Annotated in this window: 95 protein-coding genes (2 of these 95 running past the window's edge); 25 read left to right on the forward strand and 70 right to left on the reverse strand. The window is 38.8% G+C overall.

What is annotated here, in order from left to right; genetic code table 11:
* The 5 genes from QCD85_RS08905 to QCD85_RS08925 form a co-directional block, all read right to left on the reverse strand.
* Positions 1-24: the start of an assimilatory sulfite reductase (NADPH) flavoprotein subunit gene (locus QCD85_RS08905; RefSeq protein ID WP_301262493.1), read on the reverse strand. It extends 1,818 nt beyond the left edge of the window; 24 of the gene's 1,842 nt are visible here — the first part of the coding sequence; its start codon is at positions 22-24; the stop codon falls past the left edge of the window.
* 186 nt (positions 25-210) lie between these two features.
* A complete protein-coding gene (locus QCD85_RS08910) occupies positions 211-1,389 on the reverse strand; it encodes an alanyl-tRNA editing protein (protein ID WP_301262364.1) in 1,179 nt (392 codons plus the stop codon).
* A 194-nt stretch (positions 1,390-1,583) separates the two neighbouring features.
* Positions 1,584-2,024 carry a GNAT family N-acetyltransferase gene (locus tag QCD85_RS08915; protein WP_301262365.1) on the reverse strand — a complete coding sequence of 147 codons (441 nt, stop codon included), beginning with the start codon at positions 2,022-2,024 and terminating at the stop codon, positions 1,584-1,586.
* Between the two features lie 20 nt (positions 2,025-2,044).
* Positions 2,045-3,070 carry an acyltransferase family protein gene (locus tag QCD85_RS08920; protein WP_301262366.1) on the reverse strand — a complete coding sequence of 342 codons (1,026 nt, stop codon included), beginning with the start codon at positions 3,068-3,070 and terminating at the stop codon, positions 2,045-2,047.
* 306 nt (positions 3,071-3,376) lie between these two features.
* The gene (locus QCD85_RS08925) at positions 3,377-6,124 is read right to left on the reverse strand and encodes an alpha-L-rhamnosidase (RefSeq protein ID WP_301262367.1); all 2,748 of its coding nucleotides are present in this window, start codon (positions 6,122-6,124) and stop codon (positions 3,377-3,379) included.
* A 164-nt stretch (positions 6,125-6,288) separates the two neighbouring features.
* Here QCD85_RS08925 and QCD85_RS08930 point away from each other — a divergent pair, with 164 nt between their 5' ends.
* Positions 6,289-7,164, forward strand: coding sequence for an AraC family transcriptional regulator (locus tag QCD85_RS08930; RefSeq protein ID WP_301262368.1), 876 nt, complete (start codon positions 6,289-6,291; stop codon positions 7,162-7,164).
* On the opposite strand, the gene QCD85_RS08935 is transcribed toward QCD85_RS08930, so the two are convergent.
* Positions 7,165-8,223 carry an LLM class flavin-dependent oxidoreductase gene (locus QCD85_RS08935; protein WP_274169913.1) on the reverse strand — a complete coding sequence of 353 codons (1,059 nt, stop codon included), beginning with the start codon at positions 8,221-8,223 and terminating at the stop codon, positions 7,165-7,167. It lies immediately after the preceding gene.
* 119 nt (positions 8,224-8,342) lie between these two features.
* Positions 8,343-10,010 carry a GGDEF domain-containing protein gene (locus QCD85_RS08940; protein WP_301262369.1) on the reverse strand — a complete coding sequence of 556 codons (1,668 nt, stop codon included), beginning with the start codon at positions 10,008-10,010 and terminating at the stop codon, positions 8,343-8,345.
* 390 nt (positions 10,011-10,400) lie between these two features.
* Between QCD85_RS08940 and coaA the strand changes: the two genes are divergently transcribed.
* Positions 10,401-11,330: a type I pantothenate kinase gene (gene coaA / locus QCD85_RS08945; RefSeq protein WP_273612426.1), complete on the forward strand. Its 930-nt coding sequence runs from the start codon at positions 10,401-10,403 to the stop codon at positions 11,328-11,330.
* A 36-nt stretch (positions 11,331-11,366) separates the two neighbouring features.
* On the forward strand, positions 11,367-11,735 hold the full coding sequence (locus QCD85_RS08950) for a DUF423 domain-containing protein (protein ID WP_273612427.1): 369 nt from the start codon (positions 11,367-11,369) through the stop codon (positions 11,733-11,735).
* Between the two features lie 141 nt (positions 11,736-11,876).
* On the opposite strand, the gene QCD85_RS08955 is transcribed toward QCD85_RS08950, so the two are convergent.
* From QCD85_RS08955 to QCD85_RS08985, 7 genes are all read right to left on the reverse strand, one after another.
* Positions 11,877-14,717, reverse strand: a complete 2,841-nt coding sequence (locus QCD85_RS08955) for a chitinase N-terminal domain-containing protein (RefSeq protein ID WP_441005611.1) — start codon at positions 14,715-14,717, stop codon at positions 11,877-11,879.
* Between the two features lie 266 nt (positions 14,718-14,983).
* Positions 14,984-16,096 carry an NADH:flavin oxidoreductase gene (locus QCD85_RS08960; RefSeq protein WP_301262370.1) on the reverse strand — a complete coding sequence of 371 codons (1,113 nt, stop codon included), beginning with the start codon at positions 16,094-16,096 and terminating at the stop codon, positions 14,984-14,986.
* Between the two features lie 195 nt (positions 16,097-16,291).
* On the reverse strand, positions 16,292-17,305 hold the full coding sequence (locus QCD85_RS08965; RefSeq protein WP_273612429.1) for an AI-2E family transporter: 1,014 nt from the start codon (positions 17,303-17,305) through the stop codon (positions 16,292-16,294).
* Positions 17,306-17,459: 154 nt separating this feature from the next.
* Positions 17,460-18,512 carry an aldo/keto reductase gene (locus tag QCD85_RS08970; RefSeq protein ID WP_273612430.1) on the reverse strand — a complete coding sequence of 351 codons (1,053 nt, stop codon included), beginning with the start codon at positions 18,510-18,512 and terminating at the stop codon, positions 17,460-17,462.
* A gap of 186 nt (positions 18,513-18,698) precedes the next feature.
* On the reverse strand, positions 18,699-19,496 hold the full coding sequence (locus QCD85_RS08975; RefSeq protein ID WP_301262371.1) for a helix-turn-helix transcriptional regulator: 798 nt from the start codon (positions 19,494-19,496) through the stop codon (positions 18,699-18,701).
* Between the two features lie 32 nt (positions 19,497-19,528).
* A complete protein-coding gene (locus QCD85_RS08980) occupies positions 19,529-20,428 on the reverse strand; it encodes a fumarylacetoacetate hydrolase family protein (RefSeq protein ID WP_301262372.1) in 900 nt (299 codons plus the stop codon).
* Positions 20,429-20,511: 83 nt separating this feature from the next.
* Complete coding sequence (locus QCD85_RS08985) at positions 20,512-20,823, reverse strand: L-rhamnose mutarotase (RefSeq protein WP_301262373.1); 312 nt, start codon at positions 20,821-20,823, stop codon at positions 20,512-20,514.
* A 407-nt stretch (positions 20,824-21,230) separates the two neighbouring features.
* Here QCD85_RS08985 and QCD85_RS08990 point away from each other — a divergent pair, with 407 nt between their 5' ends.
* From QCD85_RS08990 to QCD85_RS09000, 3 genes are read left to right on the forward strand one after another with little or no spacing between them, the layout of a single operon-like run.
* Complete coding sequence (locus tag QCD85_RS08990; RefSeq protein ID WP_273612434.1) at positions 21,231-22,355, forward strand: ABC transporter ATP-binding protein; 1,125 nt, start codon at positions 21,231-21,233, stop codon at positions 22,353-22,355.
* Positions 22,355-23,008 (forward strand): ABC transporter permease, encoded by a 654-nt coding sequence (locus QCD85_RS08995; protein WP_273612435.1) that lies wholly within the window; start codon positions 22,355-22,357, stop codon positions 23,006-23,008. The genes QCD85_RS08990 and QCD85_RS08995 overlap by 1 nt, the downstream gene beginning before the upstream one ends.
* Positions 23,009-23,034: 26 nt before the next feature.
* Entirely contained in the window at positions 23,035-23,946 is a 912-nt protein-coding gene (locus QCD85_RS09000) for a glycine betaine ABC transporter substrate-binding protein (protein WP_273612436.1), read from the forward strand.
* Between the two features lie 75 nt (positions 23,947-24,021).
* On the opposite strand, the gene bshB2 is transcribed toward QCD85_RS09000, so the two are convergent.
* From bshB2 to QCD85_RS09040, 8 genes are all read right to left on the reverse strand, one after another.
* Positions 24,022-24,714: a bacillithiol biosynthesis deacetylase BshB2 gene (gene bshB2 / locus QCD85_RS09005; RefSeq protein WP_273612437.1), complete on the reverse strand. Its 693-nt coding sequence runs from the start codon at positions 24,712-24,714 to the stop codon at positions 24,022-24,024.
* Positions 24,714-25,058 carry a YojF family protein gene (locus QCD85_RS09010; RefSeq protein WP_204824056.1) on the reverse strand — a complete coding sequence of 115 codons (345 nt, stop codon included), beginning with the start codon at positions 25,056-25,058 and terminating at the stop codon, positions 24,714-24,716. Before QCD85_RS09010 ends, bshB2 begins: the two co-directional genes overlap by 1 nt.
* A 300-nt stretch (positions 25,059-25,358) precedes the next feature.
* On the reverse strand, positions 25,359-26,483 hold the full coding sequence (locus QCD85_RS09015; RefSeq protein ID WP_301262495.1) for a rhamnogalacturonan acetylesterase: 1,125 nt from the start codon (positions 26,481-26,483) through the stop codon (positions 25,359-25,361).
* Between the two features lie 301 nt (positions 26,484-26,784).
* Entirely contained in the window at positions 26,785-27,213 is a 429-nt protein-coding gene (locus QCD85_RS09020) for a universal stress protein (RefSeq protein ID WP_301262374.1), read from the reverse strand.
* 170 nt (positions 27,214-27,383) lie between these two features.
* Positions 27,384-28,475 (reverse strand): YhgE/Pip domain-containing protein, encoded by a 1,092-nt coding sequence (locus QCD85_RS09025; RefSeq protein WP_301262375.1) that lies wholly within the window; start codon positions 28,473-28,475, stop codon positions 27,384-27,386.
* A 98-nt stretch (positions 28,476-28,573) separates the two neighbouring features.
* On the reverse strand, positions 28,574-29,005 hold the full coding sequence (locus tag QCD85_RS09030) for a MarR family winged helix-turn-helix transcriptional regulator (RefSeq protein WP_301262376.1): 432 nt from the start codon (positions 29,003-29,005) through the stop codon (positions 28,574-28,576).
* Positions 29,006-29,093: 88 nt separating this feature from the next.
* Positions 29,094-29,345: a YolD-like family protein gene (locus tag QCD85_RS09035; RefSeq protein WP_204824052.1), complete on the reverse strand. Its 252-nt coding sequence runs from the start codon at positions 29,343-29,345 to the stop codon at positions 29,094-29,096.
* A gap of 182 nt (positions 29,346-29,527) precedes the next feature.
* Entirely contained in the window at positions 29,528-31,486 is a 1,959-nt protein-coding gene (locus tag QCD85_RS09040) for a glycoside hydrolase family 127 protein (protein WP_301262377.1), read from the reverse strand.
* Between the two features lie 203 nt (positions 31,487-31,689).
* Here QCD85_RS09040 and QCD85_RS09045 point away from each other — a divergent pair, with 203 nt between their 5' ends.
* Positions 31,690-33,021 carry an MATE family efflux transporter gene (locus QCD85_RS09045; RefSeq protein WP_301262378.1) on the forward strand — a complete coding sequence of 444 codons (1,332 nt, stop codon included), beginning with the start codon at positions 31,690-31,692 and terminating at the stop codon, positions 33,019-33,021.
* Positions 33,022-33,133: 112 nt separating this feature from the next.
* Here QCD85_RS09045 and QCD85_RS09050 read toward each other — a convergent pair whose 3' ends face one another.
* Positions 33,134-33,898 carry an SDR family NAD(P)-dependent oxidoreductase gene (locus tag QCD85_RS09050; RefSeq protein WP_301262379.1) on the reverse strand — a complete coding sequence of 255 codons (765 nt, stop codon included), beginning with the start codon at positions 33,896-33,898 and terminating at the stop codon, positions 33,134-33,136.
* 206 nt (positions 33,899-34,104) lie between these two features.
* Between QCD85_RS09050 and QCD85_RS09055 the strand changes: the two genes are divergently transcribed.
* Entirely contained in the window at positions 34,105-35,772 is a 1,668-nt protein-coding gene (locus tag QCD85_RS09055; protein WP_273612445.1) for a GGDEF domain-containing phosphodiesterase, read from the forward strand.
* 116 nt (positions 35,773-35,888) lie between these two features.
* Here QCD85_RS09055 and QCD85_RS09060 read toward each other — a convergent pair whose 3' ends face one another.
* From QCD85_RS09060 to QCD85_RS09090, 7 genes are all read right to left on the reverse strand, one after another.
* Positions 35,889-38,021, reverse strand: coding sequence for a glycoside hydrolase family 6 protein (locus QCD85_RS09060; RefSeq protein WP_301262496.1), 2,133 nt, complete (start codon positions 38,019-38,021; stop codon positions 35,889-35,891).
* Positions 38,022-38,487: 466 nt separating this feature from the next.
* The gene (locus QCD85_RS09065; protein ID WP_274172850.1) at positions 38,488-39,450 is read right to left on the reverse strand and encodes a hypothetical protein; all 963 of its coding nucleotides are present in this window, start codon (positions 39,448-39,450) and stop codon (positions 38,488-38,490) included.
* Between the two features lie 368 nt (positions 39,451-39,818).
* Positions 39,819-41,849, reverse strand: coding sequence for a Na+/H+ antiporter (locus QCD85_RS09070; RefSeq protein ID WP_301262380.1), 2,031 nt, complete (start codon positions 41,847-41,849; stop codon positions 39,819-39,821).
* A 193-nt stretch (positions 41,850-42,042) separates the two neighbouring features.
* The gene (locus QCD85_RS09075) at positions 42,043-42,954 is read right to left on the reverse strand and encodes an ABC transporter permease (RefSeq protein ID WP_273612448.1); all 912 of its coding nucleotides are present in this window, start codon (positions 42,952-42,954) and stop codon (positions 42,043-42,045) included.
* Positions 42,955-42,987: 33 nt separating this feature from the next.
* On the reverse strand, positions 42,988-43,917 hold the full coding sequence (locus QCD85_RS09080; protein ID WP_301262381.1) for an ABC transporter permease: 930 nt from the start codon (positions 43,915-43,917) through the stop codon (positions 42,988-42,990).
* An 11-nt stretch (positions 43,918-43,928) separates the two neighbouring features.
* On the reverse strand, positions 43,929-44,690 hold the full coding sequence (locus QCD85_RS09085; RefSeq protein WP_367317638.1) for an ABC transporter substrate-binding protein: 762 nt from the start codon (positions 44,688-44,690) through the stop codon (positions 43,929-43,931).
* 149 nt (positions 44,691-44,839) lie between these two features.
* Entirely contained in the window at positions 44,840-45,715 is an 876-nt protein-coding gene (locus QCD85_RS09090; RefSeq protein WP_107935737.1) for a LysR family transcriptional regulator, read from the reverse strand.
* A gap of 148 nt (positions 45,716-45,863) precedes the next feature.
* Between QCD85_RS09090 and QCD85_RS09095 the strand changes: the two genes are divergently transcribed.
* Together QCD85_RS09095 and QCD85_RS09100 are read left to right on the forward strand one after the other, a co-directional pair.
* Positions 45,864-46,886: a YeiH family protein gene (locus QCD85_RS09095; RefSeq protein WP_017815737.1), complete on the forward strand. Its 1,023-nt coding sequence runs from the start codon at positions 45,864-45,866 to the stop codon at positions 46,884-46,886.
* 27 nt (positions 46,887-46,913) lie between these two features.
* On the forward strand, positions 46,914-47,336 hold the full coding sequence (locus QCD85_RS09100; RefSeq protein WP_017815736.1) for a universal stress protein: 423 nt from the start codon (positions 46,914-46,916) through the stop codon (positions 47,334-47,336).
* Between the two features lie 73 nt (positions 47,337-47,409).
* Here the strand turns inward: QCD85_RS09100 and QCD85_RS09105 are convergent, their stop codons facing one another.
* On the reverse strand, positions 47,410-47,979 hold the full coding sequence (locus tag QCD85_RS09105) for a recombinase family protein (protein WP_017815735.1): 570 nt from the start codon (positions 47,977-47,979) through the stop codon (positions 47,410-47,412).
* A 146-nt stretch (positions 47,980-48,125) separates the two neighbouring features.
* Between QCD85_RS09105 and QCD85_RS09110 the strand changes: the two genes are divergently transcribed.
* A complete protein-coding gene (locus tag QCD85_RS09110) occupies positions 48,126-51,092 on the forward strand; it encodes a Tn3 family transposase (RefSeq protein ID WP_071318957.1) in 2,967 nt (988 codons plus the stop codon).
* Between the two features lie 5 nt (positions 51,093-51,097).
* On the opposite strand, the gene QCD85_RS09115 is transcribed toward QCD85_RS09110, so the two are convergent.
* The 11 genes from QCD85_RS09115 to QCD85_RS09165 all read right to left on the reverse strand — a co-directional run bounded on the left by QCD85_RS09115 (position 51,098) and on the right by QCD85_RS09165 (position 66,500).
* The gene (locus tag QCD85_RS09115) at positions 51,098-52,081 is read right to left on the reverse strand and encodes an ABC transporter substrate-binding protein (protein WP_367317636.1); all 984 of its coding nucleotides are present in this window, start codon (positions 52,079-52,081) and stop codon (positions 51,098-51,100) included.
* Positions 52,082-52,169: 88 nt separating this feature from the next.
* On the reverse strand, positions 52,170-53,384 hold the full coding sequence (locus QCD85_RS09120; RefSeq protein ID WP_301262382.1) for a M20 metallopeptidase family protein: 1,215 nt from the start codon (positions 53,382-53,384) through the stop codon (positions 52,170-52,172).
* Positions 53,385-53,625: 241 nt separating this feature from the next.
* Positions 53,626-55,248 (reverse strand): sensor domain-containing diguanylate cyclase, encoded by a 1,623-nt coding sequence (locus QCD85_RS09125; RefSeq protein ID WP_273612452.1) that lies wholly within the window; start codon positions 55,246-55,248, stop codon positions 53,626-53,628.
* 124 nt (positions 55,249-55,372) lie between these two features.
* Positions 55,373-56,323, reverse strand: a complete 951-nt coding sequence (locus tag QCD85_RS09130; protein ID WP_301262383.1) for an NAD(P)/FAD-dependent oxidoreductase — start codon at positions 56,321-56,323, stop codon at positions 55,373-55,375.
* A 267-nt stretch (positions 56,324-56,590) separates the two neighbouring features.
* Positions 56,591-58,801, reverse strand: coding sequence for an ArnT family glycosyltransferase (locus QCD85_RS09135; protein WP_301262384.1), 2,211 nt, complete (start codon positions 58,799-58,801; stop codon positions 56,591-56,593).
* A 322-nt stretch (positions 58,802-59,123) separates the two neighbouring features.
* Complete coding sequence (locus tag QCD85_RS09140; RefSeq protein ID WP_273616306.1) at positions 59,124-59,768, reverse strand: pectate lyase; 645 nt, start codon at positions 59,766-59,768, stop codon at positions 59,124-59,126.
* Positions 59,769-60,117: 349 nt separating this feature from the next.
* A complete protein-coding gene (locus QCD85_RS09145) occupies positions 60,118-60,615 on the reverse strand; it encodes a metallophosphoesterase family protein (RefSeq protein ID WP_301262385.1) in 498 nt (165 codons plus the stop codon).
* The gene (locus QCD85_RS09150) at positions 60,616-61,416 is read right to left on the reverse strand and encodes a (2Fe-2S)-binding protein (protein WP_301262386.1); all 801 of its coding nucleotides are present in this window, start codon (positions 61,414-61,416) and stop codon (positions 60,616-60,618) included.
* 137 nt (positions 61,417-61,553) lie between these two features.
* The gene (glpX, locus tag QCD85_RS09155; RefSeq protein ID WP_273612457.1) at positions 61,554-62,624 is read right to left on the reverse strand and encodes a class II fructose-bisphosphatase; all 1,071 of its coding nucleotides are present in this window, start codon (positions 62,622-62,624) and stop codon (positions 61,554-61,556) included.
* A gap of 324 nt (positions 62,625-62,948) precedes the next feature.
* Entirely contained in the window at positions 62,949-64,547 is a 1,599-nt protein-coding gene (locus tag QCD85_RS09160) for a M4 family metallopeptidase (protein ID WP_273612458.1), read from the reverse strand.
* 525 nt (positions 64,548-65,072) lie between these two features.
* Positions 65,073-66,500: an aldehyde dehydrogenase family protein gene (locus QCD85_RS09165; RefSeq protein WP_301262498.1), complete on the reverse strand. Its 1,428-nt coding sequence runs from the start codon at positions 66,498-66,500 to the stop codon at positions 65,073-65,075.
* Positions 66,501-66,935: 435 nt separating this feature from the next.
* Between QCD85_RS09165 and QCD85_RS09170 the strand changes: the two genes are divergently transcribed.
* Positions 66,936-68,639 (forward strand): methyl-accepting chemotaxis protein, encoded by a 1,704-nt coding sequence (locus QCD85_RS09170; protein ID WP_273612459.1) that lies wholly within the window; start codon positions 66,936-66,938, stop codon positions 68,637-68,639.
* 26 nt (positions 68,640-68,665) lie between these two features.
* Positions 68,666-70,366, forward strand: a complete 1,701-nt coding sequence (locus QCD85_RS09175; protein WP_301262387.1) for a methyl-accepting chemotaxis protein — start codon at positions 68,666-68,668, stop codon at positions 70,364-70,366.
* 103 nt (positions 70,367-70,469) lie between these two features.
* Here the strand turns inward: QCD85_RS09175 and QCD85_RS09180 are convergent, their stop codons facing one another.
* The gene (locus tag QCD85_RS09180) at positions 70,470-71,150 is read right to left on the reverse strand and encodes a serine/threonine protein kinase (protein ID WP_069328818.1); all 681 of its coding nucleotides are present in this window, start codon (positions 71,148-71,150) and stop codon (positions 70,470-70,472) included.
* A gap of 236 nt (positions 71,151-71,386) precedes the next feature.
* Here QCD85_RS09180 and QCD85_RS09185 point away from each other — a divergent pair, with 236 nt between their 5' ends.
* Positions 71,387-72,619: an aminopeptidase gene (locus QCD85_RS09185; protein ID WP_273612461.1), complete on the forward strand. Its 1,233-nt coding sequence runs from the start codon at positions 71,387-71,389 to the stop codon at positions 72,617-72,619.
* Positions 72,620-72,785: 166 nt separating this feature from the next.
* Positions 72,786-73,373, forward strand: coding sequence for an imm11 family protein (locus tag QCD85_RS09190; RefSeq protein ID WP_301262388.1), 588 nt, complete (start codon positions 72,786-72,788; stop codon positions 73,371-73,373).
* Positions 73,374-73,407: 34 nt separating this feature from the next.
* On the opposite strand, the gene QCD85_RS09195 is transcribed toward QCD85_RS09190, so the two are convergent.
* On the reverse strand, positions 73,408-74,259 hold the full coding sequence (locus tag QCD85_RS09195; RefSeq protein WP_274172836.1) for a hypothetical protein: 852 nt from the start codon (positions 74,257-74,259) through the stop codon (positions 73,408-73,410).
* Between the two features lie 218 nt (positions 74,260-74,477).
* The gene (locus QCD85_RS09200) at positions 74,478-75,620 is read right to left on the reverse strand and encodes a zinc-dependent alcohol dehydrogenase (RefSeq protein WP_301262389.1); all 1,143 of its coding nucleotides are present in this window, start codon (positions 75,618-75,620) and stop codon (positions 74,478-74,480) included.
* A 173-nt stretch (positions 75,621-75,793) separates the two neighbouring features.
* Here QCD85_RS09200 and QCD85_RS09205 point away from each other — a divergent pair, with 173 nt between their 5' ends.
* Entirely contained in the window at positions 75,794-76,573 is a 780-nt protein-coding gene (locus tag QCD85_RS09205) for a conjugal transfer protein TraR (protein WP_273612465.1), read from the forward strand.
* Between the two features lie 224 nt (positions 76,574-76,797).
* Here the strand turns inward: QCD85_RS09205 and QCD85_RS09210 are convergent, their stop codons facing one another.
* On the reverse strand, positions 76,798-78,150 hold the full coding sequence (locus QCD85_RS09210; RefSeq protein ID WP_274172835.1) for an MATE family efflux transporter: 1,353 nt from the start codon (positions 78,148-78,150) through the stop codon (positions 76,798-76,800).
* Positions 78,151-78,514: 364 nt separating this feature from the next.
* Positions 78,515-79,840 (reverse strand): hemolysin family protein, encoded by a 1,326-nt coding sequence (locus QCD85_RS09215; protein WP_273612467.1) that lies wholly within the window; start codon positions 79,838-79,840, stop codon positions 78,515-78,517.
* 317 nt (positions 79,841-80,157) lie between these two features.
* On the opposite strand from QCD85_RS09215, the gene QCD85_RS09220 reads away from it, so the two are divergent.
* From QCD85_RS09220 to QCD85_RS09230, 3 genes are read left to right on the forward strand one after another with little or no spacing between them, the layout of a single operon-like run.
* Positions 80,158-81,108: a carbohydrate ABC transporter permease gene (locus tag QCD85_RS09220; RefSeq protein WP_373461965.1), complete on the forward strand. Its 951-nt coding sequence runs from the start codon at positions 80,158-80,160 to the stop codon at positions 81,106-81,108.
* Positions 81,105-81,929 carry a carbohydrate ABC transporter permease gene (locus QCD85_RS09225; protein WP_301262390.1) on the forward strand — a complete coding sequence of 275 codons (825 nt, stop codon included), beginning with the start codon at positions 81,105-81,107 and terminating at the stop codon, positions 81,927-81,929. Before QCD85_RS09220 ends, QCD85_RS09225 begins: the two co-directional genes overlap by 4 nt.
* A 54-nt stretch (positions 81,930-81,983) precedes the next feature.
* Positions 81,984-83,372, forward strand: a complete 1,389-nt coding sequence (locus QCD85_RS09230; protein ID WP_273612470.1) for an ABC transporter substrate-binding protein — start codon at positions 81,984-81,986, stop codon at positions 83,370-83,372.
* A gap of 141 nt (positions 83,373-83,513) precedes the next feature.
* On the opposite strand, the gene QCD85_RS09235 is transcribed toward QCD85_RS09230, so the two are convergent.
* The 3 genes from QCD85_RS09235 to QCD85_RS09245 all read right to left on the reverse strand — a co-directional run bounded on the left by QCD85_RS09235 (position 83,514) and on the right by QCD85_RS09245 (position 85,664).
* A complete protein-coding gene (locus tag QCD85_RS09235; RefSeq protein WP_273612471.1) occupies positions 83,514-83,924 on the reverse strand; it encodes a spore coat protein GerQ in 411 nt (136 codons plus the stop codon).
* A 199-nt stretch (positions 83,925-84,123) separates the two neighbouring features.
* On the reverse strand, positions 84,124-85,095 hold the full coding sequence (locus QCD85_RS09240; RefSeq protein WP_274172832.1) for an SDR family NAD(P)-dependent oxidoreductase: 972 nt from the start codon (positions 85,093-85,095) through the stop codon (positions 84,124-84,126).
* A gap of 104 nt (positions 85,096-85,199) precedes the next feature.
* Complete coding sequence (locus tag QCD85_RS09245; protein WP_273612473.1) at positions 85,200-85,664, reverse strand: MerR family transcriptional regulator; 465 nt, start codon at positions 85,662-85,664, stop codon at positions 85,200-85,202.
* Between the two features lie 250 nt (positions 85,665-85,914).
* On the opposite strand from QCD85_RS09245, the gene QCD85_RS09250 reads away from it, so the two are divergent.
* Positions 85,915-87,108, forward strand: coding sequence for an LLM class flavin-dependent oxidoreductase (locus tag QCD85_RS09250; RefSeq protein ID WP_273612474.1), 1,194 nt, complete (start codon positions 85,915-85,917; stop codon positions 87,106-87,108).
* Between the two features lie 171 nt (positions 87,109-87,279).
* Here the strand turns inward: QCD85_RS09250 and QCD85_RS09255 are convergent, their stop codons facing one another.
* The 3 genes from QCD85_RS09255 to QCD85_RS09265 form a co-directional block, all read right to left on the reverse strand.
* Positions 87,280-88,026: an SDR family NAD(P)-dependent oxidoreductase gene (locus QCD85_RS09255; protein WP_273612475.1), complete on the reverse strand. Its 747-nt coding sequence runs from the start codon at positions 88,024-88,026 to the stop codon at positions 87,280-87,282.
* A gap of 230 nt (positions 88,027-88,256) precedes the next feature.
* Complete coding sequence (locus tag QCD85_RS09260; protein WP_273612476.1) at positions 88,257-88,433, reverse strand: hypothetical protein; 177 nt, start codon at positions 88,431-88,433, stop codon at positions 88,257-88,259.
* 204 nt (positions 88,434-88,637) lie between these two features.
* A complete protein-coding gene (locus tag QCD85_RS09265; RefSeq protein WP_301262391.1) occupies positions 88,638-89,954 on the reverse strand; it encodes a WD40/YVTN/BNR-like repeat-containing protein in 1,317 nt (438 codons plus the stop codon).
* A 248-nt stretch (positions 89,955-90,202) separates the two neighbouring features.
* On the opposite strand from QCD85_RS09265, the gene QCD85_RS09270 reads away from it, so the two are divergent.
* A complete protein-coding gene (locus tag QCD85_RS09270) occupies positions 90,203-91,138 on the forward strand; it encodes an L-lactate dehydrogenase (protein WP_273612478.1) in 936 nt (311 codons plus the stop codon).
* Between the two features lie 161 nt (positions 91,139-91,299).
* Here the strand turns inward: QCD85_RS09270 and QCD85_RS09275 are convergent, their stop codons facing one another.
* From QCD85_RS09275 to QCD85_RS09290, 4 genes are all read right to left on the reverse strand, one after another.
* Positions 91,300-92,400 carry a DUF3900 domain-containing protein gene (locus QCD85_RS09275; protein ID WP_301262392.1) on the reverse strand — a complete coding sequence of 367 codons (1,101 nt, stop codon included), beginning with the start codon at positions 92,398-92,400 and terminating at the stop codon, positions 91,300-91,302.
* A gap of 93 nt (positions 92,401-92,493) precedes the next feature.
* Entirely contained in the window at positions 92,494-93,474 is a 981-nt protein-coding gene (locus tag QCD85_RS09280) for a DMT family transporter (RefSeq protein WP_301262393.1), read from the reverse strand.
* Positions 93,471-94,163: a GntR family transcriptional regulator gene (locus tag QCD85_RS09285; RefSeq protein WP_301262499.1), complete on the reverse strand. Its 693-nt coding sequence runs from the start codon at positions 94,161-94,163 to the stop codon at positions 93,471-93,473. Before QCD85_RS09285 ends, QCD85_RS09280 begins: the two co-directional genes overlap by 4 nt.
* Positions 94,164-94,315: 152 nt before the next feature.
* Positions 94,316-95,722: an amino acid permease gene (locus QCD85_RS09290; RefSeq protein WP_273612481.1), complete on the reverse strand. Its 1,407-nt coding sequence runs from the start codon at positions 95,720-95,722 to the stop codon at positions 94,316-94,318.
* Between the two features lie 281 nt (positions 95,723-96,003).
* Between QCD85_RS09290 and QCD85_RS09295 the strand changes: the two genes are divergently transcribed.
* Complete coding sequence (locus QCD85_RS09295; RefSeq protein WP_301262394.1) at positions 96,004-96,981, forward strand: arsenic resistance protein; 978 nt, start codon at positions 96,004-96,006, stop codon at positions 96,979-96,981.
* A 121-nt stretch (positions 96,982-97,102) separates the two neighbouring features.
* On the opposite strand, the gene QCD85_RS09300 is transcribed toward QCD85_RS09295, so the two are convergent.
* Positions 97,103-98,047, reverse strand: a complete 945-nt coding sequence (locus tag QCD85_RS09300) for a tyrosine-type recombinase/integrase (protein ID WP_301262395.1) — start codon at positions 98,045-98,047, stop codon at positions 97,103-97,105.
* A gap of 249 nt (positions 98,048-98,296) precedes the next feature.
* Here QCD85_RS09300 and QCD85_RS09305 point away from each other — a divergent pair, with 249 nt between their 5' ends.
* Positions 98,297-99,250 carry an alpha/beta hydrolase gene (locus QCD85_RS09305; RefSeq protein ID WP_274172825.1) on the forward strand — a complete coding sequence of 318 codons (954 nt, stop codon included), beginning with the start codon at positions 98,297-98,299 and terminating at the stop codon, positions 99,248-99,250.
* Between the two features lie 226 nt (positions 99,251-99,476).
* On the opposite strand, the gene QCD85_RS09310 is transcribed toward QCD85_RS09305, so the two are convergent.
* The 6 genes from QCD85_RS09310 to QCD85_RS09335 form a co-directional block, all read right to left on the reverse strand.
* Positions 99,477-101,063: a hydantoinase/oxoprolinase family protein gene (locus QCD85_RS09310; protein ID WP_301262396.1), complete on the reverse strand. Its 1,587-nt coding sequence runs from the start codon at positions 101,061-101,063 to the stop codon at positions 99,477-99,479.
* Complete coding sequence (locus QCD85_RS09315; protein WP_301262397.1) at positions 101,056-102,174, reverse strand: DUF917 domain-containing protein; 1,119 nt, start codon at positions 102,172-102,174, stop codon at positions 101,056-101,058. The genes QCD85_RS09310 and QCD85_RS09315 overlap by 8 nt, the downstream gene beginning before the upstream one ends.
* Before the next feature lie 34 nt (positions 102,175-102,208).
* The gene (locus QCD85_RS09320; protein WP_301262398.1) at positions 102,209-103,516 is read right to left on the reverse strand and encodes a purine-cytosine permease family protein; all 1,308 of its coding nucleotides are present in this window, start codon (positions 103,514-103,516) and stop codon (positions 102,209-102,211) included.
* A gap of 205 nt (positions 103,517-103,721) precedes the next feature.
* A complete protein-coding gene (locus QCD85_RS09325; protein ID WP_301262399.1) occupies positions 103,722-105,308 on the reverse strand; it encodes a PucR family transcriptional regulator in 1,587 nt (528 codons plus the stop codon).
* 357 nt (positions 105,309-105,665) lie between these two features.
* Complete coding sequence (locus QCD85_RS09330; RefSeq protein ID WP_273612489.1) at positions 105,666-106,025, reverse strand: hypothetical protein; 360 nt, start codon at positions 106,023-106,025, stop codon at positions 105,666-105,668.
* 296 nt (positions 106,026-106,321) lie between these two features.
* Positions 106,322-106,537 (reverse strand): hypothetical protein, encoded by a 216-nt coding sequence (locus tag QCD85_RS09335; protein WP_273612490.1) that lies wholly within the window; start codon positions 106,535-106,537, stop codon positions 106,322-106,324.
* Positions 106,538-107,185: 648 nt separating this feature from the next.
* On the opposite strand from QCD85_RS09335, the gene QCD85_RS09340 reads away from it, so the two are divergent.
* The gene (locus QCD85_RS09340; RefSeq protein ID WP_301262400.1) at positions 107,186-108,151 is read left to right on the forward strand and encodes an AraC family transcriptional regulator; all 966 of its coding nucleotides are present in this window, start codon (positions 107,186-107,188) and stop codon (positions 108,149-108,151) included.
* A 333-nt stretch (positions 108,152-108,484) separates the two neighbouring features.
* The gene (locus QCD85_RS09345; protein ID WP_301262401.1) at positions 108,485-109,387 is read left to right on the forward strand and encodes an SDR family oxidoreductase; all 903 of its coding nucleotides are present in this window, start codon (positions 108,485-108,487) and stop codon (positions 109,385-109,387) included.
* Positions 109,388-109,499: 112 nt separating this feature from the next.
* Here the strand turns inward: QCD85_RS09345 and QCD85_RS09350 are convergent, their stop codons facing one another.
* The 6 genes from QCD85_RS09350 to QCD85_RS09375 all read right to left on the reverse strand — a co-directional run.
* Positions 109,500-111,011, reverse strand: a complete 1,512-nt coding sequence (locus tag QCD85_RS09350) for a right-handed parallel beta-helix repeat-containing protein (protein ID WP_441005614.1) — start codon at positions 111,009-111,011, stop codon at positions 109,500-109,502.
* 150 nt (positions 111,012-111,161) lie between these two features.
* Positions 111,162-112,118, reverse strand: coding sequence for a carbohydrate kinase family protein (locus QCD85_RS09355; RefSeq protein ID WP_301262402.1), 957 nt, complete (start codon positions 112,116-112,118; stop codon positions 111,162-111,164).
* Positions 112,119-112,120: 2 nt separating this feature from the next.
* Positions 112,121-113,422, reverse strand: coding sequence for an alpha-galactosidase (melA, locus tag QCD85_RS09360; protein WP_301262403.1), 1,302 nt, complete (start codon positions 113,420-113,422; stop codon positions 112,121-112,123).
* 42 nt (positions 113,423-113,464) lie between these two features.
* Complete coding sequence (locus QCD85_RS09365) at positions 113,465-114,289, reverse strand: carbohydrate ABC transporter permease (RefSeq protein ID WP_273612497.1); 825 nt, start codon at positions 114,287-114,289, stop codon at positions 113,465-113,467.
* Between the two features lie 15 nt (positions 114,290-114,304).
* Entirely contained in the window at positions 114,305-115,243 is a 939-nt protein-coding gene (locus QCD85_RS09370) for a carbohydrate ABC transporter permease (RefSeq protein WP_301262404.1), read from the reverse strand.
* 16 nt (positions 115,244-115,259) lie between these two features.
* Positions 115,260-115,343, reverse strand: partial view of an ABC transporter substrate-binding protein gene (locus QCD85_RS09375; protein WP_301262405.1) — the 3' portion only. The gene runs 1,194 nt beyond the window's last position; 84 of the gene's 1,278 nt are visible here — the last part of the coding sequence; its start codon lies off the right edge, out of view — the gene reads right to left on this strand; the stop codon is at positions 115,260-115,262.

The raw sequence follows: 115,343 nt of genomic DNA on the forward strand, positions 1-115,343 counted from the left end.
ACTATTCATCACTTGAAGTTCCAACAATATCCACCCCATCTGTAGCATCCTGCGATACTAATTCCTAGTATTGTGATCAGAATTAATTTACTCCTTTGAACTTATCATAGTGCGATGTAACGGTCAATTCACTACCAATCAGAATGCCTTATAGTACTTATCAGTTCTGCTGATAAACGTATAGCAATAATTCTTCACTATACATCTAAATTAACGAACAAGATGAAGTTGTTGCTGTGCAAATTCATAAAATGCGTTAAGATCGGCTTCCGAAGTAAAGGTAGCTTGCGCTGAAAGATCACTTCCTCCGCCTTTTCCATGAAAAGTAGCTAGATATTCTTTGAAAAAAGCACCGCATTTTAAATGAGGATGACCGTTTTGAGCTAAAAAGACTTTGTATTCGCTTAATGTTGCGAACAGCACTGTCACTTCTTGCTCGGCGATCAGCGTAGCGGCGATCCGTTGTAAGTCTGATAATGTTTTATGTTCAAATATATGTGTTATCTGTTGATTTTGCATCTGAGATAATAATTGATTGGATTCATAAGTATCGTTAGCTTTACGCAATTGTTCTAATTCAGCTTTCAGTTGTTGTTGGTCTTCTTCCCATTTGCCAAAGCGTTCTAAAATATCTTTGCGACCTGTATTGAATTTGGTAGCAAGCGTATTCAAAATATGCAGACTGTCGTTATAATCAGCAAGTGCACGAGCACCACATTTGAAATAGATACGGATACTGCCTTTTTGCTTTTCAGCTTTGAACAATTTGATAAGTCCAATCTGTCCGGTACGTGATACATGCGTTCCTCCGCAAGTATTGTATTCGACGTCTTCTATTTCGACGATGCGGATATCCTCAGTCACTTTCGGCATTTTCACTACAGGTAATTGAGCTAATTGCTCTGCATTGACAAAATAACTGCTGACAGCTAGATTATCGTAAATTCGCTGATTGACTGCTTGTTCAAGTGTAGCTAATTCAGTGTCATTCATCGATTTACGATCAATATCGATCGTGACCATATCTTGCCCTAAATGAAAACTGAGTGTAGGTGCATCGAACAATTGTAATGCTGTAGCCGACAATAAATGTTGTCCGGTATGGTGCTGCATATGATCCAATCGACGTTCCCAGTTCAATTCACATTGTGCTTCATTATCATTTGGTAATTGGGATACTTGATGCCAGATATACTCATCTTCTTTGACAACATCTAACACATCGATCTCATTGATCGTCCCTGTATCACAAGGCTGTCCTCCACCATGCGGATAAAAAGCAGTCTCTTCTAGCCGAACAAAGTACTGATTATTTTGTTCACGACGTTCTACAATCGTTGTTGTCCATTCTCGCAAAAATGAATCGTTATAATATAAAATAACTGACATAATCATTTCCTTTCTTTATCCAATGTATACGTTCTAATTCACACTTTATTATCATATCTTCCTTATACATCAGTCGTCTAGTGAACATGCTTCTGTAATCTGCTTTCAAGCCTAACAAAAAAACGTTAATAAAATACCTGCAACAGAACATTCTACTGCTCTGAATACCGATACTTCACTAACGTTTTATTGATTTACTGGATATGTTTGATCATTTTACTATGCTTGATACCCACTTCTGTAAAAGGTTCTCCAATTGATGAATAATGAAGCTTCTTATAAAAAGGAATAGCATTCTCACGTGCATGTAAAATGATCGTACGATATCCTTTTGCTATAGCGATCTGTTCTGCTAATTCGACTAGCTTTTTGCCAACTTGCTTACCTCGAACAGCTTCACTTACAGCGACTTGCTTCATCTGGATGACTTGCTGATCGATTGGACGCAATAAAAGAACACCTATAGTATCTTGCTCCAGAGTCGCACAGATATGAATATCATTGCCTTCTTCTTGCCAGGGATCATCCCATATACTGAGTCCCAAAGGTTGCCGTAATACTTCGTCACGCAATGCCAGACATGCACGATATTGATCTGTATTCCATTGTATCTGCTGCACGATTATATTTTCCATAGTTCCTCCTGAGGACTGGTTTACCCTGTTTGGCTTTTACTGCGATTAGAACGACTTGGATGATGCTTTAATAATAACTTCATTTTAGGTTCAACTAACCATTTGAATAGAAAACGAATACTGCTAAATGATAACAACATCGTTAATATGATCCCGAAAGGAATTAACAATAACTTTTCGGTCGTCGTTGTAAAATGAGTATAAAAATCACTTGCTGTCAGAACCAACACAATAAATCCATGGAGCAGATATGTATACAGTGTGTTAGTTCCCATTGTTGATATCCAGGGAAGTTGGCGCTCAGGAATTAAGATCATTATCATTCCTCCAATCAACACAGCAGCACCATATACAGCGATCCGATATATACCTGCGCTCCATTCGTCATGTCCTAACGATTCATATGAAAAGCTTCCAAAAAACCATTCTTTCTTGTACTTATATCCATACGAAGAGATCATCACATACGTAAGAATCAATCCAATACTTGAATAGATGCGCATACGGGTTGTACGTAATCGATCAATCCATGATTTATCTAAATAATAACCGATGAGAAAAAATGGAAAAAAGACAAGCGTCCGTGACACACTAGCGTAATATTGCGCGTCATTAGCATATCCTGCTAGTATCGCTATCCCAATTACGATCGGCAAAGCATAACGAATACGAATGATATAAGGCATTGCTACTTTCCACAAAATCATACTAAAAAAGAACCACATCAACCAGTACGGAGTAAAATAAGAAAATTTCAACTCTGCTCGATCATAGATCCAGAAATCAAATAAGGAATATAACGATTCAAATAGCAAATAAGGCACAATTAATCGACTGATCACTTTGTTCAAATAATCACCACTACCAATATTTTTAGCAAAATAACCGGATATCAGTACGAATAGTGGGATATGAAAAGTATAAATCATCAAATAAATCGGTCGTAGTAGCGGATCTTCATTTAACGGCTCGATCAAATGACCGATTACTACTAGCGTAATCAGAAGAAATTTTAAATTATCAAAATAATAATCTCTCGTGTTCATCTCTTTCGCTCCTTTGCCAGAAAACACACTATTGTTCAACATCTGAACAGCAGTCACTTCTGGTTCTGTGCTGAGAGGGCACGTTGTATCATCGTCTCAATATTAATTTCATTGTAAATTTATGCATGTTTTACCCTGCAAATTTATCAATGAATCGTTAACACATTGCGTATGATTATAACAGTGCTTGTATAGCGATGCCACTTTTGCAACCATCGCAGCATATAGAGGGATAGCAAAAAGCTCTGTTCTATATCGAAGCAACAGAGCTTTTGAGTATTATTTTGGGCGGTGTGGAATACGTATTTATACTAATGTTGAGATCGGCTGATATTGGTATACAAAATGATAATGACCGGAGCCGATCGTTATGATGATTGTGCTTTGCATTTCTTGTATATTATGAATACCTTCAATCTCATGTAATGGCTGACCGTTTTCTTGAATAGATGACAATATTGCATGATCCAGTACAATGTCAGCGGTTGTATTAGCAGGAATGATTACTTCTAACTGTCGCTGATCCTCCTGCTCGATCCAGCTAGATTGAATTTTGCCATAAGCAGATTCTAATATAGCACTAGCAGAAGTAATTTCTCCTTCGCCATATCGCGGATAAATTTTACTTTTTTTGTAGGCAGGTATACTTTCGTTCATATCAAGTCCAGCCACATAACGATACAGCCATTCTCCAATAGCCCCATAAGCATAATGATTATACGAGTTCATATCATCCGGCCAGAATGAGCCATCTGTCTTAATACCGTCCCAGTGCTCCCAGATCGTGGTCGCTCCTTTGGAAAGAGGATATAACCAGGATGGATATTGCTCTTGAAGTAATAATTTAATCGCTGTCTCATGATACCCATGATCTGACAAAGCAAAGCATAGATACGGTGTCCCTACAAATCCAGTCGTTAAATGATAATCATTTTTGATCACAAGATTATTCAATTCGGTTGCGGTACGCTGTTGATCACGTTCTTCTAACAAATCAAACATTAACGCTAGCGCATGTGCAGTCTGAGTCGGCGCAGCTAGCCTTCCTGCTGGTGTCACAAATTCATGACGGTATGCCTGAATAATCTGCTCCAGACGCTCACTGTATAATTTCACATCTGCTGCTTGTCCCAATACTACAGCCGTATCCCGTACAATTCGGGTAGAATATGCAAAATAAGAAGTCGCAACCAAATCGACAGGTGTTGCTCCCATATAACTATTTTCTTTAGCATCCAGAGCTAACCAATCTCCAAAATGAAATCCTGTATTCCAGAGATAATGATGACTACCTTGATTGTAAATGTAATCAACCCATGCTTTCATACTGCTATATTGTTCTTGTAATAGGTTCTGATCTCCATAATGTAAATACATAACCCACGGACAGATTACAGCCGCATCTCCCCATGCCGCTGAAGCAGGGAGTTCAGTATCTCCTTTTTCCTCGTCCAGTACACTTAATACATCAGGTACAACAAAAGGCACACTACCATTTGAACGTTGATCTGCACTCAAGTCACGTAACCACTTTTGGAAAAAAGGAGCGATATTGTAGTTGAACGCAGCTGTACGTATAAATACCTGTGCATCCCCTGTCCAACCCAAGCGTTCATCCCGTTGCGGACAATCTGTAGGCACATCAAGGAAATTCCCTCGCTGTCCCCATACAATATTACGCTGTAATTGATTAACCAGCGGATGAGAACATTCAAATGAACCTGCAATCGGCATATCTGAATGCATGACCTCTCCTGCGACCATCTCCAATAGTTGCTGATCGGTAAGGTGATCTAATCCTTCAATCTGGATATAACGGAAGCCTTGAAATGAAAAGCGTGGTGCATGATTAATTTTACGATCTTGTTGATCATTAGCGATATAATGAACAGCTTGCTTGGCAGTTCGCAAATTACCCCGATAAAAGTTCCCTTGTTGATCCAAAATCTCAGCATGATGTATAACATAGTGCGTATTGGCAGGTATTATACCTGTTACACGTATGCGACCGACCATATTTTGCCCCATATCCAATACCGTTTCTCCGGCAGGCGTATGTATCACTTCTACAGGAGTCAGTATTTCTGTAACACGAACCGCCCAATTTTCTTGAACGATCAGATGATCATAAGGCAATTCGGCTACTTTTACCCCTGACCATAAAGAATCATCGTAGCCAGGTTGATCCCAATCTGGTTGTTCTAAGCGAGCATCATAATGTTCTCCATCGTAAATAGATGCTAACGTTATTGGACTAGGTGCACTATGCCATGATGTATCTGTACCGATAATCTCTTCTTTACCATTTTCATAACGAACATGAAGTTGTAACAATAATGCTTTGTGTTCTCCATAATGCTGGCGCTTATTTTCCCAACCGAGACGACCGGTATACCATCCATCGGCTAGACTGATACCGATTGCATTATCTCCTGCTTGCAGATACTTTGTAACATCGTAAGTCTGATATTGGTGACGATGAGTATAACTAGTCCATCCCGGTGTGAACCATTCATCGCCTACACGAGTACCGTTAATAGACAGCTCATATAATCCCGCTGCTGTCGCATAAATACGCGCAGAACTTATATTTTCAGGTAATGTAAATGATTTACGTAATTGAAAAACAGATTCTAACTGCGGGTTATGCCATTCTTCTTCAGGAGTGATCCATTGCGCTTGCCATTCTGTATGCTCTAACAGAGCAGTCTCCCACCACTGTATCTCACTCCATGCTGACGTTCTTCCCTGTTGATCTTGAATCTGTACACGATAATAATAACGCGTGCGAGATTGTAAAGGTGAACCTGCATACTTGACTTGAATCGATTGATCACTAACGACGATTCCTGAATCCCATAGCAGTTGTGTCCAATCCTCACTATCTAATCCAACTTGTATATGATAGCTATACTGCATTGTGGATCGTTGATTAGATTGAATAATCCAGCTAAATTGAGGACGAAGATGATCGCTACCTAACCAGTGAGTACGATATTCACATTGCAGTTGTATCACTTCTAATCCATTATTTGAAACAGAATGATGATCCATACGATACACGCTCCTTCAATCGTTAAGATAGATGCTCATGCTCTCAATAAGCGCACTTGAGATGATTTCTTTTTTATCATACGATAGTTGTAAGCGTTTAAAATGGGCTATTCGGACATATTTAAGTGGTAAATCGGACATTGGGAAGGATGGGAAAATATACGATGACGATCAAACGCAGAATCGATACGCTGATAGGTGATTACTTTTTTACAAAAGACATCCCAATCTATATTAATCGGGTAGCCGAATCGTATGAACTTCATGAACATATGCATGATTTTTTGGAATTGAATTATGTCAGTGAAGGTACAGGCAGTCATGTGATCAATGGCATCTCTTCTCCTGTCAAAAAAGGAGACCTTTTTCTGTTGCCGATGGGCATATCGCATGTATATCGTCCATCACCTGCTAGCGATGCTGATCCGTTGATTGTGTATAATTGTATTTTCGATGCCAATTCGTTATTAGAGGTATTGTCTACGTATCCGGGGAGTGAAGTGATAAAGCCTTTGTTAACTGATCAGCAGTATCGTTATAGTTATGATCGATTTCAAGAATTTCATCGGTTATTTCAACAGGTATACGAAGAGTATCATCGCGAACGGGCAGGCTGGATAACGGCTGTGTATACGTATGTTATTCAAATTTTACTGTTATTACATCGATCAGATACCGAAAGCGAAGTCTTACTACTACCATCTTCTTCTACATGGGAGGATGTTCTACACGAACTTCATACTCATTACCATCAACCGATATCAGTAGCAGAAATTGCCGCCAAAATGAAGATTAGTGTTCGTCAGCTTCATCGGCTATTTGTAAAACATACCGGTTCATCGATGTCTCATTATGTACAGATGTTACGAATTCAAGCAGCTTGTGATCTATTACGTACGACAGATCAGCAAATAACTGCTATTTGCGAGCAAGTCGGCTATCATGATGTATCTTATTTTCATCATTTATTCAAAAGAAAAACCGGCTCTGCTCCGAAAGCATATCGCCGGTTTATTCGTTCTATAGATCATACCCAATAATTAACTATTTACAGTGTTGCGAATCTCTGCCACTTCACTAATAATTTCATAAGAGCGTAGTCTAGCTTGATGATCATATAACATTCCTGTCACAATCAATTCATCGGCTCCTGTATCTGCAATAAATTGTGTTAGTTGTTGTTTTACTTTTTCAGGGCCACCTTTGATTGTCGATCGTAGTTGTTTTTCTACAGCATCTTGTTCATAAGGTGTCCATTTGCTAGACATATCTGTAGGTGGTTGAACTTGACCTGTTTTGCCACGAATAATATTAAGGAATTGCTGTTGCATAGTCGTACCTAACCATTCTGCTTCTTCATCTGTATCAGCAGCGATCGCGTTCACACCGACCATAGCATACGGTTCTTGCAAAATAGCTGAAGGTTGGAAATGATGACGATAGACGGCTAATGCACGCTGTGTATAATCAGGTGAAAAATGACCTGCAAAAGCAAACGGCAATCCTTTTTGACCTGCTAATTGTGCACTAAAGTCACTAGAACCTAATAACCAGATCGGAATACTCAAGCCTTCACCCGGTACAGCACGAATCGGTGCATGATAAGAAGTCGCTGACGCATCGAAAAAGGAAGTTAATTCTTCCAGCAATTCTGGAAAGTCTTCTCCGCTATCCAATTGTCTACGCAAAGCAAGCGTTGTACGACGATCACTACCCGGTGCACGTCCAAGACCTAGATCAATCCGTCCTGGATACATAGATTCAAGCGTACCAAATTGCTCTGCAATCACAAGCGGAGCATGGTTAGGAAGCATAATTCCACCTGAACCAACACGAATTGTTGAAGTTCCAGCCGCTAAATAACCGATCACTACCGAAGTTGCAGAACTCGCAATCCCTGGCATATTATGATGCTCTGCTACCCAGTAACGATTGTATCCCCATTTTTCAGCATGTTGTACCATATCAAGGCTATTTTTAAAAGCATCTGATGCTGTTGCTCCTGCTGTTATCGGTGCAAGATCAAGTATAGATATGGGTATATTTCCTAATTTATTTGTAGAATGTGATGAATCTGATTGTTGGTGTTGTTCAGACATAATGAATACCTCCTTCTTGTTAATTATGGATGGTGTTATGGATTCACTATCTCTATAGTATACACCTAATTGTTATTAATTATAAGTTATTTATTAAAAATAACTAAATATAATTCAATTTATTCTATATTTCGTAATACATCTTCTCCGCATATCACCTGATTACGACCTGCTTTTTTCGCTTCATATAGATGATGGTCTGCTAGAGCCAGTAATTCTGCACTGGATTGAGCTTGATCTGTAATCGTAGAAATACCGATACTCGCTGTCACAGGTAAGTTGCCTGTAATGGGACTCCAATCTGCTGAACGAATCGCTTCACATAACATATTGGCATATACTCTACCTTGCTTGAGATCTGTTTCTGGAAATACAGCTACAAATTCTTCCCCGCCTATACGTGCTACAGCAGCAGTCGAAGGAATCGTAAGCGATAAGATTTTTGCGACATGAACCAGTACAATATCCCCTACTTCATGGGATAATGTATCATTGATTAATTTGAAAAAATCCAGATCGATCATAGCGACAGTCAGAGGTTGCTCCAGTAGAATACAACGCTCTAACAATTTGTTCATATGCACATCCATAAAGCGGCGATTATGCAGACCTGTCAAAGGATCACGTAGTGCCATTTCTTTAAAATACTCGCTATCGCGTTTGGCTTCTTCTGCATCGTATACAATTTGTAAAATGCGTGCCCGGGTCTCGCGCTGAGTAGAACGCAATGTTTCATTTTCTTTAAAAAACAAGCGATGTTCTTCATAAGCTTCTTGATACCGATTAGAAGCGGCATACCATTCTGAACGTTCAAGTCTGACTTTGACACTCAGACGTGCCAGTCCATGTTCTTCCGAGATATGTGCAGCTTCTCGTAGTGTTTTTTCAGACTCTTCTAATTTGCCTTGTAGACGTTGCGCTTTGGCTAGCGTTAACAAACATTCTGGTAAAGTAGCCAGTTCCCCTAACTTACGCGTTCCTACAGGTTCATGAAGCATCGGTTGCAATGTTTTCTCCGCTTCTTCTGGACGACCGGCTTGAATCTCAATCACAGCAATCGTATCTAATTGTTGCGCTTCTAAAGGCACTTTATATTTAACACTTAATTCGCGCATTTGAGCAATTAATTCTAACGTTTCAGGAATATTCTCACGTTCATACTGGGTATATGCCATATTATTTAAAACAAACATCGAAATTTGAAAATCATTCGTAGCGGTTGCAATCTCTAACACTTCTTGAAAACGATGTACCGAATCTTCATATGCCCCTACTTCATCCAGTGTTAATGCAAGCGTCATCAGATGATCTGCACGAATCGGCAGTGAAGTGTCCTCTGGCAAGTATTTAAAAGCAATCACAGCATTTTCTAACGCACTTTCATTATCTCCAATACGTCTATAAAAAGCAGCCAGTAATCGATGACTGCGAGCTAACAAATAATGATGGTTATGATCCAAAGCCCATTTATTGATTTTACGAATTTTGCGTCCGCCTTCAGCAATTTTACCTTGTCTGCCCATAATATCGGCATGGATAAGTTGAGTACGAATAATCAGGTCTTCTACATCAAGAGATTTCGCAATTTCTAGACTTTTACGAACTTCATATACAGAAAGATTGATATTACGGTAAGGCATCATTTCAAGCGTATCTAACATGTTGGCAAAAGAAGCAGGAGTATGCACAACGGATCTATCGCTTAATAAGGATTTGGTATGCAATTCAAGATTGAATGTAGATTTGTCCTGATGGGAAAAATGGGAATGATTATATTTTTCGGACAAAATAGTTCCTCCTTATAGCCTGTCATTATAAGATCATCATGCATAGTTTTTATAAAATGAATCTGTATTGGATAGGTTAGATGTACGCTTTTATAAATATAGATCAATCAATGTATACTTATATTACCATTATGTATATCAAGAAATGAACATTATCTTAGTATCAAGAAAGTAAGTATACTTCATTTCTATATCTAGTCTTTATCTACCTTAGTCTATTCAATATATAAGAAGCAAGATTGATGTGAGCTATTTGTTAGTATTATCATTAAACTTAGCCTAACTTCACTGTTTGGAAGGTCAACAGAACATGTCCTAAACGTTTTAGAGGTTTTTCATTGTAAAGTTTGGTACACTAGAATTAAAAAAATTCTCAGAAAGTGAGAGCACATGAAACGATATTCGCCATACATCGAATTTGATCGCAAGGAATGGGCTTCCTTAAAAGATCACGATACACCATTATCTTTGACCGAGGTTGAATTAGAAAAGCTACGTGGATTAAATGAAAAGGTCTCTCTGCAAGAAGTGGAAGAGGTCTATTTACCACTGACTCATCTGATTCATCTTTACGTGGGTGCTTCTCAACAGCTCCATCAGTTAACCACTTCTTTTTTGCAGAAAAAAGCCCGCAAAACGCCTTATATTATCGGTATTGCTGGTAGTGTAGCGGTTGGAAAAAGCACCACTGCTCGCTTAATCCAGACCCTTCTTACTCGCTGGGATACGCATCGCAAAGTCGATCTGGTCACTACGGACGGCTTTCTATATCCAAATGCTGTGTTAGAGAAAAATGGGATTATGAACCGTAAAGGATTTCCTGAAAGCTATGATATTAAGCGCTTAATTCAGTTTATTGGAGAAGTGAAATCCGGTAAACCGAAAGTAAAAGCACCCAAATATTCACACTTAACGTATGATATTCTTCCTGATGAGGAAAGCGTTATTGATCATCCTGATATTCTAATTGTAGAAGGCATTAATGTACTACAAGTGAAAAAGGATAGTCCCTTATTCGTGAGTGACTTCTTCGACTTCTCGATCTTTATTGATGCAGAAGAGAAAAATATTGCTCGTTGGTATGTAGAACGCTTCCAATTGTTACGTCAGACTGCTTTTCAGAATCCAGATTCGTACTTCCATTCTCGATTTGCTGATCTGTCTGAAGAAGAAGCAACTGTAGTCGCTCATCATACATGGGAATCGATCAACGCCAAAAATCTACATGAAAATATTCTTCCTACCAAAGGACGCGCACAGCTAATTTTGAAAAAGGAAGCCAATCATACGATTCAAAATATTTACTTACGTAAATTATAAATAAAGATATAGTCATGTCTATTGGAGGTGGATAAAATGCAAACGATACTGATCATCGGTTGTATCATGATGGTTCTGGCTGTAGCTCTTGGAGCTTTCGGTGCACATGCGCTCAAAAAGAAGCTCAACGCTGATATGATGAAAGTATACGAAACAGGTGTGCAATACCATATTGCACATGGACTGGGAATGTTGTTGATAGGAACACTTGGACAGAATCTAACCCACTCTACTCTTGCAGTAACCGCAGGTTGGTTGCTTTGTATAGGGATTATTTTATTTTCAGGCAGCTTGTACGTCCTTAGCTTTACCGGTGTTCGTAAATTAGGAGCGATTACTCCTCTAGGCGGACTTGCCTTTATAGCAGGTTGGATTGTATTGTTAGTCGCTGTTGTACAAGGCTAATACAGTAAAGCTTATAGATTCATCTATATTTATCCAATAGAAAAAGCCTTGAACGTGTACACTGTTATGCTAGATGCATACCGTAACGTTCAAGGCTTTTTTTGTATTCATTTATTTGTGCGAAAAATAGATCAAATCGTATTATTTTGTAACTTGTACTGTCATCGTATTACTTTTTGTTGTACCCGAAGCATTAACCAATTCAGTCACATACTCATACGTACCTGCTGGACGATTAGTGATTCCACTGATCGCATGTTGAGCTTGTGGAGTACCTTCTTTTAATGATTGAGTATCGATCAGTGTACCATTCTCATATAAACGGTATTCTGTCGCATTTGTTCCCCACCATAGATTCATGCTTACTTGATAGTTACCGTCTCCATCCCAGTTGTCATTGGACAACACAGGTTGAGCAGGAGAAGCATCCGTTACTTTTACAACTAGAGGCTGGCTTTTTGTTGTACCGAATGAATTGGTTAATTCTAACGTATACGTGTAAGAACCGTTAGCTTTCCCTTTGATATCAGCTTGTACAATCTGTGCATTTGGTGATTGATCGGCAAGCTTACCACTGCTAATCACTTGATCACCTTCATACAATTTGTACGTAGAACCATTATTGCCCCACCACATATTCATAGTGATCGTGTAGTTACCATCTCTAAGCCCTGTATCGTGTCCGTTATTATCTGTTAATACAGGTGTTCCGGGTACATCTGTAGCTAATGGATCAGTAACAGGTGGTTCTGTCGGTTCAGTTGGATCGGTAGGATCTGTAGGAGGTGTGCTCGTAACTGCTGTAATATCTGCTGCACTTCTTGGTTTCAATTGGAATACACCTTTGAAAATAGCTGCTACTCCAGTGATATCTACAAATTGTCCATTTTGATAAGCAAAATCAGCTTGAGTTAATCCTGTACGTGCATCTACACGAGCATGAGTCGTTACAGGTAGATCGCCATATACATTGCCAGTTACATCAAATTCAAAAGAACCTGTAGGTGTAGCGGCAGCAATATTGCTGATCTGTACATTTTTTAATTGTACCAATTGTCCTTGATTATACGTATCTACAGCGACTGCTGTTGTTGCCGCAGGCAATGCTGCTGTTCCTGTTTTCTCAATTGTTACCGGATCTGTTAACTCTAGCTCTGTATTATACAATGCTAGTGGAGCTGTTACTTTGATCACATCACCTTGATGAAATCCAGCTTGATTCTGGTATACATAGATGCCTGCTGTTTTATCTTGTAAATAAAAAGCTTGTCCACCAAAAGCACCCGGTTCAGTAGTCACTACACCTTCGATCGTGACCAATTTACCTTCTGCTTGAGTACGAGCATTGGCAATCGTTGTTAGTGCGGGTGCAGGCTGTTCTCCACCATTTTCTTCAGGCAATGGCTCAGCAGGAACATTGGCAATCGTTACCGGCGTAGTAATCAGGTTGCTACCATTTAGTCGTAGACGCAGACTTGCTGTTCCTGTTGTACCTGGTTTGACGCGTACTGTAATATCTTTGTACGCATGACCTTTGCTATCTGCTGTTAGACTATACGTCGAACTGTAGCCGTATGCTGTCGGCCATGTACCATCAGGATTCTGTACTTGACCAACCTGCGTACCACCGGTTAAGTAAATACCACTGCTATAACCGGTCACTGTGCTGTTCGCTGCTAAATTATCAGCTACAATACGAATTTGGAAAGGTTCTGCATTTGGCAATTCAGCTTGGTGTACTAAGCTATACGTTGGCGTAGTAACCGAAACGGCGCTACCGTATGAACCTGGTTTGAATGTAGAAGAATCCCACCATTTGTAACCTGCTGCTGGAGCTGCCCACGGTTCTGCTTGAGGCTCTGTAGACGTCTGTGGAGTCTCAATTGGCAACAATGCTGTCGGTTGATCCAATTGTAGACCATCTACCTGACTAAAGTTCGTATAGTTTTCTTTGTCTGACAGCCAGTTAATTGTATTAACAAGCAATACGCCGTCATCTACTTCTTTAAATCCATCATACGTTGTTTTTTTGGTGCCTGTTTCTTCACGTAGATATTTAGGCGAAGCATCTTCAACAGGAGAAGAATCTCCGATAAATGCAGCTTTACCTGCTCCTAATTTGGAAACTGCTACATAAGGGCCTTCAGCAATACCGCCACCGTTGTATACCCCTTGATCCACTGCATTTCCCCAAGACGCATTCGTTTCTGGCAAATATACAATTCCTTTTGCTTTGGCAGGATCAGTGATTGCAAGTGTCGAGCCAGCGTGCATCGCTACACTACTTACACCTTCTGTGATACCAAATGCTTGATTCGGAGCTACGATCTGATTGGCATTGATATCTCCTAGTGCATTGTAACGGAAGCGAATCCCGAAGTTATCAGATAACCAATCTGAACTCACTACACCTTGCATCGCCGCAGAATTTTTTTCTTCTGTGTTCATGCCTTTTGTTGGATCTTCCCACGCACCACGACGATAACCGTTAATAGCTTCTGATCCGTCCCAACGGTTTTTGTTACGATCTGCATTGTAATGATCGCCTACAAAGAAAATACTGCCACCGCTTTCAACATATTGTTTCATTGCTGCTTGTTCTGTTGTTTTGAACGGAATATTAGGCTCTGCAATAACAAATACATCATAATCGCTCAAGTCACTATAAGTGATTGGTGTACTTTTACGAAGTTCTTTCACATAGTAACCATCATTAGCTAATGCGTTTGCAAAATCAGAAAAACCTCCATCAATTACCCAATCAGCCGCCCCTGCTGTCTGAGCATGGCTATTATCGAACAATACTTTTTTACCAGCATTGTCGTTAACCACTTTAGCCGCGATAAATGGAGCGGGATCAGTTGGGCCTTCTGCATGAACAGCTGTTAATCCGCCTAGCCATCCTGTTTGCATAGGTAAAGCAATTGCCACCATCAACGCATACTTTACCCATCTTGATTTCATTCCACTACGTGTTACCATGTTTTGCCTCCTATGTACTGAAAGAATAGATATCTCACTCATATTATCATGGAAATATATTCAAAAGTAAGCTATTTTGTAAAAAAAGCAAAATAAATGGGTAATATTTTAGTTTGATTTTACATAGTAAGGTAGTTAAGTTTACATTCATATTATAAAAATGACTTATGGATACTAAAAGAGGACTTATTTGATGTGGTATTTGCATATTATATAAAAAAAAGAACAACCTTAGTAACAAGGTTGCTCTTTTTCAATAACGTTATTTATTTCAAAGACTTTAAGTCTTCTTGATCAAATGTTTTGATATCATCGGTACGTTGCTCATGTAATTTGGTAGCCCATGCTGCATCGCCAATCAATGCCCGACCAACAGCGACAAGATCAAATTCACCTGCATTTAATTTTTGATCTAATTCTTCCAGACGAATACTTTCAGATACATCTTCTGTTTTATTACTCAAAAAGACTTGATTTAGTCCAACAGAGCCAACAGTAATTGTTGGTTTACCTGTGATTTTTTTCGTCCAGCCTGCAAGATTTAGGTCAGAACCTTCAAATTCAGGCTCCCAGAAGCGACGAGTCGAACAGTGGAAAATATCAACGCCAGCTTCAGATAACGGTTGTAAAAATTGAGCTAACTCTTCTGCTGTCTCAACAAGGCGAGCATCATAATGATTCATTTTCCATTGTGAGAAACGGAACACGATTGGATAATCTGGCCCTACAGCAGCGCGGCATGCTTTGACCACTTCTACACCAAAGCGTGTGCGTGCTACTAGATCGCCACCATATTCATCGGTACGTTGATTCGTTTGTGACCAGAAGAACTGATCGATTAAGTAACCATGTGCTCCATGAAGCTCTATACCATCAAATCCTACTCTTTTGGCATCAGCTGCCGCTTGAGCATACGCTTGAATCACTTCTTGAATCTCATCTTTTGTTAACGGTTCATTTACTTTCTCACCGTTGATATCAAGACCGGATGGGCCAATCGGTTGAGCTTCTACATTCGGTAGTGAGCCGACCGGACGTGCCATACCTACATGCCAGATTTGCGGCATGATTTTGCCACCGACTTCATGAACTTGTTTGACGACTTCTGCCCAACCATTTAACGCTTCCTCACCATGAAAAACAGGAATATCAGGAGAAGAGACTGCCGCAGGATGATTGATCGCTGTACCTTCGGTAATAATCAAAGCAACTTCATTTTCAGCACGACGTCGATAATAAGTTGCTACATCTGCTCCAGGTACACCATTAGGTGAAAAATTACGTGTCATCGGAGCCATAACGATCCGATTGGACAATTCTAAGTTAGTTGTATGAAAAGGTGTAAATAGTTCTGATGTTTTTGGTGAATTGACGCTCATATAAAATCCCTCCAAATATGAATAGTTGTATACCTAAGTAGATCGATATGTTTATAAGGATATCATGCTCTATAATGAAAAGCTAATCCTATATGTAAAATTTTTGTAAAAATAAAAAACGCTTATGGCTGTTATATTCAGCATAAACGTTTTAAATATACTGCAACGATCCGATCATTTATAAGAACAAATCGCTTATTCTGTGCCTCTCTTCTTACGCGTCACTCCGATCAAGTCGAGGAAAAATACAAATAACGGAATACCGATAATCAATCCCCACGGGCCAATAAAATGCTCGGAAAAAATAAGAATAACAAACGTATAAAAAACAGGTAAATTGGTTTTGCTGGACATCAATTTCGGATTAAGGAAGTATGCTTCAATCGCATGAATCACAACCACCAGAATCAGCAGATAGACAATATATTTGACTCCACCAATACTAAATGCAATCAATCCCAACGGCACAAGCGAGATAAACACCCCTGCAACCGGTATTAAGCCTAACATAAAGATAATTAGTGCTAACCCTAACAAGTTCGGGAAACCCATAAACCAGAGCGCTATAATCGTAATAATACAATTGATCAATGAAATCAATAATTGAGCTTCAATGACTTTGCCAAATGTATCTAAAAACATTTTACCGAAATATCCTACTTCTTTAAAAAACCAACCCAGCTTACTTTCTTGGAAAGAAGCTGTAAAACGTGTAATATGCGTACGATCTAATAAGAAGAATAAGCTAAGCAATAATGCTATAAGTAATTGAGAACCTAATTTACTAATTTTTAAAATCACATTAAAGCCTGGCTCTATAAAACGCTGTACATTTAATGTATTCAAAAAGTTAATAATGTACGGGTTCCATTCACTCTCGTGAGGATGGCGATAGGCTTCGATAATCATCTGATATAGCTGAGTCACCTGCATAATCACTGTAGGCACCATTCGATACACGCCCCAGCCAATCACAGCAAGCAAAATCAGATAAACCAATGGTAATACAAAAAAACGTGAGACATTAGGAATGAACTTTTGAAATAACTTCATTAGTCCATCATACATACTACCGATTAATATCGTCAGCAATAATGTAAGTAAAATAATATTCATCATACTTTGCATTGCAAAAATCACCAGAATCAGAATCGCAAGCACAATAATTCGCCGGATTCCATCGTGATTTATCCATTCCCTTACCTTCATTCATAGACCTCATCTCTATTTATGTCCGCTCCTTTTATCATAACGGTTTTCTGCTTACTTGTCATCGTAGTATCCGAGACAAAACATATCGCATACAAAAAAAGGAACCCACAAGTATATTACCTTGGGATTCCTTTTTTCAGTGTAATGTATATCACGAACGAGGGTGACGTACCTGTTGCAATTGTTCTGTTCTTACCTGACTCACCATATCCATCATCCAACCCGGGTATTCACTAGGAATCTGGCTGATCTTATCGAGTGTCTGCAATTCTTCTTCAGAAAATACAATATCGACTGCACCTAGATTATCTTCTAATTGATGCATTTTCTTAGTACCTATGATAACGCTGGTCACTGCACGCTGATGTAGTAACCAGGCTAGAGCAAGCTGAGCTACCGATGCTTCTTTTTGCTTAGCCATCTCGATCAAAGTATCAATAATATCGTACGCACGATCTTTATCTACAGGCGGGAAATCAAACTCATTTCGTCGACTGCCTTCAGAATTTTGTTGATCGCGTGTAAATTTACCGCTTAACAAACCTCCTGCAAGTGGACTCCATACAAGCAATCCCATATCATTATGACTATGTAGCATCGGGATAATCTCGCGTTCTAACTCACGACCGGCAAGGGTGTAATATGCTTGCGTAGAGACGAACTTTTCAAGTCGATGTTGATTCGAAATACCGATAGATTGAGCGATCTGCCATGCTGCCCAGTTGGATACACCAATATATCGAACTAATCCTTGTCGTACAAGATCAGTTAATGCTTGTAACGATTCTTCGATAGAAGTTGCAGGATCGAATCCATGAAGTTGATACAGATCAATATGATCCATTTGTAGACGTTCCAGACTGTTTTTGACACCATCCATAATATGATTGCGAGAAGAACCTTTCTGATTAGGAGAAGACCCCATCACTCCGAAAACTTTAGTTGCAATCACCACTTCTTCTCGTTTGACGCCCAAGTTGCGTAACGCTTGTCCGGTGATTCTTTCTGAATTGCCTTCTGAGTAAATATCTGCGGTATCGATAAAGTTAATTCCTGCTTCCAAAGCACGTGCTAGTAAAGTATCTGCTTCTTCTTGCTGCACTTTACCAACTACATCAAAATTTGCTCCTCCTCCGAACGTCATTGTGCCAAAACATAATTCAGATACAAATAGCCCGCTAGGACCTAATTGATTATAGCGCATATATATTTCCTCCTATTCAATTCATAACATAGATTGGTTACCTTCTATATCCTATCCTCTATTGATATACACAACCAGAGTACGCTTATACTAGTAAAAAAACTAACAGGCAACATGTAAGCTACGTGTTGGTTTGGAAAATAGATAGAGATCAGCTATACCGTTACTATACGGATAGACGAACTGTTACGATACTGGCGAATAGACGCACATATGATAATTTGGATTGTTATCCAGTGTAGAGACCGAATTGGAATCAAAAGCAATAGATTTCTGAGCATCAGGCATGTAAATGTGTAACAGACATGCTTTTTGAATTTGAACACGATGGAGATTCCAGATCGATTCAAATTCAGGGCTATCCAGACAAAGACGCTGTACAAATTCTCTAAAAAAAAGACTTTCAGGATGCCGATCATAATAACCACGATATACAGCTACGCAATTGATAGCATATTCTTCCCAATTTCCAATACGACTCCGAAAATCTTTATTCAAAAACACCATTCGCATAAAAAAGCGTTCTTCGGGTGACATCTCATCTAGATTCGAAAATAGTGTATTTGCCGCCGGATTCCAAAAAACAAACTCTGACATATGATTAGTAATAATCGCTGGAGAATGAAGTTGATTAATAATCAATTGCCACTCCGGACTCAAAGCTTTTGTTACATCAGAGATAGTCTCAGGTTCATTCGGATTCCAGAGCTGAAGCAAATGTATTCTTTCATCAGGAGTTAATTGTAGCGCTCTGGCTATATTCTCAATCACATCCCTTGAAGCTGTCACATCTCTTCCCTGCTCTAACCACGTATAATAAGTAGCACTGACACCGGCAAGCACTGCGACTTCTTCCCGGCGTAGCCCGGGGGTTCTACGTTGACCGTAAGAATGACTGAATCCTGCTTGTTCTGGTTGTAATTGATAACGGCGTGATTTGAGAAACATTCCTAGTGTTCTCAGTTTGGTATTTTCTTGGATCATAGCGATCCCTCCTGTGCCTTACAAAATATCTTTTAATGCTGTTCAGCAGATACAAATGTATTGCTCAACCTGCCTAGCTTTTCAATCTCAATTGTGACCTGATCACCTGACGTTAACCAGACTCTATCCTGTTCCGGCTGTCCCAAAATCACTCCTTCTGGTGTACCCGTCAAAATAATATCACCAGGATGAAGTACCATATGTTGAGATAGATAATGAATAATATAACGACAATCGAAGATCATATCGGATGTATTGGAATGTTGAACTTGCTCTCCATTCAAATAAGCACTGATCTGTAACTGGTTAGGATCGCCTACTTCATCTGCGGTTACAAGATAAGGGCCAATCGGTGCAAAACGAGGACAGGTTTTACCAAGTAACCATTGACTGGTGAGCATCTGTAGATCGCGAGCAGATACATCATTAGCCGCACAATACCCAAAGACATAATCGAGGGCATCTTCTGTACTTACCCCACTTGCTTGCTTACCGATTACGATACATAATTCAGCTTCATAATCGACTTGTGTACTGGATTGTGGCAAAGGCACTGATTGCAGATGACCTGCGACTACATCAGAGAATTTGCTAAATACTACAGGTGTTTGCGGAATAGGTGCATTCGTTTCCTCTGCATGACGACGATAATTTAGACCAATACAGATTACTTTCCCGGGATTCGGTACAATAGGAAGCCATTCAATATCTTGTTCCGCTAGCGCTTGATTCATAAGTTCTGTGGTGTGTTGTTCTAGAATATGTTGAATCTGAGTATGTAGTTCAGGTTGAGGCCAGAGATCGTCAATGATAACAGGAAGGGATAGTGAGGAAGAAGCAAAACGTTGTAGTGCAGACATAGGTACGATTACATCATCCAATGCAATCCCAATCTGCGGCTGTTGTTGATAACTAAAATGAACATATTTCATATAAGAACACCTCCAACACTAATCATGACAGGCTGAAGGCGTTCTTTCAACTATTGTCTATCGTCTATGAATAGAAATGTAGGTTAAGAATGGTAATGAAATACTTCAGGAATCACTTCAGATGTCGTTCCTTGCTGATTAGGAATTAACATATCAGCCATAAATTGTTGCCAGCGCTGATTGGCAGGATGTACTGCCAGTTGATCCATAGCTTCTTGATAATTGTCCACTTCCATATAAGCAAATAAAGTACCTTCATGTAGAAAAATACTATACGTATGAATCCCTACCTCACCAAACGCTTGCAGTAGCTCTGGATAGACGGCTTGATGACGCTCAATATATTGTGCTTGATCTTGCGGATCAATATGTAAAACAAAAGAAACTCGTTCCATATTCAACATCCTTCCTCAATAATTTATTCTATTTACTACTCTTAAATTGTAAGCGTTATCCATTTAATAATCAAAAGACTTTTCTTACTTCTTTTAGACATTTTTCGACTACTTTCATAAATTTATGACTTTATATATTGTTTCAAATTAATAAATTAGGTCTAAATACATGGAGCTCAGTTAATTGTTATATGTATGATGAACTGTTCGCAAGATGTATCCTTCGTGTGACACTATACTATGTTCATTTTGATATGAAATAGCATACTAATGATCAACCCACCCCTTTTTCGATCAGAATCATTATTCGAATGTCAATGGTTGTACATACGATAGTTATAGCTTACATCCAAGCAGCTATAAGGTAACGTAAACAAAAAAAGAAATAAGATAAAGGAGTACAATTTATGATTAAATTTGAAAATGTAAGCAAAACGTATCCCGATGGTTTTCAAGCTGTAAAATCACTTAATTTTGAAATCCGTGATGGTGAGTTTCTAGTCTTTATCGGTCCGAGTGGATGTGGTAAAACAACAACGATGAAAATGATCAACCGTCTGGTTTCTCATACAGGAGGCACTTTGTCTGTAAATGGGAAAGATATCAAAAAGCAAGATGCAGTGAAATTGCGTCGTACAATGGGCTATGTTATTCAACAGGCTGGATTGTTCCCTCACTATACGATTGAGCAAAATATCGCGCTAATGCCTGAACTTAAAGGCTGGGATGAACAGAAGAAAAAAGCTCGCGTAATCGAAATGCTTAATCTGGTTGGACTTGACCCTGAATTATTTGCGAAACGCTATCCAAAAGAATTATCCGGTGGACAGCAACAACGTGTTGGCGTAGCCCGCGCGCTTGCAGCTGACCCTGATATTGTACTGATGGACGAGCCTTTTGGAGCACTTGATCCGATTACACGAGAACAATTGCAAGATGAATTACTACGTCTGCAACGTGATTTGAAAAAAACAATCGTTTTTGTTACTCATGATATGGATGAAGCTTTGAAATTAGGCGATCGCATTGCTGTTATGAAAGATGGCGAATTGTTACAGCTTGATACTCCTGATATGTTGTTGCGTGAACCATCCCATGGTTTTGTAGAAGAATTTATTGGCAAAAACAGATTGTACCAGAATCCAGAGTATATTCCGGTTACGGATCTTATGCGTAAAGATCCATCGACTTCTCTTCCAGATCGTACACCTGCCAAAGCAATTACTTTCATGCGTCAACGCAAAACAGATACATTATTGATTACTGATGCACAAGGGATCTTACTTGGAGTCGTATCTGCATACGATGTGCTTGCTAACATCGATACTGTAGCGACAATTGGCGAAATTATTAAGCCAGTACTTCATATATTAAAACCAACAGATACAGCGCAAGATGCGCTATTAAATGTAGTAGAAGCAAAAAACGGCATTCTACCTGTCGTAGATGAACAAGGAAAATTGGTAGGTATAGTGACTCGTGGTACTTTGCTGACGATGTTTGCTAATCACTGGGCTGGAGGCGAAGTATAATGGAAAACATATCGTTGTGGGAGCAATTTATCCGTCAGTTCAATCTTCGTGGTCCTGAGCTACTTGGAGCGACCGGCGTTCATATTAAATTAGTATTAATCTCGATGTTAATCGCTATTGTTGTAGGTGTACCCGCAGGTATTCTTGTCGCACGTATCAAAGGTCTGCGTACACCGATTATTGGCGTAGCTAGTATTTTACAGACCATTCCCGGTCTGGCTCTACTCGGCTTTATGATTCCAATCTTCGGGATTGGTACGATTACAGCAGTAGCCGCATTATTCTTGTATTCTCTACTTCCTGTTATTCGTAACACATTTACAGGAATCAAAGACGTAGATCCAGCGATTATTGAAGCAGCCAGAGGCATGGGCTTAACCAGTCGTCAAATCCTTTTCCGTGTTCAGCTTCCGCTTGCATTGTCTGTGATTATGGCGGGAATCCGTACAGCTACCGTTATTAACGTAGGTACAGCGACGTTAGCTGCGTTTATAGGTGCAGGTGGTTTAGGAGACTTTATCTTCCTTGGTATTACTCGTAATATCGATGCCCTTATTCTGTTAGGTGCTATTCCTGCGGCAATCCTTGCATTGGTATTTGATTACTTGCTGGGATTGGTAGAACGTTGGACAACGCCACGAGGATTGAGATAAGGAATCTGAACGCAGGAGGAATAGTAATGAAGCTAAATAAACGCCTGAGCATGTTATTGATCTGTATATTGACGACAACTGCTCTGCTAACGACAGCCTGTAGCAACTCGGCAGCTACTGAAGGAACGACCGGTGGAGAAATCACTATCGGTTCCAAAAACTTTACCGAAAATATTGTACTGGCTTATCTAATGGCAGATATGATTGAAAACCGTACCGGTATTAAAGTAAACCGTAAAGTGAATCTAGGCGGATCAAGTGTTGCCTGGACAGCTCTTCAAAATAACAATATTCAATTGTACCCTGAATATACAGGAACGATTGTTGCCAATTATTATCAGCAAGAGACGACAGATTCCAAAGGAACATTAGCAAGCGCCAAACGTTTGATGAAAAAAGACGATTTGCAATTTATTGCTCCGTTTGGATTTAGTAATACGTATTCTCTAGCTGTTAATCAAGAAACAGCGCAAAAATATAACTTAAAAACGTTTAGCGATCTAGCGAAAGTATCGCCTAATCTCGAATTAGCTTCTGAATTTGAATTTACTGATCGTGCAGATACGTATCCTGGATTGAAGAAAAAATACAATATGATCTTCAAAGATGTTAGAGGTATGGATCAAGGCATCAAGTACCGCTTGATTGCTCAACATGATACTGATGTTGTTAGTGTCTACTCTACCGATGGTCAGATCAAAATCAATAATCTATTTGTTCTTAAAGACGACAAGAACTTTTTCCCACCTTATGATGCAGGTGTAGCTGTTCGTTCCGAGACACTACAGAAATATCCAGCAATCAAAGGCGCTTTAGAAGCATTACAAGGCAAAATCACTGAACAAGATATGCAAATGATGAATGCTAAAGTGGATCAAGGTTACCGTGAAGATGATGTAGCTCACGAATTTCTTGTTTCTAAAGGATTAATTAAATAACGATAAAAAGCAGTCATCCCCTTCTTATTCGCATAGGAAGGCATATGACTGCTTTTTTTGTGTTAACGATCTATATTAAATCTGATGTGTCCAGAAGCGTTCTTTACCGAAACGCTCTTTGATTTCTTTATCTTTTAATGGATTCTGACCTAGCATTTCAACCGCTTGAAATTGAGAACGGTGTGCCTGGATCGATTTCATTTTATTTTCTAAATAATCACTTACGTCATTTTCGATATCAGGTTGCCCGAGTTCAGCATAGCAATTTTTAGAAAATGCCATCGTATGCAATAATGGACGTTCTGCTTGAGGTAGACGTTCTACTGCACGTACAACAGCCGCTCCTGTAGCATCATGGTCTGGATGAACGCTATACCCTGGAGAGAATGTAACGATCAATGCAGGCTTGAGTTCAACGATCATATCGTAGATAGTACCATCTAGTACTTCTTTTACTTCAAATTCAATCGTTTTGTCATGGAAACCAAGCATACGCAAATCTTGAATACCGATCGCTTGTGCAGACTTTTCCAATTCGCCTTTACGAATAGTAGGCAATCCGATACGGTTTGTAAAAGGAGGAATCCCCATATTACGTCCCATTTCACCAAGAGTTAGACAAGCATAAGTAACTTGACCTCCGCCAGCAATATGTTTGGCAAGGGTACCGGATAAGCTGAATGCCTCATCATCAGGATGTGGCAATACGACAAGGATACGAGAATCAGCAGGAATAAGAGAGAATGTTGTTTTTTTATTATTGTCCATTAGAAAGGCTCCTTACTTAGTTGCAAGGCAACTACTAATTTACCTTGAGTATCATGACCGGCTAGAATAAGACGCTCTTGCTCGGTTTCTTCATAATGGGTTAATCCTTCGGAATACACCCAACCTAGCTCTGTTTTGAGCCCTACACGATAAGGACCTTCACCAGAGATAGAGCCATGAATATAACGCAACGTCGCATTGCTGATAAAGGTTGCTGCTGGATGCTTGGTGCTATCCAGATGAGCCGCATATGCTCCAGTGGTCATTTCCAAATGAATATACAAATCTTGATCTTGTAGATCATCGATTCGTTGTTGAATCAAAGTTGGTTCGATAAGTAACATAATATATCCTCCATCAGGTCTGATCTTTTATAGCCAAAGATCGGATTAAGTTATTCATAACATTAAAAGGCTAATCGTATATAGTCTACCTTTCAAAGTACTTCATAGCAATACTTAAGGTATTATACTATAATTTCTTTAGTTATGTATCAACATCCTTACACCAAAAATCACCTGAACCTTTTACGTTAACAAACGAAGAAGGTTCAGGTGATTTTTTTTATTTATGCTTGTCATGTATAGCAAATACAATCATCGAATCATTCATTATCACTAATAATCAATACGACGACTACACAATCAGTACAATCCTTGAGCTTTCATATTGTCTACTACAATACGAGCTAATTCCGTAGCACCTGCATAATTAGGATGCAATGTATCCCCATTCATATACAGAGCAAGTGTTGCACTCGCACCAATTGAAGTGAAATAAGAAGAACTGAGTACATTAAGATCGATTAACGGCACTTGCTCTTCTTGCGCTAGTGCAACGGTAGCTGCTCGATACCAACGACCTTCTGCATTATGAACGCCTGAACTATTGAAGTCTGTAGCTCTTCCTTGAGGTGTAGATAAGATAACAGTTGCTCCTTTGGCTTTGACTTGCTTCACCATATCGCGCATAATCTCTTTGAATTGTGCTTCTGTTGTATTATTTTTGACATTCGTATCATTAATACCAAGCTGTACTATAAAGTAATCGCCCGGTTTGATGTATTTCAAAATTGCTTCAAGCTGTCCATCATCACGAAATCCACGTGCAATCTGTCCACCGGATGCCATATTACGTACCAGGTAATCATTTGGGTTGATGAATTTAGATAACATTTGCCCCCATCCACCCTGTACACTATTAGCTAATGGGTAGTAGTTAGCTACTGTCGAATCACCACCTACATAGATCGTAGGGTGTGTTGTAGGATTAGTAGAGACTTGAGTAATCTCTAATGCGCTTAATGTAAATGCTGCTCCTACTTTACCTTCTGTTACTAACAGATTGAGCTGACCATCTGTAATCGGAATCTGAAATTGATCGGTGGCAAGATCACCTGTCATATTAATAAGCTGATATACTCCTTCTGCCGCTACACTAGAACGAGAAGTATTGCCGAGCGTTACTTTCACTTCATACAATCCATTTGGCAAATCAACATTAAATGTATTATTACTTTTCGTTCCGAATGTTACAAATTGAACAGCATCGCTACCTATACCTGTTCCTGAAGCAGATACATTTTTGATATTTGCAGGTGTATTGAATCCATATCCTGTAGAAGCATTATACGCAGTCGAAGCTTGAACGCCAGTATATCCTGATGTAACACCATTAGCGCCAAAATCAAATTTGTAAGCGGTTGCAGAAGCGTGTACAGAAGATGATTGTCCCCAGCATGTACTTATTAGTGCTCCTACCAACAACATACAGCTTATTGTGTTCCATTTGCTTCGAAATTTGCTTTTCATTATCCATCCTCCTCAAAAATGTTAACGTTTTCATTACTATGTTACTTATTCGTCTGGCAAAAGAAATTATCCTTTATATCGATCAAAATATCATTTATCAAAATCTAGAAATAGTCGGTATAAGAATATAGATACTCTACAATCTCATAAGATTACAAAGTAAAACGACATGCCAAATATCCTGCTCTCCCAAAGGAACAGGATATTGGCTATCTATCTTTATTTATTAATTAATTATAAGTTATTGCATCTAACTTATTTATTTCACAATCATTACTGGAGATTTGGCACGTTGCGTTACATAATGGCTAACACTACCCATTACGAATTCACTCACTGTCCCTAATCCGCGACTACCCATAATAATAAGATCGGCTTCAATACGATCAGCGTACTTAACGATACCTTTGCCTGCACTTCCTTGAATAACAGTAGCTTGCGCATTCGGAATGGTTGAGATCAAGCGACGAAGATTAAGGCGTACATCCTCTTCTTCATGGTCAAAATAAGATTCCAGTTCATGAGTAGGAATTACTAACGGCTGTTCTAAGATTTCTGTAGAAGTCGAATCCACATACAATACTTCAATTTGAGCGTTGAGCTCTGTTCCTAGACCGACTGCTTTTTCCAACGCTTTTTGAGAGTGTTCTGAGCCATCATAAGGAACGAGAATGTGTGATAATGACATGGTTAACGCCTCCTTTTGGAATAGTACAGATCATTGATACGCAAAAATCTTATTCAGTGCGCCGTAACATTTGGCAATATAAATGCTTTTTTTGGATAAAATCATAGAGCATTCCTGCAAAGCAACTATCTGACCAAATGTCTTGCTGTAGACTTGCCTTCCCCTTCAGCTTAGTGGCTACCTGCCGGATGACTTATAGGGCTTGGAGCTGGCTTGACCAGCGCTGTACGAATCCATGTGATTCCAAAAGTAACAATAGCAATCCATAGTAAGTGAATCACAAATGAGGAAACAGAAGCCCCACTATAAATTAACCTTAAATAGCCCTGTATAGCATTCGGAGCTGGTAAAAAATATCCTATATTTCGGTATAAAGGAGATAACATAGCAGCAGGGATAATATTTCCGGCTGTCATCAACTGAAGCGGGATCAGCGCCACATTGAATAATGGAGCGACATTGCCGAATAAAGCGAATGCCATCTGTGTAACAGCAATACAGGAAATATAGACCAACAGATGAAAACTCCACATTTGCCAGAACGAAGCAACCGTATCTGCAAATAGCGATGCTACTGTAGTAATCACGAATGAAGCGACTACAGAGATCACAAGCAGTAATATCTGTCTGCCCCAAAAGATCTGCCACTTACTATGATCACGCTTTAACATCATAGATGCAATATTTAATTGGATATTCATGGTCATTACACCAACATATGTGACGAAACCTAAAATCATCGGTAACATCGAAATTGCAAAATTTGAAATATCATGTGTTTTGACAATATTAGTGGTGACGATTTCTTGATGAACATCTGCAAAAGCATGTTCTCCAATCGTAGAGGAAATTTGCGTAGCAGAACTTTGAACGATCGATTTGGCAATATCGGAATTACCTTGATTGATATAATAATTCATTTGAGTCGTTCCGTTCGATGCGACATCTTCTGTAAAATGAGCCGGAATCGAAATGATCATTGTTAGATCACCATTGTCCATCTGTTGCTGTGCTGTAGTTAATGAATCATAAGATTGGGTCTGATAGGGAACACCTGTAGTGATCGCTTGAGCAATGCGTTCGCCTTGTTGTCCATCTTCATTAACAATTCCAACAACCAGTTGATCTACTCGTTCGGTGGCTCCATGATATCCAGTCATCCAAAATAATAAAAATACCAAAGGTACAAAAATAGAAAACACAATCCCTACTTTGGTCTGTGTAATCCCTAAAAAATCTTTAAACGTTTTGAATACAGTCATTTGTTTTCCTCCAACTATCTTTTCTCTTTTTTTAAATACATGCATAGGATATAAATGGTTGTGCATGTATTGGGTTAAAAAATATCCAGCTGACAAAATCAGCGGGATAAATGTTCAAACGTCTGATTGATCATCGCAATAAATTGCTTGGTTTGTTCCGGCGTGAACAATGCGTTAATCTCATCATCCACTTCTTGCATAATCGGCTTGGTCTGCTGAATTAATTCGTGTCCTTTTGTTGTTAAATGTAGCAATACTGCCCGGCGATCTGAAGGATCAACCGTACGTGTGAGCAATTTTTTATTTTCCAGACGATCCAATGTTTTGCCGATACTGGTCTGGTCTTTGGAATTTAACTCTGCTAATGCTTTCTGTGAGATACCATCATGACTGACCAGATTATTAAGTACACCAAATTGCTCTGGAGTAATATCATAATCAAGTAATAAATGAGATACTTTTTTCTTATAGGATAAATAGGTTCGAGATAATAACAATCCTAAAGGGTTCTGCTCTTGATTAAATGGCATGATTATCCTCCTAAAAAAATACTAGCATAGCCGACTATCGACTATGCTAGTATATTCTGGTTATGAAGGATTTGTCAAAGGTATTTATTTAATCTCTTGGATAGTTCACACCCATGATATCCATAAATTTCACTTTGTTTACTTCTTCTTCATATTGTACATGTACTCGACCTGTACGTGGATCCATATTTACAATCTGACCGCGTACAGGTTCTTCTGCACCCCACACTGTCAGCAAAATTTCCGATTTCTCTTGATAGGCTTCAGTAAGTTGATTACCAATTTCTTCTAGTGCAAATTCATCCCGTGTTGGACGTTTTGCTACCTTTGCTTTAGCCAAAATAAACCCCCCTTTACACTTCTCTATTCTATTTTACATTTAACTTGATATCGATACAATAGTTTACACTAAAAAATAAGCACAAACGTTCGCTTTTTTTGATAATTTGACATTTTTTCATCTAATTTTCTGCAAAATAAAGAGGCACGACATTAATATATCGTACCTCTTGGGTTATGTGGTTAGTTTTTACGAATCCAGACAGCCATATCGCCTTCACCACGATTCGCCCAGAGAAAGTAAGGAATCGCTGTAAAAGGCTGTTCCTGAATGGTAGGAGGACTGTCTTGGTACAAATGGTCATCCCAATCACTGGTCAGCTCACGAGTCGCTGTACCTTCGATCACCACAGCTCCACCTAATAATTCAGCATCAAATCGTGTTGTTAATGATTGCGCTGGATCAATGGATAGTGCAGAGATTAATTCTCCATTATCTGCTTGCTCCAGACAGTAGACCAGTGGCCCATGTTGTAAAGCGATTTTGCCAGAAGCAGCGCGCAATCTAGGATGGCTATGAATCACTTGCACATGCATATCCATATTCCACTCTACACGATCATCTACCGACCATTCTCGCTGAATATAGATATATCCATCCTGTACAAGTGATTGATATTCAATAGATTCACCGTTGAGCGTTAGCGAAGCTTTTTTGCACCATCCCGGTAAACGTAAAGCCAATGCAAAAGATTGTGGTTGTTCCAATTGGAATGAAAAGCGTGTTGCCCCATTCCATGGATATCCACTTTCTTGCTGGATCACAACCGATTGCTCACCAACTGTTAAATCTGCTTCGCCACCAATATAAAGATGTGTATAGATCGTATCTTGATTGGTGCTGTAAATGTATTGTCCTAATGAACTTACAAGACGTGCAATATTAGGAGGACAGCAAGAGCAACCGAACCATTTCTGACGAACAGGCTTCACATGATGCTTACCGGGGTTATGATGACAAGCAGACGGCCATACTTCCAATGGATTCACATAGAAATAATGTTTACCATCCTGCGCCATTCCACCTATGACTGTATTATAAAGCGCACGCTCTAACACATCAGCATACTCGCCTTTGGCTTCAATCTGCAACATCCGATGTGCGAAAAAGACCATTCCTACCGCAGCACAAGTCTCCGAATATCCACTATCATTAGGCAGATCATAATCGATCGTGAATGCTTCACCATGATGGGTAGAACCGATCCCTCCAGTCACATACATTTGCTTGTGTACCATGTTGTTCCATAAAGTCTGACATGCTTGATAAAGACGGGTATCTCCTGTTAGTCCAGCAAGATCAGCCATCGCTGTGTACATATAGACCGCGCGAACAGCATGCCCTACTGCTTCTTTTTGCTCTCGTACCGGCACATGTGCCTGACTATATTGAAGATTGATGTCATTTGTTTTACCTACAAAAAAGTTAATCCGATCCCGTTGCTCCCATTCTTGTTCTAGAAAGTTAGGTTGTTGTCCACGCTCATTAATAAAAAATTGACTCAATTGCAAATACCGTTGTTCTCCTGTAAGACGGTACAATTTAACAAGCGCAAGTTCGATCTCTTGATGACCATCATATCCGCGTAATTGACCTTCACCTGTTCCAAATACAGTATCAATATAATCTGCTAGACGGCAGACCACATCCAGCAGTTTCTTTTTACCTGTTGCTTGATAATAAGCAACTCCTGCTTCAATCATATGCCCGGCGGTATATAGTTCATGACAATCGGCTAGATTGGTCCAGCGCTTATCCGGTTCTTTAATTGTAAAATATGTATTCAGATAGCCATCTTCACCCTGTGCTTCTGCAACAAGATCAATCACTTGATCGGTCAAGCGCTCTAACTCTACATCAGGATGAGTCATTAACGAATAGCCAACCGCTTCAATCCATTTCGCTACATCTGTATCTTGAAAAACAAAGCCGTTAAATTGCCCTTCTTTGCGACCAGCAGCAATTTCAAAATTCTGAATAGCATAACTAGGTTCAGCATCAGCAATACGGTCATGCAACGCATCATACTGATAAGGAATCACTACCTGACGCACCAGATCATTGTATTTTGTCCAAAATTCATCTACGATACGAACTTCTTTAGGTGTAACCGTATTCAGCACTTTATTTACAGTAGACATTAAGTATTCTCTCCTTTAGATAGGTTCTATTGGATATGATTTCACTTTAAAATGAGTACGCTTTCAAAATAATTGTTTATGTTATCATTAATTAATATCACATTTGTTAACGATATACAATCATTTCATCTATAAATTAGATCACTACATAGAGTTATAGTTTAATCGTAGTTATTTCGATTAATTTATGGTATAACAAAAGTATGAAACCATTACAATCTTCTACTCCATTACATTATCGTAGTTATCTTGCTTTGAGTATTCCTTTAATTATTTCTACAGTTACTACTCCTTTACTTGGTGCTGTAGATACCGCTGTTGTTGGTCATTTATCAAGTAGTATTTACATAGGTGGCGTTGCGATTGGTACCCTTATTTTTAATACGTTATACTGGCTATTTGGCTTTCTGAGAGTAAGTACTTCTGGATTTGCAGCCCAAGCCAAAGGAGCCGGACAATTAGAACGGGGCTTTTCTGAACTGGTACGCCCTACTATTATTGCGATTCTGATTGGCTTCTTTTTTGTGGCGTTGCAGTATCCTATTTTGCAAGGAGTGCTGGCATGGATCAGACCGGGTGCTGATATTCGTGAGCAAGCTTCTATTTATTTTCATATTCGTATCTGGGGCGCTCCGGTTACATTGCTTAATTATGTTATTCTAGGTTGGCTTATTGGTATGGCACATGTAAGACAGACTTTGTTTTTGCAGATCGGTATTAATGTGCTTAATATGATTCTGGCGATTGTATTTGTACATGTATTTCACTGGCAAGTCGCAGGTGTAGCTTCTGCTACATTGATTGCAGAGATAGCGGGTCTGGTATTCGGAATTGTATTGATCTGGCGCTCGCCTTATTTTAAATGGGGATCGATCTCTCAAGCAGGCGTGTTTCATCGCGAAGCATTGCGCCGTATGATTAGTGTAAATAGTGATCTATTTATCCGTACAATCTGCTTATTGGCTATGTTCAATATATTTACAGCGAATAGTACTTCGTTTGGACCCGAAATGCTGGCAGCTAATGCGATCTTATTGCAAGTCCATTATATTATGGCTTACTTCTTCGATGGCTTTGCCAATGCCAGTAGTATCTACGCTGGACAAGCTGGAGGTTCTCGTAATCCACTGCTGTTACGGCAGACTATTCGGTGGTCATGGTACAGCTCATTTCTGCCCGCTGTACTCATTATGCTACTTTACTGGATATTCCATGAACCGTTATTAGGATTATTTACAGATTCAGCGGCTACGATTGCACTTGCGAATGAATATAGCTTCTGGTTATTATTATTTCCTTTAGTTACAGGTGCAGGTCTGGTATTCTATGGTTTATTTACAGGGCTATCTGTAACAGCTCCTATTCGCAACTCGATGATCATTTCGTTTGTATTGTTTCTAGTAGTTCTCTGGATAGCTGTACCGGTATATGGTAATCATGGATTATGGCTAGCCTTTATCGCATTCGGTCTGGGACGAAGTGTATTTTTATTAATCCGTCTGCCTCGATTACTGCAAGCTATTCCTGATCACTAATCTATCTTTTTGTAAAAGAAATGCACAATAACATAGCAAAAATAGGCACCTTATAAATAGGGTGCCTATTTTTATACAAATATGGTACATTATATATGTTATTAACGGACTTTTAAAATTCTTGCTGTGTCGGACGAATCAACACTTCATTAATAGCCACATGTTTGGGACGAGTCACCACATATTCAATAGCATCTGCAATATCTTGTGCTTCTAGTGGTGTAATATTACCAAATAGTTTGCCCATATCTTCCATTACTTCAGAACGTACATGAGAAGACAACTCGGTCTGTACTACACCTGGCTCGATCAATCCTACACGCACACCGCGACCTGTTACTTCTTGACGTAACGCTTCACTAAATGCAACGACTCCAAATTTGGTCATATTGTATACAGCAGAACCTGCACCAGCACGACGACCTGCAACCGAACTAATATTGATCAAGTCAGCGACCTGACGATCAGATTGCTCTGCGGCTTTGAGTAAATGTGGTAAAGCAACATGAGAGATATGCAGTAATCCATTCACATTAATAGATACCATGCGTTCCCATTCTTCAGCAGGAGCATTCTCTGCTGGCCCCAATAACATCACACCTGCATTATTGACTACAATATCAAGACGGTTATATTTACTGATTGTTTGTTCAATCGCTTTTTGAGCTTGGGCTTGATCTGTAATATCTGCTTCAATAACAAAAGCGGAACCGCCTTGTTCGCTAATTTCTGTAGCCAATTGATCCAGACGATCTTTACGACGTGCTACCACGACTACAGTTGCTCCTTGTGCAGCTAGAGATTTAGCTGTTGCTTCCCCTATTCCGCTACTTGCGCCTGTAACCAATGCTACTGTTCCTTGTAGTTTTTGTGCCATGTATAACACTCCTTTATGCAGATTAAAATACACATATCTATAGTAATATACCCCTATTCAGAAGAACACAATCAAATTTGGAACAATTCATTTAAAAAAAGAAGTTAACATTTTCTTCATATCTGCTCTATACATACCGATTAAACCTAGTATATATTAAAAATAATTTTAAGATTATGATCAGTATGGTAAAGGAGTGGACCTAAATGAATAGCGAAGATTCACTGATTCATCCGCTTCTTAAGTTAGCTTTTGATGCTATGGAAGATCTAGTGTATATTATGGCTGTCCAAAATCGACAATTTGTATATTGTTATGTTAATCGAAAAGCAGAATTGTTCAGTGGAATCTCGAAAAAGGATATCGGAAAAAACTTTTTCGATCTTTATAGTGAACGCAATCAGTATGAAATGGCTCAGTATTTGCATAACAAATATTCTAAAGTACTGGTACAAGCGCAAAGTGTACGTTTTGATGAAGGTCATTTGTTACCTACAGGAACGTTAAGCGGAGATAGCATTATCTCGCCTATTTTCAATGAGAATCAGACGATCACTCATCTAGTCTGTATTACACGAAGCTATGAAGAACGCCATCAATACAAAGAAAAAATGCAGTATTATGCTTTCCATGATGAATTGACTCAATTATTAAATCGACGTTTTTTGTATGAGTTTGTTACTCACCCTGCGTATTTATTTATGTTTGATATAGATAATCTCAAATATGTAAATGATACACTTGGCATGGAAAGCGGCGATGCTCTATTGGTGGAAGTGGCAGGTCGGCTTAAACGTAATTTCAGTTCGGAATATATCAGTATTCGTCTTAGCGGTGATGAGTTTATACTGGTGTCTAATCGTCAACAAGAACATCCTGAACAGATGGCTCAGATTATTATTTCTTTAATGAATGAACCGTTCACTTTTAACAATCGTCAGATCAAAATCAATGTAAGTGTAGGTATTGCTTATTTCTCAGAAGATATCAATATTTCTATTGCGTTACGACGTGCAGATATTGCGCTTTTTCATGCCAAAACAAGCGGTCGTAATAAACATCATTTATTCTGTGAAAAAACGCAATATGAACAGGTTGTTCGCTTCAATTATGAATTAGCATTGAATAGTTGTCTGGAAAAAGAAGAATTACAACTGTTGTATCAGCCGATTTATGGGAACAAACAAAAACAAGTGGTAGCTGTAGAAGCATTACTACGTTGGAAAAAAGATCATAAATATATGGTCTCGCCTGCTGACTTTATCCCAATAGCAGAACAAACAGGTCTGATTATTCCTATAGGCGAATGGGTGATTCGTCAGGCTTGTCATGACCTTGCTATCGTGCAAGCCAAGTATGGACAACAGACTAAGATTGCGATTAACATTTCTAGAATCCAGTTAAGTGAGCCTGATTTTATAGATCGTATTAATCAGATTCTGCAAGAAGAACAAGTTGATCCTCAGTATATTGATCTTGAAATTACAGAAAGTGTGGCTATGATTGATACTGTTAGTGAATGCTCTTCTCTACTTCAATTACGTGAGCAAGGATATACGATTTCGATAGATGATTTTGGTACAGGTTATTCTTCATTAAGCACATTAACCCGCCTGCCGGTCGATAATATCAAAATAGATCGTTCTTTTGTAGCTCAGATGAATCCTCCTGTATTAAAAGCATTGCTCGCAATGGCAGAAGCTTTGGAGTTGCATGTGGTTGCTGAAGGTATTGAAGAAGAAGATCAATGGAGAAAGTTGTTAGAGTTAGGTTGTAACGATTTTCAAGGATATTGGATCAGTTATCCGATGCCACTTGAGAACCTGCCAGATCTCCCTCAATTTCTGTCGTCTGTACCGACCGATTATGTATAACAATTAGAATGCTTCTATATATGCGTAAACAAAAGACCTTATCCATTATAGGAGTAAGGTCTTTTGCTATTGATTATCCTGTTAATTCAAGCATGATCGGGAGTGAGTACGATTGATTATTGTGCTACTCCCCATGCTAATGTACCGCCTTTGTATAGTGTTACTTTGTTCCAATCAGCATATGCTGTTTTGGTAGCATCGAATGAATAATCGTTGCTTTCATCCATTGGAGACCAATCATTTTTAGCCATACGAAGCTGGATATCTCCTGTTTGCGCTCCTGGTTGAAGGGCTCTAGCTCCAGAAGTGAATCCGACTTCGACATAATTAGGGGTAAATGTAGTCGTTACATTACTTTGACCCACTTGCGCCCAATCGACCCAGGCTGTCATATCAGCCGATCCATCTTTGGAGAAATAGTAGCGCAATTTGAGATCGCTAAGATTGACAGCAGCCGTACCATTGTTTTTGATATTAAAATAAGGTTTGATCTGGCTATCATTAACATTGGTATCTCCTGCACGATATTGTACGACTAGATCACCGACAGGTGTAGGTGTTGGCGTAGTTGGATCTGTAGGAGTCGGTGGTGTAGTGGTCGTAGCTTGTGGCTTAGCACTCACTACAGTCGAATTCACACTCGAACCTACTGTGTTATTTGCAGTGATAGCATAGTAATACGTTGTGCCATTGGTTACGGCTTTGTCTGTGTATAATGTGGTTGTAACATTAGCCCCTACAGTTGTAAAAGCACCTGTAGCGCTGGTTGCTCTTTTGACAGTATAACTTGTTGCTCCTGTGACAGAAGACCAGTTTAATTTGACCTGACTATCTGCAGCAGTTGCTTTGACACCTGTTGGTGCCGTTGGCGCAGTTACAGGAGGAGTTGTAGGCGTTGTAGTAGAACCACCTACAGCTGGATAAGCATTGTTGATCAACATAACGAATTGATCATGGAACCATGCACCAGAGATTGGAGCGTTAGGCAAAGCCCCTGTTAACACGCCATCTGCTGTAGTAAAGGTAGGATCACACATGCGGTCAAATCCTTTACCTTCATTGTTCGGAATTAGTGAGCTAGAACCATCCGATTCTCCTGGAGGTTTCACCCATACATAAGCATCCAAATGAGCGCCCGGAGCTGAAGTTGGAGCTACCCCAAGACCTGCTCCACTTGCATTACACCAGTTCCCACGATGATCGCGGCGGTCGACACGTCCAGAGTTGACGTACGTATTGATATCATTTCCGATCGCGGCTGTTGGGCGATTAGGCCCCCCCCATCCGTTACGTCCAGTATCAATCAAGAATCCAATACTACTTGGCCAGCCGGCAGCGACAAAACCGTTATACAAAGCGCCTGTAAAGTCGGTCTCATCAAAGTATGGATTCCATTCGTAGAATTTAGCCGATTTGATCGGTTGTCCACCGACATTCAGATCAGGATTCGGCAGATTAGGCTCATTAAGCGGTGTAGTATTCGCTGTATTGGTAACAAAGCCATCTACACTTGCCAGACCTGCTGTAGTACTTTGAACGACTTTGGTATACAAAGAGATAGTTGCTGTACGGTTGTTATCCCAACCCAACCAGCCAGAGTGACCGATATCTAGATAGTTGTATACATTTGGAATCGCATGAAGTTTGTTTAATGCGTATTTAACGCCTGCTTCATAGATACCTGTCGAGCTTGCTTGAGCACAACGTGCATCATTTAAGTTGGTTACCAGATTCGGCAAGCTGTCCGGTTCAATTACATTGACGATACGAATATCTTGATATTTAGGATTAGCGAAAATATCAGCAATCACATCAATATATTCAGTTTTGTATCGTTCTAAGCCTGCCGGTGTTAAAGGCAGTTCACCATTGGATGCTAAAGCATGGCAATCGCGTCCAGGAAGATCATAGATAACAAAGCTTGCTGTGATTGGTGTATTTCCTTTTTTCTGTGCTAACGCAGCATCCAGATGACCTTCCAAGCTAAGACGACCTGCATTGTTCGCACCACCGCCTATCGCGTCAATCCGATCTAACCAGACCGATGTAGGATAGGATTTTATGGTTTCCATTTTTGCTTTGAGTGAAGCATCACTTACTTTCGCAATTGAGGCATTAACTTCTTTGGCATAATCAGGATTCACATACGCAGTCGCGCCAACAAACGGATTATCGACATGAGCTTCGGCATAAGCAGCCGGTGTAGAAAGGATAGGTAAAAGACTTCCAGTTAATAGTGAAACGGCCATCGTGTATTTCAATGTTTGCCAGATACTTTTTTTGGATTTCAAAAAATTCACCTTTCTTTCTTAAGTAATTTGGTTGGATAGTGTTTACCCATTTCAAAAGTAAGCGTTATCTTTTTTCTGGATTAGCTTGCTTGTTCCCCTTCTGAATCACCTCCTCAGGGCTGATTATACTTAAAGTTTTTACTGGTGTAAATTGGTAATTATGGATTTTAATTGTTTATAATTTCAAAATTGTTAACGTTTTCATCGGTTTTTTTATATATCATAATGACACTTATAAATGCTTATGCGGAATAAGTTATATCCCTTTAGAATAGACTTACTTTTCTACTTCCTAATTACCATATAATTCCATTAATAAATATATACTCTATCAGCACAAAAAAAGTGCTTTTCCTACCCTCAGGCAAGAAAAGCACTTCATTTTATTTTAACATATAGACTCTATTTTAGAATCAAAAGTATGTTATTGAGCGTTGATTGACCAGTTCGATACTGTTAATTTACCGTTACCACTCATTACATCTGTACCGAATTTCACGCCACTTACATAATCAAAAGATTTCAATTCATTACGATCTAGCAAGTTTTTGATAAAATCAGAAATGTTTAAGTCCACGCTATCTGCATTTTCTGTTCTAACAAATGTGTACACATTGCCATCCATCGTATTAAAGTTGGATTGACCTTCCATATCGCTATTCATACCTTTGCGGTATACATCCCAATTAGCGCCATCTAGACTCACTGTACCTAGAGATTCACCCCATGTTGCTGTCGTTGTAGTCATATCTTCATTGGTAGTTGCGGTAGAATCGTTTTTGTTTTCCATGACTGTAGAAGCATTTTGTGAAGTAGACGTTACTAATTTTACAATCGCAGATGGTTTAGATTCTGCTCCAGCCCATTGTGTATTATGAATAAATACAGTGTAACCAGTGCTGTAATCCCCTGTTGCGTTTTCTGTAGAATAACTTACAGAAGTATCAATGTCTTTCATTTGACTTTGACGAGAGCTAGAGCTTGAACTATTGTTGTTACGTCTGTTTTCATTATCTTTATAAATTTGTACAGGGAAATTACCTGCGTTCTCATAACCCGGTGTCCAATTCCAACCATAAGAGATCGCTGGTGAATATTGTGTACCTGTCATATCTTTGGCATAAGCCCAGTTATAACCGAAAGAGGAATTGGTATCATAGAAAATCGATTGTGCAGAATCTTGATTCTCACCTGTCATTGTATCTTTAGTCGTATTCATACCCGCCCAACCCGTATTAGCTAAGTATCCGTTGCTTCCCAAACTATAACTGTCATTCATGTTAGAAGACTCTGCTGCTGAAGCGGCACCTGGTAAAAGCAAAGACGCGCTAATTGCAAATGTAGCTAAAGCAAAAATAGGTTTTTTAAAAGTCGTTGATTTTTTCATGATGTTACCTCCAGTAGGATAATAGTTAGTAATAAATGAGGAACACAATCGATTGACATAGGTGTAGAAAGAACGATCCACTTTTTAACTGTGCACAAAATAAGCACAGTATAGTCCATAGTAGAACAATTGCTGCTCTCATTCTCTCTATTTTCAAATGAATAGGTCGTTTATCCCCAAGCATAACGTTAAATATCATTAGATCATGCTTCGGGATAAACGTTTCATTTGTATTAATCTTCTGTAATGTAGAAGATGTATCTATCGACTACTTCCTACTCATAACTTACCCAACCCTGGATTAAGATAACCGAATTTGATAACCATTTATTGTAAAATTTTTGTTTTGTCTTAAATTTGACATATTTTCAATTTTCCATCAGTATCCATTTCTCTAAATCTTGAACAAAATGGCGCATTTTACGAGCATGTTGACGATCAATTTCTCCACTCTCATACAGCTCTTGTACTTTATCGCGCTGATTCTGGATAGCCGTTGTAATCAGATCAAGCTTTCCTTTATCCAGTGTAATATCGGGTAACGCCTGCCCTGTCTGATATTGAATAGCATGGATCACTTTCTCATAGCGGGCGATAATTTTATTTGAAGCTAGTTGATTGCTTGGATTGATATGTTTTTGAATAGATTCTATCGCAGCAATCGATGTATGCAATTTTAACTTTTTCAGCATATGCGTTCGCGCGGCTTCGTCTTGAGGTTCGAGTGATTCAGAATGTTCTACATTGTTCAGTGGGATCATGCCTTTCCACTTGTCCAGACATTCTACAATCCCTGTATCTGATCGATCTCGAAGTACCGTTTCCAGACGATCTAATCGATATTCAAAAGTCATAGCCATCTCTGCTGTAATCTCACCACGATCACGTAATCGTCTTACTTCGGTTCGTTCTGCATGAATACCGTGCAGATAAATTTCCATCTCCTGCGGTCCCATACCGTTGATCTCCATAATACGCTTTTGGAACGCATCGCTTTTAGACATATATCCTTTGACTTCAGCGATTAAGTTACGGGCGGCTTCCTGATTGGAATCATTCATATTCGAATGAACCGATTGTACAGCCGCTTCTAGAATTTTTAGACGAATATCTTTTTCTGATTTTTTCTTTTTATCTGCCAGTGTGACGACAGGTTCAGGATCAGAAGATAATAATGGCAAGAAGATACTCGCTAATATAAGACTAAGCAAAATAACACCTGCTGCAATAAATAAGATCAATTCCCGTTCAGGAAATGCTGTTCCATCATTAAGCACATAGGGAATAGAGAAAGCAGCAGCTAATGTTAATGCTCCGCGAACTCCAGATAAAGAAGTTAACAATATTCCTCTCAGACTAGGTCGATTCGATTCAGAAGGTGTCTGTAACAAATAACGAACACTCCAGAAAGCATAAATCCAGATAAAGCGCAGTACATATAGAAGTAACGTAATAAGTACTACATAACCTAGTACACGCCCATTGTTGAAATTAACATTTTGGAATATCGTACCCATCACTTCTGGAATCTGTACGCCCAGTATCATAAACACCAAGCCATTTAGCACAAATACAAGCACAGACCATGTACTGGTAGATACCAGTTGCATTTTGAGTTGTACCGATTCAGCACGATCCCGTTCCATTGCATGCACAATACCGCCAGCGACAACTGCCAAGATACCGGATACACCAATTTCTTCCGCCAGTAAGTAGATAACAAATGGAGTTAAGATTTGCCATAATACATGAACTGTAATATCTTCCATGCCCCAGCGTCGCAACCACACCTGACAACGAATAAGAATAAAAGACATCAATGCTCCAAGTGCCAGTCCACCAAGCGCTACAAGTATGAAGCTAAATGAAGCTTGCCATAATGAAAAAGTACCGGTGACAGTAGCAGCAACTGCAAATTTAAAAGCAACCAGACCAGAAGCATCATTAAGTAAAGATTCACCTTCTAATAAACGATGAATCGATTGTGGTAAATGTACACGCTTGGCAAGTGAACCTACCGCAACAGCATCTGTCGGCGACAAAATAGCCGCTAATGCAAAAGCCGCTGGTAAAGGAATACTTGGAATAAGACTATGAATCGCATAACCTGCAATCAACACCGTCGCAAATACAAGACCAAATGCTAGTGCGATAATCGGCACCCGCAGATTCCATAATTCATCTCTTGGTGTTCGTCGTCCATCGTTATATAGCAATGGTGCAATAAACAATACAAGAAATAGCTCAGGATCAAGAGGTAACTCTACGCCTACAATCGAGACGATAATCCCGAGTGCAATCTGGAATAAAGGTACTGGAACCAGCGGAACCAGACGATTCAAAATATTAGAAATACCAATCATTAAAAGTAGTACAAGTACAGCGATAAAGTACTCCATAGCCTTCCCCCTCTTTTTGCTCTATTTGATATGCAATAAATCTTGTCATTATTCCCCCTTACAGTCAAGAAAGAAACAATATTTTTGAACTCAAACAAACGTATACGCTACAACCGTATCCTTTGATGGACTTCGGTGTAGCGTATACGCTCTACTTTTGCATACTGCATAATTGCATAGACATAAGCATCGTCTAGGATTTTAGATAAGAGCTTTTGGGATCTAGTCGATCTCTAAGATCATCTCCTATAATATTGATCGCCAGTACAAATACAGTAATCGCTAGACCGGGGAATGTACAAATCCACCATGCGACCGTAAGATAACCTCTGCCTTGAGATAACAATGCACCCCAATCTGGAATCTCATGAATCACTCCTAATCCCAGAAAGCTAAGCCCTGCCCCTGTAAGAATCGATGTACCCAGACCTAGCGTAGCCATCACGAGAATCGGAGAGACTGCATTAGGCAGGATATGCTTCCAGACTATACGTAGACCCGAAGCACCTAGCGAACGAGAAGCTTCTACATAACCACGACTACGCAAACTTACCATTTGTCCACGTATAACGCGTGCATAACCCGGGATCGCTGATACTGAGATAGCGATAATAATATTGATAAGCCCGGGACCAAGTGCAGCAGCGATCGCTAATGCTAATAATACCCCCGGAATCGTCATCAGAATATCGATCAATCTCATAATCATCGTATCCAGTATGCCACCTCTATACCCTGCTAGCGTTCCTAGCAATACGCCTACAAGTACACCTATGACGACTGAACTGAATCCAATTAATAACGAATCCCGGGCACCATACACAACTAGACTGAATACATCTCTACCAAAATAATCTGTTCCAAACCAATTGATCATATTCGGTGCTTGTAAAATACGATCAGCTAGCATTTCTACAGGCGAGTATGGAGCGATCCACTGAGGTACAAGCGCGCACAATATGATAAATGCAATAATCAGTAATGCGCCATACCACATATAACGATTAGCAACTGCTTGCCATGACCACTTCTGGACGACATTAGATTGAGCTTGCTTTGCTTCCCAGTCTGCTGTTAATGTAGCGGATGGTGTGATCTGCTTCATCGATATCCTCCTTTCGATCTTATCTAAAATTAATTATGTGAGTGACCGCCGAATACGAGGATCAATATAGGTATACGAGATATCAACAAGTAGATTAATAACGACATAGAGAATAGCTGTAAAAAAGACAACCCCCTGTACTACCGGAATATCGCGCGCCATAATCGCATCAGCGAGAATACGCCCTATTCCTTGCCTTGAAAAAACAGTCTCAATAACTACCGTTCCTGCTAACATTTCTCCTATCTGCATACCGACTACAGTCACGACAGGAATTAAAGCATTGCGCAGTGCATGCTTATACAAAATGACATGACGAGAGATTCCTTTTGCCCGTAATGTAGTGATAAAAGGTTCACTTAGCACTTCTAACATACTATTGCGAACCATACGAATCACAAATCCTGCTCCAACGATTCCTAGCGTGATCGCCGGCAACACCAGAGTAGATATACCGTCAGAACCCATCGCCGGGAACCAGCCCAGTTGAATCGAAAAGATTAAGATTAGCAAAATCCCTGACCAGAATGTCGGCATCGAAATACCAAATAATCCTATAGTACGAGCCAGTATATCGATCCACTCATTACGATGAACAGCTGACAATATCCCGAGGATCACACCGATCAACACTGCTATACACGTACTCGCTAAAGTTAAGATCAATGTCGAAGGAAAATTCGCTATAATTTTGGGCAGTACTGGATCAGAATTGACCATAGATACACCAAAATCACCACGTAACATATCTGCTAGATAATGACCAAATTGAATATAAAACGGCTGATCTAATCCTAATTGGATACGTAAATTCTCTATCATTTCAGGAGTGGCATATGTTGGATCTATCATGGATAGAACAGGATCACCCGGTAACAGGTAAAAGATTGCAAATACCAGTGTTAATGATCCTAAAATAACCAGTAACGATGAAATCGTACGTGTAATGATCGTCTGTACCATGTATATCCTCCTTATCCTCCAATACGCACATCATTAAAGAGTGGATAGCCTAAATAATCAAATGAAATGCCCTGTACAGTCTGAGATGCCGCAACCGTATATGGGAAAATATAGACAGGAATAATCACAGCTAGTTCGTTAATACGTTGTTGTATGTTGTGATAGATGTTGGCACGTTGATCTTTATCTTTTTCAACAGCGCCTTGTTCTAACCATTGATCGATTTGTGGATCAGAAAGTCCTGGCAGTGTAGGGCGTGCAGATGGCTCAGCAGTATGATAGAAAGCCGATAATGCATTCGGATCAGAGTTCACCTGACTATTGCCATACAGATCATATTCCCCATTTTGATAGACAACAGTAGCAATATCTTTGGTGATATTGACTTGTACATCAATACCGACCGCTTTTAGTTGCTGTTGAATCATCGCTGCAATATCATTTCGCTTCTCCCGATTAGGAGAGCCGTCTACATATTTCAGGGTAAGACGTTGACCGTCTTTGACACGTATACCGTCTTGTCCTTTCACCCATCCCAGTTCATCGAGTAGATTATTGGCATGTGTCAGATCAGGTTGATTTGTATTTTCTAATGATTCATCATATCCCAAAATGCCTGGTGTTAGAGCAGACCATGCACGTTCATACGTCCCTAGATATAACGTTTTGACAATCGCATTGACATCAATAGCCGATTGGAGCGCTTGTCTTGCTTTGACATTATCCCATGGAGCATGACGCTCATTAAGGGGTAGCGTCAGGAAAATGCGGATTTACAACGCTAAGATCACTCCCAAGATTAATAACCCGATTTTAACAACGATACGTGGAGGATTGGTATTTATTTTATCTGACATTGGATGAACTTGTTCCACGTTGATAGGGCTTGCTTTTCACCTCGTTATTCACAATTGACTGGATTTCATTCTATAACTAAGGATTCAATAAATATCTCGATTGCTTTTGTATAAAATTCAACTCTTGGAGTTATAAGTGAAAAATTTCGTGAGATTGGAAACCCATTTATATCAAGTAACTTCACTTTACCAAGTTCTAGTTCGTTTTTTATTGACGCGTGTGAGAGTATAGAAATTCCTAGACCAGCTTCAATAGATTCCTTAATAACTTGCGTACTCCCAAATGTCATATACTTCTTCGGAGAAAACCCCAATTGTTTAAATCCCTTTTCTTGCATTTCTCTCGTTCCAGAACCTTCTTCACGAACTAACCAAGTCTCTAGGTTTAATAACAAGGGGTCTATTTCCTTTTGTTCTGCTAAATGGTGATTTGAAGGGACTGTAATTGATAACTCGTCAAGAGAAAATGGTATAACCTTTATATTTTCATTATTAGCCTCTCCTTCGATTATCCCAACATCTACCTCGTGTTTCTTTATTAAATCTATAATTTCATTAGAATTTTTTATAGTAATGATTGGATTTAATAATGGATAGGATTTAAGCAAACTGGCAATTTTATGAGGAAGAATGTATTCTCCGAAAGTATAACTTGCACCAATAGAAAGAGGACCACTTGCAGTATGTTTTAAATCATCAATGAGTCTTTCCATTCGAGTATAGAGACCTAAGATGTCCTTGGCGTGATGAAATACTATTTCTCCAGCCTTGCTAAGTCGAACATATTTGTTTGTCCTCTCTAACAATTTTATCCCCATGTTTTTTTCTAACGTTTGTATATAATTGCTGACTGCTGGTTGTGTCATATGGAGAAGTTCAGCTGCTCGAGTAAAGTTCTTTTGTTCTGCAACTGTAGTAAATACAAGTAAAGATTGATCCATTATGAGTCTTCCTCCTTAGAATAAAATGGGGTCTAAGAAACTTCAATGATAAGTAATTTTATATTACAGCTATAATTATAATCTATTTTACTTATTATCAAAACAAATATACTCTTAATACAAGGAAGCAAATATAGGAGTTGTTAAAATGAATACATCATTAGCAAAACATAAAAAATCATCCTCGAGAGGACTTTGGTTCGGTGGTGTTGGATTTACCTTTATTATTGCATTAGTTGGTTTTGGATTATCACAAATACCCGGGTTAGATCATGTTGGTCAGCTCGCCTGTGCAATCATCATTGCAGTAGTTTATCGACAAATTTGGGGATATCCTGAGAAATTCCGTACTGGAATCCAATTCTCTGCCAAAAGGTTGTTAAGGCTTGCTATTATCCTTTTTGGGTTAAAACTAAACATTGATGTTGTTTTTCATCAAGGGTTAGGTTTGCTTGCAAGAGATGTTGGAACCATCGTTTTTTCAATCCTTCTTACAATGTTGCTTGCAAAACTATTCAAAGCGAATTCTTCCTTATCCTTGTTATTAGGAATTGGAACAGGGGTGTGTGGCGCTGCTGCAATTGCAGCCGTTTCACCCATTTTGAAAGCAAAGGATGAAGATACTGCTATTGGGGCAGGTATAATTGCTTTAGTTGGTACCATTTTCGCCATAACATACACTATCTTACGTCCGTTTCTCCCTTTGACAGACCTTCAATACGGTGTTTGGTCAGGTGTAGGTCTACACGAAATTGCTCATGTTGCCTTAGCAGGAGCGCCTGCTGGTCCAGATGCACTTGCTATTGCTTTGTTAGCGAAACTAGGTCGTGTTTTCTTACTCGTTCCACTTAGTTTTATTCTTATGTACTGGATGAAACGAAAAAATAAAGTTGAATCAGATTCTGATGCTAAAATTGAATTTCCATGGTTTCTCATAGGTTTTATTATCATGAGCTTATTTGGAAGTTATGTCCTTGGTCATTTGATTACCGTCCCAACTAGTGTCATGAATAGCATCTCTTTCTTCACTTCCTTTATCCTAACTATGGCTATGATTGGATTAGGTTTAAATGTTAGTCTAAAAGACCTTAGAACGAAAGCGTTAAGACCACTTCTAGCAATGGCTATTACATCTGTTTTGTTATCTGTTATCACATACTTCACAATGTAATTAATTGTAAATCAGGAGGTTTCTTAAATGAATAAAATATTATTTCCTACTGATGGTTCGGCTTATTCTGAACATGCCGCAAGAATGACAGGGGAGTTCTTGGAAGCTTGGCCAAATGCAACAGGTGTTGTGCTTTACGTCACGGTTAAAGAAAATTACGCCTATGATTTTGCAACTGAAGCAGTGGATCGATACGAAAAAGAACTTAGTAAACATATTGAAAAGAAAATTATGGAAGGAGTCCTTCAACCTTGGAAGGATCGTCTTGAATATAATCATCAAATAAGTCACCAAAGTCAAACCATTTGTCATGTTGCCCAAACAGAGGAAGTAGATCTTATTATATTGGGTAGTCATGGAAGAGGTGTTTTTGATCGAGTATTGGTGGGCAGTGTTGCTCAAGGGGTGTTACACCGGTCCGAAATTCCTGTCTTGATTGTTAAGAAGTAATTCTTCAAATTAAGGGCTTACCATAAGGTAAAGCCCTTAATACTCCTATAATCCTTTAATTCTTTAATCCTTTTCATGTTTCAGATAATTTTCTATATAAAGAAGCTCTAGATACATTTGTAATTTCACAAATTTGATTTACAGTCATTCCTCCTTCTTTATATAGTTTAACTGCATAATTCATACCTGCGTGATTTTTATGATATTTCTTTAATCGACCTTTAAACTTTCCTTCTTTCTTTGCTAGCTCAATCCCTTCACGCTGACGCATACGAATAAGATCTCGCTCTAATTGGTTAACGCCAGCCATTACCGTAATTAAGAATTGGCTGTATGGATTATCTTCTGATAAATCTAACCATGTATCCTTGAGTGATTTTAAGTTTGCCATTTTACTGCGTATTAAATCAATCATTTCAAATAAATTCTGCGTACTTCGAGTGATCCGAGTTAAGTCTGTAACATAAATAATGTCACCTTCCTGTAAATCCTCTAACATTTTTTGAAGTTGCTCACGATCCTTTGTTGCTCCAGAAACTTTTTCTTCAAAAATGATATCCATTCCGATTTCGTTCAATTGCTGAAATTGCCTTGAAGGATTCTGGCTAGTTGAACTGACACGTATATAACCGATTTTTCGCATCATACCACCTCGTTTTTGATACAAGTCTTATGAGACACTCCCTACTATGATTTTATCTGTCTACTACACTTGTATCAATAGAGTACACTCTATTGATATATAATTGAACTAATAAATTGAAAAATACAGAAATGGGATGATACTGAATGAAAATTGCGAGAGGTAGAGAATTGCTTACACCGGAACAGAGACAGTCTTTTATGCAAATCCCTGAAGATGAATGGATATTGGGGACCTACTTCACTTTTTCCAAACGTGATTTAGAAATAGTTAATAAGCGAAGGAGGGAAGAAAACCGTTTAGGGTTTGCCGTTCAATTAGCTGTTCTTCGGTATCCCGGTTGGCCATACACTCATATCAAAAGCATCCCAGATTCGGTCATACAATATATATCGAAACAGATTGGTGCTAGTCCATCCTCGCTTGGTCATTATCCTCAAAGGGAAAATACACTTTGGGATCATTTGAAAGAAATTCGAAGTGAATACGACTTTGTAACTTTTACCCTGAGTGAATATCGAATGACATTTAAGTACCTTCATCAATTAGCTTTGGAAAATGGTGATCCCATTCATCTACTGCATGAATGCATAGATTTTCTAAGAAAAAACAAAATTATACTGCCTGCTATCACTACACTTGAAAGAATGGTGTGGGAAGCAAGGGCGATGGCTGAAAAGAAGCTATTTAATACAGTTAGTAAATCTCTTACAAATGAGCAAAAAGAAAAGCTTGAAGAGATTATTACTTCGCAGCATCCATCTGAATCTAATAAAACGATATTGGGTTGGTTAAAGGAACCACCGGGTCATCCTTCACCCGAAACATTTCTAAAAGTAATAGAACGACTCGAATATATACGAGGAATGGAATTGGAAACGGTACAAATTAGTCATTTGCACCGCAACCGCCTGTTGCAGCTGTCTCGCTTAGGTTCAAGATACGAGCCGTATGCATTCCGTGACTTTCAAGAAAATAAACGTTATTCGATATTAACCGTCTATTTATTACAACTTACTCAGGAGCTAACGGATAAAGCGTTTGAAATTCATGATAGGCAAATACTTAGTTTGTTATCAAAAGGTCGTAAGGCTCAAGAGGAAATCCAGAAACAAAATGGTAAAAAGCTAAATGAGAAAGTTATACACTTTACGAACATCGGACAAGCATTAATTAAAGCAAAAGAGGAAAAATTAGATGTTTTTAAGGTTTTAGAATCGGTTATTGAATGGAATACCTTTGTCTCTTCAGTAGAAGAGGCTCAGGAGCTTGCACGTCCTGCCGACTATGATTATTTGGACTTACTGCAAAAACGGTTTTATTCACTAAGAAAATATACGCCAACGCTATTAAGAGTATTGGAATTTCATTCTACAAAAGCAAATGAGCCACTTTTACAGGCTGTTGAGATTATCCGAGGAATGAACGAATCCGGAAAGCGAAAAGTGCCTGACGACTCACCTGTGGATTTTATTTCAAAACGATGGAAAAAGCATTTATACGAGGATGATGGTACAACAATTAATCGTCATTACTATGAAATGGCTGTTTTAACAGAACTTCGGGAGCATGTTCGGGCAGGAGATGTTTCCATTGTGGGCAGCAGACAATATAGGGATTTTGAGGAATATTTGTTTTCGGAAGATACATGGAATCAATCGAAGGGGAATACGAGATTATCAGTTAGTTTATCATTTGAAGATTATATAACAGAGAGAACTAGAAGCCTTAATGAAAGGTTAAAGTGGTTAGCTGCCAATTTCAACAAGCTAGATGGAGTTTCTCTTGAAAAAGGAAAACTGTCACTTGCACGCTTAGAAAAAGATGTTCCAGAAGAAGCAAAAAAATTTAGCGCAAGCCTCTATCAGATACTACCAAGAATAAAGTTAACTGATTTACTCATGGATGTGGCTCATATAACAGGATTTCATGAGCAATTCACTCATGCTTCCAATAATCGAAAACCAGATAAGGAAGAAACAATCATTATCATGGCTGCCCTTTTAGGAATGGGTATGAATATTGGCTTGAGCAAGATGGCCGAGGCCACACCCGGACTTACATATAAGCAACTAGCCAATGTATCTCAATGGCGTATGTATGAAGATGCAATGAATAAAGCCCAAGCCATATTAGTAAATTTCCATCATAAATTACAGTTGTCCTCCAATTGGGGCGACGGTACAACATCCTCATCAGATGGTATGAGAATGCAGCTAGGTGTTTCATCACTTCATGCAGATGCAAACCCACATTACGGGACTGGAAAAGGAGCCACCATCTACCGTTTTACTAGTGATCAATTCTCTTCTTACTACACAAAGATTATTCATACAAATTCAAGGGATGCGATTCATGTTTTGGATGGATTGTTGCACCATGAGACGGATCTAAATATAGAAGAGCATTATACAGACACGGCCGGTTACACAGACCAAATATTCGGACTGACTCATTTATTAGGATTTAAATTTGCTCCTAGAATAAGAGATTTATCAGACTCAAAATTATTTACAATAGATAAAGCAAGTGAATATCCAAAATTAGAAGCCATTTTACGTGGACAAATAAATACAAAGGTCATTAAAGAAAATTATGAGGATGTTTTGCGATTAGCTCATTCTATAAGAGAGGGAACAGTTTCAGCATCCCTTATTATGGGGAAACTAGGTTCCTATTCAAGACAAAACAGCTTGGCTTCGGCCTTACGTGAGATGGGCCGAATAGAAAAAACGATCTTTATTTTGAATTATATATCGGATGAATCATTAAGAAGAAAAATACAAAGAGGATTGAATAAAGGAGAAGCCATGAATGGATTAGCAAGAGCTATTTTCTTCGGAAAACAAGGTGAGCTTAGGGAACGGACTATACAACATCAATTGCAAAGGGCCAGTGCCTTAAACATAATCATTAATGCCATCAGTATATGGAATACCTTACACCTAACAAAAGCAGTTGAATATCAAAAACAGGCTAGTAGTTTTAATGAAGAATTATTGCACCATATGTCGCCTCTAGGTTGGGAACATATTAATTTGCTAGGAGAATACCATTTTAATTCCGAGAAAATGGTCTCGTTAGATTCTTTAAGACCATTGAAATTTTCTTAACGTTGTTAAAAATGGGGGAATCGTCTCGAAAATGTGCTTAGCGTTGTAAATCCGCATTTTCCTGACGCTACCCCATTAATAAATAATGTATACGGTAACCCTAATGTGTTAGCTTGTAGCAATTGTAGATCAGGGCTATTTTTTAATGCCAATATATTTTGTGGAGGGACAGTCTCTGCGGCAAGTACCTGCTTACTTTGTACACTACCGATTCGAGTCGCTTCTTCTGGAATGATCGAAAATGTTATTCCGTCTATATGCGGTGCACCTGTGTTTTTTACAGTTTCAGGTGCCCATGTATAATCAGGGTTCTTTTTCACAGCAATTGAAGTATTATCTTTCCAATCGACATATTGATAAGGCCCTGAACCCACTGGTTTTTTGCCAAATTGTTCGCCTTCTTGTTTGGCAGCAGTAGGTGATACTATCCCGAGCATTGCTTGACTGATATTCCCTAGAAAAGCTTCTGAAGGTGTCGACAGATTAACTTGAACAGTATACTCATCAATGACTTTAGACGATGTATACGGGCGAATCAGTGCAAGTGCATTTGCCGCTTTGGTCGCTGGATCAATCACACGATCAAAGTTGAATTTTACCGCTTCCGCATTAAATGGTGTTCCATCATGGAATTTTACATCTTTACGTAATTTGAAAGTATACTTTTTACCATCTTTGGATACAGTCCACGACTCTGCAAGCCACGGCTTAATTGAACCGTCGGCTGTCTGTACAACAAGACTATCATAGAGGGTACGCATAACCCTTACCGATACTGCTAGACCACTTCGATGAGGATCAAGTGTATCCGGTGAAGTTGCTAATGCGTAAGTCAATGTACCTCCATTAGCAGTAGCTACGCTACCTTGTGCATTACTTTTCTCTACAACTCCACCACAACCGGATACTACCAGTGATATTGCGATTAGCAGACCACTTACAGTCAACCATAATCGGTGATGGGTATGATTTCTTTGAGTATCTGTCATAAGTTATTCCTTTCACCATATTATCAGGGATATTTGTAGAATCTCAGAATGTATAGATCAAGCCATGATATCAATACATACGTAGTGATTAAGCGAGCGCATCCAGTGCAAATTGAATATGCATTTTAGCTCCTAACAGCAACACACGTTCATCTATATCGAACTTTGGATGATGTAACGGATAAGCAGATGTTGCCTCCTGAGGACGGCACCCGATAAAAGCAAATACACCCGGGCGGTGCTGTGTATATAATGCAAAGTCTTCACCTGCAAGAAAAGGTTGCTCTAATTCCAGTACATTTTCTTTACCGAAAATAGGTTCTGCTGCTTGCATTGCTCGATCTACTGCGGACGCTTCATTATTCAGCACTGTGCCTGTACGCTGTGTAATCGTTGCTTTTCCGCCATGCAGACAAGCGATACTATGAGCATAATCAGCGATAGCTTTAGTTATGCGTTCGACAGTTTCTGTGCGAAATGCTCGAAAAGTGCCAGTCACTTCACTTTCGCCTGCAATCACATTTTTGACCGTTCCCGCATGTAATGTTCCAAACGATAACACTTTGGCTTCTGTAGGGTTGATCCCTGTCGTCATAAAAATCTGCATATCATTCACAAATCGCGCTGCCATAATAATCGCATCTGAAGATAAATGTGGCGCACTATGATGACCGGAAGTCCCTTGAAAATGAACTGCAAAATGACAAGATGCCGCCATTGCTGTCTCTTTGTGTATACCGATGCTCCCTACAGGAAGGTCAGGCCAGACATGCATCGCAAAAGATTGAGACACTCCTTGTAAAATGCCATCTTCGATCATATCTCGTCCTCCGCTAATCCAGCGATCATCTAAAGGAGAACGAAGAGCCCCTTCTTCCGCAGGTTGAAAAACAAATTTGATCGTTCCCCGAAAGTGCTCCCGATGATTGCTCAATACTTTAGCAGCTCCAAGCAACATGGCAGTATGAGCATCATGACCACATGCATGCATATAACCTTCACGCCGGGAAGCATACGCATAATCATGTTCTTCTTGAATCGGCAAAGCATCAATATCAGCACGTAATAGGATCGTCTCACCATCTTCTGCTCCATGCAGAATACCAACTACGCCTTGACCAAAATGCTTGCCTACTCCGCTTTGTACTTCTAGCCCCCATTTGCGTAACAGCCCAATAATCAGTGTGGTTGTATGATCGACATCGAAAAGAACTTCAGGGTGAGCATGCAACTCGCGACGAATACGAATAAGGTCGGACTCAAGTGTGTCCGGCAAAGATAAAGCAACAGCAAGTTCACTCATCCTCCATGTCCTCCCTTTCTTTTTCTAATGTTTTTAATTCCTATCTACTTAATTGGTATTGTTACATAAATGTAGACTTAATCAGGCTCAAGGTCAATGAATTCGCTTATAGATAAGATTGATATAGATATAGAACATATCAATCTTATGGTTACAGTCAGTGAGACATAGTTCTTTTGAAAATAAAAAAAGCCCGTTCACCTTATACAGTGAACGAGCTTGGGGTAGATCTGTATTTCGTTTATACATTTATTTCTTCCGCTGATTTTACTTCATTTTGGTTATCTGCTTTGGTTATTTCTTTTTGATAAATGGTAGTACGATTTCTGCCTTCTCGTTTGGAAGTATACATAGCTTCATCCGCATGACTAATCAAATCATTTGGTGTTTTGCCATGCTCAGGGAAAGCAACTACCCCACTTGATACAGTGATCAATTCTCCTGAAGGACTCACAGTACCATGAAGCAATTCACGTAATCGTTCAGCCACAATATAAGCGCGGGTCACATTACATCCACGTAATAAGATTCCGAATTCTTCTCCACCATAGCGAAAGCATACATCTCCTTCGCGAGAGACATTACGCATCGTGACGGCTAGAAATTGCATGACTCGATCTCCGGTGAGATGACCATACGTATCATTGACTCGTTTGAAATGATCGATATCCAACATCACCATAGCAAAAGGTTCATCCCCGATACACCATGTTTCTAGCGTAGAATCAAAATTACGCCGATTAGCAAGACCAGTTAGACCATCGAGTGCTGTCTCATTTTTCAGTTTCACAATATACTTCTGTAGTTGTCTGGTCGTAAAACGAATACTTTGATACAGTACTTTCACTTCATATGTCCCAGAGCGAATAGGCGGTAACGCTTCACTTTTCCAATCATCTACCATACGGTTGGAGTAATCTGCTAATACCTGCAAAGGACGCACAGCTAGATACGTAATAATCCAACCCGCAGCTAACGTAATCAATAACAAAGGTAACGATAGCAAAATACTTTTTTGAAGTAATTCTCGCAGTGGAACACTTATCACCGATGCAGGTGTCTGTACAATTACACCCCAACTGCTTTTCATATTATAAGCATATCCTGTATAGAAGGTCTGATTCTGCTGATCTGTAAATTCAATCTTACCAGCCAAGCCAGCCATCACTTTCCATACAGCTTCATCGGCAGCTTTATTTGATCCTACTAATTTTAGATTAGGATGGAAAATAATATTGCCTTTCGGGCCGACTGCATACACATAAGAGCCATCTGATGAATAATCTTGCTCCAGAATACCTTGTAATACATTAGACTTCTGCAAATAAATCGTTCCGGCAATATAACCATAATACCGTTCTTGTTTGTCAAACAACGGGCTGGTCACTAATACAATCCATCTACCGTCTTTGCTCATAAAAGGCTCGGTAATATGAGGGATCTGAATTTCTAGTAGCGTATTGTTAATAGGTCCACTCAATTGTTGCCCTGCTTTGACGCCTGATGTTGCGGGTACTGTATTGTTTACGATCAAATCTTTATTTACAATAACAATCGAATTAAAATAATTTTTGTTATTCGTATACAAATCTTCTAACAAATCTTGATCGATTTTATTTTCACGTTGCCATATTGTAGCCAATGCATCTATACTTTCTTGCATCGTACCTAATATATTACCTGCCGCATTTGCAAGTTCAGTGGCATGCTGGTAATTATTATCTAAATAATTATTAATCAGGGCTTGCTTACTAACGATATAGGCCGAATAAATCGAGATAATCATCGTAAGTAAAATAGAGAAAACAATGATAGTGCTTACAATGGTGACAAGCCTGAATCCTTTTTTAGGATATAAACGCAATCGGACACCCCACCTGACAAATCAAATATTAATCAACTTTAATTTTAACACAACCTTTTTCACAAAAGAAAGCAAAAGACACTTTAAATCGTCTTTTGCTTTCTAGAATATTATAAAAAGAAGATTACGACCGTACTGTTTGTTCTTTACGGCTCGTTTTCATTTTAGATAACGTTTTATTGATCCAAATAGCTGCCTGTGCGCCTTCACCCATTGCAATATTAGCTTGCTCAGAATGTGCACCCAGATCTCCAGCAATCCAGACATTTTCAATATTGCTCATTTTGGAACGCGGATCTGTCTCGATATGATGATTATGAATAGTCTTTACACCTAATTGCTCTGCAAGTTCTGAATTCACATGATTGCCTCCAAAAGCTATAAAACCACGCTCTGCTTCTATCACCTGACCGCCTTCTAACTCTACACTATGGATAATACCACCTTCGTGATAATTGACCATATCTACAGCCGATTCAACATACGATATTTCTTTTTCTTGTAGACGTTCCATCGTTTCTGGACGGAATGGCTTGGATTCATGATTGATATAGATAAGATCTGAAGTACGCTCTGATAAAATCAAAGCCATTTGAGCACCTGCTTCGCCTGCACCGATCACGACAGTACGGCGATCTTCGATCTCATATCCATCGCAGTCCGGGCATACATACACACTATACCCTAATGTTTCGACCAACCCGGGTAAGCGTGGGAATCGATCGATCAAGCCTGTCGCTAGCAATAAGGTTCTAGCTTTATAACTTTCTCCTTGTGCTCCTTTAAGCAAGAAATGATCTTCTTCTTTTTTCGCTTCCAAAATGCGATCTTCATGAAATTGTACGCCTAATGGCTCAGCATGTTCCCGTCCAATTTTGCGTAATTCCTCTCCTGAGATTCCATCAGGGAAACCAAGAATATTTCCGTAGTTCTGGCATAATGTTGAACGTCCATTCCCTGCATCGATGACCAGTACCTCATGAGCAGAATATCTTCCTAGCTGAATAGCTGCTTGTAATCCTGCTATTCCTCCTCCTACAATAATGCAATCGTATAAAGTATTATCACTAATCATCGTTGTTGACCTCCTTGAATTGATGTTGCATTTGATCACTTTTTTATCGTTAACGACCGCTTATTTCTGTTCATAACAAGAATAGATGGATAGATAAGAGTATGTTAATAAATGTTTGATACTTACTTACGATTAAAAAGATCGTATAAGATAATATGTAAACCTCTTATATATTATGAAACGCAATCGACTACATATTACAAAAAATCCTCTTCTTCTGTAGCCTAATATCTACAAGAAAAAGAGGATTTGATTTGTACTATCGTATTAATTAAGATCTGCTGGTGTTATTTCATATAAAGAACCGCTCATCATCCCACCGAATCCACCGCTATTGTTCGTACGGTTCATCCCATTCATCGGGCTGTTCATCGTAGCAGTAGGTACTTTAGCATTATTGGCACCAGAAAGACTGTTTTGCAACACCGTACTTGTGGTATCTTGCCACTCTTCTGTTGGAATTTCGGTACCATGTTCTTTGATCCATGTGATGATCTCATTCGATTCTCCACCACGACCACCGATCCCATTAATCATAAAGTATTTTATTTCTCCTTTACTAATCAATGCTTTCAAAGAATCGACTGTCAGAATCGGGTCACTTCCACCGAATCCGCCCATTGCCATAACAGGCTTACCGGTCTGAATAATATACGGAGCAGCTGAACTCGCATTCGATACAGCAAATAGATATTTTTCACCTGTATTGTGTTGAGTTACATATTGCAATAATTTTTCGTTAGCTGTTTGATACATTCCACCGCGATTAGGCGTTCTTGCAGGTGCTGTATTAGTATTCTCTGAAGGCAAAGTATTTTCGGTAGGTGTTATCGTAGTGTCCGTGTTAGCAGGTCTTATAGAAGCGTTACTGCCTCCTGCACCTATCATATTAGGAGGATTACCACCGAATCTACCGAACCCTTCCTTAACTTCAGGGCCGCCAGCTGGGATTGCTACATTGCCAGAAGCATTAACAATCGAAAAAGAAGACCAGTATAATGGAGTCAACATCAGTAATATGATCGCTCCAGAAGCTAGATATAACTTGTTCGCTTGAAGAATAGAATCTTTTTTGCCAATCAGTAAGCCTATCGTTAGTACTAGTCCTACACCACCAATAATATAAAACCATGCAGAACCGATAGTCGCATTAAATGGATAGATGACATACATCTGAAAAGCTGTAGTGACAGCCACGTTAATAGGTAACAGCCATGATAACCATCCACGCCCTTCACGATAATATCTCCATTGAGCCATAAAACCTGTTGCAGCAAGTACAGCTACAGGTGGGGCTAACATAATCAGATAATATTGATGGAAAAATCCTGCAATACTAAAAAATCCAGCTACAGGCAGTAACCACATTACCCAGAATATACTATCAAGGTACTCTGGACGGCGCCATGTATTTCGGCGTACTCCTGCGAATAAAGCGATTAACGATACAATGGCAAACGGCAATAATAGACTTGCTTGACCGGATAGACTGGATTGAAATAACCGAAGTGGGCCAGCATCTCCAATATTGAACATTTTTCCTGTATTTCGATTCCCTGTCGGAGGAGACATCTGGCTATTCGTCATGCCTGTTATCTGGTTGTTGCTATTACTGGTAGTCGGGGGAGCCGTAACTTGCGCTGTATTCTCTTCTGGTGATAGTACAGACGTCTGTCCTGTTAAGCGATTAAGACCGTTATACCCAAAAGCCAGTTCCATGACAGAGTTCGTCAGACTACTTCCTTCATAAGGTCGTTCACTTGCAGGTACACTATCGACAATCATCGCCCATGAGACCGAGATCCCTGCGAGTAATACTGTTCCTATCGCAAGCACCGATAGTTTTTGCTTCCAATTCACTTGATAAGCCAGCAGATAAAATACATATAAAGCAGGCAGAATCATATACGCTTGTAGCATTTTCACATTAAAAGCAATACCGATCATAGAGAAACCAGCGATAATCCACAGTGCTTTCTGTTGCTTTACACCTTTAAGTAGCATCCATGTCGCTAATAGTAAAAAGAATACCAATAGACTATCTACATTGTTGGAACGTTGTACTGCTATCGCTACAGGAGTAACCGCCATCATTAGCGCTGCAAGCCGTGCTGTATTTACTCCAAAAGTAGGCTTAACAATCAGATAGATCAATCCAACTGAGCCTACACCTGCAAGTGCCATAGGCAACGTAACGCTCCATCCATGCACTCCAAAAATAGATGCAAATAACGTCTGCACCCAGAACGCTACAGGAGGCTTATCAATCGTCACAAATCCACCGGGATCGAACGATGCATAGAAAAAGTTGTGAAAACTTTGAAGCATACTTGTTACTGCCGCTGTATAGTAGGCATTGGCGTTTCCATTTTCCCAAATCTTCCACACATTTAGAAAAGCAGAAAGGATTAAAATCAAAATCAGCGGAATATCTATTCTTGATCGTGATTTTGATAGACTGCTTGTTCTTACTTCCATAGGTATTCCTCCCCAATCATCCATCATTCAGATATACTTTTATGTAGATTTCATTTTGGCGCATTAACCTTAAATTTAGATCATGAATTACTTAAAAAAAGATTAAATATGCAATTTCTGATACATCTAGCATCTGAAAATATACATTTACTGCTTACATTGTTATGGACAAAAAAGAACCTCCATACTCACTACGATGTGAGTTGGAGGTTAAATGTTGTATTTATAGCAAGGGGGGATTTGCTAAGAACAAGGACAAATAAGGGTTAGTGTTGGGCAAACATATGCGCAAATGCTTGAGCTAGCCAAGCATTAATATTCATTAGTATTGAGTGTTACCACTTTCCGTAATGTTTTTCACACCGATAAATTTAGTGCCTACATTGTGGTAACGAGTATTAGTCATTTTCACTGTACTGGTAGAACTATCTGTACGGAAAATCGCTTCTTTCATATCAGAAATATCGCAATTGTCGATCGTTACATTTACTTTAAATGTACTTCCGCCCAATTGACGAATAAATTTACCTGCTTTGGAACCTTTAAAGTTGCTTACTTTGAACGTAGAAGCTGCATTGATCTGGAACATTTTATCATCACCATTGGTAGCCGAACCACCTTTAAGAGTAACTGTTCCACTTTCTTTGATCGTCATTGCATCTTCACCGATATCTTCCCACACGATGTTCTCCAGGGTAGCGTTCCCATAAGTATGTACGCCATCAGCCGCTGGATAACCAAGTACTACATTTTTCAATGTACCTCCATTTTCAACGCGGAAAATAGGTTTTTGACCTTCTTTTTGACTGCCATCTCCAAGAGCACTTCCTGCGATGAAGCGTGCTCCTTTGCCATCATACACTTCGCCTGCTTTGACAACGATTGTAGTGTTAGTGACACCGGCTGCTTCTACTGTAGTTGTTGGTACAGCAGTTGTCGGCACAATTGTTACAACTGATGCTAACATCGTAGCCGCTAATACCGTTGTTACCCATTTTTTCATCCAAAAATCGCTCCTTTTGAATACATTTTTTTAAACCTGTTACTTAAAATGTAATTTATCAGGTTTAAGTTAACAATATCATTTAGAGTATAATTTTTCCATATGAATATAACGAAACCTTTTTGAAAATAATATGCAAAATATCGAAAAATTATCCATCAATACATACAGCTTCTTCCCTATATAATATTTAGAAAAATCAATATAAAATTCCTTTTAATACCATATTGTGAACTATACTTTAGCTCAATAACTTGTTGTACCCAAAAAAAGAGAAACCTTGGAATATAAGGCTTCTCTTTTTTTGGTGTTATTATTCTTTATCAAAAAAGAAATGTTCGGCTGATACTTGATCGCCTTCGATTGTAATTTTACCGTAAGAGTATCTTGGTTCACGACGCTTGTCTGTCGGTGATCCTGGATTGAATAATAGGATATCTTCCCGTACCTCAGATAAAGGCGTATGAGAATGCCCGAATACGATGATATCGACAGCTTCATTAGGAAAAGTATTAAACGCTCGATCCGGCGTTGTACCTTTCCATCCATCTCCATGAACCAGACCAATTCGCTTACCAGCAACCTCTATTATTTTCTGCAATCCAAGTCGTTCTACAATATCGTCTCCATCATTGTTACCTGCCACTGCTTCGACAGGAGCCAATTCAGATAACTTTTCATACACCCACCAATCACAGAAATCTCCTGCATGTACAATAAGGTCTACCCCTTGCAAACCTTCTAATAAATGAGCTGGCAGATAACGATTACGACTAGATATATGTGTATCGGATACAATGCCAATAATCAATTAGTTCCCCTCCTTACTCTGATAAGCGAGACGACGTTCATCTCGATCGGTTTCACTAAGCTTAGGACAAGAGAAACAATAATCTCCATCATCCATACGATGATACAAGCAACAAGCGCTTTTTAACGGAATCGATTGATCTCCTTGAATACTGGTCGTATAACGAGTGGGTATATGAAGCGGATTGCGTGCTAAGCCAAACGTTTCCGCTTCCATTTGTGTTGTCACATAGTGATGATCTTCTTTAATCTGCTCTACAATCGTTGTCGATGAAGCTTCTTCTTGCCATGCTTGAATAAAATAATTAAACTGACTTGGGAATTGCCGCCAGAATACGCGAGCATGAGCGCCTGTAACTGTCGATATTGCTTCGATCAAAGGACGAAGCGTTTGTTGATACAACTGTTTGAGATGCGTCTGACGAAATAATTCTAGCTCCGCAGAAGCACCAGGCCCTTGCTCTTCACTCCACTGCTGAATCCGGAATGCAAACTGACAATATCCATTACTTTCGTACATATCCATCGTTAGATTTTCTAAGTCTAATGCAATACTTCTATTATAAAAGGAAAGATAATATTGTTCTGCCAAAGCAATGCGACCTAACCAGGAACAGAAAAAAGTTCCTGCTGGCTCTGTATCCGGTGCTTTTAGCAAAGGAGCATAGAACTGTAAAAACTTCTTCATGCCTTCTACTGTACTCAATTCTGCAAAAGAAGCGCTATATATGGCATCCGGATGTGGTTCCATTATGAGATAAAATTTAGCTTTTAACATATCACGATCCAAGCTAAGCTCCATACTTCCCAAACCCTTCCTTTATTAAGATTCATTATCATTTATCCTATACCAATCTCTTCGATTCTTCAAATCAACATAAAAAAGACAGCCCTTGAATAAAGGACTGCCACATAACGGAAGGTATAACTATGATTCAATTAGGAAGAAGATTTCGATTCTACCGGTTGCTTTTTGGTGCTGACAACAGATTCTACAGCTGCTATACGGCGATCTTCAGGCTGTCCGGTTGCTTGAATTTTTCTGACTTTGTGAAGTACTTCTTTGTTCGGTAAGTAATGAAGAGATTTGATATAACGGATCGTTTTGGTTTTGGCACGCATAACGATTGAATGCGTCTCTGCACGATCATCCGCCAGATAACGAACACCACCCAGGATTTCACCAGGCGTTACACCTGTTGCGGCAAAAATAACATCGTCGGTGCCGATCATATCCTGCATCGTAAGAATCTGGTACGGATTTTCGATACCCATTGCCTGACAGCGTTCAAACTCCGCTGCATTGGCTGGCATCAATCTACCTTGTAGTTCACCACCAAGGCAGGATAGTGCAGCAGCAGCCAGTACACCTTCCGGTGCGCCTCCTGATCCTAAGTAAAGATCAATCCCTGCTTCGGGGAAAGCAGGAGCCATAGCGCCTGCTACATCGCCATCGCTGATAAATTTGATTCGAACGCCTACTTTACGCAATGTTTTGATAATACTTTCATGACGATCACGATCTAATATCATAACCGTGATATCCGCCATATTTTTACCGAGTGCTTTGGATGCTTTATGCAAAGTCACATCGACAGGATCTTCAATACTGAGCTTGCCTACTAATGCAGGGCCTACAGCTAATTTCTCCATATACATATCAGGAGCATGCAGAAGGTTACCTTTATCGGCTACAGCAATAACCGAAAGTGCATTATTCAACCCCTTCGCCACAATGGCTGTTCCTTCTAACGGGTCTACTGCTACATCTACTTCTGGTGAATCTGTGTTTCCCACTTTTTCTCCAATATACAACATCGGAGCTTCATCCATCTCACCCTCACCGATTACAACAGTACCGTTAATCGATACAGAGTCGAACATCGCACGCATCGCTAGTGTAGCCGCCTCGTCTGCGCTGTTCTTGTCACCGCGTCCCATCCAGGGAGCCGAAGCCAATGCCGCGACTTCTGTTACTCTTACAATTTCCAATGCCATCTCGCGTTCCATGTCTTCCACTCCTTTAATTGGGATCTCAAAGATAAATGTTGTTTACTAGAGCATATAATATCACTATTTCAAACAAAAATGTTGTTTTTAACGAAAATAATCTTCTAAAACAAATTTATATGTTTGATAAATAAATATTATAAAGGTTTTTAAAGCGCAATATAACTGATAAACAACATATTTCTTGAATACAGAAATTAAATCTGTGTTTTTAATTTCATTTTATATAAATAACCACATTTTCATGAATGAAACCAAAAAAAAGAAACAGCAAACAATCTCTAAGAGATCATTTACTGTTTCTTTATTTATGACGATTGGAGATTAGTTGATACCAACAGCGCTCAACGAGTTTTTAACAGCTGTTGTTTGAGCAGAGTTTGCACCATACAAATCTGTAGATGCTTGGATCATTGCAGAACGGTAAGCAGAGAAGTTAGAGCTAGAAGTCAAGTAGTAGTTCAATGCACGGTATACGATTTGGATCGCTTGTGAACGACCGATACCTGTTGTATTTACTCCACCAAATGTTCCACCTTGCGCTAACAAGTAGTATGCTTTGTTCGGAATACCACTGTTTGTGTGTACGCCACCGTTATCACTGGATGTATTTACATAAGCAGACATTGAAGCTGGTTGTCCACCTTTAGCAGGGTTATCCATGTAACGAAGAGCATCACCAGAAGTACCTGGAGTATAGATTGCATCACCGATCAACCAGTTTTTACCTTCGATCGTGTTACCGAACATATCAGAGATTGCTTCATTCAAAGCACCGGATTGACCATAGTATTCAAGGTTAGCTGTATACTCGGTTACACCGTGAGTCAATTCATGACCTACAACATCCAAGTCACCAGACAATGGAACGAATGTAGAACCGTCGCCATCTCCATAGACCATTTGCGTTCCGTTCCAGAATGCATTGTTGTAGTTAGTAGAGTAATGAACGGTAGATTTAAGAGCTAGACCATTACCATCAATACTGTTACGTCCAAAGTTAGATTTGTAGAAATCATATACTCTTTCTGCGTAAGTATGAGCATCTACAGCAGCAGGATCATTAAATGTACTGCTTGTGCTGGATACTGTTGATCCTGGCAAAGTACTACGGTTAGCTGCCGTATATGTTTGTACACCTTTTCCACGTGTACTATCGATTAACAAGTTGCTAGAACCAGATACAGTTGTTGTGAACGACTTCGTATCGCCCAATACCCCTTTACCTGTTCCTGTAGCATGCTCAATCAAGTCATATTGGAACAAGATTGAACCATCTTTAGCATCGATAAAGTAACGTGTACGAAGTGGTTCAGGAGTAAGTACGTTTACTTCAGTTACATAAGCTAAGCTAGCTTTATCTTCTGGAGCATATACATACAATTTAGCACTTGGTGCTTTTTGAGCTTCACCTAATGAACCAATTTTAGAAGCAGCATCTTTTTCAGCAATTTTGATTGCTTCAGAAGCGCTAATTTTTGGAGTTACAGCTGCTTTTGCATCTTTAGCATCGCTTAATTTACCGTAGACATCTTCAACTACGCTACCCAAGTACAAAGATACATTTCCTGTTTTATCAAAGTGCAATGTTTGTTCTGCACCGTATACTGGAACGCCTTCGTAGATTTGGTTGATGCGATAATGTTCTGTACCTGTAGAGGAATCCGCTTGACGTTTAGTAATATCAAAAACTTGTTGTGCAGTTGCTTGTTGATCTCCGGCAATTGTACGTTTTTGTCTGTCCAAGAATTTCCATACTTTTGCATCACCAGCCAATCCGCTTGTTACCAAAGTAGATTGTGTAATTACTTGTGGAGTGTAATCTCCTAGTGGTGTTACTTCATTAGCAGAAGCAGCAAAAGCTGGAGCCTGAGCACCAATCAACAAACTACCGGCAAGTATAAATCCAAACGTCTTTTTCAAAGTATTCTCCCCTGTTCACTTGGTTTTTTGGTATTGCCTAATAACAACTTTTTGTGCTTTTTCTTCTAAGTACCTGTGAGCCTTTGCCAAAATTCAATGATAGCATTCGTATCGAACGCTCAAGCGCCAGCTACAAACTGCGGGCAACATCTACAACAACAATCAGTAACCGGTACCCCTCCTTTTGGACGCTCATATTTTACCAAATAAATCATTTTGTGGATTTCTTCTTGCGTCTGAAAGGAATCGTATCATGATTCCTAAAAAAAATAAATACCTTTTTAGATAAAAATATGGAAAAAGATGAAAATAGCTGATTTATCTGACATGAGCTGTACAGTTTAGTATCATTTGGAGAAAACTACCTTACTTTTCACACGTAAAAAAGACTTAATTCTACTTTTCAGCAGTAATTAAGTCTTAATTAAATTCAGATTCATAAAAAGAGAAAAAAGGTTATAAGAATCAGGGCGCTCATAAACAGATTTTTATCAATTTAACTGGAAATTATTTTGGTGTACTGGCTTATTTTTTAAAGACTACTAACTTAGTCTCTAACATTTCTTCTAACGCATACTTAATTCCTTCGCGTCCTATTCCACTTTGTTTTACTCCACCATATGGCATATGATCAACACGGAATGATGGGATATCATTAACGATCACTCCACCTACTTCTAATTTCTCAGCCGCTTGAAATGCTGTTGACAGTTGTTGTGTGTAGATCCCTGCTTGCAATCCATAATTAGAACGATTGACTTCACGAATCCCTTCTTCCATATCTGCCACAGGATTGATCATCACAATAGGAGCGAATACTTCCTGACAAGCGACACGTACCTCGGGATTCACTCGTAACAATACAGTAGGTAAAAGAAGATCTTCTTCTATTGTACCTCCATACGCAATCTCTGCTCCTTGAGATACGGCTTCTTCTATCCATTCTATTGCTCTTGTCTGTTCTTTGGGTGCGATCATAGCAGACACATCAGTATCTTCATTCATCGGATCACCTAGCTTCAGTTGACGCGTTGCTTGGACAAATTGATCTACAAAATCCTCAAAGATGTCTTGATGTACATAAATACGCTGAATAGAAATACAGACTTGTCCCTGATTGCCAAATGCACCGGAGACGGCACGCTGAATCATTGCAGGAATATCGGTATCACGGTCAATAATCAGTCCCGAGTTAGAACCTAGCTCTAATGTTACCTTTTTAAGACCTGCTTTGGATCGAATCGAAATGCCTACTGCCGGGCTACCTGTAAATGACAATGCTTTGACACGTTCATCGGTTACAATAGCATCACCTACCACTTTGCCATCCCCTGTTACTACATTTAGCGCTCCCGCAGGTAGACCAGCTTCTTGTAATAATTCTGCTAATAAGAAAGAAGATAATGGAGTCTGCTCCGCAGGTTTCAATACCACTGTATTTCCGGCAGCAAGAGCAGGTCCTACTTTGTGTGCAACCAGATTCATAGGGAAGTTAAATGGAGTGATCGCTCCTACCACACCTACAGGCTCTTTGACCGTATAAGCGATTCGTCCTTCTCCACTTACAGAAGCATCCAGTGGAATCGTTTCTCCATGAATTCGTTTGGCTTCTTCTGCGGCAAATTTATACGTTTCTACTGTACGCCCTATTTCTGTTCGAGCAGCTTGTAGTGGTTTAGCACCTTCAAGTGCTATCAATTGTGCTGCTTCTTCTGAACGTTGTTCTAACAGTCGTGCTAGATTTCCCAAAATAGATGCGCGTTGGTGTGCTGGCATAGCACGCATCGTTGCTCTAGCTTCATAAGCAGCCGCTATAGCCTGCTTGGTTTCTTCCTCATTAGCTTCGGCAACTTCCGCAATTAGAGAACGATTGTATGGAGAATATAAAGGCGTATAGGAATGAGCTGTAACCCACTCCCCGTTAATATACAAATGTTTTTTATCCACAATGATCTTCCTTTCTTCATTCAAAATAAAGCTACGCTAGAAATAAGCGCTCCTACTCAATACCCTTTTTTGCAACAAAGTATGTTTATTTATTTTATATTCAGTAAAATAGGGTCTTTTATACTAAATAAATTACGACTATATTCGACAATTAATATTTGTTTATTTATTTTTTAGATAACTATACATTTTTTAAAAAATTTGCCGAAATATAATTTGTTATAACAATAAAATGTTAATAAATGCTTTTATTCAGGGATTTATAGGTTTTTTTCTAGTTACCATTTTAATATTAATGTTTGCTTAAAAATACATTAAAATACATTTAATGAAAAAATGTTTAAAAATCTATCGACATATTCGACAAAATGTGAGATATTTACATTACTTAAAAACCAAGACTTATTAACTACTAATTATTAATGGAATGAGATGAAGCTGATGAAACATTTAAAAGTACAAACCAAAATTATAAGCTTAACGTTACTCAGTGCATTGTTTATGATTATCGTTGGATTTGCAGGTTACAAAACAACGGATCTTATGTCTACCGAATCCAATGAAATGTATAACCAGAATGTCCGAGCCATTAGTGATGTAAGTCAGATCATTATTGATAATAGAACAATTGAAGCAGCATTACTTGAATTTATTATTACTACAGATAAAGATCGCAATGCAGCATTAGACTCTTCGATCAAAGAACGTTTGACCCAAAATCAAACTTTATATACAGATATGAGTACGATCACTCTTACTCCAGAAGCAACCAAGCTCTATGATACTTACAGCAAGTCACTTACAGATTACACTTCCAAAATTGAAGAAGTACTCCAAAATGCATCACAAAATAATAACACTGAAGCTTACCGTATCTTCCAAACCGATGTCGAACCATTACGCGTTAGTATGAATGATACAACCAAAGCACTAAATGCTTTACTAAAAAAAGAAGCACAAAACAATAATGAACAAGCTATACATCTAGCATCTGTTGCCAAATTCGTATTGATTATTGTATTTGTTGCTGGCGCTCTAATCTCTGCTCTTGCAGGTCTTTGGATTAGCCGTATAATCAGTCGCCCTCTCAAACAGTTACAACAATTAATGGGTAGTGCTGGTGAAGGTGATCTTACCGTTAACGGCTCTTATCAATCTCGTGATGAAATTGGACAAGTGACCACTTCATTTAATGCGATGATGACTAATGTAAGAGATATTATCCGTAAAGTTGATGAAAGTGCGATGACGTTATCTGCTTCTTCAGAAGAATTAACAGCAAGTGCAGATCAGACAGCACAAGCAGCAGAACATATTGCAGTGGCTACCAATGAAATGTCTACCGGAATCGAATCTCAAGTCGAATCTGTTAACCAGGTCAACCAATCAATCGGCTTGATGTATGAACGTATGGGTCATGTAGCAGCAATAAGTAACGAAGTTAATCAAATGACAGAACAAATGAATGCTGATGCCAAAAATGGACTAAGCGAAGTTACCGAGATTACCCAGTTAATTCAAGGTATAGCTCAAGATATGCAAGATAATCTAGCCGTTATGACTAATTTGAATGACAAATCCAATCAGATTAGTATTGCTTCATCTGCAATTCAACAGATTGCACAACAAACGAATTTGCTTGCTCTTAACGCTTCGATTGAAGCGGCTCGTGCAGGTGATGCAGGTAGAGGATTTGCAGTAGTTGCTGAAGAAATTCGTAAACTTGCTTCCAGTACAGCGGATTCTTCTACATTGATCTCTAATATGGTTCAGTCTATTCAACATGATAGTCATATGGCGGTTGAACAGGTTCATAAGTCGTCAGATAGTATTCAAAGTACAGTAGCTAGTAGTACTCGTGTAAACACAGCGTTTGAAGCGATTCAACATTCTGTTAGTAATACAACAGAGAAAATTATTCGTACAGGTTCTTTGATTCAAGAAGTTGCTAAGCAATCCGAGACGATTGCAGAAGCTATGGGACATGTAAGTGCAATATCAGAAGAAAGTTCTGCGGGTATTCAACAGACAGGCGCTGCAAGTGAAGAGCAATTGTCTACAATGGAAGAAGTCTCAAGTGCAGCACGTTATTTAGCTGATTTAGCTGAGAACTTACAAACAACTCTTGCCCGCTTCAAAATATAATATATATTCAGTCAGGAGAAAACAGCATGAGAAATTGGAAAGTTAGAACTAAAATCATTACGCTTATTGTAGTAAATCTACTCGTTTTAGTGATGTTAAGCGCTACAGGCACATTAATGACTAATCAAATGTCCAAAGTCGCTTCAAATATGTACGAAGTCAATATGCGCTCTCTTACGATTATGGATCAAATTATTATGAACTACGGTGATAATGCCGCTAGCCTTCTTGAATTAATGCAGACGACTGATCCAACCGTTAATAAAAGTTTGGTGAATCAAATTAATGTCACTGCAGCCAATAATAAAGAACAATTTGAAATGATGGGACAAATGACATTGAGTCCTTCTAATCAAAAGTTAGCCGCTGAACTGGTTCCGTTAGCAACAGCATTTTCAGAACAACGCGATAAAATTGCCGCATTAGCAGCCGCTAACCAGAATCAGCAAGCTTTTCAAGCCTATGCGAATCTTAATAGCCAACGTACTCAACTAAACGAAGTATTGAATGCTATGCGTACTAATCTTATTGATGAAGCAGGCAATGCCAAAGTAGCTGCTGATCAACAATATAGCCAGTCTCAATGGATTACAGGTATTCTATTTGTAATAGGATTGATTATCTCCCTACTACTAGGTGGTTGGATCGTACGCTTGATTGTACGTCCTCTCAACAATGTAACACAATTAATGACTAATGCTTCAGATGGTGATCTTACAGTTCATTCCGATTACGCATCCCGAGATGAGATTGGTCAATTGTCTGCTGGATTCAATACTATGATATCGAGTATTCGTGAAATTACGAAAAAAGTAGACGAAAGTGCAATGACTCTCTCTGCTTCATCGGAACAATTAACAGCTAGTGCTGAACAAACAGCCAAAGCTTCTTCCCATATTGCTACTTCTTCTGGCGAATTATCAACTGGATTCGAATCTCAAGTCGAAACGGTTAACCAGGTAACGAATGCAACAAATGAAATGACCGATAAAATGAAACAGTTACAAACAAGCAATAAAAATGTTCAAGCACTTACGAATCATATGGAAGAAACCGCTGGTAATGGAATTAGTGAAGTGCAAGAAATTACTCATTTGATCCATAATCTGGCAAGTAATATTCAGGATAACTTGAATGTATTGACTAGCTTGAACCAAAAATCAGATGAGATTGGATTGGCTTCACAAGCGATTCAACAAATTGCCAAACAAACCAACTTGCTTGCTCTAAATGCTTCAATTGAAGCGGCTCGTGCCGGTGAGTCTGGACGTGGATTCGCAGTCGTTGCAGATGAGATTCGCAAACTTGCAGAAGGTGCAGCACAATCTTCTACGCAAATTACAGCATTGATCTCAGATGTACAATCAGAAAGTCAAAAAGCAGTCGAACAAGTTCATACGTCTGTAAGTAATGTACAAGCCGGGGTTCAAAGCAGTGAACGCGTAAACGTAGCGTTTGAAGCGATTCGTCAAGCGGTTGCAGATACTGTAGAACAGATCGGTGGCACACGTTTGATGGTTGGATCTATCACTGTACAATCTCAACAAATCTCTGAAGCGATGGAACATTTAAGTGCTCTATCTGAACAAGGCTCAGCAGGTATTCAAGAAATGAATGCTGCGAGTGAAGAACAATTATCAACTATGGAAGAAGTATCTGAATCTGCTCGTTACCTCTCTTCACTTGCTGAAGATCTTCAACAACTATTAGCTGGATTCAAACTTTAATTTGCAACTTGCTTTGGTTACGCTTTGATTTCTTTTTAACTGTCTGCTTTATTATAAAAAGGAAGCTCTCTACAAGATGATGTAGAGAACTTCCTTTCTTTTTTTATTTCATATATTTAGAGAACAGTTCGCCTGCTCTTTTCGCAAATTCTTCAAGATCGATATTCGTTTTACCTAGACGTGAATACCAATTTTTGACCGTATCGAGTACCCATGACGGAATACTTTTCCCGGATATCCGACTATAAAATTGATAATATGCCCATACGAGATGATCCCAGCGCTTATCATCACCTTTTTGAATATACTCAGACACATCAATTACTTTAGCATGTCCATTTTGTACAATTACATTTTTTAAATGAATATCCCGTGGATTCAGACCAATGCTACGTACATACTCTCTAGCAGCTTCTACATCCAAAATGACTTGCTCAGGAACTTCAATCCCTTGTAACAAACAATCTTGTAGTGTCGGCCCTTCTTCATAACTCATTACCAGATAGTTCGTACCTCTACCATAACAGGTCGGGAAATAAGGTGAACCTGCTAATCGCTCATATACAAATACTTCAGATTGAATTTTATCAATCGCTTCCGGTGTAAACAGCTTAAAGGCATACTCAGGAACTTGATCATACGTAAATACAGCCGCATCTGTTCCTATCCCTATACATCGTGCTCCATCTGCATAACCAGATATAACTACCGGATCATTATCATCACTACCACTGACACCTATGCGGCGTAATGCTTCTTCTGCTACTCTCCAATCGGATACCATCCAGATTGCCCCTCTCTTACCTCACATCAACCGATAACGGATTCATAATAAATATATCAATTTATACAGTATTCTAGACCATTTTTTTAAAGAAACCAAATTTTATTTTTGGATATGGAAATTTATACATTTATACATTTTGTTTTCTTTGTGAATAGATTCCTGTAAAATAGATAAGACGGATCATAAAATGATTCTTTGACACATTTTTGTATTTGAAATGGAGGAATTTATCAATGTCAGATTTTCAGAGCAAATTAGAACAGTACGCCGAACTTGCGGTACGTGTCGGTGTTAATATACAGCCAGGTCAGCGTTTGGTGATCAATGCTTCGATTGATGCTGTTGAATTTGTACGTGTAGTGACCAAAAAAGCATATGAAGCTGGTGCTGTTCTTGTTAAAGTCAATTGGAGTGACGATCAAATCGCACGTATGCGTTATGATCTGGCTCCAGATGAATCATTTGAAATTGGTCCAAAATGGTATGCTGCTGAAATGGAAGAACTTGCAGTAGATGGCGGAGCGATTTTGCATGTCGTTTCAGATGATCCTGATTTGCTCAAAGGAGTTAATCCAGAACGCATTTCTACTTATCAAATGACAGCAAATAAAGCATTAGCTAAATATCGTGAATATGTACAATCTGAAAAATTAAGCTGGTCGATTGTTGCTGTACCTTCAGAAGCTTGGGCTGCTAAAGTATTCCCTGATGTGGCTAAAGAAGAGCAAGTATCTGCTATGTGGGATGCGATCCTCAAAGCAGTACGTGTAGGTAATGGCGATGCGATCGAAGCATGGGAAAAACATGTTGAATTATTAAATACTAAATCCAAATATCTAAACGATAAAGCATACAAACAATTACATTATGTTGCACCTGGAACAGACTTAACGATTGGACTTCCTGAAGGTCATCTATGGGCAGCAGCAGAAAGTACAAGCGAGCGTGGATTTACATTTATGGCAAATATGCCAACAGAAGAAGTATTTACAGCTCCACTGAAAAGTGATGTTAATGGCTATGTAAGTAGCACTAAGCCATTAAGTTATGGTGGTAACATTATCGACAACTTCAAATTAACATTCAAAGACGGTCGTATTGTAGGTATAGAAGCACAGCAAGGACAAGATACATTAGAGCGTCTGGTAAGTATGGATGAAGGTTCTCACTATCTTGGTGAAGTTGCATTAGTGCCTCACAAATCACCGATCTCTGAGTCCAATATTCTTTATTACAATACATTGTTTGATGAGAACGCTTCGAATCACCTTGCGATCGGTAGTGCATACGCATTTAACTTGATCGGTGGTAAAGAATTGTCTCGTGATGAATTGAATGAACGTGGACTGAATAACAGTCTTACTCATGTCGACTTTATGATTGGTTCCGGTGAAATGGATATCTATGGTATCACTAAAGACGGCGAAAAAGAACCTGTATTCCGTCAAGGCGAATGGGCATTTTAATCGTATTTCTTTGATTATCTATCAGCAACAGTCATTCATATGAATAACGATAAAAGACCTGTCATTTGTGATATGACAGGTCTTTTATTATAATTATTTCAGCTCATTTTTTCACAATACATAGAACCAAAGATATTTTCAGAGTCGAAAGGAATGAATATACGCTATGCAATATTATGTTTTGGAATATCAGTATCCACGCAAAGGATTTATTTCAGGAGGAGCTACATTCCTGCCTGTACTGGATCAATATTACGATCCAGACCACACAGAATTACCGACACATACGACTGCTGAAGTCATCTTGGATTCTAACTTGAGAAAAATGGATGTTGATTTTTTCTATACGGGTAATAGAGCTACTGTTGTATCCGATGCATGCAAGCAACTGCTAGAACAATGGAACGTAGTCGCACAGTTTATCCCTGCACAGATATACTATTATAATCAGGAGCCTGTACCAGGAACATACTGGATTGCTCATCGATTAAAGTCTCTTGATTGTGTCGATTACGAACAATCTCAATATGCTGGCAAAAAACTGGTTCTACGCTCTATCGAGCAACCACCACGCCGTATAGCCAAAGGGTTTGAGCAGATTATATTAGATGAGCAAAAAATCAAACAAGATGAATTTTTCACACTGGAATATACATACATTTCGAATCCGATCATTTCTGAGACGCTATATCAAGAGATCCAAAAACACAAATTAAAAATTCATGCAACACCGATTGAGCAGTTCAGACCTTAACTTTTCGATAATACTCAATACTTATCAATATTTGTTAATTCTTCATCCGGCTCATTCGTCGTCCACATACCAGTGCAAGCATCCGTACATCATGCATTAATGCGGCATATTCTTCTGTTGATAAAGCTTGAGTCGGTGTAGGATAGGTGCTGGCTTGATTATTTTCAGCCGTAGACTTCAATTCTAATAATAATCCATCAGCTCCTGCTGCTACACAGGCTTTGGTCAGTGAGTTAAGCGTATTTCCATTAGAGATACAATGTACAGGATAAGCAATAACAGGTAGATGAGTTAATTGGCGCAATTCTGGAATCGCAGCTATATCTAGCGAGTTATATTGTATATTTTCAAAAGGACACATACTTCCTTCACATAAAATAATATTGGGATTACCATGAGATAATAAATATTCAGCGGCTCCTAACAAATCTTCATACGAATCTTGATGACTACGCTTCAAAATAATCGGGCGCTTCACACTACTTAATCGGCGTAATAATAATTGATTACGTAATAAACGAATATCAATAGCAATCAGATCCGCATATTCTTCACATATTTTCAATTGTTCATGAGCTGTTACTTCGAGCATTGTCAGTAGTCCATATTGATTGGCTACACGTTGTAATGTACTCATTTTACGAAATGGAATGCCTTCATTCTGCTCTTTCCAATGACCGGCGATGATCTGTGCTCCTGAACGACTAATTGCAGCGGCATCTTGCTCCATTTCGATTCTTGATTCTGCTTCTGTCGACACAATCGCTACAAAGCGCCCACCACCAAACTGCACTTCTCCTATTCGAATAATACTGTCTGGTTGTTCAGGCTTGCGCAAAGATAATGTATAAAACGCATGGTGAAATGCGGGAAGAGAGATATTCATTTCAACGCTTCCTTTCAGAAATAATAATTCGAATAGCGATAATCAAGTTTACTTTTCTTTCTCTAATTGAAAATGATTATCATTATCAAATTATAAGATGAACATATCGCTTTTGCAAGATCAGAGCACAAAAAAAGTGCAGACTCCACAAGGAATCTACACTTTTTTAATCGATGAGATACATATTGTTAACGGCTAGTCTGCTGATTAAGAACCTATTATGGTTTAAGTACGACTTTGATACAGTTCTCTTCTTTGCTATCAAATACATGATAACCATGCTCTGCTTCATCCAAAGAAAGACGGTGAGTGATGATATCAGCAGCGCTGAACTGTCCTGTTTGAATTTGTTTGAACAACTCTGGCATATAGTGAACTACAGGCGCTTGACCCATTTTCAACTGAATATTACGTTCAAATAAGTGACCTAGTGGGAATTGGTTATAGTTCAATCCATATACCCCTGTTAATTGAATCGTACCGAATTTGCGTACTACATTACTTGCCAATTGGAAAGCTCCTAGTGAACCGCCTTGAATTTTCAAAGCTGTTTCTACTTTCTCGATCGTTGATTTCTCTGCATCTAGACCTACACAGTCGATAACAACGTCTGCTCCACCGCTTGTAAGTTCAATCAGATATTGATCTGCATCGCCTACATCTTTGAAGTTAACCGTTTCTACATTATTAGTACGCTTCGCATGAGCTAGACGGTAATCGATATGATCGACAGCGATAACGCGTTTTGCTCCTTTTTGCCAAGCGAATTTTTGAGTGATTAAGCCGATTGGACCGCAACCAAGTACGATAACCGTATCACCTTTTTTCACGCCAGCGCTTTCAACACTCCAGTACGCTGTTGGGATAACGTCAGACAAGAATAGCACGTCTTCATCAGGAACTTCCAAACTATCTGGAATAACAAATGGTAAGAAGTTACCATATGGTACACGTAAGTATTCTGCTTGTCCACCAGCGAATCCGCCATAAGTATTGGAATAACCAAACATTGCGCCTGTATCTTTTTCAGGATTCTCATTTGCATTATCACATTGGCTTTCCATTTCGTTTTTACAGAAGAAACATTCGCCACAAGATACGTTAAAAGGAATAATAACACGATCGCCTTTTTTCACTTTGGTTACTTCTGGCCCTACTTCTTCTACGATTCCCATCGGCTCATGTCCGATAACATAATCTCCATCCATACCCGGGATAGCTCCATTAAATATATGCAAATCAGATCCGCAAATTGCTGTAGATGTAATACGGATTAGAACATCATCTTGTTTTTGTAACTTCGCATCTTCTACCTCTTTGACTTTAACTTTACGCTTACCCTGGTATGTTAGTGCTTTCACATTAATTCTCCCCTTTCAAATTTTAATGTTGCTAGTTTTGTATTAACCAAACTTTCCCTTTTATTAACAAGCGATTGATTTTGAGTGTAGTAGGGTAATTGGAGAATAGATTATACAAACTAACATATACTTAATAACTTGACGATAACTCGTTTTGAAAGGGGCAATATCCAATGAAACATTTAACATCTGCACAAATTGAGGAATTGAAAAATAGTCTTTTAGAAGATAAAGAGGCACTTGAACGCCATTTTAATATGGAAAATGATACAACTGATGGCCAAGTTGAATCTGAGCTTGATTCTACGGGTGAATTGTCTTCTGTAGATAACCACCCTGCTGATTTGGGTACAGAAACATATGAGCGTGAACGTGATATGGCTATCGACGACAATATGGATGATAAGCTAGATCAAGTCAATGCTGCACTACAACGTATCGAAGATGGCACATATGGAGTCAGTGAAATTAGCGGTGAGCAAATTCCTTTCGAACGTCTACAAGCACTGCCTTATACGACTATGTTAGTCGGTGAAAGTGCTGAAGAAGGCGGCGGTGTGAATGATTACCGTCCTATCGAGGAAGATTTGATTACACCTGCTGCTAAAGGTGCTGGTGAAAATCGTCAAAGTCATACGGGTAAATTCGATGATGCTGGTGCATGGCAAGCTGTCGAAGAATATGGTGTAGCTGATTCACCTGCGATGTCTACACAACGTGATGTAGAAAGCTACAACGAACTTGCTGAAGGTGGAGAAAATAAAGACACTGGCACTGTAGAAGATATCGAGAAGTTTGCTGGTAACGATATTGAAGGCGGTCAACGTCATGTACAGCGTGGTGAAGATCTAGATCGTTATGTAGCTGATGATGAAGGCGATACCGAGTTACAGGTAACGGAAGAGGACGAAGAAATCGACGCTGAAAGCGAAGATGCAGATCGTCGTCGCTAAGCCGTTACATCGTTACATCGTTACATCGTTACATCGTTACAATTAATTTTATACTTCATTTTTAAGTATATAAATATAAAAAATAGCCACAACTCTCTTCTATTTCTGTTAAGAGGGTTGTGGCTATTTTAGTGTTTACTTTTATACTTCTACTCTTCTATTCTATACGTTGTTATCATTTTTGTATTAACATATCAACTTTTCTATTCTATATCTGGTTTGTTTTAAGCTACGATACTTTCCAAATCAGGCTGTAATTTGTTACGCAATATATACAGCATGATAGCACCGACCAGAAATGCCACGACATCCGAAATAACCAATGACCAGATCACTCCGTGAAATCCATTCATTTGATTAGCGATATACAATACAGGTATCAATGTTATCCCTTGAATAATAGACATTACAAATGCCGCAGTTCCTTGTGCGGTTGCTTGAAAAATACCTGTAAATAACACAGTGATTCCAGTGATAAATAAAGATAAAAACGTTACGTGTAGAATATAACTTCCCATTTCGATCAATTGTATATCTTGTGTAAATAACCCTATTAAATGATCTGAAATCAAGTAAACAATAGCACCGAATACAGTCGCTAATATCACAATCATTTTAATCGTAAATGTAATCGTTTGTTTCATCCGTTCTTTATTTGCTGCAAAATTAAAAGCAATCATAGGTACAATACCTTCACATAATCCCATCAAAATAAATTCAGGAAATTGTAGCAAACGTGATGAAATTCCAAATCCAGCTACAGCTTGTTCCCCATATTCGATCAGAAAACGATTAAAAATCAAAGACATGGCTCCCATAAAAAGACTCATAATAAACACCGGTACTCCAATTTTGAATACGTTGCTTACTATTTCTGTATTGATTTTGAACGCTTTGATTGAAACCGTCAAAAATTGACTACTGTATCTGATATGAAAAATATAATACGCACTTGCTACCAAATTAGAAATAACTGTAGCAGAAGCCACTCCAATAATACCCCAATGAAAAACAAAAATGACTACCATATCCAGAATAATATTTACGATCACATTCAAAATCATACCCATCATCGAAGTAGTAGCTGCACCTTCAGAACGTACAATATTTTCAAGCATAAAAAATAATAAAATAAACGGTGAACCAGCAAGCATAATCATGACATAGTCTTTGGTAAACGCAAATGATTCTGAATTAGCGCCCAAAAAATGCACGATGGGATCAAGCAAAGGAAGTCCGAATACTACCACCAGTAAGCCCAGTATTAGACTACTATAAAAAGCAAACGAAGATACATGTTTGACATCGTTATATCTTTTCTCCCCTAATAAACGAGAGATAAACGCTCCGCTCCCTATCCCTAGCAAATTGCCCAACGCCATAATCACTGCAAATAAAGGTAATGTTAATGCTAATGCAGTTAACATCGCTGTATTGTGGAGTGTACCAATAAAATACGCATTTAAAATCGAATAGATTACACTCATCGACATTCCTAACATCATCGGCACAGCAAAATGAGCTACAGACTTTGCAATAGGCGCTTCTTCAAAGTAATACAAGTTTTTTGCATCCATATCAATCACTACTTTCTTTTATTATTTATTAACAACTAGACTATTCGCTACAACCTCATGTATAACTCAATAGCTACAAGGCAGAAGAGAGATTATTTATCTAATTATATCTAACACCGTTAGATTATCTCTTACAGTGTTAGATGATATCATCTATATCGGCATCTGTAAAGAAAAAACTTACACTGTTAGATAAAAAGAATTAAAGTATATTTTTTATCTGCAAAAACTACCTTTATAGCCTCCGAGTATAAAAAAAGACATAAACGAAAATGCTCGCTTATGTCTTTGAGGTGTATATGTAATAAAAGAGCAAATGACTGAAGTGATCAGTCATTTGCTCTTTGTTTTACTTGCAAGATGTTCAGGCTCCTGCCTGATTATGAGTTGTTGCGAATTGCGTAATGACTAATTTCACCCTTGAAATACGCTTCTGTTCCGTCTCTTCGATCACAAACAGATGTCCTTCATGTGCCACACTTTGCCCGGTTTGCGGAGGTAAAGACTCCACTCGGGAATACAGCCAACCACCAATGGTATCGTATTCTGTCGAATCCAAATCCAATGAGAACCGTGTGTTGATCTCCTCAATTAACATCATTCCATCAATGGAGTAAGTCATATCATCAATAGGTTCTACAGCTGGACGCTCATGGTCAAATTCATCCTGAATTTCGCCGACGATTTCTTCCATAATGTCTTCAAGAGTTACTAGACCCGCTGTACCACCATATTCATCAATCAAAATTGCAATCTGTGTTTTGCCACGTTGCATGAGCTTCATCAGTTCACTAATTTTGATTGATTCAGGTACAGCTATAATGGGACGGATCAATTTGGCTGAATCTACACTTTGATAACGCATCAAATCTTTAATATGCACAAATCCGACAATATGATCTTTGTCGCCATCGCATACAGGATAACGAGTACGCATTCCTTCAAAAGCCAGTTCCAAATTTTCTTCTTTGGAACCGTGTAGACTCAGACAGATCATTTCTGTACGTGGGATCATGATCTCATGGGCGGTTGTATCAGCAAATTCGAATATATTATCAACCAGCGCCAGTTCGGTATTATCGATCAGTCCGCTTTTGTTGCTTTCCTTCATAAGTATACGTATTTCCTCTTCTGTGTGAGCGGAATCTTCTTCAGAGACCGGAGCAATACCAAACATTTTGAGTAAAGCGTTCGCCATGCCGTTCAACACCCAGATAAAGGGATACATGATTTTATGGAATAAGAGCATCGGTGCTGCTGTCCATAAGCTCACGACTTCCGCTTTGCGAATCGCCAGAGACTTCGGAGCAAGCTCTCCAAGTACAATATGCAATACCGTGATTACAACAAAAGCAATAACGATAGAGACAGTGTGTACAGCTACATCATTATTCCAGCCAAATGCCGTAAATATAGGTCTGATCAGGTCAGCAATTGCTGGTTCACCAATCCACCCCAATCCAAGCGATGCCAGTGTAATCCCTAACTGACAAGCAGAAAGGTAAGCATCCAGATTGTTTACGATCGTTTGCGCAAAGCGCGCTCTTTTACTACCACCATCGACTAATGTTTCTAATCGACTACTGCGAATTTTAACCATTGCGAATTCAGCCGATACAAAAAATCCATTGAGCATCACCAGAAATGCCACCAAAACTAAATTAAGTAAACTGGGTAAGGGGTCAGTCAAGTGTATATCCCGTACTGTCAAATTGATAGACAGTTACGGGTTCACCTCCTTCGTATATTTGTTTTTTGAATTTGCCGCCACATCACATGCACCGTCATTTTCCCAAGTGTCCTCACTCCCTTCTTTTAGTTATGTATGATTATACATGTTCCTTACTTTATTATATCGTCTCAAACCCTCCCGTCAAATGCTCTATTCATCCGATTACAAATCTTTTACATAGATAATCATTTCTCTTAACATCCTGTATTTATACTGAACCACGTAGCAAGATGATCAAAAAGGAAGCAAATGATGAAAGTGAGGTAAGTGTTAACTTGGATAAAACGTCAGTATTTTCAACGAAACGTTCGATTCGAAAAACTCGTTCTATCGTGCGTTATCCCCGTCAGACCCGCCGTTACAGTGAATATATACTTGCAGCTTTGTTTCTAGCTCCTTCTATATTACTGTTTGGTATATTTCTTTTTTATCCACTGATCAAATCGGTGTATCTCAGTCTTCATTCCACTACACCACGTGGAGATGTTGCCAAATTTGTAGGGTTTAAAAACTTTACAAATTTATTTACTTCCGATACATTTCTCAGCAGTTTGTGGGTAACTACTCAATTTATGTTGTTTACGGTACCGACAACATTGATCCTAGCATTGATCTTAGCTGCATTTTGCCGAAGCCGTATCAAAGGTAGTCGCATCTTCCGCTTTATTTTTGCTCTACCTCTCGCTATATCGGTGAGTACGGGTTCAGTGATCTGGATGGTTCTTTTTCATCCTACGCTTGGAACGTTAAATTATTTTCTGAGTGTTGCGGGATTACCAACGATTAACTGGTTAACCGATCCGAATTGGGCGTTGATCTCTATCTCTATAATGACGATCTGGATGAATCTAGGCTTCTTATTTATCCTTCTACTCGGTGGTATGGAAGGTGTACCTGAAGATATTTATGAAAGTGCACGTATGGATGGAGCAAGCCCTATTCGTACTTTTGTTCAACTTACTTTACCACTCATCTCGCCTACCATTTTCTTTGCTAGTGTGACGTCGATGATTGGTGCATTTCAAGCGTTTGGACAGATTAATATTCTAACTAAAGGTGGACCCATGAACAGTACCAACGTCATTGTCTACAATCTGTATCAAGATGCTTTTATGAATTTCCGCTTTGGGACAGGAAGTGCTCAAGCATTGGTATTATTCGTTATGATCTTGATCTTAACTCTGATTCAATTCAAATTCGGTGAAAAGAAGGTGCATTACCAATGAGACAAGGTCTAATGCGCACAGGGATGGCTTATTTCTTTATGATTGTAGCTGCAGTGCTTATTCTTTTACCTTTTTGGATTGCCGTTTCCAATTCATTTATGACTGAATCTGAATCAGCTACATATCCGCCGCGCTTTTTGCCATCAGGTATCAATATCGATAACTTTATAACGGTAATGAATAATATTCCGATTATTCGGTTTATTGTAAATAGCTTTTTGACGAGTAGTATCATTACGGTCGGAAATTTGATTACATCCTGTATGGCTGCTTACGCATTTGCATTTCTACGATTTCCGGGTCGTAAAATTTTGTTCGGTCTATTTATGGCTACAATGATGATCCCGTGGGAAGTGACTGTAATTCCCAACTATCTAACTGTTCGTAGCTGGGGCTGGTTAGATTCCTATCAAGGATTAACGGTTCCTTTTCTAGCGACTGCTTTTGGTACATTTCTGATGCGTCAGTTCTTCCTACAATTGCCTAAAGAATTAATGGAAGCTGCTCGTATTGATGGTTGTGGTCATATTCGTATTTTTGCTTCACTGGCTGTGCCTTTATCAATGCCAGGGCTAGCTACACTGGGTATCTATTCTTTCCTAAATCATTGGAATATGTATCTGTGGCCACTACTAATTACGAATAGTGAAAGTATGCGTACAGTACAGATCGGTATTAGTATGTTGCAATTTGCCGATGTTACTGCGTGGAATGTCGTTATGGCTGGTATTGTGTTGGTGATGCTCCCTTCTCTTGTTCTTCTTGCTGTAGGTCTGGGTCGTCTTGTAGGCGGTCTAACAGCAGGTGCACTGAAGGGCTAACTCATAGATTATCTATTCAAAATTTTGTCAACCAAAAGGAGAATACGAAAAGAAATGAAAATCAATCGTTCGCGTCAAACATGGAGTTTGCTTAGTTTATGCCTATTTTTATTCCTGGCAGCTTGTGGTGGAGGTCAAAGTACAACAGGTTCTACAGCATCTACAGGTACAACTGCTGATGCAGCTAGCGAGACTTCTTCCGGTCCTGTAAAAATAGTCTGGTGGCATTCGATGAGTGGCGATTTGAATAAAGTAGTTGATGAGTTAGTTAAAAAGTTCAATGATTCTCAAAAAGATGTTCAAGTCGAAGCTATTTTCCAAGGGGATTATGACGCAAGTATCAACAAATTCAAAACATCGATGGGATCAGGTAGCGGCCCTACAATGATTCAAACGTATGATGTAGGTACACGTTATATGATCGATTCTCAAGCGATCACACCAATGCAACAATTTATCGATGCAGACAAATTTGATACTTCTCAATTCGAACCGAATATTTTGAAATACTATACATTTGATAATCAGTTGTACTCTATGCCTTTTAACACATCTAATCCGATTTTCTACTATAACAAAGATGCTTTCAAAAAAGCAGGTCTAGATCCAGAAAATCCTCCTAAAACATTAGATGAATGGGAAAAAGCAGCTAAAGCTTTAACCAAAGATGGACAAACAGGAATGTCATTACCGATCTACGGGTGGTTAATGGAGCAAATGTTTGCAAGCCAGGATGCAACATTATTAAATAATGATAATGGTCGTACAGCACTTGCAACTGAATCTCAATTAGGTACTGAGCCTGGCGTGAAATTTTTAACATGGTGGAAAAAGTTAATTGATGAGAAATACATGCTCAATCTAGGTCGTAAAACAGATGATACGAAAAAAGCATTTGCTGCGGGTCAGGTTGCCGTAACGATGGATAGTACAGCTTCTCTTCGTGGATTGATTAGCTCGACAGAAGGTAAATTTGAAGTCGGAACAGCTCCATTGCCTAAAGTATCTTCTAGTGATATCGGTAAAGGCGGCGTGGTTATCGGGGGTGCAAGTCTTTGGATTATGAATGACAAGCCCGCAGCAGAACAACAAGCGGCTTGGAAATTTATCAAGTTCTTAGCAGAACCAGAACAACAAGCTTACTGGCATGTAAATACAGGCTACTTCCCTATTACCAAAGCTGCTTATAATGAAGATTTGGTCAAAGAAAACATGAAGAAATATCCTCAATTCGAGACTGCTGTAGATCAATTGCACAATACCAAAATCGATCCAGCGACTCAAGGTGCTGTAATGGGTATTTTCACAGAAGCACGTCAATTAACAGAGACAGCGATTGAAGAAGCTCTTAACGGTTCCAAAGAACCTCAAGCTGCTCTAAGTGATGCAGCAGCGCAAATCACACAGAAATTGAAAGATTATAACGATAGCGTTAATCCTTAAATTATAGCTTGTCTGTTACCAAAGAATGATAAGTAGATATAAAGCGACAAATAGATAAAAAGCGCCAGTTCAACGGTTGGATTCAACCACTGAACTGGCGCTTCTTTTATCATAAATACAGTTTATGTTATTCAGCTACGATTACATACGTGTCGATGGTGCATGAATAGAAGGATTCTGTCCGGAAATATGGGTATACGCACCATTCGGTTCTGTAAATACGGCATAATCCAGTGAAGTCAACGGTAATACATGTCGAAGCCCTGTATTCAGATCACGAATAACAATATGATCTTCTCCTGTAGCTTCTAATAGACCACGATAATCACTATGGATAACCTCACGACTAGGAATCATATAGAACATTCCGTTTTTACCAAGATTATTTTGTAATTTCTGATGCAATGACAAATCAGTAGTACGAGTATTTAAACGATTAGGTTCACGATAAGTTGGTAGTGTTGGATTGTTCATTTGAGTCGGAATAGGTTCCATGCCAGCAAAGCTGTGCTCAGTTCGATAAGCGACCGGACGATAAGGTTGAGTCAACATGATTACATTCCTCCCAATTTTAGAAAATTGTTAGACATGCTAACTCTTAATATTACCCTTTTATGTATAGCTCCAATCGTTTATTTCGCTTGATGGCATTATATTATGTTTAGATAGACATCGAAAAAAGGTATATCTCTGCAACCATCTCAGCGATATACCTTCTTCTATATTTCTATTATTTTTGTTTAATTTTATCTTATGAAATTGATGCTCCGGTTAGTTTAACCGATAAGTCCCACAGACGTTTGGCTTGTTCAGGATCAACTGCATATTCTTTGACACCAACAGAAGGTACACCTTCGACAGCCGGTTCAGCAATATCACAATCTTCACAGTAGGCGCCACCTTTACCTTCTAACTGAGGAGAAGTCGCTGCCCATAGTTGAGTCGCCGCGCCTTGTTCTGGCGTTTTGAAAGCAGAGTTGATTGCATTTCCATCTTCATCGATCCATTTCAAAGCTACCATTTCTTCTTTAGGTAAATGACGTTGTAATGGTGTTAAGATTCCGCCTGGATGTACAGAAAAAGCACGTACTCCCTGCTCGCTACCACGTCGATCCAATTCGACTGCAAATAGTGCATTAGCTGTTTTCGCTTGTCCATACGCTTCGAATTTCTGGTAATTCCCGTCAAAGTTAATATTGTCCCAACGGATTGGAGAAATATGATGTCCTGCGGATGAAGTCGCTACGACTCTTGCACCTTCACCTGCTGTAAGTGCAGACCAGATCAAATTAATCAATGTAAAGTGTCCCAAATGATTTGTTGCAAATTGTAATTCCCATCCCGGGCCTACTCTAGTCTCGGGGCAAGCCATTACACCTGCATTTAGAATAGCTAGATCAATACTGCGTCCACTCTCAACAAGGCGACCTGCAAATGCACGTACACTATCCAGATCAGACAGATCAAGCTCATCCACTTCTACATGTTCTAACCCTTTCAAAGCTTCGCGTGCTACATCAGGGCGACGAGCGGGAACGATAACGTGAGCACCTGCTTGTACAAGCGCACGTGTTGTCTCAAGTCCCAGACCCGAATATCCACCTGTTACTAGAGCTAATTTACCTGTAAGGTCGATTCCTTGTAATACCTCACTAGCTGTACTATCATGTCCAAATCCAGAATTGATGTTGTGTTGTGGTGTTTGCGTATAAGCATGTTCCATATTATTTCTCTCCTTTTCATTGGAATACTATTACTGTACAATCTAGAGTTCACTCTAGGTCAAGCACGATTTTTTCGAAAATATCATTTGATTCGTAACGCCTATTACTGACATAATTTATCATTGTCTGTGTTTGTAGAAGTCAAAGATTTATTTTCCCATGTCTGTTCTGGTTCATTACGATTCAAATAGTTCTCATACACATTCGTTTTAAGTGTAATGACTTCCAAGCAGTCATTTAAATGTTCCATCTGACTCACCACACGCTGTTGATGCTCTTTCAAAATATCCAAGCGTTCATGCTCATTGCCAGGGCCTGTACGTACAAGCTCAGCAAAACGACGAATCTGAGCAATAGGCATACCTGACGCACGCAGTCGTGTACAAATATATAACCATTCTACATCTACTTCACTATAACGTCTCCGTCCGCCTTCATCTCTTGCAATGCGTGTAGATAGCAATAACCCTTCTCGTTCATAAAATCGAAGAGAATGCACACTCAATCCTGAACGTTCTGCTACTTCTCCGATACTTAACTTATTTTGCTGTTGGATATCAGTACTCATCGTTAGATCTCCTTTATTATGCTATAGATAAAATGCTACTCATTTTGCCGGATACTTTGATTTCTATCTTAACGCAAGCGACACTCTTTCACCACTAGACTTACATATAATATGACCCAAAATGATTTGACACACTATAACGGAAATGCTAGTATCATTTATACCAAGTATGCTTGTCGGATTAGTTTATTAATTGCCATGACAAATGATATATTTAAAATATAGATGATTTTTTAAAGGAGATATTACTATGTCAACATCTGATCATATTCAACGGGATGAAGTAGAATTTGGCTGGTTTTTACCTACTATGGGAGATGGAACACGTTTTGGACAAGAATCGGAGCGTCCTCCAACTCTTGACTATTTAACAAATGTTGCTCAGACGGCTGAAAAAGCAGGATTTGAATTTGCTTTAATTCCTACAGGTGGTGCTTGTCTGGATTCATGGGTAGTTGGATCAGCGATTATCGGTGCAACGACTACCCTCAAACCTCTTGTGGCTCTTCGCCCGGGGTTGATCGCTCCTGTATTAGCCGCACGTATGGCAGCAGGGCTAGATAACTTATCCGGTGGACGAGCACGTATTAATATCGTAACTGGCAGTTCTCCTGATGATCTAGAAGAATTAGGCGATCCACTTGCTCGTGCTCATGATGAGAAATATGCCCGTACTCGTGAATATGTGCATATTATGAAAAGTGTGTGGGAACAAGCTGCCGGTCTTTCTTCAACAGAATTTGGCAGTAATAATCATTCTTCTGTATCCAATCACAAAGTGGATTTCAAAGGAGAATACTATGAATTAAAAGGCGGTACAAGCCGTCCAGCTACTGTTCAAAAGCCGACACTTCCGATCTACTTCGGCGGTAGTTCTGCAATGGCAAAATCTGTCGGTGCAGCGTATTCAGACGTATTTCTAATGTGGGGCGAACCTCTTGAAATGATTCGAGAGCAAGTCGAAGAACTCAAGCAAGCTCAAGCAGACTATGCGCAAGAACATGGCGAAGTGCGTCCTCTTCGTATTGGTATGCGTGCTCAAGTTCTGGTTCGTGATACTGAAGAAGAAGCATGGCAAGCTGCACGTGATCTGATCAAAGATATCGATCCAGAAACGATTGAACGTGCCAAAGCTTCCTTTAGTCAGACAGGTGCTACAGGTCAGACACGTCAAAATCAGATTCGCGATGCAGCCGCTCAAAATGACTTTGTAGTTGGACCTAACCTTTGGGCAGGATTATCGAATCTTCGTTCAGGTGGAGCTTTGATGTTTGTCGGTACACCAGATCAAGTCTCAGATCGTCTGATCGAATATGCAGAGATTGGTATTACTTCTTTTATTCTATCCAGCTATCCTCATTTAGAAGAAGCACAGATTTTTGGTGAAAGCACATTGCCATTATTTAAAGAAAAATGGAGTAAGCGCCTAGTGACTTCTAATTAATAGCATGTGATCATTGTATTGGAATTGAGCTTGAGTTATATTTGAAGCTGAATTTATATATGCTTACCAATAGATACACTACGATACAAATTCAACAGATTGCATGTATATACAAAAAAAAGAGGTGCGACTATATCGCATCTCTTTTTGTTATGTGCATTATACTATGTTCTACTCTACATAGATCATTTTGCGTGTCATTCCACCATCTACAATTAATTCTGCACCTGTAATAAAAGAATTTTCTGGATCAGTCAAAAATAAACAGGTTCTTGCAACATCTTGAGGTGTACCTACACGTCCAGCAGGATGTTGCTCATGATCTTCTTTTTTCAAAGCACTATAATCGCCTGTCTCGATCCAACCAGGACTAATCGCGTTAACAGTAATATGATCAGGGCCTAGCGATACAGACAAAGCATGCGTAATCGCTGTAATACCGCCTTTAGAAGCAGCATAAGCTTCAGAGTGAGGCTCAGACATATGAGCACGTGTTGAGGAAATATTGACGATCGAACCACCCTCATGATCACGCATGACTTTGGCCGCTTCACGTGATACCAGAAAGCATGCTCTTACATTGGTATTCATCACATCGTCCCACTCATCTAGACTTAATTCATAAGGAGATTTCCAGCGGGATACCCCAGCATTGTTGATTACTATATCTATCTGTCCGGTCGTATTTACAATTTCTTGAATCGTATCGATTACATCTTGTTCACGACGTACATCACACGGTAGAAAATGAGCCTGTCCACCACTTTCACGAATAGTCGCGGCAGCTGAAGCACCTTCTGGCTCTAACGTATCTGTTAAAAATACAGTAGCTCCTTCTGCGGCATAACTTTCGGCTACGGCTTTACCGATTCCTTTGGCTGCACCGGTTACGATAACTGTTTTAGAAGCATATTTCATAATGTATCCCCTTTGGAGTTCGTCTATAAGTACGATGGTTCTATACTGCTTATTTCAACGATTAAGAGCATTACGAAACATACCTGTCTAGCTCATATGTAATCTGGTAGTCTAAAAATCAACAAAGGAACACACTTCTTATCCATCTGTGAAGTGTGTTCCTTTATGAAGTGCCGGTATATAATCCTTTGGAATGTCTAGTCTGACCTGTAAATAAGCTTGCTGATCGATTATGCATAATACGCTTGTAAAAGCTCCTGAGTATCATCTTTAGCGGCATCCAATACACCTTGATCTGCCCAACATGCTTTGCAAGCTTCTTCTTCACGACATTCATTAGCATCTAGACAAGTGTAGCAAAGGTTCATGTAAAAGTTAGTAAGATTTTCATTAGTATTGTTTCTCATCTTAATCATCTCCTTGTTTTTTCTACATCCCAAGCATAACTGATTTAAAACTACATTAATGTGATTTATTTCACAATCAACAAAGAATTTTAAATTATTTTTTAATGTTCTAAAAAGAAGCTATTGTGATACACAAAAGATCGATAACGCAACCCCATATTGGTGTACGTCATCGATCTTTTTTACTTACCTACTGTTATTTTTTTATAGTACATGCCATGTTTTGCCACCGTCTGTCGTCTGCATTAATAAAGAACGTCGTTCTTCATTTTTGGCAACTAATAACCAGCCTACATCCGCAGAGAAAAATTGCAATTTAACCAATTCAGGATATTTATTCAATGTGTTCTGCAATGTGTTATTGATAGGTAAAGCTTTCCACGTTTTGCCTTGATTAGCTGTACGGTACACGATGCCATTGACTACAGACCAACCGATTTTATCATTTAAAAAAGTAGGTCCCATCGATTGATTGACTCCGGTCTGCGCTTGTAAAGCAAATGGAGCAAAGTTCCATGTCTTCCCTGCATCATGAGTAAAGTATCCGTTATAGCTAGTCTGGCTATCTTTCACACAACCAATATTCATCCAGCCTGCTGTTTTGCTATCACCAAAAAATTGAGGTTTGCCTGTGGTGAAAGAATGACAAGCTGGCAATTTTTTATTTTTATCAAAGTCTGGCCCTGTTTTCCAGGTTTTGCCCCCATTACTTGTAATATATAAATGAGGTGTACCATGTTGTTCCAGAGTTACAAATCCATTGTTACGATCTCGAAAAGACATTCCTACCAGCTTACCTAATTGCGGGATCGCTTGAGCGGTTGAACCTTCAGTTACAAATACGCCTGTGTTTTGCATAATTTTTTTCCATGTGTTACCACCATCGGTAGTAGTATATAATGCTTTCTCTTGCATATCTGCTGAATCTTTTGATGAATCCAAAGAAGTCATTACCCAACCATTGCTACTATCAATAAAATAAATGCCCAATACAGTAGCTTCATCATTTAATGTAGCAAAGTTCCAATTTTGCCCGCCATCAGTAGTATGCAGAATCAATGTTTCTCCTACACCTGACGCATTGCGAATCACCCAGCCATTATTTTGATTCAGGAAAAAGATATCTTTGCCATACGTAGGTGGTTCTGAAAACGTGACCGTTTGTGCAGGAGATACATTATCCCATGTGTCTCCACTATCCTGTGTAACATATATACGTAATTCGTTACGGGTTACCCCCCACGCAAGCCCTGCACTAGCACTTAGTAGTTGAAAGTCTGTCAGTCTTGTCTGAATCTTATATCCTCTTTCAACAGAAGAGCCCCCCTGCTTCGTATCGGATGTTGCTGTATGGTTAAGGGTAAGTGTCTGCCCCTGATCTTCAGTTTGCATTTTTTTGAGTTCTTGAGTTGATGCTTTGTCTGCTGCTGGATCGTAATCACTTGTAGAAGATTGACAAGCACTAAGTACAAACACAAGTGTAATCCATATGAAAAGCGCTTTGCGCATAGTTAACTTCATTCCTTCGCTCCTTCCGCACTTACATAAAGCTATTGTATTTCAATTATTCATGACCCTTATAAGAGTAAACTAAAATGAACATAGGTTGTTTACAGAAAAGTTACAAGCGATTACAGATTTCGCTGTTTTAGCAGGGTTTTCAGCGACTTTGTGCATTTACTGATGTGTGATCCTTTTTACATTGGTCGCGCTTTCCGTTACAATAGTAGCGAATCTGTAACAAAGATCAATTAAGGAGATGATAAAAAATGACAGTATCTGAATCTGTATCCAAGCCCCACCGTGTCGTTGTTATTGGCACAGGAGCCGTAGGCTCCACAACCGCTTACACCCTTCTACTCCACAAGAGAATGTCTGAACTCGTCTTTATTGATGCGAATCACAACAAAGCTCTTGGCGAAGCACTCGATATGAACCACGGACTCCCATTTGTCGGCGGCGTCAAACTATGGGCAGGTGATTATTCGGATTGCAAAGACGCAGATATTATCATTATCGCTGCCGGTTCAAATCAACGTCCAGGCGAAACCCGGATTGATTTGTTAAATCGGAACTCAGCCATCTTCGAAGAGATTATTTCGAATATTACGAAATATAATAATAGTGGTATTCTACTGATCGCTACTAATCCAGTAGATATACTCAGTTATGTATCCTGGAAAAAAAGCGGCTGGCCATCTAATCGAGTGATTGGTTCCGGTACATTACTCGATAGCGCACGCTTCCGTTATTTAATTGGTAAAGAAAAAGGCATTGATCCTCGTAGTATTCATGCTCATATTATTGGTGAACATGGTGATTCCGAGTTGCCGGTATGGAGTCTGTCTAATATTGCAGGAGCTCCACTGGATTTTGAAGAAGACAAACAGAACGAAATTTTTGAAAATACGAAAAATGCCGCTTACGAAATTATCAATGCTAAAGGCTCTACATCGTATGCAATAGCACTCGCACTAGACCGCATTGTAGCCGCTATTTTGCAAAATGAACACGCTGTATTGAATGTATCTTCTCTGCTTGAAGATTATCATGGAATCTCTGATGTATATCTCGGTGTACCTGCAATTGTCGGTCGAGATGGTATTCAGGCAAAACTACCGATTCCTATGAATGAGCATGAAGAACAATTACTACGTGATTCTGCGAAAAAACTGAAAGATCAGATTGCACAGCTAGATATTTAAGTCGTATATAGATAACTATAGACTATCTTCTATTCATATGACAAATCTCTAATTCATCTATATCTATAGAATGACTTCTCAGTATAAAAAAAGTGGATTTAGGTGTAAAACCCTGAATCCACTTTTTTTGATTGTATACATCAAATTTCGCTGTTATCTGATCAATAAGGAATATCGTCATCACGTTCAGGTACTTCATTGGCGCGATCTACTAATCGTCTAGCGACCACTTCAAAAGGCTCCGGCTGTAACAGTTCGACCGGGGAGAATCCTTTATCAAAGGTAAACGCATCGCCTTCAATCACCATTGCATAATGGTCACCTAATTTGGCAATGTGCAGTCGGTATCCGTAATCAGCTAGTAGTCCACGAATACTGGTATCGCCTAGCTTCATTTTGATCTCAATCTCTGGCTTGATCTCTACGATGCGCTCTGCCGCTTCGATCACATGTTGAGGTTCCCATTTTTCTTGAATATCTCGCTTTTCACTGGCTGCCCATAGTTCTAGATCATGCTCTTCTTGCTGACGTTCCAGGTTAGTCGCATCCGGCCACTTTTCTTCTACATAAGTCTGTACATAATCCATCACACGTTCATTTACAATCTCAGGAATCGATTGCTCATACGTAATATATTTCAAAAAGTCTTCAAAGTACCGCGCATGGGACGATTGATGAATTTTGAGCTCCCATTCTTCAATCATGCCTTCTTCTGGCATATGAGGGTATTGGATCGATTTCATATTCCGAGCACTGATCGCCATTTCCACTTCGCTAATCAGACTACGTTCATCAGAGATACGTGCAATTCGCTGCTCAAAATCACATTTCATTACAAAAATAAATGGATCGTCAAAATGGGTATCCAGCTTTGCTTGTGTAATAATCAATGCTCCTCCACGTACAGAGCTTGTTTCCAGATAGCTACGTACCAGATCGTCGCAAGCATTTTTGAAATCTTCTTTGTTATCAACAGCTCTAAGACGAGTAAATAAATTGAAGTTGGGATTGCTGGTCAATTCATGTCCCGGTTCTACTAAAAATGTACCTATTTTGGTAGGTGGTTGTTCTGTGCCTGGATTTTTTTCTACTTTGCGCTTAGCGGTACGAGTAAATTCAGCATGAAGAAACTTTTTAATTTCACTTTCTTCATACTCATCTTCATCTAATGTCTGATAATGTTTATAGTTTTTGTTCGTCTGCCCTTCTTTGCCTTCAACTTGAAGTACAAAAAAAGATAAAAATTGAATATCAAATCGCATAATAAACTCCTTTAATATCGCTCAATTATTCGCATAATGATCAATGACAATAATCTGATCATGACCGAATTGTAGATTATATTCTTAAAAACATTACATCACCGAATGATTGGATTTTTGCTTACGAGTGATACCTGGTTCACGAATCGATAACCATGCGTTAACGCCCATGCCACCGATCACCAGTATCAATCCTATCCACATTCCTATAGAGGATAGCATTACACCCAGAAGCAACCATTCTCCCAGTAAAGTAAATACGACTTCTAACGCTTGGGTTGCTTCTACAGTCGCTAGACGAGCAGGATGGTGTCTTACTTGATCGGTAGCCCCGAAGAACAACACGGTAGCTACAACGCCGGAGAATAGCGCTACTAGAAATGTCTGTCCTGTCTGTGCAGTAGAAGGCAGTCCCGAGTGCATATAACCAATCCAAGCCAAAATGATCCATACGGGAAGACTAGCAATACTCATTCCCAGTGTTCGCTGAAAAGCATCCAATCGTCCATCACAGACTTCCATCATTTTACGATTGCCTAACGGATAAGCAAAAGCAGCAATAGTGATAAGGACAATGCCTTGCCAGCTAGCACCTTCTGTATGTTGTCTGATTTGCTCCCATTGCATTAATGCGATTCCTGTCAAAATAATTAAAGCCGCTAACATCCCTGCTCTCGGTATCTTACCCCGTTCTTTGATCGGGCCTTCAGGTGTATACCGGATAAATAGAAATAATGGCGACATAATCATACCCGCAACAATCGTCATTTCAAAAGCCGCTGCTGTTAACCAACCTGGTGAATAGATAGCCGCCGCACATAGCGGTGCATAAAATAAACCAAAACCGATAATACTCCATATCAACCACTGGATAGGAGATTTCTTCATTTCAAGCCATAACGATTGTAAATTACCACGTAGAATAACCAGTATAGCCAGTAAAGGGATCATAAAAAAGTAGCGAAGCGATGCACTCCATAACCAGCTTCCTCCACTAACTTCCATCGATCGATTCAGTACAAATGTAAAAGCAAAAAAGAATGCAGCCGCGACACCAATCAGAACAGCTTTCATCGTTCACCTTGATCGGTAGCAGATTGGGTATGATCAGCCGCAGAAGCTAACCAGTTACCCAGACTCATCCAATTCTGTTCTATTCGTTCCGCAGTTAATAGACTGTCTTTTGCTTCACAAGCTTCTATAATCAATCGATGGTCTTCGGGGGAATGCGTATGATCAATACTGCTGAATTTGGCGTATTCTAATCGTCTAATCTTTGGCATGACCCGGTTTAATGCAGCTATAATCTCGGGATTATGGGCTTGTTGTACGAATACATCATGAAATTGATCATCTGCTTGAATAGCAGCAGAAGCATTCTGCTGTTGAAGAGCAGTAATCAACTCTTGATTGAACTGTTTTAGCATATCATAATGTGAGGTATCCAAGTAAGGAATAGATAAGCGTGCCGCCAAACTATGTAATACTGCCGCCACTGTAAAAGCATGTACTGCTGATTGTTCATATAAAGGAGCAACCCGCGTAACAGCTCCTGGAAAAGACTCGATTAACCCTTCATCCTCCAATCGTTTGAGTGCTTCACGTACGGGAGTACGGCTTACCCCGAATTGCTCTGCTAATTCTGTATCGTTTAATTTCTGCTCGGGCAATAATTCTAAAGTAACAATGCCTTGTTTGAGCGTATCGTACACTTGATCACGTAGCGTCGGTCGACTTATTTTTTGTATAAGATTGTTTTTCATAAAACCAATATATTGCATATTGGATATAATCTCAATACTTTTTAGCCTTATCTGTTGATCAATATCCTGCAATATAAGCAAAAAATCCTCCAAACTGCGATATCAACCACAGTTCAGAGGATTTTGTTTAGAATTGCAATACTGTTATAAGATTAACGATTTTTGCGGTTTGGATTTAGTAGACTATGATTACGTCCATACGCGAAGTAAATCAATAATCCAACAAACAACCAGATAAAGAATACGATCCAGGTCAATGGTGCAAGGCGAGTCATTAAGTATACACAACCTAGCGCACTAATGATTGGAATCCAAGGAACCAATGGCACGCGGAATCCTTTTTTCAGATTAGGATGATTACGACGAAGCACAATAATCCCTAGACTTACTACAGCAAAAGCAAACAATGTACCGATATTGGTCAATTCAGCTAGATCCCCCAATGGGATAAAACCAGCGAAGATAGCGATAATGATACTTGCAATCCATGTTCCTTTAGCTGGAGTCTGCCCTTTGCCACTAATTTTCGAAAAGACTGGAGACAATAGTCCATCACGAGACATCGAGTACAATAGACGACTTTGTCCATACATCATAACAAGCAATACCGTAGTGATCCCTGTAATCGCTCCGAGAGACACAATCCAAGCGAGACCATTCAAGTTCACAAATTCAAAAGCAAATGCGACAGGATCACTAACATTCAACATTTGGTAAGGTACAATCCCTGTCAAAATTAACGAAACAATAATATACAATACAGTACAGATTGCTAACGAAGCAATAATACCGATCGGCAAGTCACGTTGTGGACGCTTAACTTCCTCTGCCGCTGTAGATACTGCATCAAATCCGATATAAGCAAAAAATACTGTTGCTGCCCCTGTCGTTACGCCTGCCATACCGAAAGGCAAGAATGGGTGCCAGTTCTCAGGTTGTACATAAAATACACCTACACCAATAAAGATCAATACAACGATCAATTTGATAGCAACCATAATTCCGTTTGCACGCGCTGCTTCTTTCACTCCGCGTGTTAACAAGAATGCGATAATCAGTGTGATCGCTGAAGCAATCACATCAAAGTACGTCCCTTTTTCCGGACTAAACGCACTGGTCAGCGCATGTGGGAGTTCTAATCCAAATCCTGATAGTAGACTCTGGAAGTATCCAGACCATCCACTAGCTACCGCCGCACTCGCGAAGCCGTATTCCAGAATCAAGTCCCATCCTAGAATCCAAGCAATCACTTCGCCGAAAGCTGTATAACTGTATGTATACGCACTTCCTGAAGCCGGTACAGTTGAAGCAAATTCAGAATAACATAATGCTGCAAACGCACAGATAATACCTGCTAATAGGAAAGATAGTACCAATCCAGGACCTGCATACTTAGCAGCAGCCACCCCTGTTAATACGAAAATCCCTGTTCCAATAATAGCCCCAACTCCGAGCGTCGTTAGATCAAGAGCACCTAATACTCTTTTAAGCCCTTTTTCTTCCGATTCTGCTATAGGTTTACGTCTGAATAAAGAAGTCTGTTCTTTATTACTATTCATACACAAAATCCTTTCACTGTGAGGTATTATGACATTTTTTTATAATATTAAAGGACACCTATAAAAAACTACATAATACTACACTGTGATGCGTTGAATTAATAAATTTATTTACGAATAATCAATAAATTATGAGATAAAAGCTTTCATTGGCTCCAATTTGGAAAAAAGTTTATCCTTTTTTCATGATAAACTATGAAAAACGATCTATTGATCCATCTAACATACAAATAACATCCTCATATATCAAAGTATTGAATAGTAAAGGAGTTATGCAATCTATGATTACACGAGAACAGTTGGAGCAATATCAGATTTGGATTTATATTATTGTGTTAAGTATAGCTGCTATATTAGGATTAAGCGCTCCTACTCTAATATCAGTATTAGATCATCAGATTCTAATTTCTATAGTAATTGCTATCTTAATGTTTGGTATGTTTACCCAAATCCCTTTTTTACAGCTAAAGCAGTCTTTTGGTAATCGACGTTTTATAATGGCTTTGTTAGTCGCTAATTATATTGCTGTACCGATTGTCGTCTGGGGATTATCTCAGTTATTGCCACAGCAAGCGCCTATATTATTAGGAGTATATCTAGTGCTCCTCACGCCATGTATTGATTATGTTATTGTGTTTGCACATCTAGGACGTGGAAATGAAAAAGCAATCTTACTAGCAACCCCTATTCTTTTTATAACTCAAATGATGTTATTACCATTGTATTTGTGGCTATTTATGGGGAAGCAAGTAGCCGACATAGTGAATCCTGCTCCTTTTATTGAATCTTTTCTTATGATTATCGTATTGCCACTTATCCTCGCGATCGGTATTCAACTGTTGGCGAGAAAGGTAGCTTCACGTGGTCAATGGTTAGTAGAAGGATCAGCATGGATACCTGTTCCATTTATGGCGCTCACTCTATTTATAATAGTATCGTCTCAAATAAGTAAGTTATCGATGTATGGTCATATTATTATTTATGTGATTCCGATCTATATCGCTTTTCTATGTCTGATGCCCTGGATAACAAAATGGATTGTGAGATGGTTTCAGTTAGATATTGTCTCCGGACGAGCTGTTATTTTTAGTGCAGGCACACGTAATTCTTTGGTCGTTCTTCCGCTTGCTTTATCTTTGCCGGATCAATGGAGCACTATAGTGGCTGCTATTATTGTGACTCAGACGATGGTGGAGCTGGTTGGTGAACTGATTTATATTCGTATAATTCCTCAATTGGTCTTGCGTGATAGAGTATAATGGGATTTGGCTATCTATACGATGAATGAGAATAGCTATAATGTATGATCTTATCAGGTTGAAATATATGTACAAAAAATAAGGATAGATCGACAGTAACTGTAATCGATCTATCCTTATTTTATTTCATTTCGAAAGGAAGCTGTACATCTAATTTGGAGATCGCTTCTTCTTTCTCTCGATTACTAACATGCGTATAGATAGTCGTCGTCTGGATCGAAGAGTGACCTAGCAATTCTTGCACAGTGCGCAAGTCGGTACCTTGACGCAACAACATAGTGGCAAAGGAATGTCGTAATTTATGACTGGAATACGGAAGCCGTTGTTCAGGTTCGATATGACTTTGAAAACGATCAAATGTATCAGTAGCGATCTGCTGAATATTGCGAATCGATAATCGTGTCCCTTTTTGCGAAATAAATAGAGCAGTCTCTCCATCTCTCCATGGGGCTAATCGTTCTTCGATCGCTTGCTTGAGGATAGTAGCTACTGCATTTGGAACAGGTAACGTACGCCATTTACGCCCTTTTCCCAATACTTGCAAAGTTCCCCGTTCAGGATTGTAATCGTTAAGATTCAGACCATGCACTTCGCCTACCCGTAATCCCATATAAGCCATAAACAAAAAGATGGTCAAATTCCGAGTCCGATATTTCCCTTCTACGGACTGCATAAACTCAGTAATCTTGCTCTCATCCAAGTAAACTGGAGCTTTGTTATGTTCTGTTTTAGCTTTTTTGATCCCAAATGCAGGGTTATGTTCAGCCATTTCAAGTTCTATTAATGCTTTGAAAAAGCAACTAACTGCGGCATGCTTACGGTTTCTTGTAGAATCACTTACCCCACGTGTACGTGCACTACTGAGAAAAGAAAGTACATGTCTTTTTTTCATCTCATCCAGCGGTTTATTCCGAATAGCATGAGAATGGAGAAATTCGTACACATCGCTCAAATAAGACTTCTGTGTATAACGGGTGTAACCTGCATCTTTCATCCAATCGGTAAAAGCTTCAATCTCTTCATGATATATAAAATCCTCTTCTTCAGAGTCGTAATAATTAGCCATCAGACCAAAGTCATCCTTTCCTATACAAGCTTGCTTTCTTCTATTATACAACAGCCTAATAACGGTGTTGTTATTTCTCTATCGGAAATAAAAATACAGAAAAGTGCAGATAATAGCGTTTGAACGTTTCAAAACGGGTAAAATAGAGTATAACTTATATAGAAACAAACAGCGTAAAATTTTATTTTGCAAAATTAATTTAGATACGATTTTAAACAAAATACTTATTTATAAAAAGGAGATTCTACGATGACCGAATTCAAAAAAGTTTATCTTGAACCTGCTGCTCAAAAATTTGCAGATGACAATTCTAAGCCTCCATTTCTACCTGACTTGGGTCCAGAAAAAGGTCGCGAAACAGTAGATGAAGTGCAATCTGGAGAAGTATACAAACCAGAAGTAGATATTGAAGAACTATCTATTGCAGGCGGGCCATCTGGAGAAGTATCGGTTCGTATTTTACGTCCTAAAAATGCTCCTGAAACGTTGCCTGTCTTAGTCTATATTCATGGTGCAGGTTGGGTATTCGGTAATTCTCATACTCATGATCGTCTAAGTCGTGAACTGGCAACAGGTGCTGAATTAGCTGTTGTATTCGTTAATTATAGCCTTTCTCCTGAGCATAAATACCCTACAGCGATTGAAGAAATCTATGCTGTTGTGGAATGGATTGCTAAAGAAGGTTCGACTAAAGGTCTGGATGCGTCCAAACTATATGTAGGTGGCGATAGTGTTGGTGGTAATATGACTGCGGCGATTACATTAATGTCTAAAGAACGCAGCGGCCCTACTATCCAAAAACAATTGTTATTCTACCCGGTAACAGATGCTTCTTTTGACACTGAATCGTATCAACAATTTGCAGAAGGTTACTTCTTGCAGCGCGATGGTATGAAATGGTTCTGGGATCAATACACTACAGATCCTAACGAACGTGCTCAAATTACAGCCTCCCCTCTTCGTGCAACAACAGAACAATTGAGTGGTCTACCAGAAGCATTGGTAATCACAGGTGAAGCTGATGTACTGCGTGATGAAGGCGAAGCTTACGCTAATAAATTGCGTGAAGCTGGCGTGCCAGTTACAGCTGTTCGTTTCCAGGGAATTATCCATGACTTTGTTATGCTGAATGTATTAGCAGATACTAATGCTAAAAAAGGTGCTATCAAATTAGCAACTACATTCTTGCGTGAAGGATTCTAAGACTTTTCTTTTCGAAAAATATAAATAAAGAGAGACTTTCTTTTAAAAGAAAGTCTCTCTTTTCTTTGTAGAATGTGATGCAAATACATATGCTTAATATAGATAGACATTTAATGTTCAACAGTGATAGTTTTAGATTACTTTCTATAGTTTACATAACTAATATTATGTTAATAAAATATAGAAATATGAATGATACTGATTCAATCTGATTCGATCATTCAGTTTACAAAGTGTTTATCATTTTTTTCATTTGACCTGCTGCTTTGGCTTTGATTCGTACAAACTCTGAAGTTACATACGCCATAGGTAATTCTTCCAAATCAATTAATTCTACAGTAGCTGGATCAGCCCCCGCTATAATCGCTTTTTGAATAGCTTCTTGCTTGGCTTCTTCTAGCACATCTTGACGATGACGTCCTGCCATAGAAAACATTTTATCAATATCACCACTGACTTGCGCTATTGCCGCTCCAAGCGCATTGGCACAACCGGAATGTTCAGGACGAATCACTTCAGAAGCTCCATCCATTTCTCCAGGGATCAGAATAGCTCCACCACCCACTAGAACAACAGGCATATCATGCGCACTTGTTTTGATCTGGTCAACCGCAATCTGAATTTTACTATTAATGATATCTATCGCCTGTTGCCATACTTGCTCAGGGATCTGGGCTAACCGAGTACGATCACAATCAGGATGGTCTATCTTTGCCTTTCCTGAAGCTAGCAAACAATCTGTTGCAGTTAACGTATTCCCACCAAAAGCGATACTTTCACGCACAATATGATAACCCACACTATCTGGTCCTACAGTAATACCATTTTTAGTCTGACGAACAATACTTCCTCCTCCAATACCAATTGAAATAATATCAGGCATTCGAAAGTTCGTTCGTACTCCACCTATAGACACCGCTACACTTGATTCGCGCGGGAATCCATTAACTAATATACCGATGTCTGTAGTCGTACCTCCAATATCACAAATAATACACTCTTTTAATCCACTTAATTCTGCTGCTCCGCGAATACTATTGGTTGGGCCGGAACCAATCGTTAAAATAGGATACTTTTTAGCATATTCTAACGTCATCAATGTACCGTCATTTTGAGCAAAAAAGATTTGTGCTTCTATCCCATAACGTTTTAACGCCATTTCTAAACCATTGGATACCGCAGAAGCTACTTGTACTAATGCCGCATTCAATGCAGCTGAATTTTCACGCTCTAACAATCCTAGACTACCGATCTCAGAAGATAAAGTAACTGGAAAATTAGCACCTAATATTTCATAAGCCCATTCTGCAAATTGCTTTTCATATCCAGACAATACGGGTGAAAAGATCGAAGTCACCGCAATTGACTCAATCCCTTTAGCTTGAATATCATACAGTACTTGCTCACACTCAGCACGATCCAATGTGGTCTGAGCCAACGGACGACCATTAGACTCACAACCACCATGAATATAATAGTACGTGTCTCCAGCGGCGTCTCGTAACGATTGATCCCATGTGAACATCGGTTCGACAGATGTTCCAGCAGGCAAGCAAATACGTACACAAGCGATTTTGGCTAAACGATTGCGTTCGATAATCGCGTTGGTTGCATGAGTCGTCCCTAGCATAACAGAAGATATTCGACTAGCCGGAATATCAGTTTCTTGTAATATACGTTCTAACGCTTCATAGATTCCTGATTCTACATCTGAACTGGTAGGTACTTTTACTTTTGCAATTACCTGATGATGTTCATCCAAAATAACAGCATCTGTATTGGTACCCCCAACATCAATCCCAATTTTATACATGTTGTGTACCTCGTCTCTGTTGAATGATCTCAACGGGTTCATAATCGGTATCATAACCAAAGTAACGGGGACCCCATACTTCTAATGCTTCAGGAGTACGCATAATATCCGGTGTCGGGATGGCTAGGCAGATCACCCGAAAGCCATATTTAATACTTTCAGTGGTGATAGGCATTCCTGTTTCTTGATCCAGGAACGTAATTAAGTCAGGAACCATTGCTATAGCTTGACCATCTACTGTTGCAAATAAATTCTCATTTTGAAAATCTACTTTTAACTCTTTTCCTTCATATTCTCCCAAACCCGTAACTAATGCTTTACCCCGTACAAATCCATCCGTAGATTGACGTTCAATATCTGTCACTTTACCGCGAAATACAACGATTGCTTCTCCATAGATCGAATTACGTGTTACTTCTTGAATCGCTTCTATAGGATTACGTTTGGTTTTTTGAGCATGACGAATAGATTGACCAAGTGCCATACATAAAGTCATCGTGCCATGAATAGCTGTTCTTTTGACATCTGCTCCTGTCATCATATATTCAGCTACATGGGCTGCACCACCCATACGTACAGCAATACCACGCGAAATATGTTCTAACATATAATTATCTAACGTCTCTAACAGTACCCGATCACCACGTTCATTGTGTAATACCATCGGGGTACCACTAATACCATAGATATGGAATGTTTCCATTTGCAATTCAGGAAAAGCACGTCCCATACCATCTCCATCCACTAAAGGAATGCCTGCTTTGGATGCCACTACAAATGGAACTGTTGAATTTAATCCTCCACATTCAATAGGCATTGTGGCATAAGCGCTAATCCCTGTTTGTTTTTCTAACATACGCATTGACTTGAGCGCTTCGTCTCCATTCGGAATCTTTTCCATCATGATTGTTGGAGCACCCATCATAGCGGTTGGAATCACCCATGCTTCATCAGGAACCTCTGTAACATCTATCATCTGAATCGGACCATTGTCACGAATACATTTCTGAACCATTAACTTGCCCAGATAAGGATCACCCCCACCACCAGTTCCCAGTAACGCTGCTCCAATAGCCAAATCTTCTATATCTTCTTCATCTATCCATCTCATATGCAGTAAAACCTCCTTAGATGTTATATACGGATTACTCGCTTTTGCTAAAATTGATCACCTTTTGGGGAACCATAACTTTCATTCCTATATAATAAAATAGAGAGCTCACTATAATAGAAGTTAATGCTTGTACACCCCAGGTAATCAATAGACCTGAGGCAAATCCAATGATCCATGCAAAAATAGCTATCCAATTAATCTTTTCGCAATATTCTGGCAATGTACCTTTTGCACGACTAGCATCCAATTCACTGCGATAACGTTTGAGTATAAAATAATCAATCGCCATAATCCCTGCAATCGGTGGAATAGCCACGCCTAAAATAGTCAGAAACGTAATAAATTTATCCAAGATACCCATAATTGAAAGAACGGTACCTATCACCCCTAAGATCAATGTAAGCACACCGCGATTCATTTGTACTTTGAAAATAGTACTTAAAAAATTGGTGATTCCGAGCGATGAAGAGTATAAATTAATATCATTAATTTTGATTGTAGCAAAAGCAACAATCGCTCCACCCATCAGACCAGTTAATTGCATAACAATTGCCATCACATCTGAACTTCCGATAGCATGTGCCATTAATACGGCAATCAGATTGACTCCTAGTTCGCCCAAAAATGTACCTATCACCGTAATCCAGATTACATCTTTAGTGGATTTAGCAAATCTCGTCATATCAGGTGTGGTTACACATCCAACAATAAATCCACCTGCTACCATCGTGGTCGCTGCTCCAATTGTTAATAAAGGACCGGGAGGTTCCATCGTTGCTAATGTAGCTAATGAATGATTTTTGAGTACTTGATATACTCCAATCCCCATAACAATTAGAAAAAGAGGAACTGTAATTTTGGCAGTCCATGTAATCCATTTGAACCCGAAATATACGAGTAAAGTAGTCGCTAATCCTGTAATAATAGAAGCTATTACAAAACCAAGCTTACCTCCGGTAACGGCGTCTATTCCTTCTGCAAAAACAGAATTCTGTACACCAAACCAACCTGTTAAAGAGATAGCAAATACTAATCCAATAATGCTTGATCCATAACGTCCAAACCCTGACCATCGTGCCAATAAGCTTGTCGACATGCCCTCTTTTGCACCCGCAATTCCAAGAACACAAGCAACCACTTGCAAAATAATGCTACCGAACATCGTTGCTAAAAAAGCATCCCATAACGTCATTCCATAACCTAATGCCGCTCCAAGCAGAAATTGTGAGATACATGTGAGTGCTCCGATCCGAACCAACAAAATGCTAAACATAGATTGGCGTTGATCCTGGGGCACACGGGATAATGAGTAATCATCTATTGCTTCACTTTGACTCATATTGAAACCCCCTTTATCCGGTAACTTCCGGGTATTCTCATATCTTAATGTATTCATTCTCTATTGCGAATAATGAGGTTCACCAAAATAATGCTTATTTTATTGTTCAACTGACCAATTTGGTATATATATGACAAAAAAACTACCACAATTGCGGTAGTTTTTATAATTTATTTATTTTATTTATAGTCAAATCATCTTTTGTTTACATTTTATAAAGTAAAATAGCGAGCTCAAATTGTAAGCGATATGGATTCTCAAAAGGATTTACTTGTAAAATTTCTATAATACGTTGTTTCCGATAATTTAGCGTATTACGGTGAATATGCAAAATATCTGGTAATTCTTGTTGGTCAGGATAAAATAAAAAGTATTCCAATGTAATCAAAAAATCAGCATTTACTTTACAATCATATTCTACCAAAGGTTCTAATAAGCGTGTTAGTGAATCGAACATATTCTGTATATTTTCAGAACGTATCAGAGTGAATAAAGGCAAATAAGGAGCATATAGTATATAAGGTAAAGCCGGCATTTTTTCTTTAAAATGCAAAATATGGCGTAATTCTTTGTACAAAGATACTCCTTCTTCCAAAATACTTTTTTGTGCTTGATGATAGGCTATATAAAGAGGAACCGAACTTGATTGACGCCATTTCTGAAATAACTGATAGTATTGTTCTTGAAATTGCTTGTGATCTGTACATCGAGGTAATAGCAAAATACACTGATATCCGTCAGGAATAATCATCACACCATGTTGTTTAGAAGAAGCGTAATTACGTTCTATTTCATATATAAGCATATGATGATCTGTATGATCAACAGCAGCGACTACAGCAATACCACCCATTTGTGATAGATCGTATCCTGTTTCTTTGCTATTTTTTTCGAGATGTCCCGGAGAAATATCTTGTCCATTTAACCAGTTAATAATCATCGTTTGCTGATAGCTTTTGGTCACATTTTGAATAGCTTCTTCTTGTGAGAAATATAAAGCTAGACTAACTGCTACAGAATGATACAGCATCTCTTTAAAAGGTGGTAATCTTTCTTGGCTTAATACACATAAATAACCATATACTTTATGAGTTGAATAAATCGTTTCTACGATATGGGTATACTGTTCTGTTTCGGAAAGTACAAAAGAATTGGAAGAATGGGCTGATTGTTGTTGGCGTGCAAAAGCTGATTCTAGCGCAGATTGAAGTTCTTTTTCGCTATAAAATAAATCTGTGTGATAACTCGCTAATTGTTTGAAATTATTATCAAGTAATAGCAAAGAGTCGTCTAAAATTTCACCGATATTGTAAATAATCGTATGATAATCGAATTGGAGCGCTAACCATTCAGTCAAACGATTTTGAATTTCGAGCATTTGTTTAATTTCTTGTGAACGATTTTTTTGAATTTCTTGAACAACAGGAGAAATAATATCAATATAAGGTACATCACGAGGAATCTCGATAATAGGAATTTGTAATTCATCAGCACGTTGAAGCACTTTTTCAGAGAGCTCTCGATAATGTAATCCTGGATAGCAAAGCGCTAGCGCAGACGCATGAGTATGCTTCATTTTCTCTAATAAAGCAAGCTGCAATTGTTCATCATCTTTAATATGATAAAAAGCAGTAATAATAAGTTCATTCCCTTTAAACCATTCTTCGGCATCTGGTATTTCAAGCACAGTGACATGTTCAATAGGATTACGTATACCGCTTTGCCCGGCAATTATTGTTGCACGAGTTAAAGCTCCTACAGTCATCGCTTCTTCTACTGTAATATGACTCACAACAATCACCTCTTTCATAACAACTTCCCTTTATCATTAAGCTTGTGGTCTATTATATGATGTTATCGCAAAAATAGGCATGGTAATTCTCTCCATTTCGGTAGTGAAGTATAAAGAATTTATTTATAAATATAGATATTTTACATATGGATATGATACGTATTGATTTGTTATTTCAAAATAAACTTGCATGTATTATTTTAATTAATAACGTAAATACGATTTTTATAATATTTTATAAATTAACATAATAATAATTATGTAAACTATTAATTACAAAAAAAGAGAATGTCTATACTTCACATTCTCCTACTACATTATAAATGAAATTTTGTGGTCGCATGTTATATTTACTACTTACTTTCCACCGGCTTGACGAGAATTGTAAAATTCTACTGCTTTTTGAATCAACTGTTGCATCGAACCGAAAGAAGTACTTTCTTTCACCTGATTATCTAGTTGACCTTGCGGTACTTCTTTTACTTTATCTGCTGAATCTGTAGGAGATCCAACGCCTGCTTTTTGCAACAGTTCTCCAATCGATTGAAATGGAGTATGCTTTTGCATAAATTCAGGAGTAAGTAATTTGTCCAATGGAAGTTTTTGTACAATTTGATCTAATGGTAAATTTTTAGCTATTTCCATCAAACCACCTGGTGTTTTTGCTTTTTCAATCATTCCTTTAAGATCGCCCATTCCACCTAAATTAAATCCCATAATTATATCCTCCTTTAAAAATATCATTTGATTAGCTTTTCAGCTAGATTGTATACATGTGTAAAAACAGACAATAATGAAGTATGTCTTCTTGCTTATTACCCTAATCTATAGCTTGTGATTGGTGAATCATATGAAGTGCAGTAATATGTAAAATAGCAATATCTCTATTAGTTTACGTATTATTTATTATGTAAACTAATATGCAAAAAACAAAAGCTAATAGAGACAGCTAAATAAATAACGTTTATGTGTATAAGATTTCGCATTTCCTGTTATTCATTTAGTTGTAATGATTATATAATTTCCAAAACGCGCTCCCATGAGTTCAAATACTCCAATTCTTCTTCTACTCGTTGCTTTTCTTCCGAATCCATATCTTCTTGATTACTGAACTCTTCTACCTCTGCAAATTCATTATTCATCAAAGGGGTAAATAACCAGATGATTTTATCCGATATCTCTTGTTGTTGATCGTTATATTGATTCTCTGCATTATAGATATGACTCATTGTCTATCCATCTCCTTCTGCACGCTTTATATTTATGTCGACACAAAACAACATTCTTATAAGAAGATCCAGCAAAATAGTTTTTTTCTTTTTTATATCATAATACAATCCTCTCTTTTTCAAATCGGCTCAGAGGATGAATTATGAACTACAAAATATCATCCTCTAGATGGAGTTAATTTTTGCAATCTTCTTTGTTAAGATGATCCTAACAAGAGACAATGAATGTGATTGAAATTAGTCATCTGTAAAGTGTAAATGTAGTTCAGATTATTAGTTTACATAATATTAATTATGGAGTCTTATAAATTTATAGAGTTTTTAGGTATTTCGCATATGGAATTTAATGTTAAATAAAATCAAAAAAGCACGCATTTTAACACACAATAGTGGTCGACTGGATTACTTTTAATAGATTCTAACAAAAACAGCGTATAATTTATATTATACGCTGTTTTTTAAGGGCTATATTATGAAATATTGCCCCATAAATCATAGGTTTATATCGTTCACAAACATTGAGCTTTTCGACCTTCATACCATTTTAAATACAAAAAAATACACATCACTTTAAGAGTATGTATAATAAAGAGTATCACTATACAATAGAATTCGGAATACGTTACACGTAAGGAGTTGAAGATTGATATGAAAATAAAAGACCCAGATACATCTGTTGTATCTTCAGATCTACATACCCATGCACTGGATATAGAAACTTCCAAATTAGCACATGCAATCTCTACTCTTGCACCGCATGAAGGAACAGTAGATTTAAGCAAACATATCCCTGGACTGCATGTCAGTCGTTACTCTTATATCACTCCAGATACTATCAAAACCTTTTTTTCAACTTCTCTGATTATTGTTGCTCAAGGAGCCAAAGCGATTACGATAGAAAATAATATATTCTCTTTCGGCAAATCACATATGATTTTGCTACCAATCGCGTTACCATTAGATATACAGATTACAGAGACTAGTCTTTCTGACCCTTATTTGGGCATTAAATTAGAATTAGACCCACAGAAATTGAGTGAATTGGTATTGAAATTGAGTCCGGCGGGACTTTCTCCAGTACGTCAACAAACGAAAGGGCATATCGCAGATACTGATGTCAGTATGATAAATGCCGCTATTCGCTTATTAGAATGTCTGCAAAATGAAGAAGATCGCACAACGATTGCACCATTGATCTTAGAGGAAATTATGATACGCGTATTACGCAGTCCTATTGGAGTATCTATTGCTGAAACAGGCTTTGGCGAGGTCGAAGTGCAACGAATTGCTAAAGTGATAGATTGGCTTCGAGAGCACTTTTCACAACCGATAAAAGTTGCTGAATTAGCAGAACTAGCTCATATGAGCCCTTCTTCCTTTCATGTACATTTCAAGTCTGTGACTTCAATGAGTCCGTTGCAATACCAAAAAACGTTGCGACTGCATGAAGCGAGACGTCTTATGTTAGCCAATGCATTAGATGCAAATACTGCATGTCGATTGGTCGGATATGTGAGCGATTCGCAATTCAGCCGGGACTATAGTCGATTTTTTGGAAATCCACCAAGTCGAGACATAGCAAGATTAAGACAAAACCCACAAATGGTAGAATGACTTAGCATCTTAACGAATTAACATCTTAATAGTATAAAACCAATAAACAGAAATAATTTCACAACTTCTCTGTAAGGCTAGAAAATAATAATTGCTACTTTTAATGCTCATGGCGTAATAACTGTGAGCATTTTTGTGTTAGTAAAGAAATAGATGGATAAATAGCAGTTGTGAAAGGATTATTTGTAGAAATAGGCAAAAAGTGAAAGGGAATAGACAATGATCGGAATGAAGTAAAAGCTATACTAAATGTAATCTTGTATCAACAAGAAAACAGTTAAAAGATAGCTTTTGTACATCATTATTCTATCTCATTTTAGGAGGAAATTAATTATGCGTGTTTTTGTAACAGGTGCAACTGGATTTATCGGATCAGCTATCGTGCAGGAATTAATCGAAGCCGGACATGAAGTACTTGGTCTTGCTCGTTCAGATGAATCGGCAACCAAACTTACCGAATGGGGAGCTACAGTACAACGTGGTTCTTTAACAGATTTGGAAAGTCTACGACAAGGTGTAGCTACAACAGATGGTGTGATTCATGCTGCATTTATTCATGACTTTTCAGATGTGACCTCTGCCGGAGAAATAGATCGGCTTGCAATTGAAACGATGGGTACTGAACTGGCTGGAACCAATCGACCATTTGTAGTCACATCGGTGATCGGACACCTTGCATCTAATGAGCTCGCTACTGAACATTCTTCTCCAGATCAACATTCGATGACCAAACATCGCTCTGCTTCTGAACAATTAGCTTTATCACTGTCTGCACAAGGTGTACGGGTATCTGTAATTAGACTTCCACCGTCAGTTCATGGTGAGGGAGATAATGACGGGTTTATTCCTACTTTAATTCGTATCGCTCAAAGTAAAGGAGTATCTGCTTATATTGGAGAAGGTCATAATCATTGGCCTGCGGTTCATCGTTTGGATGCCGTACATTTGTATCGCTTAGCTCTCGAAAAAGCTACAACCGGTTCTATGTTACATGCTGTTGGAGAAGAAGGGATTTTATTAAAAGATATCGCGACAATGATTGGTCAACATCTAGAATTACCTGTTATCAGTATCCCTCTTACTGAAGCAAAAGCACATTTTGGCTGGTTGGCTCATTTCACTTCTATTGATATTCCCGCTTCAAGTCAAATGACGCAACAGCAACTGGATTGGACACCTATACACTCTACACTTCTTGCAGACCTAGATAGAGACATTTATTTTAAAACAAAATAATAGTGTGAAAAAGATATAATCATTATTAAAAAAAGCAACTATCCGAATATATTCTTTATATCGGATAGTCGCTTTTTTGCTATTGATACATCATAGGTACTAGGTATACTAATTACTCATCGGCTCCAATATTCACTGCACTGCCAGATACTCGATTTTGTCCGTCAATATCAGCAGTTCCGATAATCGCTGTATCCGTTGATCCTTTATCTACAGCAGGTGAAGTCGTCTGAATATGATAATTATCTGCACTTACATCTACAAACTTAGGATCTGCGAAGATGGAATGAGCATCATTACCTGATCCTGACTTGTAAGCCGCAAATCCATTGTACTCTTTGTTTTTCCAAATCCAAAATGTAGAATCACTACTACCTGAAGCAAAGTACAAATTGTAGTCGACTACGTTGCCTGAATTTTTGGTATATGGATTTGTGATCAAAGCATTCGAAGAACCAGCTACCATAATATTGTTTTTGATAACGTTATTAGAAGTATCGTATTGTACTAATAATTGTCCATTATCGTCACCTAAGGTATCGTTTTTGTACAGCGTGTTATTCACGATTTTGGAGTTAGTGGTTGAACCACGACCTGTATCATATCCACCCATCGCAATACCTGTTAAGCGGTTTTTGTAGACCATATTGCTACGAACTGTAATGTTGTCAGTTGCTTTGCCTGCATGCTCAGAAGCAATTTCGATACCGATATCGTTATTGTAACTGTAGTTACGCTCAATGATTGTATCTTTTCCACCATCTACATAAATACCATCTGCAGAATTGGTATTATTCGGTACAGGGCCATAAGATACATTATTATTAGACGTAATATTATACACTTTATTACCTTGAATCAATCCATTACGAGCTTGATCGTAAGCAACAGTTGGAGACTTGCCTTCGAACCCAATCACATCAATCCCAATGTTGTCGGCATCATGGATCGTATTATTGAGAATTGAAAATGTATCGACATTCCCGTTTACAACTAATGCTTCACTTGTACCCAATACTAAATTATACAATTCATTTCCGCTAATTGTCAGATTATTGATGGAAGCTGGAGCTTGGGTTCCATAGACAGCGATACCATGAGCATCTCGTCCTAACCAGATGTCTCCACTTGATGTAGAGGTAGGTGTTGCTGTACTTTTGATATCATGGATCTTATTATTGAGGATCTTAATATTGCTTCCTTTGCCATGAACATAGATACCAATTGGTAGCAAATCTTTAGTCGCTGTTTTATAATTGCTAAGTTCTAACCCTTGAATAGTAATGTAATCGGCATTTTGAATATCAATTAATCCTTCTAATCCTGTAACACTTAATCCCGTTCCATCAATGATAGGTTTTTCAGAAGCATAGTTGCTAAAAGTGATCGCTCCTGTAGAAGAGCCTGATTTAGTAATTTTCAGCTTCTGATTATACGTACCTCCACGAATATAAACAGTACTTCCCGCTGTAGCTACATCCGCGGCGTGTTGTAGTGTTTTCCATGGAGCACTCAATGTTCCTGCATTAGAATCATTACCACTGGTGGATACATAATATTGTGTTTCTGCGGCTACTGCTTGAGAAGTATTCCACTGAATACCTGTAGTCATTAACAACACCATACTTGCGCCTAGCACTACTTTTTTGATGGACTTGAACACTTCATCATCATCTCCTCTGAAATAGTGAATTGAGATACATTAACGTTGTTGCTTACCCCTTGTATAGCAGCATAAGTATTACAAGCTCACCCCCTTTAAAAAATAAACACATTAAGAATGACTCATCTGTATATGGTCTATCTGTTGTAAAGTTGGTAAAGCTCCTGTACCACCTACGCCTTGAGTAGATAAAGCACCACAAGCATTGGCGAATTCTAACAAAGTGGCTCTTCGATAGCCTTGCAAATATCCATAAATGATCCCAGCATTGAAGCAGTCTCCTGCTCCTGTCGTATCAATAGGCGTTACAGGATAAGAGCGAATCGTAATTGGTTGCTTGGTTGCATCAACAAGCAAAGAGCCTTGAGAACCTAATTTTACGATCACATTTCCTACAAGATTAGGTAATTGCGTAATAACCTTTTCCATATGTGACGTGTTATAAATATGCAAAATCTCTTCTTCACTTGGAATAAACAAGTTAGTGTATGTTAACAATTGTTCGATTCCTGAACGATCCCATAGATTACGAATATCCCAACCAGTATCAAAAGAAGTGCTTACGCCTAGTCGCTGTGCCTGTGCAAACAAGGTTGACCAATGTTCTCTCATCTGATCTTGTAGATAGTAGGAACCGAAGTGTAGATGGTCAGCCTCACGAAGTAATGATTCAGTTACCATATCAGGTGTAACACACGGAATACTTCCCGGATAGGTGACAAGACCCCGATCAGATGAAGTGGAAAATGATAATGTGACTCCTGTTTTGATATCGGAACGTATGTGAATATGGTCTGTATTTACACCCATTCGCTGTAATTCTTGTATACAAAACTCTCCAAAATAATCTGCTCCCACTACACTTACAAATTTCACTTCAACGCCCAGACTAACAAGTGCACAAGCCGTAATCGCTGAAGATGACCCCAAAACGATTTCGAATTGATTGGCTACCTTTTCTCGATTCCATTCGGGTACAATATCTTCTCCAGTTAGAATCATATCGACATTCAATTCACCAACGACAACAATACTAGCAACAGGTGTATGTGATGCTTGAGTATTCATCATTATTTCATATTCGGGATAAATTCCCGTTCCACTTCATATAATTCATCAAACATATTTCTAATTTCTTCAAGTGAACATACGGCTGCTGTTAATGGATCAGACATTAATGCATGACGTGCCATTTCTTTATCATTACCGAGTACAGCACCTACAGCTAGTTCAAAAAATGCCATATTCGAGCGACACAACGCAGCTAAATGTTCTGGTAGACTACCGAACTGACAAGGGTTAATTCCATTACCATCAATCATACAAGCTACTTCGACAACACCATTTTGCGGTAAATTATGAATAAGCCCTTGATTAGGTACATTACCATAGATCACTTTAGGTTCGTTTTTTAGCATCGCTTCTATAATAACTGCGGCATACTCATTACTATTTTTCAATTCGATAGGTAAAGTACCTTCTAATTGTTGCAAGATGCGCTCATCATTTTCTTTTCTCCAGATAGGCCAGTTGTCTGCATAAAATCCTGTTGCACCGTTATATCCTGTATTACAATGCTGATCTATTAACTCCTGACGTTTACGATAATAAGGAATATATTCAGAAAAGTGTCCGCTGGATTCCGATACAAAAGCACCTAAATACTTCATTGCGTCTAAGCGTACAGGATCTTGACGCAGTAACTCTTCGTCTTTTATTTTTTCCAGTAATACAGGGTACAAGTCTTGACCTTTATGCTTAAGTTCAACGAACCATGACATATGGTTAATACCACCTGCTCGCCATTCTAATTCGTTGTAAGGTACACCTGCATACTCTGCTAATTGACTGGATGTGTTCTGAATCGAGTGACACAGACCGACTACCGGAAGTTCTGTAATCCGTGAAGTCAGTAAGGTGACTGCTGACATCGGATTCGTATAATTTAAAATGGTAGCCTGAGGAGCAAGGTCTTCAATATCTCTTACAATGTCAATCCAGCTTGGGAGCGTCCGCAACGTTTTGAACAAACCGCCTGGTCCAAGCGTATCTCCTATACACTGATTTACATTATATTTAAGAGGAATTTCATACTCGTACCTTACATTTTGTAGTCCACCGACTTCAATCTGATTAATAACAAATTGAGAGCCGCCAATGACTTCACGCCGATCTGTAGACGCAATAACTTTCCAACGATCGCCTGTCATTTCGACCAACTTTTCGACCATACGACGAGCAATGTCTAGACGCTTTGCATCAAGATCGACCAAAGCGATCGTGCCTCCATCGATTCCTTCAATTTTTAGAATATCTGTAGTGATATCTTGTGTAAAAGCACTACCTGCACCAATAATAGATATTTTTGTCATTATAATTCTTCCTCTCTGCATGTTTATGATGATGGAATATTGTTATTTCATACCTGTCATGGTTAAGCCTTTGATAAATTGCTTTTGGAAAATAAGAAAAACAATCATGACAGGTAAAGTAATTAAGACAGCAGCAGACATCACAACATTGTAATTGACCACATGAGTTCCGTTAAAATACACAAGTGCCAGAGGTACAGTCATATGGTCGGTATCATTCAGTACAATTAACGGCCATAGGTAATTGTTCCACGCATTCATAAATGTAAAGATACCAAGCGCTGATAGCATCGGCAAAATAAGAGGAGCAATAATTCGAATCATCAATCGTAATTCACCAGCACCATCTATTCGCGCAGCATCTAGCAAGTCTTGCGGGATATCTTCAATAAACTGTTTGGCTAAGAACACTCCATAAGAACTAACGAGATTAGGCAAAATAATAGCGGCTAAATGATCAATCAATCCAAGTCTTGCAGTGATCAGATATGTGGGAATCATAATCACTTGAAAAGGAATCATCATGGTTGCCAGAATCAATACAAATAAAATGCGTTTACCTTTAAATTGATGCTTAGCAAAAACGTAACCTGCAAGTGCACTTGTAAATAGTGTAATGATGGTGATAATAACTGCTGAAATAGCACTATTCCACATCCATTTCACAAATGGAGCATCTTCAAATACAGTGAAATACCCTTCTAATGTCGGATGAGTTGGGAAGAAACTTCCCTGACCTGACATGATATCCATATTGCTTTTGAAAGAAGATACTACCATCCATAGATAAGGAACCATCATTGCCACCGCTGTCACGATTAGAAACACCAATACGATCGAATCCAACCATGGACTTTTTCGTTGCATCTGTATCTCCCCCTCTTATTGTTCCCAGCTAGCACGTCCTAATCGGAACTGAATTAGCGTTACGATTAAAATGATGATCAGGAATATCGTTGCCATTGCAGAAGCATAGCCCATATTGGAATTGGAAAAAGCTTGATCGTAAATATTAAGCGCTAAGACCCTTGTTTCGTTAAACGGTTCTCCTTTGGTCATAATCTGGAATTGTGGGAATGCTTGAAAATATGAAATCACTGTAGTGATCGTTACAAATAACATAGTTCTACGCAATAATGGCAACGTCACAAAAAAGAACAAGTGCCAGCGATTAGCTCCATCCAGAATAGCCGCTTCATAATACATATCAGCAATAGACTCTCTGCCTGCTATAAATAGCACTATATTATAGCCAATATCTGCCCAGAGCGTCATCATAATAACAGATAACAACGCATACTTGGGATCACTTAACCAGTGAACAGGAGCAATATGTAGCTGACCGAGAATCACGTTGAACAATCCACTGTCATAATTCAAAATAGTTGTCCAAACAATAGCTGTTCCCGCTAGTGGAGCAATAGCTGGTAAAAAGAACAAGGTACGAAATAAATTTTTAAGCCATTGTATTCGTATTGCATAGATCGCACTTGCAATAATCAATGTAATCACAATATTGCTGATCACAGTAATACCAACGAACTTAAAAGTGACCCAGAGCGATTTTAGAAAGACTGCATCTTGAAGTAACAACTTATAATTTTTCATTCCTGTAAAAACAGCATGATTACTGAGCGGACTATAATCATAAAAAGATAACAACAAACTCCAAGCAATCGGTAGAAAAGCAAATACTCCAAAAAGAAGCAGAATCGGGGCTAGAGCAATACGCACAAACCATTTCTCATTTTGATATGAACGAGTGGTTCCTTTATCGAATGTTCTTTTACTGGTATTTCCAGCTTCGATACTTTTATTCATTCGCTATTCACCTCGACTACTTGTGTTGGTCTTGACTTGAATTGATTGATTGTTCTATATTACTTAGACCCGTTTCGACGGTGATCTGTCCGCTTACAAT

The sequence above is a fragment of the Paenibacillus sp. PsM32 genome (assembly GCF_030433815.1).
GTDB classification, from domain to species: domain Bacteria; phylum Bacillota; class Bacilli; order Paenibacillales; family Paenibacillaceae; genus Saccharibacillus; species Saccharibacillus kyungheensis.

Coding starts and splice junctions, on each gene's coding strand:
- QCD85_RS08910 (WP_301262364.1), bottom strand. CDS start 1,389: ATGTCAGTTATTTTATATTATAACGATTCATTTTTGCGAGAATGGACA.
- QCD85_RS08915 (WP_301262365.1), bottom strand. CDS start 2,024: ATGGAAAATATAATCGTGCAGCAGATACAATGGAATACAGATCAATAT.
- QCD85_RS08920 (WP_301262366.1), bottom strand. CDS start 3,070: ATGAACACGAGAGATTATTATTTTGATAATTTAAAATTTCTTCTGATT.
- QCD85_RS08925 (WP_301262367.1), bottom strand. CDS start 6,124: ATGGATCATCATTCTGTTTCAAATAATGGATTAGAAGTGATACAACTG.
- QCD85_RS08930 (WP_301262368.1), top strand. CDS start 6,289: ATGACGATCAAACGCAGAATCGATACGCTGATAGGTGATTACTTTTTT.
- QCD85_RS08935 (WP_274169913.1), bottom strand. CDS start 8,223: ATGTCTGAACAACACCAACAATCAGATTCATCACATTCTACAAATAAA.
- coaA (WP_273612426.1), top strand. CDS start 10,401: ATGAAACGATATTCGCCATACATCGAATTTGATCGCAAGGAATGGGCT.
- QCD85_RS08950 (WP_273612427.1), top strand. CDS start 11,367: ATGCAAACGATACTGATCATCGGTTGTATCATGATGGTTCTGGCTGTA.
- QCD85_RS08955 (WP_441005611.1), bottom strand. CDS start 14,717: ATGGTAACACGTAGTGGAATGAAATCAAGATGGGTAAAGTATGCGTTG.
- QCD85_RS08960 (WP_301262370.1), bottom strand. CDS start 16,096: ATGAGCGTCAATTCACCAAAAACATCAGAACTATTTACACCTTTTCAT.
- QCD85_RS08965 (WP_273612429.1), bottom strand. CDS start 17,305: ATGAAGGTAAGGGAATGGATAAATCACGATGGAATCCGGCGAATTATT.
- QCD85_RS08970 (WP_273612430.1), bottom strand. CDS start 18,512: ATGCGCTATAATCAATTAGGTCCTAGCGGGCTATTTGTATCTGAATTA.
- QCD85_RS08975 (WP_301262371.1), bottom strand. CDS start 19,496: ATGATCCAAGAAAATACCAAACTGAGAACACTAGGAATGTTTCTCAAA.
- QCD85_RS08980 (WP_301262372.1), bottom strand. CDS start 20,428: ATGAAATATGTTCATTTTAGTTATCAACAACAGCCGCAGATTGGGATT.
- QCD85_RS08985 (WP_301262373.1), bottom strand. CDS start 20,823: ATGGAACGAGTTTCTTTTGTTTTACATATTGATCCGCAAGATCAAGCA.
- QCD85_RS08990 (WP_273612434.1), top strand. CDS start 21,231: ATGATTAAATTTGAAAATGTAAGCAAAACGTATCCCGATGGTTTTCAA.
- QCD85_RS08995 (WP_273612435.1), top strand. CDS start 22,355: ATGGAAAACATATCGTTGTGGGAGCAATTTATCCGTCAGTTCAATCTT.
- QCD85_RS09000 (WP_273612436.1), top strand. CDS start 23,035: ATGAAGCTAAATAAACGCCTGAGCATGTTATTGATCTGTATATTGACG.
- bshB2 (WP_273612437.1), bottom strand. CDS start 24,714: ATGGACAATAATAAAAAAACAACATTCTCTCTTATTCCTGCTGATTCT.
- QCD85_RS09010 (WP_204824056.1), bottom strand. CDS start 25,058: ATGTTACTTATCGAACCAACTTTGATTCAACAACGAATCGATGATCTA.
- QCD85_RS09015 (WP_301262495.1), bottom strand. CDS start 26,483: ATGTTGTTGGTAGGAGCACTAATAAGTACATGCTGGGGACAATCATCT.
- QCD85_RS09020 (WP_301262374.1), bottom strand. CDS start 27,213: ATGTCATTATCACACATTCTCGTTCCTTATGATGGCTCAGAACACTCT.
- QCD85_RS09025 (WP_301262375.1), bottom strand. CDS start 28,475: ATGACTGTATTCAAAACGTTTAAAGATTTTTTAGGGATTACACAGACC.
- QCD85_RS09030 (WP_301262376.1), bottom strand. CDS start 29,005: ATGCCATTTAATCAAGAGCAGAACCCTTTAGGATTGTTATTATCTCGA.
- QCD85_RS09040 (WP_301262377.1), bottom strand. CDS start 31,486: ATGTCTACTGTAAATAAAGTGCTGAATACGGTTACACCTAAAGAAGTT.
- QCD85_RS09045 (WP_301262378.1), top strand. CDS start 31,690: ATGAAACCATTACAATCTTCTACTCCATTACATTATCGTAGTTATCTT.
- QCD85_RS09050 (WP_301262379.1), bottom strand. CDS start 33,898: ATGGCACAAAAACTACAAGGAACAGTAGCATTGGTTACAGGCGCAAGT.
- QCD85_RS09055 (WP_273612445.1), top strand. CDS start 34,105: ATGAATAGCGAAGATTCACTGATTCATCCGCTTCTTAAGTTAGCTTTT.
- QCD85_RS09060 (WP_301262496.1), bottom strand. CDS start 38,021: ATGGCCGTTTCACTATTAACTGGAAGTCTTTTACCTATCCTTTCTACA.
- QCD85_RS09065 (WP_274172850.1), bottom strand. CDS start 39,450: ATGAAAAAATCAACGACTTTTAAAAAACCTATTTTTGCTTTAGCTACA.
- QCD85_RS09070 (WP_301262380.1), bottom strand. CDS start 41,849: ATGGAGTACTTTATCGCTGTACTTGTACTACTTTTAATGATTGGTATT.
- QCD85_RS09075 (WP_273612448.1), bottom strand. CDS start 42,954: ATGAAGCAGATCACACCATCCGCTACATTAACAGCAGACTGGGAAGCA.
- QCD85_RS09080 (WP_301262381.1), bottom strand. CDS start 43,917: ATGGTACAGACGATCATTACACGTACGATTTCATCGTTACTGGTTATT.
- QCD85_RS09090 (WP_107935737.1), bottom strand. CDS start 45,715: ATGGATCAATCTTTACTTGTATTTACTACAGTTGCAGAACAAAAGAAC.
- QCD85_RS09095 (WP_017815737.1), top strand. CDS start 45,864: ATGAATACATCATTAGCAAAACATAAAAAATCATCCTCGAGAGGACTT.
- QCD85_RS09100 (WP_017815736.1), top strand. CDS start 46,914: ATGAATAAAATATTATTTCCTACTGATGGTTCGGCTTATTCTGAACAT.
- QCD85_RS09105 (WP_017815735.1), bottom strand. CDS start 47,979: ATGCGAAAAATCGGTTATATACGTGTCAGTTCAACTAGCCAGAATCCT.
- QCD85_RS09110 (WP_071318957.1), top strand. CDS start 48,126: ATGAAAATTGCGAGAGGTAGAGAATTGCTTACACCGGAACAGAGACAG.
- QCD85_RS09115 (WP_367317636.1), bottom strand. CDS start 52,081: ATGACAGATACTCAAAGAAATCATACCCATCACCGATTATGGTTGACT.
- QCD85_RS09120 (WP_301262382.1), bottom strand. CDS start 53,384: ATGAGTGAACTTGCTGTTGCTTTATCTTTGCCGGACACACTTGAGTCC.
- QCD85_RS09130 (WP_301262383.1), bottom strand. CDS start 56,323: ATGATTAGTGATAATACTTTATACGATTGCATTATTGTAGGAGGAGGA.
- QCD85_RS09135 (WP_301262384.1), bottom strand. CDS start 58,801: ATGGAAGTAAGAACAAGCAGTCTATCAAAATCACGATCAAGAATAGAT.
- QCD85_RS09140 (WP_273616306.1), bottom strand. CDS start 59,768: ATGTTAGCATCAGTTGTAACAATTGTGCCGACAACTGCTGTACCAACA.
- QCD85_RS09150 (WP_301262386.1), bottom strand. CDS start 61,416: ATGGAGCTTAGCTTGGATCGTGATATGTTAAAAGCTAAATTTTATCTC.
- glpX (WP_273612457.1), bottom strand. CDS start 62,624: ATGGAACGCGAGATGGCATTGGAAATTGTAAGAGTAACAGAAGTCGCG.
- QCD85_RS09170 (WP_273612459.1), top strand. CDS start 66,936: ATGAAACATTTAAAAGTACAAACCAAAATTATAAGCTTAACGTTACTC.
- QCD85_RS09175 (WP_301262387.1), top strand. CDS start 68,666: ATGAGAAATTGGAAAGTTAGAACTAAAATCATTACGCTTATTGTAGTA.
- QCD85_RS09180 (WP_069328818.1), bottom strand. CDS start 71,150: ATGGTATCCGATTGGAGAGTAGCAGAAGAAGCATTACGCCGCATAGGT.
- QCD85_RS09185 (WP_273612461.1), top strand. CDS start 71,387: ATGTCAGATTTTCAGAGCAAATTAGAACAGTACGCCGAACTTGCGGTA.
- QCD85_RS09190 (WP_301262388.1), top strand. CDS start 72,786: ATGCAATATTATGTTTTGGAATATCAGTATCCACGCAAAGGATTTATT.
- QCD85_RS09195 (WP_274172836.1), bottom strand. CDS start 74,259: ATGAATATCTCTCTTCCCGCATTTCACCATGCGTTTTATACATTATCT.
- QCD85_RS09205 (WP_273612465.1), top strand. CDS start 75,794: ATGAAACATTTAACATCTGCACAAATTGAGGAATTGAAAAATAGTCTT.
- QCD85_RS09210 (WP_274172835.1), bottom strand. CDS start 78,150: ATGGATGCAAAAAACTTGTATTACTTTGAAGAAGCGCCTATTGCAAAG.
- QCD85_RS09225 (WP_301262390.1), top strand. CDS start 81,105: ATGAGACAAGGTCTAATGCGCACAGGGATGGCTTATTTCTTTATGATT.
- QCD85_RS09230 (WP_273612470.1), top strand. CDS start 81,984: ATGAAAATCAATCGTTCGCGTCAAACATGGAGTTTGCTTAGTTTATGC.
- QCD85_RS09235 (WP_273612471.1), bottom strand. CDS start 83,924: ATGTTGACTCAACCTTATCGTCCGGTCGCTTATCGAACTGAGCACAGC.
- QCD85_RS09240 (WP_274172832.1), bottom strand. CDS start 85,095: ATGGAACATGCTTATACGCAAACACCACAACACAACATCAATTCTGGA.
- QCD85_RS09245 (WP_273612473.1), bottom strand. CDS start 85,664: ATGAGTACTGATATCCAACAGCAAAATAAGTTAAGTATCGGAGAAGTA.
- QCD85_RS09250 (WP_273612474.1), top strand. CDS start 85,915: ATGTCAACATCTGATCATATTCAACGGGATGAAGTAGAATTTGGCTGG.
- QCD85_RS09255 (WP_273612475.1), bottom strand. CDS start 88,026: ATGAAATATGCTTCTAAAACAGTTATCGTAACCGGTGCAGCCAAAGGA.
- QCD85_RS09260 (WP_273612476.1), bottom strand. CDS start 88,433: ATGAGAAACAATACTAATGAAAATCTTACTAACTTTTACATGAACCTT.
- QCD85_RS09265 (WP_301262391.1), bottom strand. CDS start 89,954: ATGAAGTTAACTATGCGCAAAGCGCTTTTCATATGGATTACACTTGTG.
- QCD85_RS09270 (WP_273612478.1), top strand. CDS start 90,203: ATGACAGTATCTGAATCTGTATCCAAGCCCCACCGTGTCGTTGTTATT.
- QCD85_RS09275 (WP_301262392.1), bottom strand. CDS start 92,400: ATGCGATTTGATATTCAATTTTTATCTTTTTTTGTACTTCAAGTTGAA.
- QCD85_RS09280 (WP_301262393.1), bottom strand. CDS start 93,474: ATGAAAGCTGTTCTGATTGGTGTCGCGGCTGCATTCTTTTTTGCTTTT.
- QCD85_RS09285 (WP_301262499.1), bottom strand. CDS start 94,163: ATGAAAAACAATCTTATACAAAAAATAAGTCGACCGACGCTACGTGAT.
- QCD85_RS09290 (WP_273612481.1), bottom strand. CDS start 95,722: ATGAATAGTAATAAAGAACAGACTTCTTTATTCAGACGTAAACCTATA.
- QCD85_RS09295 (WP_301262394.1), top strand. CDS start 96,004: ATGATTACACGAGAACAGTTGGAGCAATATCAGATTTGGATTTATATT.
- QCD85_RS09300 (WP_301262395.1), bottom strand. CDS start 98,047: ATGGCTAATTATTACGACTCTGAAGAAGAGGATTTTATATATCATGAA.
- QCD85_RS09305 (WP_274172825.1), top strand. CDS start 98,297: ATGACCGAATTCAAAAAAGTTTATCTTGAACCTGCTGCTCAAAAATTT.
- QCD85_RS09310 (WP_301262396.1), bottom strand. CDS start 101,063: ATGTATAAAATTGGGATTGATGTTGGGGGTACCAATACAGATGCTGTT.
- QCD85_RS09315 (WP_301262397.1), bottom strand. CDS start 102,174: ATGAGATGGATAGATGAAGAAGATATAGAAGATTTGGCTATTGGAGCA.
- QCD85_RS09320 (WP_301262398.1), bottom strand. CDS start 103,516: ATGAGTCAAAGTGAAGCAATAGATGATTACTCATTATCCCGTGTGCCC.
- QCD85_RS09330 (WP_273612489.1), bottom strand. CDS start 106,025: ATGGGATTTAATTTAGGTGGAATGGGCGATCTTAAAGGAATGATTGAA.
- QCD85_RS09335 (WP_273612490.1), bottom strand. CDS start 106,537: ATGAGTCATATCTATAATGCAGAGAATCAATATAACGATCAACAACAA.
- QCD85_RS09340 (WP_301262400.1), top strand. CDS start 107,186: ATGAAAATAAAAGACCCAGATACATCTGTTGTATCTTCAGATCTACAT.
- QCD85_RS09345 (WP_301262401.1), top strand. CDS start 108,485: ATGCGTGTTTTTGTAACAGGTGCAACTGGATTTATCGGATCAGCTATC.
- QCD85_RS09350 (WP_441005614.1), bottom strand. CDS start 111,011: ATGGTGTTGTTAATGACTACAGGTATTCAGTGGAATACTTCTCAAGCA.
- QCD85_RS09355 (WP_301262402.1), bottom strand. CDS start 112,118: ATGAATACTCAAGCATCACATACACCTGTTGCTAGTATTGTTGTCGTT.
- melA (WP_301262403.1), bottom strand. CDS start 113,422: ATGACAAAAATATCTATTATTGGTGCAGGTAGTGCTTTTACACAAGAT.
- QCD85_RS09365 (WP_273612497.1), bottom strand. CDS start 114,289: ATGCAACGAAAAAGTCCATGGTTGGATTCGATCGTATTGGTGTTTCTA.
- QCD85_RS09370 (WP_301262404.1), bottom strand. CDS start 115,243: ATGAATAAAAGTATCGAAGCTGGAAATACCAGTAAAAGAACATTCGAT.